Genomic DNA, 115343 nt, shown 5'->3' on the forward strand with positions numbered 1-115343 from the left:
ATATACACAGGCTTTTATCACACAGATCTCCCAGACCGCAGTTTGTAATCGGCACCATTCTTTAGATGAGCAACTTTGCCGCTGGCTCTTAATGACCCTTGACCGATTAAACGGTATCGAATTGACCGTCACCCAAGAGTTGATTGCCCATCTGTTGGGCGTAAGAAGAGAGGGCGTGACTGTAGCTTCAGGGAACTTGCAACGAGCTGGATTGATACATTACAGACGAGGTCACATTACTGTACAAAATCGAAAAGGATTGGAAGAAAGAGTGTGTGAATGTTACCAACTGGTTAAGACAGAATTTGAACGCTTAATTCCATATGAAACATTGGATCCTAAAGTCTCGCAAGCTCAATGCTATCCAGATAATGTCATTAGTCAACTATTGAACTACCACCACACAAACGAGGTGGTAAGCCATAAGAGAGCTGCCCATCATTTATAGATATGATTTTTTATTTAGCTTTATATTAATGTTGTTTGCAAATTGCTGGCACTAATGGGCGCGGGACTAGCGATTATTGATTTGATGCGCCAATCATTCAGGAGAATAGAAATGAATAAAATGTTAATTGTTGCATCACTTACGGCGGTTCTGCTTAACGCATGCGTAGTTACGCCAGCGGGTCGCGGCCCTAGAATGGTTGTAGCACCAGCACTGCCGATGATTGTGGAATTAGACGTTGAGCCATATTACTATCAACGCGGATATTACTATTACTACGACAACGATAACTGGCGCTACTCAAATTCAAGATCTGGTCCTTGGGCGAATCTCCCCAGGAGTCACTACCCTAAAGAAACCAGATTCAAAGGCCGCGATGGTGGACGGGGGCGAGACCACGATCATGAACACCGTGATGGAAGATAACCTGGACCGTACCGCTCATCACTGGAGCTAGGGAAACTCGCCGACGCTTGACGCCGTGGGGATACCATTATAGCAAGCGTAGCCAAACGAAATACGGCGCAAATAGCCTTAACGCCTCATCCCCGTATCCGCTGCGCTTCATACAGACTACGTTAGTTCTATGGACAATACTACGACTTATTTGCTAACCACCAGTTTTGCATAACTAAACGCATCTGAGAAAAATGCATCATCAGCCAGTCCTGCTTCTACAAAGCTGGCATGCGCAACTTCCACCATACCCGGTGCGCCGCAGCAATACACTTCATAATCAGCTAAACCCGTATTATTAACGCCTGCAAAATCATCTAATACGGCTTGATGCACAAATCCTGTGCGCCCCTGCCAGTTGTCCTCTGCAGATGCATCAGACAATACTGGAATAAATTTGATATGCGGGTGCACTTTTGCCCAAGCTTCAGGCAATGCTGGCATGTAAAGGTCCTGCAAGGTACGTGCACCCCAATATAAAGTAACATTACGCTGAATGTTATTATGCAGCATGTGTTCAATAATGCCCTTGATTGGCGCAAAGCCTGTGCCGCCAGCCACCATAATAATCGGCCTATCTGAATCTTCCCTTAAGAAAAAACTGCCGAATGGCGCTTCTATGCGCAAAACAGCCTTATCCGGCATTTCGTTAAATACATAGTTGGTAAACTGCCCGCCTGGAATCAGGCGCAAATGAAGCTCTAAAATATTATCTACATGCGGCGCATTGGCGAGCGAAAAAGCCCGACGTTTGCCATCTTTCAGTAAAAATTCAATATATTGCCCCGCCATAAACTTTAAATGCTCGGTGCTTGGGAGTTTTAAAAACAAGGCCATTACATCATGTGAAAGCTGCTCTTTACGCTCCACTCGCGCTGGCATAATACGTGGCGGTATAACGCCCGCCTTGATTTCACGGCACTCTATAGTGAGATCAGTGAGTGACCTGGAACAGCAGAACAAGGCTTTGCCAGCAGCTTTTTCAGTTTCCGATAGGGCACTTGCGGCGTAATCACCATAATCGACTTCGCCACTCAAAATAGTGCCTTTACAACTGCCACACGCACCATTACGGCATCCGTATGGAATATTAAAACCTGCGTTTATGGCTGACTCCAGCACTGTTTCATAGGCTTTAGAAGTATAGGTATGGCCGCTGGGTTGTATGGTGATTTGGTGGGTCATGCATTATTCTCAGGTAATTTTAATTGTAAAGATGCCTCTAAAAATGCAAGTTTCTAAGTAAAACCAGGCGCAAGCTAAAAATTTGAGCGCTGCATATATTTGATATGTGAGTGAAAATTTTTAGCTTGCAACGCCGTATTACGACGTAACTTGTGTTTTTAAAGGCATCTTTTAGTCTTCGCGACGAAACTCGCCCTCTATCACATCATCATTTGCGGCTTTTTGCGTATATTTAGGCGATTTTAATGCATCATTTTTTACCAGAATTAATAGCAAAACCACAGCTATTAAATCTGTTATCACGCCCGGTATAATCAGTAAAACTCCTGCAAAAATATTCCGCGCACTGCCAAACATCGCTTTCATCGGGTTTCCGCCCTGGCTTAGGCTTTGCATCATTCGGCCTGAAAATAATAACTTTTCATCGCGAATAAGTTGTAAGCCAAGCAAACCAACTGCGACCAAGTATAATAATACCCACCAGCCATATTGTTGAAACAAATTGATTAAAATCCATATTTCAGCAATAGGAAAAGCAAGTAAAGCTAGTGTAAGTATTAACCGCATGTGTATATTATCCTCAGTGTATTGCAATTGGTATTGAACGTATCATGACAATTTGTTATCTATAGTGATGGAGACGGCGCTAGTAAAATACAAGCGATTGTAATTACAATCACGTAAATTATTAAATTGTATCTTTAAAGTTGTAAGAATCCATGAAAATGCCTCAGTGGAAATTGGTGAAAAATAGTGAAAAATACATTTCTTAAAAATCTGGCTTGCAGCCTTTTTGCAGTGGTTACTTTTGGTTTTTTAACTCACGTCCACGCTGGCGAAGCCAAGCAAAGCACTATTGCTAACGCACTATTCGATAGCAGTGATAATGAGTATTTATCACCAGATGCAGCGTTCAAATTAGAATTAAGCGCCATAGACGCTCAAAATATTAAGGCCAACTTTACCGTAGCCCCTGGATATTACTTATATAGAGAGCGCATCAAATTAGTAGTTCAATCTCCTGCCTTAGTTAAAGTGTCTGAACTCACTTTGCCAGCAGGTGAAATTAAAGAGGACCCTAATTTTGGCAAACAAGAAGTGTATCACCATGATTTTAATGCCAACATTAAGCTTAACACTGCCAACAATAATCAGGTAGTCATTGATGCCAGCTACCAAGGCTGTAGCGAAAAAGGTTTGTGCTATGCGCCCATTAAGAAATCTTTTACTGTTGATTTAACCGCCATTAATAATCAAGAAAATGTTAATGCCGCCCCAGTAATAGCCAGCGATAATGATACTGACGCCACCATGCAAGTGTTGAAATCTGGTAATTTATGGTTAGTGATTGCAGGGTTTTTTGTAGCAGGCTTGCTGCTTTCACTCACACCTTGCGTGTTGCCAATGATACCGATTTTATCAAGCATTATTGTAGGTAGCCAAAGTAAGCAAGTCAGGCCTTCCAGATTACATGCATTTGGCTTATCGGTAGCCTATGTATTAGGCATGGCCTTAAGTTACACCCTGGCTGGCATTGCTGCTGGTCTATCTGGCGATTTAATCAGCCAGTCACTACAAAACGCCTGGGTGCTTGGCGCTACAGCCTTTATATTTATATTATTAGCGTTTTCTATGTTCGGATTTTATGAGCTAAAACTCCCGCAAAGTTTTGAAGACAAAATGCTGAACACCAGCAACAAGCTAAAAGGTGGGCAGTTTTTAGGTGTATTTGTGATGGGTGCTTTATCCGCATTGATTGTCAGCCCATGTGTAGCGGCACCACTTGCCGGTGCGCTTATTTATATAGGCCAGACACATAATGTATTATTGGGTGGCGTCGGCTTGTTTGCGCTCGCTATTGGCATGGGTATGCCTTTGTTGCTCATAGGCGCATCTGCAGGCAGCTTGTTGCCCAAAACGGGTAACTGGATGAATGCCGTGCGCAACTTCTTTGGCGTGTTAATGCTGGGCATGGCTATCTGGCTCATTTCTCCAATCATTCCAGCAAGCATTCAACTGGCGCTATGGGCTATTTTACTGATAGTCACTGCGGTTTATCACAATGCACTTGATAACCTGCCTGCGCATGCAAGTAACTATGCAAAATTATGGAAAGGTGTCGCTGTTATCGTTTTGATATTTGGCGTAGCTTTGCTCATTGGCGCACTTTCTGGCTCAAAATCAGCCTTACAACCTTTAAATAACTTTTCAATTGCTTCAGGAAATCAGTCTAAAAATACACCATCACTCGCCTTTACGCGTATTGCAAGCATTGCTGAACTAGAGAAAAAATTAGCCGAAACTAATGGCCAGCCTGTAATGCTGGACTTTTACGCAGACTGGTGTGTAGCATGCAAGGAACTTGAAGACTTGACGTTTAGCGACCCGAAAGTTCAGCAGCAACTGCGAAACACAATGCTGCTACAAGTAGATGTCACTGCCAATACTGATGAAGACAAAGCCCTGTTAAAACGCTTTGGCTTATACGGCCCTCCAGGCATTGCTTTTTTTAATGGTCATGGTCAGGAAATGACGACATTAAAAACCGTAGGTTTTCAAAATGCAGACCGCTTTAGCGCTACGCTATCTAAGCGCGATAGCTGCATCGTCGCACCAAAATCAAGCGAAGATTCGACCGTACAATGTTAAAAAAAATCCTTTTGAACATTGGCTATCTCGCCATCATGTTAAGCCTTGGTTTTGCCATTTACTATTATTTTTTAAGCCCGAATGCTGCACTTAAGAACCTGAAAACTGATTACAGCACACTTTCTACCCAAGAATTTTTTGCCGCAAAACTGCCCAATGAGCATGGTGTGAGCCAAAGTTTAAGTCAATATAAGGGTAAAATTATTGTGCTTAATTTTTGGGCTACCTGGTGTCCTCCTTGCCGCGAGGAAATGCCCGAACTTTCTGAGTTACATACAGAATATAAAAATAAAAATGTCGTGGTATTGGGTATGGCGATTGATGAGTTAAGTCTGGTCAAAGAGTTTTCAGATGCCACTCCCGTAAGCTACCCATTACTTGCAGATGAAAACGAAGGGATGGCGCTTGCCAGCCATCTAGGTAATGATAAAGGTGTGCTGCCATACACTGTTATCATCAATATAGATGGCACTGTGGCTAATGCTTATTTTGGCCGCATCAATAAACCGCTCTTAGCGTCCAGTCTAGATAAATTATTAGCGCATTAATTATGCATCATTTATAAAGATTCACTTAAGGCAACAATCAAACACTTAAATTAGCTAGTCTAAATTAGTTAAACTAAGCTAATTTCGTTCAAATATACTAATGTCGCTGGACAAATCCTGCTAACTTCGGCAAACTTGCGCTTATGAGTTACAGTAATTTACATTCTAAATCGTTCAAAAAATTGGTTGAACATGGCTGCTAAATCCATTTTAGTACTACATGGCCCCAACCTGAATTTATTGGGCTTACGTGAACCAGAGCATTATGGTAATGCCACGCTAGCTTCCATCAATCAAACGCTGTCAGATAATGCAAAACTGGCGGGCGTAGAATTAGAAGCTTTTCAAAGTAACGCCGAAGCTGATCTTGTCACTAAAATTCAAGCTATTGCAACAAAAAAAGTAGATTTTGTCATCATCAACCCCGCAGCTTATACGCATACATCGGTTGCCATGCGCGATGCTTTATCTGCCGTTAAAGTACCATTTATTGAAGTGCATTTATCTAATGTTTATGCACGTGAAGCGTTTAGACATCATTCTTATTTTTCTGATATTGCTGTTGGTGTAATTAGCGGGCTAGGTGCACATGGCTATTCGCTGGCGCTTGATTACGCAATTCGGCATATCAATCATTCTTAGCAATTAATATCGTTATTAACTAAAATTTTCCTAGAATTTCAGAGGGTATTATGGACTTACGCAAACTTAAAAAACTAATCGATCTTGTTGAAGAATCAGGTATCGCTGAACTTGAACTGACAGAAGAAGGTGAAACGGTACGTATTAGCCGCAACTTTACTTCTAGCACACCTGCTCAGCAGCATTATGCTAATTATGCGCCTGCTCAATATGCAGCTGCACCTCAATCACAAGCACCGCAGGCACCAACAGCGATAGCAGAAGCGCCTGTGGTTGAAGAAGGCCATGCCGTTAAATCCCCGATGGTAGGTACGTTTTATCGTTCGTCTTCTCCTGATTCAAAAGCATTTGTTGAAGTAGGCGACACCGTTGCAGTAGGCGACACACTTTGTATTATTGAAGCGATGAAATTATTAAATGAGATTGAATCAGACAAAGCTGGTGTCGTTAAGAAAATCTTAGTCGATAATGGCCTAGCGGTTGAATACGGCGAACCTCTCTTTATTATTGCCTAATAATTTATAAAAACAGGATTTATTAACATGGCTATGTTCGACAAAATCTTAATCGCTAACCGAGGCGAAATCGCTCTGCGCGTACAGCGTGCATGTCGCGAACTTGGTATCAGAACGGTTGCTGTACACTCTGAAGCTGACCGTGAAGCCAAATATGTAAAATTAGCAGATGAGTCTGTGTGTATCGGCCCTGCGCCTTCAGGCCAAAGCTACCTGAATATTCCTGCTGTCATCAGCGCTGCTGAAGTCACAGACGCGCAAGCGATACACCCAGGTTATGGCTTTTTATCAGAAAACGCAGATTTTGCGGAACGCGTAGAACAAAGCGGCTTTGTATTTATTGGCCCACGCGCTGAAACGATTCGCTTGATGGGTGACAAAGTGTCTGCCAAAGATGCAATGAAAAAAGCGGGAGTACCTTGTGTGCCAGGTTCAGAAGGCGCGCTTTCTGACGACCCAGCTGAAATCATTAAAACTGCTAAACAAGTAGGTTATCCGGTCATTATCAAAGCAGCTGGCGGCGGCGGCGGCCGAGGTATGCGCGTGGTGCACACTGAAGCCGCGTTAATCGCATCGGTGAATATGACCAAAGCTGAAGCACAAGCCGCATTTGGTAACCCAGTGGTTTACATGGAAAAATATCTGGAAAAACCACGCCATATTGAAATTCAAGTATTAGCTGATCAACATGGCAATGCAGTGTTTTTAGGCGAGCGTGATTGCTCTATGCAACGACGTCATCAAAAAATCATTGAGGAAGCGCCGGCACCACTGTTAAACACCAGATTACGCGACAAAATTGGTGAACGTTGTGCTGAAGCTTGCCGTAAAATTAAATATCGTGGTGCAGGTACGTTTGAATTTTTATATGAAAATAATGAATTTTATTTCATTGAAATGAATACCCGCTTGCAAGTCGAACATACGGTAACAGAAATGATTACCGGTATCGATTTAGTGCAACAGCAAATTTTTGTGGCGGCTGGTGAGAAACTTAAATTCCGCCAAAAAGACGTTGTGCTTAAAGGACATGCCATTGAATGCCGCCTAAATGCAGAAGACCCCTACAGCTTTGTACCATCCCCGGGGAAAATTACCACGTTCCATATGCCAGGTGGCCCAGGGGTTCGCATTGATACACATGCTTATGCAGGATACACGGTTCCACCGCACTATGATTCCATGATAGGTAAACTTATCACCTATGGAGATACGCGTGACCAGGCAATTGCACGTATGCGTATTGCATTATCTGAAATGATGATAGGTGGCATCAGTACTAATGTGGCACTGCATGCAGATTTAATGGCAGACGCCGCTTTTCATTTAGGTGGTACTAGTATTCACTACCTAGAACAGAAACTTGGCATCTACAATAAATAATTGTTTAAAATTATCATCATAAGTAAGTTAGGTTTTGCATGGCTTGGGTATCGTTAAAAATTGAAGCACAAGACAACACTGCTGATTTAATTAGCGATACGCTCATGACGCAAGGTGCACTGTCTGCAATTATTGAAGATGCCAACGCAGACACGCTTGATGAGCAGCCGATTTTTGGCGAGCCTGGCGACCCGCCACCGGGTATTTGGCAACAAAACTTAGTCAGCGCCCTGTTTGATGAAGGCATAGATGTTGTAAAAGTAATGGCGGATTTGCAACAACAAACCAAATTACACAACCTGCAATACACCACTGAAATTATCCAGGAGCAAGATTGGGTGCGCGCAACACAGTCGCAATTTGAACCCATTAAAATTAACGATCATTTATGGATAGTGCCTACATGGCACAGCGCACCGAATGCAGACGCGATTAATATTGTACTTGACCCAGGCCTAGCCTTTGGTACTGGGAGCCACCCTACCACCCATCTATGCCTGGCTTGGCTCACACAAACAGTCTCTGCGCAAGACACCGTATTAGATTACGGTTGCGGTTCGGGTATTTTAGCGATTGCAGCAAAAAAACTAGGCGCTTCAAGCGTTGTGGGTACTGATATTGACGCACAAGCGATTCAATCCAGCGTTTACAACGCCGAGCAAAACAGCGTAATAGCTGAGTTTTATCATGCAAGTAAATATCAAACACGTGAATTTGATATTGTTGTCGCAAATATTCTATCTAGCGCACTCAGTGTATTGGCGCCAGCACTGGCAAAATCATGCAAATCGGGTGGTAAAATTGCGCTTTCCGGCATATTAAAAGAGCAAGCTTCTGACGTTTCTGCAATTTATGCAGAATGGTTTAATATGCAAGCGCCACAAATAATGGATTCATGGGTGTTGCTCACCGGCACTAAAAAATGACCCACATTACCAACTGCCCTTCTTGCAACACGCAATTTATTGTTACGGATGAACAGCTTAGCCAACATAATGGCAAAGTGCGTTGTGGCCAGTGCTTTAATGTATTTGATGCAACCAAAGAGCTGGTTGATTTAGAAGATTATACCAAGACTGATTTAAATGCTGTAAATGATGATGAAACAGAAATTCAAACTGCAGCTTCTGAATATGAATTAAGCAAGGCCGCTACTGAACCACCAAGCAAATCCCTAGCCAGTGAAGCTGACGACATTGTAAATAAAGCCTTGCTTCAGGATAGCCAATCTACATATTTTAACGTTGACGATAAAAAAAATGAATCGAAAAACACCCTTCTCAGCTGGCTAAAAAGCCTGTTTGCATTGGTTTTATTGCTTGCAGCGATTGCGCAGAGTATTTATTTTTTTCGCACAGAAATTGCGCTTTATTACCCAAATCTCAAACCGTATCTTGCGCTTGCGTGTCAAAAAATTGCTTGCAGTGTTGATTTACCTAAAGAAATTGAATTTATCATCATTGATGATTCGGATATGCAAGAAGATGCAGATTACGCTGGCTTGATTCATTTATCCAGCACCTTAATCAATCAAGCCAACTTCAGCCAAGCTTATCCCAATATTGAGCTGACACTTACGGATATTAATGATAAACCTAAATTAAGACGCACATTCAAACCTAAAGAATATCTGCCCGAACATACTGATATTGCAAATGGCTTAGCCGGCGGCGCTGAAGTTAAAGTGAAGCTCGCAATTACGGCCACAGGTGAATCCGTTGCCGGCTATCGCATAGCGGTCCACTACTAAAAACCTTTGCTAATGGTCTTAAGCGCTTTTCTGTTAGCAGGCGTGATAATCTAATGAAAATCATTAGCCTTCTTTAATTGGTTTACATAGCTTGCTTTTGCAACGGCTCTGTATTATCTAAGTCATAGATTGTGTATGACTTAATTAATCAACTTACAGGAGATTTATCATGTGGACAACACCAGCAGCTACTGAAATGCGTTTTGGTTTCGAAGTTACAATGTACGTTTGCAATCGCTAATATTTAGCTGATAGCAAGTAAAAAGGCGCTTAATGCGCCTTTTTTAGTTTTTACTGCCAATATTACAGCGTCCTTTTGATTTTTACTGCCATCTACGTACTAATGAATCAAATGCATAAAATCCGAATTAATCGCTTTAATCGCCTCAGCAATTTTTTCTACCGCTTCTAACCTCACAAAGCTTTTACGCCATGCAATCGCGATGCGCCTAGTGGGTGCTGGACTTATGAACGGGATTACTTTAATGAGCGGATTGTTATACCGCTCTGCTGTAGCCGAACAAGGCAGTACAGTAATACCCAAATTTGATGCCACCATATTGCGTATAGTTTCTAACGAATTGCCCTGCAATACCTCACCTTTACGAGATAACTCCGGGCAGGCTTGCGTCACTTGGTTACTAAAGCAATGACCGCTATTAAGTAACAACACTTTTTCTTCTGATAACTCTTCTGGCCTGATGGATTTTCGTTGCGCCCAGTGATGCTGGCAAGGTACCACTACATCAAACTCCTCGTCATACAAGGCTCGATATTGTAGGCCTGGCACTTCAAATGGCAGCGCAATAATTGCAACATCTATCACGCCGTTTCGTAGCTGCGCTTCCAAATTAGCCGTCAGGTTCTCTTCCACCTCTAGGGGCATATCAGGCGCTATTTTTCGCAAAATTGGAATAATCTCTGGCAATAGGTATGGGCCGACAGAATGAATCATGCCAAGTTTCAATGTGCCTTTAAGCTGGTTTTTACCAAGCTCTGCTATTTGCTTAATGAGCGAAGTTTCTTCCAACACTTTTGAGGCTTGTTCTACTATTTTTGCGCCAATTTCTGTCATGCTGACATCGGTGCGGCTACGTTCAAAAATGATGACTTTCAACTCTTCTTCCAGCTTTTTGATTGCCAAACTTAGTGCAGGCTGAGAAACAAAACATTTTTCAGCCGCTCGTCTAAAGTTACGCTCTTGCGCTACCGCTACTATAAATTTTAATTCTGTGAGGCTCATATAAATTAACGTTAAATGATTTGCTTAATCATACATTGATAAATTTAATTTATCAACTACATCAAAACATACAATTATACAAATTGATTTATCCGCTCTAAAATGATCCTCTGGCATCGAAAATGATGAATACTCAAGGAGTACAACATGATTAACAAAATGATTGCAACTACCTGCCAAGAGCTGATTGAACTACTGGCTAACTATGCTGCAAATAACTAATGAATCATTAATTAACAAATTTTTATCCACTTTTTAATATTAAAATTTTCTTGATTGAACGATGTGCAATAGACAACAAGTATTGGCCCTTAACTTCATACTGCAAAAGGAAATAATTATGACGATTGAATCAAAATGTAAGTTACTTACTAAAATGATAAAGGAGTTTTACCATGGAAAATAAACCAACTTCTTCGACTGGAAAGTGTCCAGTCATGCACGGCGGCAATACCGTTTCAAGCAATTCAAATACGGATTGGTGGCCCAATGCGCTTAATCTAGATATTCTGCACCAGCACGACAGCAAAACAAACCCATTGGGTGAAGATTTTAATTACGCTGAGGAATTCAAAAAGCTAGATTTAACAGCAGTTAAAAATGATTTAAAAACCTTGATGACGGACAGTCAAGAATGGTGGCCTGCCGATTGGGGAAACTATGGTGGTTTAATGGTGCGTATGGCATGGCATGCAGCAGGTACATACCGTATTGCAGATGGCCGTGGTGGTGCTGGCACTGGTAACCAACGTTTTGCACCGCTTAATAGCTGGCCAGATAACGTGAACCTTGATAAAGCACGCCGCTTACTTTGGCCAATCAAAAAGAAATATGGCAACAAACTCTCTTGGGCAGATTTGATTGTTCTAGCTGGCACGATTGCGTACGAATCTGCGGGATTAAAAACCTTCGGCTTTGCTGGCGGTCGTGCAGATATCTGGCATCCAGAAAAAGATATTTACTGGGGCGCTGAAAAAGAATGGCTTGGCAATTCAAGTCGTTATGATGAGGGTGTGCGTGAAACGCTAGAGAACCCGCTCGCAGCCGTGCAAATGGGTCTTATCTACGTGAACCCTGAAGGGGTAGATGGTCAACCAAACCCATTGAGAACCGCTGAAGACGTTCGTATAACTTTCGCCCGCATGGCGATGAACGATGAGGAAACAGTTGCACTAGCTGCTGGAGGCCACACCCTTGGTAAATGCCACGGCAATGGTGATGCGAGTAAGCTTGGGGCGAATCCTGAGGCCGCAGACGTCAATGAGCAAGGCTTTGGTTGGCACAATCCAAATGGTAAAGGCGTGGGTCGCGATACTGTTTCAAGCGGTATTGAGGGTGCTTGGACTACCCACCCAACCAAATGGGATAACGGCTACTTCTATCTTCTTTTCACTTACAATTGGGAATTGAAAAAAAGCCCTGCAGGTGCATGGCAGTATGAACCCATCAACATTAAAGAAGAAGACAAGCCTGTTGATGTCGAAGACCCTTCTATTCGCTACAATCCCATCATGACAGATGCTGATATGGCAATGGTTAAGGATCCAGTCTATAGAGAAATTTCTGAACGTTTCTACAAAAATCCAGCGTATTTCTCTGAAGTGTTTGCGCGTGCGTGGTTTAAATTAACGCATCGTGACCTAGGTCCTAAGGCTCGTTATCTTGGCGCGGATGTTCCGAAAGAAGATCTTATTTGGCAAGATCCAGTTCCTGAAGCCGATTACACTTTAAGTGATGTGGAGATTGCAGAACTAAAAACCAAAATCTTGAATAGTGGTTTGACCGTATCAGAACTAGTCGCTACTGCTTGGGATAGTGCACGTACTTTCCGTGGTTCTGACTATCGCGGTGGCGCTAATGGTGCACGTATTCGCTTAACCCCGCAGAAGGACTGGGAAGGCAACGAGCCGGCAAGATTGCAAAAAGTGCTTGGCATGCTTGAAAACATTCAAGCGAGTCTGAGTAAGAAAGTGAGTATTGCTGACCTGATTGTGCTTGGCGGTACAGCCGCAGTAGAAAAAGCCGCTTGTGATGCAGGGGTGAATATCACTGTTCCATTTGCACCTGGTCGCGGTGATGCAAGTGATGAAATGACTGATGCAGACTCTTTTGCTGTACTTGAGCCGACTCATGATGGTTATCGCAACTGGCTAAAGAAAGATTATGCCGTATCAGCAGAAGAGTTAATGCTGGATCGTACGCAGTTGATGGGCTTGACTGCGCATGAGATGACGGCTTTAGTCGGTGGCATGCGTGTGCTTGGCACAAATCATGGTGACACTAAGCATGGCGTATTCACGGATCGCGAGGGCGTGTTAAGCAACGACTTCTTTGTCAATTTAACTGATATGCGTTACACATGGAGACCAAAAGGCAATAACCTATATGAGATTTGTGATCGTAAGACAGGTGCAGTGAAGTGGACGGCGACTAGAATCGACTTGGTGATTGGTTCAAATTCTATTCTTCGTTCTTATGCTGAAGTGTATGCACAAGATGATGCTAAAGAGAAGTTTGTTAAAGACTTTGTAAAAGCCTGGACTAAAGTGATGAATGCAGATCGTTTTGATCTGAAATAATCACTGAAAATTGCAAGGACGCTTTGTGGGACACAGGCGTTAGGCATAACTGGCTAAGTTATTATTTGCTAAGTCATTACTGAGTCTGCCCCGAAGTGATAAATTGGGGCAGACTTTTTTATTTATTCTATTCAAGGTAAGCTTTCAACCTAACTAAAATAAACAATTAACACCAATTCTAAAATAACCAAATTAACACTTAAATTATCGAACTGGAAAAATGATGAAAATGTGGCAATGCGCGGTATGTGGTTTTGTATATGAAGAAGAAAAAGGCTGGCCTGAAGATGGCATTATGCCTGGGACAAGCTGGGAAGATGTGCCTGCAGATTGGGCATGTCCTGAATGTGGCGTAACTAAAGCTGAATTTGATATGGTTGAATTTTAATTACAAAATTTGGCTAAACGGGTGCTTTCTTCATCTGTAGAAAATTAAAAACCGCACTCATTATATTTATTAAAAGTGAGTGCAAAGATTTAATTTTTAAACTGCTATATTAAGCGGTCTCTAATCTTAAGATATCCTTAAGCTAAGCCGGCTATCCTGCATACCTATTGTTAATAGAGAGTTTTTCATGCGCAATAAATTAAATGTCGCCCTGATTGTTCTGTTGTTATCTCCTATGCTGGTATTTGGCGAGGAACTTACGCAACCAGACAATAATCATCTTGATGAATTAAAAGTAAACTCAAATTTGCAATTGCGTGATGTCTTAGAAAAGACCATCGCCCGTAATCCTATGCAGTCCACGTTGCAGTCGCGAGAATCCGTACTCAATGCTAAAAAAATAATTGCAAATTCTATGTTGCCTGCTGCGCCAGCAATTAGCTTGGGGCATCAAAATGATGTGCTGGGCAGCGGCCGAGGAGAACGCGAATGGCAAGCAGATTTGGAAGTGCCGGTATGGCTGCCGAATCAGCGTAACAACCGTTTAAAAGTGGCGGATGCAACGCAATCTAGCGTGAGCGCGAATCGTGAAAGTTTGAAACTACATGTAGCGGGCTTATTACGCGACGCCGTTTGGGATATTGCCATTAATAACAATAATGTTGCGCTGACTTCAAATAAATTAGCTGTCGCAAGCAAATTACAGCAAGACGTTGAAAAACGCTACCAAGCGGGAGAATCTGCCAAAACAGATGCCATGCTCGCGCAACAGGAAACATTACGCGCCAAGAAAGAACAACTTCGCGCAGAAGCTGAGTTAATGCATGCACGCCATCGCTATTATCTACTCACTGGGTTGCGCGAAATCCCTGCTAACTTTGAAGAGAAGCAATCGGCTTTAGAAGATTACAGTCAGTCGTCTATTTGGGCTGAAGCACAATCTAAAGTGGGGTTGGCGGAAACCGAGCGTGATTTGGCACAAGTGGAAAGCCATGAAAATTTACAAGTGCTATTCAATATGCGCAGTACAAAAGGCGCTTTCGATAATATGTCAAATGAGAGCGTTGGCGTAAAAGTACGTATTCCGTTTGGGGGTGACTCACGTGCAGCGCCTATTAAAGCTGCTGCGGAGCTGGGGGTTGGTAACGCACTGACCGAGCGGGAAACACTGAGAAATGCTCTGGAAACAATGATGCATGAAGCAGAGCATAATTTAAGTGTGAGCCGAGCAGAGCTTGCTATAGCGAGTAAACAATATGAAATTGCTAAAGAAAGCGTTACTTTAGCGGAAAAGTCTTTTCAATTAGGCGAATCTGATCTGGTAAGTTTAATGCGTGTGCAAGCACTAACTTACGAGGCGGAACGTGCCTTTACTACTCGAGAAATTCAATTGCAGTGGGATATCGCCCGCTATAACCAAGCTGTAGGAGCACTTCCATGATTTATGTTTCATTTAAAGTCGTTTTACCAATCGTCGCCCTTTTTGCTTTCATAGGCAATGCGCGGGCTGCAGATGTGCTGATGACCGATGTAGTAATCACTAAGGCCCAACAACAAAGTTTAGGCGTTAGCGTAACCACAGTAGGTAAAAATACAGTGCTGAGTAGCCGCCGCTTTCCTGCAGAAATCGTGGTGCCTGTCGGGCAAGAGCGTGTAGTGAGCGCACCACAGTCTGGCCTGTTAGACCAGCTCTACGTGGCTGCGGGGCAAAGTGTTAAAAAAGGACAATTGATTGCCCATTTAATTAGCCCGGATTTATTGAACTTGCAGCGAGATTACCTGCAAGCGCAGACACAAAAAAAACTGGCGGCAAAAAGTTTATCTCGAGATGCCTCGCTATTAAAAGATGGCATTATTCCGCAGCGCCGTTATTTAGAAACAGAAAGTACGCATGAGGAAACCAGCGCTTCATTAGCTCAGCGTAGGCAAGCTTTGCGCTTGGCGGGCATGAGTGATGCCGCTATCAGTAAGTTAAGCCCAAGTTCTGGCATGAGCAGTAGCATTAACATCACAGCCCCCATGGATGGTCAAATATTAGAGCAAATGGTGACAAGTGGTCAGCGTATTGAAGTGGCGATGCCGCTGTATAGAATAGCCAAATTAAACCCGCTTTGGCTTGAAATTCATGCTCCACTTGAAGGTTTGCCGTTTGTAAAAGAAGGCATGCCTGTGCAAGTACCTAAATTACAGGCAAGCGGTAAATTGATCGCAGTGATACGTAGTGTGAATAAAGCTGATCAAACCTTGCATTTACGTGCAGAAATCACCAACGGTGCTGAAAAACTATCACCAGGGCAGATTGTAGAGGCTGAAATTAGCCTTGGTGGGCAAGTGCAACACTTTAGCGTACCAAAATCAGCTCTTGCAAGGCAGGGCGCGGAGGCCGTCGTGTTTGTACAAACAAAGGCTGGGTTTAGTCCGCTAAAAGTAAAAGTCATTTCAGAGCAGGGTGATGAGGCAATAGTGGATGCTAAATTTAATGGCAATGAAAAAATTGCTGTCACAGGCATTGCTGCGATTAAAGGGGCTTGGTTAGGCCTTGGTTCGGAATAAGGGTGGCAAATAATGTTAGCTAAACTCATACAATTTGCGCTGACGCAGCGCTTGCTCATGCTGATTCTCACGCTTGGATTGGCAGCGGCTGGCACTCTGGCTTACCAATCATTACCAATTGACGCCTTCCCTGATGTGTCTTCTACTCAAGTAAAAATCATCATCAAAGCACCTGGCATGACACCAGAGGAAGTTGAAGCGCGCATTACTGCACCCATTGAAGTTGAAATGCTAGGCATACCTCATCAGGCTGGCCTGCGTGCTGTGGCTAAATATGCGCTGACAGATATCACCGTGGATTTTGAAGATGGCACCGATATTTACTGGGCGCGTCAGCAGGTAGCCGAACGCTTGAATGCAGTATGGGGGAACTTGCCCGCTGATATTTCAGGCGGCATGGCGCCATTAACCACGCCTTTGGGCGAAATGTTCATGTTCACGGTGGAAAACGATACGCTTAGTTTGCAAGAAAAACGTAGCTTACTTGACTGGGTGATTCGACCACAGTTGCGCACTGTACCAGGCGTTGCCGATGTGAATGCTTTAGGTGGCTTAGTACGCAGTTTTGAAATTGTGCCAGACAATTCACGCATGTATGCACGAGGCGTGGCGATTGATACATTGCAAAACGTGCTGGAAAATAATAATCGTAACGGTGGCGCTGGCCGGCTAAATGATGGTGAAGGTTCATTGTTAGTGCGTGCTGAAGGTGGTTTTAAAACCATAGAAGACGTGCAAAATACCATAGTGCGCAGCGAGCAAGGCATGTCAGTCAAAATTGCTGATATTGCTGATGTGCGCGTAGGCTCACTTACGCGCTACGGCGCTGTGACCAGTAATGGCAAAGGTGAAGTGGTAGAAGGTTTGGTGCTAGGTTTACGTGGTGCCAATGCGCAGAAGTTGGTGGAAGGGGTAAAAGCCAAGCTCGCTGAAATTGCACCCAGCTTGCCAAAAGGTACCAATATTCATGTTTTTTATGACCGAGGTAATTTAGTAGAGCGTGCGGTTCATACCGTCACTAAAGCATTATTGGAGGCCGTAGTATTAGTGCTGATATTGCTCGTATTATTTTTGGGTAACTTTAGGGCTGCGCTGACCATTGCCTTCATACTACCGTTGTCCGCCTTGTTTACCTTTTTACTCATGCGTTATTTTGGCATGTCAGCCAATTTAATGAGTTTGGGAGGCTTAACTATTGCCATTGGTATGCTGGTTGATGCAGCCGTGGTTGTGGTTGAGAACATAGTTTCGCACCTTGCAGATACGAAAAAAGCAGGCTCTCTGCCCAGAATGCATATTATCTACCGTGCCGTGCGCGAAGTCAGCGTTCCCGTTACTGCTGGGGTGTTAATCATTATTACGGTATTTTTACCGCTACTCACCTTGCAGGGTCTTGAAGGCAAACTGTTCACACCAGTTGCACTCACCATCATGTTCGCACTGGCAGGTTCGCTATTTTTATCACTGACTGTCATCCCTGTGCTGGCTTCATTTTTGCTCAAAGAAGTGAGCCATAAAGAACCTTGGTTAGTTAGAAAAGCATTAAGCGTTTACGAACCTATACTCAAATGGTCTTTAGATCATGCCAAAATTATCGTGATTGGTGCGTTTGTTCTGCTGGCAATTACCGGCGTTGCTTACACGCAAATTGGTAAAACCTTTATGCCTACCATGGATGAAGGCGACATTATTATTGGAGTCGAAAAGCTGCCATCAATCAATCTGCAGCAAAGTTTGCTCACTGATATGAATGTGCAGCGCGCTATTTTAAGCCAGGTGCCTGAAGTGAAAGGTGTTTTTTCCAGAGTTGGCTCAGATGAACTTGGCTTAGACCCTATGGGTTTAAATCAGACTGATAACTTTTTGATTTTGAAGCCATCAAGTGAATGGCGCATGAAAACCAAAGAGGAGTTAATCGACGAGCTACGCAAAGTCATGGCGCAAATGCCTGGCTTAGACTACAGCTTCACACAACCAATTGACATGCGTGTGAACGAAATGATTTTAGGCGTACGCGGTGATTTAGCCATTAAAATATTTGGCCCTGATTTAACCGCACTTGATGCCAAAGCGCAGCAAATCATCCATATTTTAGAGTCTATTAAAGGCAGTCAAGACGTTTATACGCCGCAAAATAGCGGTGTTCAATATCTACAAATTAAAATAGACCGTGTCGCGGCTGGCAGACTTGGGTTAAGCATTGCCGAGATTGAAAACATCTTGCTTGCCCAGCTTGAAGGTAAGCAAATGGGTATTGTACAGGAAGGTCAAAAACGTACACCCGTACTACTTCGAGGCAGTGAAGACTTGCGCTCGTCCCCTTCAGACTTTGGTAATTTAATGCTAACGTTAGCTAATGGTACTAACGTTCCACTTTCAGCTGTGGCTAAAATAGTGCGTGAAGAAGGTCCGGTAAAAGTAGATAGAGAGCGTGGTGTGCGCATGGTTGTAGTTACGGCCAATATCCGTGACCGTGATTTAGTAAGTTTTGTGGACGAGGTCAAGCAACGCATCAACACCGAGGTAAAACTGGGTGAAGGCTATTCAATTAAATTAGGCGGTCAGTTTGAAAATCAACAACGCGCAGCGGCACGTTTAGCCATTGTGGTACCTGTGGCTATTGGCTTGATTTTCTTACTGCTATTCGCTACTTTTGGCTCCATTAAACAATCCCTGCTTATTCTTTCCAACATCCCGTTCGCTATGATAGGTGGTGTATTTGGTCTATGGATTTCAGGTGAATACCTCTCCGTGCCTGCCTCAGTCGGCTTTATTGCACTGCTGGGTATCGCTGTACTTAATGGTGTAGTCATGGTCAGCTACTTTAACCTGCTGGAAGCGCAGGGCATGGATAAACTAAGTATCGTGGTTGAAGGCGCAAAACGCCGATTAAGACCTGTATTAATGACTGCAAGCATTGCCGCCTTTGGCCTAATTCCACTTTTATTTGCTACGGGACCCGGCTCTGAAATTCAAAAGCCACTGGCGATTGTTGTGATTGGTGGCCTGGTTTCCTCCACCGCGTTAACGCTTGTGTTGCTACCCATATTTTATAGAAGATTTTTTAAGTAGGAGCGACATAATGACGCAAAATATAGAAGCGCAAGGTCTTTTGATTTTAATTGTGCCGCCAAGCCTAGAAGAAAGCTTGGTAGATGCATTACTGCAACAAGCAGAAATTTCAGGCTTTACCAGCAGCAAAGTGAATGGCCACGGCACGGTTCGTGGTGATGCCGCAACACTCAGCATTGTTGAACAAGTGACTGGTAGACAACAACGCGTTCAGTTCATGATGCATGCCAATATTGTAGATTTAAAAAATTTAGTAAGTAGCCTTAAATCTACGTTTAGAAGCACTGATATTCATTACATTTTAATGCCAATTTTAGAGTGTTAATTAATCTAACAAAACTTCTGTGACACCCTGATTGATTAGACTTCAAGGTAATCAGCATATTAATGAATACTTTTAAACAATGCTAATTGAGACCTTTGCAAAAGTGTTTATTGCGGCAAATTACTGCGTTGCGCGGTACTCGCAACCTCGCTGTACACCGCGTACTATCTCGGTTTCTGTGTTCCGTGCGCCTTGTACTTTATCCACACTAAACACTTTTGCAAAGGTCTCTAATTATGATGTCTTTAAAATTATGTTGCCTTAAATCGCTTTACTGCCATATTTAAGTCGTCATTTTTTAGGTAAAGCTCCATCGTGTGCCGCATGAGAGCTATGGAAGCTGTGACAAGTCATGCAACTACTAGCGATACGCTTGGGTTTAGGACTGTTACCAGAATGACAACGCAAGCAAGATTTTCGATCTGGCATAGCTACATCCTCACTACTTTCTGATGCTTCTACCTGATGACATGATTGGCATTGCTGAGTACGATGCGAGGCATGATTGAAGTGAGCTTTTCTAAACCAGTCTTGATTGATGTGCAACGGTGCGACGCGCCAAGGCAAGGCATCCTCTTTTTTAGTTTCTACTACTTCATGACAGTACGCGCAGCCACCAACTTTCAGTGATTCGGAATAATGTAACATTTCCTTGGGCGCCTGAACCTTAAGTGTATTAATGACATTCTGCTCGGCACCATGCGGTACGCTTAATTTAGCTTCGGATGAGCCAACTTCAAGCTGGTTTTTGTGACAATCGAAGCAGTCGCGCTTAAAAGATACCGCTTTAAAACGCATTTCTTTACCTTCTGAATGATGGCAATTAGCGCATGACAGCTCACGCACATCCAATATACCGTTTGGCCCTTGCACTTTACCGAAATGCTGATCATGCGGGAATTTTAGTCCGGACTTCTCTATCAAGCGTGTTGTTTCGGTTTGTGGAATACGTTCAAAATCTTTTTCTGTGGCACCTGTTATAAATGTCAGTTTAAAGTCTGGATGGTCATGGTCGAAGTCTTGAATATTTGGTAGTGTCGTTTTAGCATCTGCCGCTTTAATGTTACCGTGACACTTCACACACATAGCATTATCTTGACGGGCTAACGGGTACGGCGCTTTATGTTCTCGATGACATTCAGCACAGCGAATGCCATCAGAAAACAGGCTGGTCGATTTAAAAACGTTTTTATGCAAAGCAGGATCAGCAATGTGAGGCTCTGTATTCTGATGACAATTTACGCAAGCCTGGTCAGTAACCTTTTGAGTTAACACTTCATGACAATTGAAACATTGTGAACCAAAATGTCGATGTGAGTTGGAAATATGCCCCGGGCTCCATACTCTATCGAAGCCAGCAGGTAACTCTGCCATGGCATCATGAAGCTTTGGAATCAAATTTTGTGCCAGTGGCAATGCTAAGAACACAAGTGCGATGAACGCGACCATCCAAAGTGATAGCCGCCGTTTAAACGCTGAAGCGCCGCGCAGTGGTTCGTGTGTTCTTGCTTTAAGATCTTGAAAGTCATCTGGTAAGCGATGCACCAATACCAGAGAAACTGTTATATTGACATCAGGCGGTGCTGGTTCTACCTTTAACTGATAAGGCCCTATCATGACCTGCTTGCCGTTTGTTAGCGCAATGTTCTTTAAAATTGCACCTTCCACTTCCAGCTCACCATTTACCGCCATCAAATGTATCTGGCCGTCATCCAAACGCTTAATGACGGCATGATGCATGGCTAGACGCGGGTCTGGCAGATGTATCGTGCACTCCGCCCCGCGACCAATTGTAATCTCTTCTGCCGTTAGCGTACGATAACTCCGTGACAGCACACCACGGGAGTTATATGAAACCTTGATTAAAAGACAATTAATCATGACTTACCAATAAAAAAATACAGCAAGTATGTGTGCCAGCATCGCTACTAACAGTGCGACAGTAAAGGGAACGTGAAAATACAGCCAAAATCCTAGCCTTGCGCGGTACATTAAATCTTGCCGCACCCGCTTTACTAGCGATTCACGTCGGACCATAATGGAATACAGATCGCGATATAATTTTCGCTGTTCCAGAGACAGATCATTGCCTAATACTGTCAGTTGCTGCACTGCCTGTGCTGATGGGCAATCTGCTTGAAAGCCTCTAAGTTGCTCTAATAAACTAATGCCGATATAAGTTTCACGGCACGCGCGAGCCACTGCGTTATTGATGTCATCTGGCATCAATAACGCAATTTGACGCGCCAACTTATCCGTTTCTGCTATACGCAATAGTAGACCGTCCAAGCTATCCTCACCCATGTTTTCGGTCATTAGGCGCGGATAAATCATATAAGCATAATTACCGAAAAAACCACTGGTTACTACAATCAACAAGAGGCCATAAGCGAGTGTATGAATGTTAATGCCGAAGTGAAATCCACTGTGCAGAGTGACGATAACAGTCATCGCGGTACCAAGGTAAATATGCGCCGATAACCAGCCCTGTGTAGCGCCACGGCTGCGGTAGCGACGTTTACGCACGCCATACCATGCCATCCATAACACCATAATGGCTGATAATGTGCCTAGGCCATAGCCTAACCAGCTGCCGCCATAATGACCAACAGCCGGCTCAAATAACAGGTAGGCTGCAAAGGCTATCAAAATGACGATGACGGCCAATTTGAAGTAGCGGTATTTTTTGTAGTCGAAAATATTGCTGTGCTGCATCGTTTTGCTTCCGTTAACTCTCGCCCGAACCCAATAAAGCAGCTTCGCCTGATTTTCCACCAGCGTAACTTAAAAGCTCTTCCGGGTTCACCCGTAATGCCGCGCCCACGGGGCAGGCACGCACGCAAACCGGGCCATCAATAATATCCTTGCACATGTCACACTTAACCGCTACCTTGGCGCCATCGACTACTGGCAGTGCTTTTGGCTGAATGCCAAGTAAAATCTGCCAAAGACTACGTTCTGGCTGGTCGTGTATCACTGCCATCTGAATTACGTCATATGGACAGTTTTGCTGGCAGTTGCCACACCCAATACAACTATCATCAATGTATACTTCACCATGTGGTGCGCGATGAATAGCGTCAGGCGGACAATCTTTCATACAGTGTGGATGTTCGCAATGTCGGCAAGAAGTCGGTACTCGAATATTTGCAAAAATGGGGCCCGCATCACGATCTAATCGTGTTGCTCCACCGTGAGTATTGGCACAGGCCTCTTCACAGTAATTACAGCGCACGCATAGTGATTCATCTATCAGCAATACATCAGTGGCTTCACCTACGCCCTGTTGAATTAGAAATGAAATCAGATTAGATGGTGTGGACGGACTTCCAGAAGCTCCGCTACTATCGAACATTACCTCCTGTTGCTGACGCTGTTCCTGATCTTGCAAGTGCTGAAGATATCTACCATCTAACTCACTGCGGATTTCAGGATTTCGCGCAATGATGTCACTCATCCGCCCTGCATCGATTAATACCGCTTCTGTTGCAATCGCTGCACGTACCGTCGCATAGCGTGGCTCACCAGAAACTAAAGACATTTCCCCTACATAGTTACCTGCTGCCACATAAAACAGTACAACTTCCCTACCGCCTATCATGCGTGAAACTGTGACTGAACCACTTTGAATCAGGTAAAGCCCATCAGCCTGATCGCCCTCATGAAATAACTCCTCGCCTGCAACATAGCTCTTAAGCGTGGCATTATTTGCCAAATCATTTAAATCTTCCTCGCTCAATGATAAGCCGATACATATTTGCACAACCGTCTTAATTGCAACCTCATTAAGCACACGGCGCATAGACGGGACAGAGCCAATAAGCTTTTGCATCACGCGGCGCGGGGTTTCAATCAGAACGCATTGAGTCCTTGCGCGCACAGTTCCAGGGCGGCGACGGCCAGAAACGAGAGCCATTTCGCCAAAAAAATCCCCTGATTTTAGCGTATCGTCTGCCACATCATCATCATCAATCAGCACATCCAGCTCTCCTTCAACCACAAAAAAGAAGGTTGTGCTGTAATCGTTACGCTTAAAGATGTAATCTCCCGGCCAAGATAACAAGATATTACTTTCCAGAACCAATTCACGTAGTTGCAGGGTATTAAGCATTGCCAATAGCGGAACGCTCTTGCGGATTTTTTCTAATACGTCATCAACACCACGATCTGAACAGAAACTGGCAAACTTTTCCCTAAGCAAAGTTGTATCAGCAGGCTCAACGGGGTTACCCAAAATGTATTCAATGACCTCATAACCCTGATTAATGCCCTGCTTAATTAAGGGATAACCTGCCAATGACCCTATAATATAAAGACCAGGCACGTTCGATTCATAATGTGAAGAAAGTAGCGGAAGCGCTTCCAAATCAGTTGTTGGAAAGCTAACACCGAAACCCTCCAATACAGGCCGTGGTGGCAGTGCACCTAACCGTGCAATCACCCGATGACAAGGAATACGTTCGATGCCGTTGGGTGTGTTGGCAAACACCGTAATTGGATACTCTCCTTTGGCATTCGTCTCTATGGATTGCGGCCTTGTTTCTAATAACCAGTCCAGTGCGCCCTTTTTTCTGGCATCAGTCAATTGACTAAGATTACTATCCTTACAATTACTAAAGTCCTCTGCTCGGTTAAGGATGATAACCTGATTGCGTTCAGTCAGTGCCAATGCATTTTCCACGCCGCTATCTCCACCGCCGATGACAACGATAGTTTCATCTTGATAAGCTTGTGGATCGTCTAGTTGGTATTGGATTTGAGGAAGGTCACCGCCAGGAATATCAAGCTTGCGCAAATTGCCTTGCACACCAATTGCCAAAACCACATGCTCTGCCGTTAGTTTTTCACCATCTGCCAGCGCAATTTCAAGCCATTTTTTGCCGCGCTTTAAACTAACCACCTTGGATTCGTAACGTACATTAACATTGCTATCGGCAATGGTTTTTTCCCAGTTTTCAAGTACGGTTTCACGCAACGAAGCTGTAAAAGGTAGCGGGCTACGAATTGGCAAGCCCCTCGGCTCTGACATGACTAACTTGCCACGCTGATAATTTCGAATAGTGCTGGCTGGTGCTTGTTCTGCTTCTAGTAGCAGATAAGAAACATTTTGCTGCGCCGCACGTAAGGCTGCCGACAGCCCACTAGGGCCTGCACCGATAATAATAATATTGAAATGTTCAGACAAATATTAAATATCCAAATTACCAACACCCAAAGCATTACTTTCAATGAATGCTCTTCGGGGTTCCACTTGGTCGCCCATCAGTGTGGTGAAAATTTCATCTGCAGCAATCGCGTCATCTATCTGCACTTTAAGCAAGCGACGCACAGTTGGATCCATCGTGGTTTCCCACAATTGGGATGGGTTCATTTCGCCCAGACCTTTATAGCGTTGAACATTAAGATTATGTTTAGCTTCACCCAGCAACCAATCCAACGCTTCTTTAAAAGTAGTAACAGCCTGCTCTTTTTCTCCGCGTTTGATCAATGCACCCTCGCCTAGCAAGCCCTGTAAAATTACGGACATTTTGCTGATTTGTCGGTAGTCGCCTGAACCTAGAAACTCCGCATCAATGACACAACACTGTAAGTTACCATGTACATATTTATTAATTTCTAAACGATGCGCACCCGCCTCCTGATCAAAGCCTACAATCACTTCACTACCAATTGCGCCTAGTATTGGGCGCAATTTTTCGGCGGCCTCTTCTGTGGTTTCTTTAGAACCCAAACTCAGTTCACCTAAATCCTGCATCGCACGCAACACACTTTCATCATAAAGCGAAGAAATTCTGCGTATTACAGCTTCTGTGAGTACCATTTGTTTTGCAATTTCAGCCAATGGCGCACCAGTAATAGCTTCTTCGCCTGTTTTGGTGATTAATTCCGCACCTTTAAGTGCAGATTGCAGTAAATATTGATCTAACTCTTGCTGATCTTTTAAATAACGTTCATCTTTACCTTGTTTCACTTTATAAAGCGGTGGTTGGGCAATATAAATATGGCCACGCTCTACAAGTTCTGTCATCTGGCGGTAAAAGAATGTAAGCAACAATGTACGGATATGAGCACCATCGACATCCGCATCAGTCATGATGATAATGCGGTGATAACGTAGTTTTTCCGCATTAAAATCTGCTTTACCTATACTTGTACCAAGCGCGGTAATGAGTGTTGCAATTTCCTGCGAGCCTAATAACTTATCAAAACGCGCTTTTTCTACGTTTAAAATCTTGCCTTTTAATGGCAGAATCGCTTGAAACTTACGGTCACGACCTTGTTTAGCTGAACCACCCGCAGAGTCACCCTCAACCAGATAAATTTCGCATTTTGCCGGGTCGCGCTCTTGGCAATCAGCCAATTTACCGGGTAAACCCATAGTGTCCATTACACCTTTACGTCGTGTAATTTCACGCGCTTTTCGTGCTGCTTCGCGCGCACGTGCTGCATCAACTATTTTACCAATAATAATTTTTGCATCTGCCGGGTTTTCTTGTAAGAACTCTGTAAGTTTAGCTGAAACTACTTCAGAAACCACTGGCTGCACCTCACTTGAAACCAATTTATCTTTGGTTTGAGATGAGAATTTTGGATCAGGCACTTTAACTGATAACACGCAGCAAATACCTTCGCGCATATCATCACCTGTTGTTTCTACTTTGGCTTTTTTAGCTACGTCACTTTGCTCTATATACTGATTTAGTGTACGGGTCATAGCAGTGCGTAAACCCGTTAAATGTGTTCCACCATCACGTTGTGGAATATTATTAGTAAAGCATTGCACAGTTTCAGTATATGAATCATTCCATTGCATTGCCACTTCAATGGTCATGCCATCTTTTTCACCCATAGCATAAAAAGTTTTGGGATGAAGCACAGTTTTACTGCGGTTCATATACTCCACAAAACCTTTAATTCCGCCAGAGTAAGCAAAGTTTTCACTTTTACCATTACGCTGATCAATTAACTCGATTTTTACGCCATTATTAAGAAAAGACAACTCGCGAATACGTTTGGCTAATATTTCAAAATGATATTCCACTAAAACAAATGTTTCGACAGATGCTAAAAAATGAACTTCGGTTCCTTTTTTTTCCGTTGTGCCTGTTTTTACCAATGGAGCCACAGCGACACCTCGCTGAAACTCCATTTGATGTACCTGACCATTGCGGTATATTTTGAGTCGTAACCAATCTGATAAAGCATTTACTACCGATACACCCACACCATGCAAACCACCAGATACTTTATAAGAATTCTGGTCGAACTTACCTCCTGCATGCAACTCGGTCATTACAATTTCTGCTGCAGAACGCTTAGGTTCATGCTTATCATCTTCTTTAATATCCGTTGGAATTCCCCGTCCATTGTCAGAAACACTAATTGAGTTATCTAAATGAATAGTAACTTTAATATCATTACAATGTCCTGCTAACGCTTCATCAATCGCGTTATCAAGTACCTCAAATACCATATGATGTAAACCAGAACCATCAGATGTATCGCCGATATACATCCCTGGGCGTTTTCGTACCGCATCTAATCCTTCAAGAATTTTAATACTTGATGAATCGTAATCTTGTGATACTGCTTCATTTTCAGCCATGCTTATTATCTTTGTAAAAGTAAATATTGGGTTTAGTTGTGTTGTTTCACGTGAAACGGGTTAAGCAATAATTATTTAACTATATACGCATTGGCATGACTACATATTTATAATCTGTATTATTAGGCACTGTAATTAAACAACTACTATTTGCATCTGCAAAAGAGAAAGTCGCTTGTTCGCTATTAGTATTATTGAGTACATCAATCAGATAAGTAACATTAAAACCAATATCCAAGTTATCGCCGCTGTAGATTACTTCTAACTCTTCCTCAGCTTCTTCCTGGTCACTATTTGTGCTGATTAATTTCAAATTATTATTACTTAATACCATGCGAATTCCACGATATTTTTCATTTGATAAAATTGACGCGCGCTGCATTGCTAGTAACACGCCTACTCTATCAGTAGTAAATGAATTTTGATGTCCTGTAGGGATTACACGATTGTAATCAGGAAATTTACCATCAATGACTTTAGATATCAGTTTAAAATTATTAAAACTAAAATTAACCTGATTACTCGCTAATTCTATTTGCACATCTTCTTCACTATCATCTAATAATTTAATTAGTTCAATCACAGTTTTACGGGGCAAGATAACATCTTGTTTTTCATAGTTTTGTTTTAATTCTGTAGAAGTAAAACTTAAACGATGTCCATCAGTACCAACAATATTTAAACGATTGGCTGTTACTTCAAATAATAAACCGTTTAAATAATAACGAATATCCTGTTGCGCCATTGCGAATTCAACTTGCTTTAACAAGTCTTTTAATTGACGCTGACCTATCGTAACCAAGGTGCTTTCACCTTGAGTTTTCGTCATTACAGGATAATCTGCAGCTGGTAATGTTTGTAAGTTAAATCGGCTTTTTCCGGCTTTTAAGGTAATGCGGCTATCATTGGTAGCCATATTAATTTCCGAACTATCAGGTAGCGATCTGCAGATATCCAGTAATTTTTTTGCTGAAATAGTAGTAGAGAAATCACCAGTGGCAGCGCTTTCTATTGATAACGATATTTGCATCTCTAAATCTGTTGCTGTGAGATGAATCTTATTTTGCTTCGCTTCTAATAACAAATTAGAAAGTATAGGTAATGTATGTCTTTTTTCTACAATACTTGTCACTGATGTTAATGGCTTTAACAAAGTTTCACGGTTGATTTGTATATTCATCTTTATAACCTAAATAATATATATATAAATAATAACAATAATAATGTTGCATTTTTCTGTGTATAACTGATTATTAGTTAATATAATCAGTATGTTAATCTTACTTTTTTTGTATTGGTAAAAGTATATTCTACTGTGGATTAATTGTTGAGTAAAAATTTCATATTATAAATACACAACCTTATGCTATTTTTATCCACAACAAATTCATAACTTTACACGGCACTTCTATACCTAATAATAATCTTTTAAATTAAAGATTAATCTCTAATAACTTGAACTAAAAAACTAATATCACGGGTAAATGTAGGATCATTCTGTCTAAGTAAATCCACTTCATCGCAAGCATGCATGACTGTTGTATGGTGTCTGCCACCAAAGGCTTCACCAATTTCAGGGAAGCTATGATTAGTCAACTCACGAGATAAAGCCATGGCAATTTGCCTGGGACGCGCAAAATTACGCGTACGTTTTTTGCTGTACATCTCAGCCACTTTAATTTTGTAATAATCTGCAACGGTCTTTTGGATATTCTCCATGGTGACTTGCCTGCCACGAACCGCGATTAAATCACGCAGAGCATCTTTGGCTAAATGTACATCAATGGCATGACCGGTAAATTTTGCCATTGCGATAATGCGATTTAAAGCACCTTCAAGCTCACGTACACTAGAACGAATTTGCTTGGCAATAAAAAAGGCAACATCTTCAGGTAGTTTTAAATTAACTGCTTCTGCTTTTTTTAACAAAATAGCCACGCGCATCTCTAGCTCAGGTGGCTCTACTGCAACGGTTAAACCCCAACTAAAACGTGTACGTAATCGTTCATCAACATCAATAATTTCTTTTGGGTAGGTATCACAAGTAATGACAATCTGTTTTTTTGCCTCAATCAATGAGTTAAAAGCATAAAAGAACTCTTCCTGAGTACGTGTTTTTTTTGCAAAAAATTGAATATCATCAATCAGTAATAAATCCAGCGAATGGTATTGGCGCTTAAACTCATCAAACGCTTTATGTTCATACGCTTTAACTACATCTGAAACATACCGTTCTGCGTGTAAATAACGAATTTTAGCATCAGGGTTGTGAAGCTTTAATTCGTTACCAATCGCCTGTAATAAATGGGTTTTACCCAACCCTACACCACCATAGATAAAAAGCGGGTTATAGGCATTACCAGGATTTTCAGCGACTTGTATAGCGGCAGCACGTGCTAGCTGGTTAGCACGGCCTGTTACATAGTTATCAAAATTAAAGTCACTATTTAATCCGGAGTTATTTTTAACAGCATCATTAATTTTTTTATGCTGCGCTTTTAAAGGAGAGCTTCTTGTAGCAACTTGTGATTCAAGCAAATTAATTTTATGAGTAAAGTCAACTTTAGCATTTGATTTAACCGTGCTTGATTTTGATTCAGCGTCTGAATCATTATTGGAAATAGTAAAATCAATTTGAATATCAGTGAGCTTTAATTCATATGCAAACTGCTCAATTTTTTTTAGAAAGCGCTCTTTTACCCATTGCATCACAAAGCGATTAGGCGCGACTAGGCGCACTGTATTACCGTCTATTTCTGCGGATAGAGGTTTAATCCAGGTATTAAACTGTTGTGTTGAGAGCTCTTGTTCAAGACGACTGAGACAAGTAGGCCAGAAATTTTCCATCTACCGATATTAACCTTAAGTTGTAAAGCTGCAACTGTAAAAAAATTATTAAGTACTTGTTTTAATTGTTTATTAATTACAATAAGCGAGTATAATCTTCGACTTGTTATCCGCTCTATTTTAGCTGGTTTATGCAAACTTATCCACAGGCTTTTACAAAGTTTACAAAACTAAATAAACATAGAATAAACATTGACAAAATAGGCGGTTATCGTGTCTAATAGCGCCCTTTATAGCATTATGCTTGCTGGAGAATTACATGAAACGTACATATCAACCTTCTAAAACACGTCGCGCTCGCACACATGGCTTTTTAGTCCGTATGGCTACTAAAGGCGGCCGTGCTGTAATTGCAGCACGTCGCGCTAAAGGTCGCAAACGCCTAGGTCTGTAATTTTAAGGTCCGCCTGGACTTTATCATTGCAGCGCTAAGTTATCGGTGTTAGTTTAAATCGCAGTAATTTTTAATTACAGCGCTGCAAACAACGGTACAATAAGTAATGGCGCAAACGTATAGGCTTGTTAAACAAGCCAAGATGATTAAAACGGATGATTTTTCATCCGTTTTTAATTTCCGCAAACGAATTTCTACCCAGTATTTAGCGATACACTATCAACCAAATATGCACCAGCGAGCGCGTTTAGGTTTGGTGGTAGGAAAAAAAACAGCTAAATTGGCGGTAAACAGAAATTACATGCGCCGTGTTTTGCGTGAGTTTTTCAGGTTAAATCAACATCAGATATGCCATGTTGATTTAATTATTCGCGTACAAAAAAAATTTGGCAGGGGTGATTTTATTCAAATCAAACAAGAGTTTGATTTTTTAATTTCTAAATTAAATCAACGTGTTAACTCCAATTTATTGGTGGGTACACCAATAAATACACCAACTAATTGATAGCTACATATAAATAGTGATGAATATAATGGCGCGTATATTGATGTTGTTGATAAAAGCATACCAGGTATTGCTGAGCCCATTTTTAGGTCAGCAATGTCGTTTTTATCCTACCTGTTCACAGTATGGTTTAGAGGCTATCAGTAAGCATGGTGCTATAGTTGGAAGCTATTACACGATTCGCCGCTTGTTGCGTTGCCACCCTTGGCACGCAGGCGGGCATGATCCTATACCTTAACGTGTTAACTGAAACTCATCACTTGAAAATTATTTTGTTCTAATTTATAAAAGATTGCCAAAAAAATCATGGATACAAGACGTTTAATTCTGTTTGTTATATTTTCAATGTCAATTTTGATGCTGTGGGATGCATGGCAACGTCAACATGCGCCAGCTGAAGTGGTGCAACAGGTAAGTCAAACGGTTGACAGTGTGCCAAATCAGCCAACAAATGCGTCTGCCGGAACAATCACCAATGCTGCGGTTGACCACGATTATAAATTGCTAGCAGGCCAACGCATTAGTGTAACTACTGACTTATATAAAGCTGACATTGAAACCACAGGTGGTGATTTACGCAGGCTAGAGCTACTTAAGCATCGCGCATCAGATAATGATAAAACCAACTTTATTTTGTTAGATGATGCTGGTAAACCCATGACCTATGTGGCGCAAACAGGCCTGGTAGGCGCTGATTTACCCTCACATAAAGCGCTATTCACCAGCACCGCTACCAGCTACACAATGCAAGAAGGCAAAGATAGCTTAGAGGTGCGTTTAAGTTGGGCCGGCAATGGTGTAACGGTAGATAAGGTGTATACGTTTCATCGTAATAAATACGCCATTGATGTGAATTATGAAATTAAAAATGGCTCGGAAATCGCCATTACACCGGTTGTTTATTACCAGATTGTGCATGATAACGAGTCTAATCAAGGCTCGGCGCTGATGCCGACTTTCACGGGTGGTTCTTACTACACAGAAAGCACTAAATTTAAAAAATTAGCTTTCTCTGACATGGCAAAAGAGCCGCTTAAATTGACATCAAACGATGGCTGGGTTGGCTTATTACAGCATTATTTCGTAAGCGCCTGGATTCCTAAAGAGGGTCAGGCGCGCGAGTTTTATACTGAAAAGCTCAACGATCGTATCTATAGAATAGGTTCAAAAAGTACATTAAGCACCATTGCACCAGGGGCTAGTTTAACCATTCCGGCGCGCTTATTTTCAGGCCCACAAACCAAACATGATTTACAAGAAACCGCGCCAGGTTTAGAGTATACGGTTGATTACGGTTGGTTAACGGTATTTGCTGCGCCTTTGTTTTGGGTGCTTTCAAAAATCCACGGCTTGGTGAATAACTGGGGTGTAGCGATTATTTTACTTACCTTGTTAATTAAAGCGGCGTTTTACCCGTTATCAGCCAAAAGCTATCGCTCAATGGCACAAATGCGTGAGTTAGCGCCACGTTTAGAATCAATGAAACAAAAGTTTGGTGATGACCGCCAAAAAATGCAACAGGCCATGATGGAACTTTATCGTACTGAAAAAATCAATCCGATGAGTGGCTGCCTGCCTATTTTGTTACAAATCCCGGTGTTTATCGCACTTTACTGGATGTTATTGGGCTCAGTAGAGTTACGTCACGCACCATTCTTCGGCTGGATTCAAGATCTTTCAGCGGTTGACCCTTACTACATTTTGCCGTTAATCATGGGTGCTTCCATGATTATTCAAACTAAGCTTAATCCTAAGCCTACAGACCCTATACAGGCAAAAGTAATGACATGGATGCCGGTGATATTCAGTATATTCTTCTTCTTCTTCCCTGCTGGTTTGGTGTTGTATTGGGTTGTGAATAACATTATTTCAATCTGGCAACAGTGGTATATCAATAAATCTATCCACGCTGAAGCCTTACTCAAAAAATCAGGTGGCAAGCACTAAGCTACTAGACACTATAGCCGCCATCGCCACAGCCAGTGGTGCTGGCGGCATAGGTATTGTGCGGGTTTCAGGCCCTGCCGCTACCAGCATCGCAGCAGGTGTTCTAAGCCATTGCAACGCTTCCAAACTTGGCTCACGCCATGCTGCCTATCTGGATTTTAAACAGGCTAACGGTGATCTTATTGATCGCGGTATTGCCATTTTCTACCCTAATCCTCATTCCTACACTGGTGAAGACGTACTTGAACTTCAGGCACACGGCGGCACCGCGCTTATGCAGATTTTGCTGGCGCGTTGTATTGAATTAGGCGCACGCCAGGCAGAGCCGGGCGAGTTTACCCGCCGTGCTTATTTAAATGAAAAAATAGATTTAGCCCAAGCCGAGGCCGTAGCCGATGTGATTAATGCAGCCACTGCAGAAGCCGCTAAAAGTGCGGTACGATCGTTATCGGGTGAATTTTCACAGCGCATTAACGCCTTACTTTTAAAGCTGATTGAATTGCGTATGTATGTTGAAGCATGCCTGGATTTTCCTGAAGAAGAAATCGACTTTATTACGCAAGGCCGCGTGGCAGAAAAATTAGAGGCGATTACGGCCGAATTAAAAGCGGTCTTTGCAAAAGCCAAACAAGGCAGTTTATTGCGTGAAGGCATCAGCGTCGTTTTAGTCGGCCAGCCCAATGTTGGAAAATCCAGTTTGATGAACCAGCTTGCTGGCGAAGAAATTGCTATCGTGACTTCAATCGCAGGCACTACACGCGACACCATTAAAAATGCCATACAAATAAACGGTGTGCCTTTGCATGTAATTGATACAGCAGGTTTGCGTGAAACTGACGATGAAGTAGAAAAATACGGCATTGCGCGAACTTGGCGAGCTGCAGAAAGCGCCAATATCGCATTATTATTGGTAGATGCAGCTCATGGTATTACTGAAACTGAAAAATCGATTCTAGCCCGCTTGCCGCAAGAAATACGCAAAATTTGGGTACATAATAAAATTGATGTTGCCAATGATCCGGCATTGGTTAAAGAAAAAGACGGCGCAAGCCATATTTATCTTTCAGCCAAAACGGGTGCAGGAATTGATTTGCTGAAAAGCCATTTATTAAAACTTGCCGGATATGAAAATAATTCAGAAGGTATTTTTATGGCGCGTGCCAGACATCTGGAAGCGTTAACGCAAGTGCAAGCACATTTATATAATGCTGGCGCACAAATCAATTCGGCTGAGTTGGTGGCTGAAGAGTTACGACTAGCGCAAGAGCGTTTAAGTAGTATTACTGGTGAGTTTACGCCAGATGATTTGCTGGGCGAGATATTTAGTAAATTTTGTATCGGAAAATAATTTTTTGTAAAATGATCGCTCCCCGAGCCTGTCGAAGGGGTTAGTGATTACCCAGCTTAGCACGCCTTCGACAGGCTCAGGGAGCGGTGTTGTTATTCAGTTAAGCAGTTAAGTCTACCACTTCAGCTTCAGGAGCATTTTTCTTCACAGATTCAATGCCGTTGTCGCGCCCTGCTTCACTTTCGTACATTTGGCTTTGGCCAATCACTTGGTGATTACCGGCTTTAAGCACAAAATATGGTTTTTCAGATTTTGAAACCAGCCGTTCATAGCGAGCATCATCTGCCGCATTTTTTTGAATAGAAGCAATGCCGTTTAATGCGCTTGCTTTGCTTTCATACATTTCGCTTTGCATGATAATTTGACCATTACCTGCCAATAGATTGAAATGGAATTGTCCGCTTTTAGCCACTTTTAATTCAAATTTACCTGCCATACAGTTCTCCTCAATTTTTGTTCGGTGAAAGCGCTGTGGTAATTGCACAAATACGCTTGCCATACTATAGGCGCGCAATCACGCGCTCGTCAAGAGCCAATACTTATAATTTGTTAAGCGTTGTAAATTTCCATGAAATTTATTACGTTTCACGTGAAACAATTAGTGAAAGCCGCGCATTGCGCACAACAGTGGCGGTGTATACTTTCATACAATTATAAAAATCAATAAGCACACAACATGGCACTTTCTTGGAACGAAATCAAAACCCGCGCAAATACATTTTCAAAAGAGTGGGAGTCTGAATCGCGAGAAGATGCGGAAGCCAAATCATTTTGGGATGCTTTCTTTAATGTATTTGGCATCACGCGCCGCCGTATTGCCAGCTTTGAAGAACCCGTTAAAAAGTCTGACGGCAAAGGCGGCTACATTGATATGCTCTGGCGCGGACAGTTATTGGTAGAGCATAAATCACGCGGTAAGAGCCTAGACCGAGCATTTGATCAGGCATTAGACTATTTTCCTGGTATTAAAGAACGCGATTTACCCAAATACATACTGGTTTCAGACTTTTCTAAATTCAGGCTTTATAACCTTGAAACTAACGAGCAAGTTGAATTCGGCCTAAAAGACCTGTATCAAAACGTAAAGTTATTCGGCTTTATTGCTGGTTACCAAACGCAAATCATCAAACCGCAAGACCCTATTAACATTAAAGCTGCCGAGCGCATGGGCAAGTTGCACGATGCGCTTAAGTCGGTTGGTTATACCGGGCATGAATTAGAAGTCTATTTGGTGCGCTTGCTATTTTGCCTGTTTGCAGAAGACACCACTATTTTTGAGAAACGCCTGTTTCAGGATTACATTGAAACTAAAACCAGTACTGATGGCAGTGATTTAGCGTTGCATCTCAATAGCCTGTTTTATGCACTTAACCAGCCAGCTGAAAAGCGTTTGACTAATCTGGATGAAAGCATTGCCGCGTTTCCGTATGTGAACGGCAAGCTATTTGCAGAGCCGCTGCCGCCGGCACAGTTTGATAGCAAAATGCGCGAGGCATTGCTGGATTTATGCGCGCTGGACTGGAGCATTATCTCCCCTGCTATCTTCGGCAGCTTGTTTCAAAGCATTATGGATGCCGATGCGCGACGCAACCTCGGCGCGCACTACACCAGTGAAGAAAATATTTTAAAGCTGATTAAACCGTTATTTTTAGATGCGCTGTGGGCTGAGTTTGAAAAGATTAAAAATAACAAAAACCGCCTGTTTGATTTTCACACAAAGCTGCGCGATTTAACCTTTTTAGACCCCGCTTGCGGATGCGGAAACTTTTTGGTGATTACCTACAGAGAACTGCGCCTGCTTGAATTAGCCGTGTTGCGCGCCAGCATTACCAGCGGCCAGCAAGTGCTGGACGTACAAACGCTGATTAACGTAGACGTAGACCAATTTTACGGTATCGAGATTGAAGAATTTCCGGCGCAAATCGCCCAGGTTGCACTATGGCTGACTGACCATCAAATGAACATGAAAATTTCAGAAGAGTTTGGTGCGTACTTTGCGCGCATTCCGCTTAAAGCCACGCCGCATATTATTTGCGGTAATGCACTGCAAACCGATTGGGCGAGCGTGTTACCGCCAGAGCGTTGCAGTTATGTGTTAGGAAACCCGCCGTTTTTAGGTAAAAGTAACCAGTCGGCCGCGCAAAAAGCGGATATGCAATTAGTCTGCGGAGCTATTAAAAATGCAGGCTTGCTGGATTTTGTGGCGGCTTGGTATATTAAGGCGGCATGGTATATGCATAAAACCTCGTTCCCTGAGCCTGTCGAAGGGATGGGCAATTCGAAAAATATAAATCATGTTGCAATCCCTTCGACAGGCTCAGGGAACGGAATGTCAACAATCCGTTGCGCATTTGTTTCCACCAACAGTATTACGCAAGGCGAGCAAGTCGGCGTGCTGTGGGCTTGGATGCTGGCGCAAGGCATCAAGATTCATTTTGCGCACCGCACGTTTAGCTGGAGTAATGAAGCGCGCGGCAAAGCCGCTGTGCATTGCGTGATTATCGGCTTTGGTTTGCAAGATGTAGCAGATAAAACCATTTATGAATACGATGATATTAAGGGCGAGCCGCATGCGGTGAAGGCGGTGAATATTAACCCATATTTGGTAGATGCGCCTGATGTGATTATTGAAAAATCACGCCGCCCGATTTGCGCCGTGCCAGAGATGACTTACGGTAGCAAGCCTGCTGATGGTGGTAATTTAATACTCACAGAAATTGAACGCACTGAGCTGCTAACTCAAGAACCTGCGTCTGAGCAGTACATACGCCCATACATAGGTTCAGAAGAATTGATTAACGGCAACAGGCGCTATTGCTTATGGTTGAAAGATGCAAACCCGCAGCACTTGCGGCAAATGCCGCTGGTTATGGCGCGTATAGAGGCGGTGCGTAAGATGCGGCTGGCGAGCACAAAAGTACCGACGCAAGAGCAAGCGGCAACGCCTACTTTGTTTGGTGAAATACGGCAGCCTAAAATAGATTATTTGGCGGTGCCAGAGGTGTCGTCAGAACGGAGAAAATATATACCAATTGCTTACTTGTCAGTAGATATTGTTGCAAGTAACCTGCTTTATACAATTGAAGGCGCAGGAGTTTATGATTTTGGTATATTAAATTCAAGTATGCACATGGCTTGGACGGGTGCAATATGCGGACGTTTAGGAAGTGGGTATCGCTATTCGGCAGGTCTAGTTTACAACAACTTCCCGTGGCCAGATTGTAGGAGCGGTGTTTCACCGCGAACCAGCAATGATGAAAATTGCACAGATGCTTTCGCGGCTACAAGCCGCTCCTACAAGAACATAGATGCTGCCGCACAAGCGGTTTTGGATGCGCGTGCGGTACATATCAGCGCATCACTCGCTGATTTATACGACCCGCTGACCATGCCTGCCAATCTGCTAAAAGCGCATCAGGCTTTGGATAAAGCTGTGGACGCGGCTTATGGTTACAAACCCGGCCTGAACAAAGCCGAAGGCGGCGCGAATACCGATGCGGCGCGTGTGGCATTTTTGTTTGAGCGTTATCAGGCGCTAACAAGCTTGTTGCCTAGCCTTACAAAACAGAAAAAGATTAAAAAACAATAGCGCTGCTGCTTCGTTACTATTTCGTTCCCTGAGCCTGTCGAAGGGATGGCGTGCCAATGTATAGTTTTGCTATCCCTTCGACAGGCTCAGGGAACGGGACCGCGTTGTTTGGCTGGTGAGTTTAATCGTCATGCAAACTGTATAGGCATAAAAAAAGCAGTGTTTCACGTGAAACACTGCTTTTTAATTTGCAACTTAAATTAGCTGCGTTTTCTACTTACAACTATTTTTTAGGTGTAGGTGTTTTTTCAGTTAATAAGTAAGTGATGTAGTTAGCTTTTTCTGCGGCTGAACAATCGCTGCCTAGCACTTCGGTACAATGTTTTGTAAACTTTTCTTCAACGTGGTCAAGATTAGTAAAGCGTTTAGTGTTTACAACTGGTGATAATGGCTTGATTGATTTGCCAGTAATAATGTGGCGGCCTTTATCTGCAGGGTTGGCCGTGTGGCAAGATGCACAAGCAATAGATTTGCCTTCTGTGCTTGCGTTACCTTTAAATTGTTTAATTTCACGGTTGTAAAATTCTTTACCTGCTTCAGCAGATCCGCCTTCAAATGCTGGGTTTACTGTTTTAGCAATATTAGTGTATTTTTTTGCTAATTTTTCAGCATTGGTGACATCTGCCTGTGCAGAAAGTGCGGCAAAGCCTAATAATGCAGCAAGAACGATATTTAGATGTTTCATTGATGACTCCAGTTAAGTAATAAAAAATAGTGTGACTTAAGGTTGCAATAGCTTATTTTTATGTTGCTACCAGTCGATTTTAGTTAAGCGGTGCTTAATTAAGCAATACTGTGATGTTATCGCAAATACGCAAACATTATATAAAATATTAAGCTAGTTTTGTGCCAATTTTGTTATGTAAATGTGACTATACTGTAAAAAAAGTTGTTTTGACTTGATTTCAGTCAATTATATGGTGTCGCATGGCGACTTTTTCAAGCTTTAACACGACAAAAAAGGCGCTTTGCGGTAAAATTTAACCCTTTGAATACTAAGCCCTATTCCATGTCAGAGGTTCGCTTTAATTATCCAGATATATTTGATGTCATTGTGGTGGGTGGCGGCCATGCGGGCACCGAAGCGGCGCTTGCAAGCGCCAGAATGGGGCAAAAAACCCTGTTACTCACACACAACATCGAAACTTTAGGTCAAATGTCTTGCAACCCCAGTATTGGCGGTATCGGCAAAGGGCATTTGGTTAAAGAGATTGACGCGCTGGGCGGCGCAATGGCGGCCGCGACGGATGAAGGCGGTATTCAGTTTCGTATTTTAAACTCCAGTAAAGGGCCTGCGGTTCGCGCTACGCGTGCGCAGGCAGACCGCGTGTTGTATAAAGCGGCTATTCGCCACAGGTTAGAAAATCAGCCTAACCTTTGGTTGTTTCAGCAGGCGGTGGATGACATTATTTTAGAGGGTGAGCGCGCCGCTGGTGTAGTGACGCAAATCGGTTTACGTTTTGCTTCTAAATCTGTGGTGCTTACTGCAGGTACGTTTTTAGGCGGCTTGGTGCATGTGGGCATGCAAAATTACAGCGCAGGCCGCGCGGGCGACCCGCCTTCTATTTCGCTGGCTGCCCGTTTGCGTGAAATCGGCTTGCCAGCAGGCAGGTTAAAAACAGGCACGCCACCGCGTATTGATGGTCGCACCATTGATTATTCTGTGATGACCATTCAGCCAGGCGACAACCCGGTGCCGGTGTTCTCTTTTTTGGGCAACGCCGCACAGCACCCCGCCCAACTGCCCTGCTGGATTACACACACCAATGAGCGTACGCACGATATTATTCGCAGCGGTTTAGATCGTTCACCCATGTATACAGGCGTGATTGAGGGCGTTGGCCCGCGCTATTGCCCAAGTGTGGAAGATAAAATCCACAGGTTTGCAGATAAGGAAAGCCATCAGATATTTTTAGAGCCTGAAGGCTTAACCACTAATGAAATCTATCCAAACGGAATTTCAACCAGTTTGCCGTTTGATATTCAGCTGGCATTGGTGCGCTCGGTTAAAGGGCTTGAGAAAGCTCATATTCTGCGCCCGGGTTATGCCATCGAGTATGACTACTATGATCCGCGCGGTTTAAAAAGCTCGTTAGAAACCAAAACTGTGCAAGGTTTGTTTTTTGCAGGGCAAATCAACGGCACGACTGGCTATGAAGAAGCCGCCGCGCAAGGTTTGCTGGCAGGCGCTAACGCCGCCTTGTATTCTCAAGGCAAAGAATCCTGGTGCCCGGCGCGTGATGAAGCGTATTTGGGCGTATTGGTGGATGACTTAATTACGCGCGGCGTTACTGAGCCGTATCGCATGTTTACCAGCCGTGCAGAATACCGGCTGCAATTGCGTGAAGATAATGCCGATATGCGCCTCACAGAGATGGGTCGCAAATTAGGCTTGGTAGATAATGTGCGCTGGGAAGCATTTAGCCGTAAGCAGGAAGCAGTAAGCCGCGAACAAGAGCGCCTTAAAAAGACTTTTGTGCAACCCGCTAATTTGCCCGTAGAGAAAATGGTGGAAATGTTCGGCAAGCCGCTTGAGCATGAATATAGCCTGTTTGAATTATTGCGTCGCCCTGAAGTGAGTTACGAGGCTTTATTGTCATTGGGTGAAGACGGCCTTGGCGAAGTTGAACCCGCTGTGCGTGAGCAGGTAGAAATCGCGGCGAAATATCAAGGCTATATCGACCGCCAAACTGATGAAGTCGCGCGTAGTCGCGGCCAGGAGAATGCTAAGCTACCTGGTGATTTAGATTACCGTGAGATTCATGGCTTACCGATTGAAGCGCAACAAAAACTCAATGCGCAAAAACCGGAAACCATCGGTCAAGCCAGCCGTATTTCAGGTATTACGCCTGCGGCAATTTCATTGTTATTGGTTTACTTAAAACGCAAGTCACGCAGCAAACCAATAGATGCTAACTCTGCAGATTTGGCCGCATGACTTTACAAAGTACGTTGCAAGCCAAGCTTGAAGCAGGCTTGCTGGAAATGGGCTTGTTGGTTAGCCCTGAAAAGCAGGCTAAGTTGATTGCTTATGTGTTGTTGATTGATAAGTGGAACAAGGTGCATAATCTCACGGCGATTCGCGATCCGTTAGAGATGGTGACTTTGCATTTGCTGGATAGCTTGAGTGTATTGCCGCATGTACAGGCTCTGGCACCTAAGTTTTTGTTGGATGTAGGTGCAGGTGCCGGATTGCCGAGTATTCCGCTGGCGATTTGTTTGCCGGACTTGCAAGTGACGGCAATAGATTCAGTGACTAAAAAAACCAGTTTTATGCGGCAGGTTAAAGGCGAGCTTGGCTTGAGTAATTTCCATGTGGAAGCCGGTCGTGTAGAAGCGCTAAAAAAGGAACGTTTTAATCCGGGTCTGGAAAATCAGGGCGCGGGTTTTAACGTGATTATTTCGCGTGCGTTTTCTGAGATTGCTTTGTTTATAAACCTTACCAAGCATTTATTGGCGGAAAATGGGCTGTGGTTAGCAATGAAAGGTGTAGTGCCTGACCATGAGTTTGAAAATCAGGAATTTAAAAATACAGGCATACAGCCGAGTAAAATTGAAGTGCTGAAAGTCGCGGGTTTGGATGCAGAACGGCATCTTGTTTTTTTAAGCATGAATAAATGAATCTGGTCAATTTCCCAGTTAATTTTTTAAGATAAATAATGAAAATATTAGCAATCACCAATCAAAAAGGCGGCGTAGGTAAAACCACTACTTGTGTGAATCTGGCTGCTAGTCTGGCGCATTTTCATAAACGCGTTTTATTGATAGATTTAGACCCGCAAGGCAATGCCAGCACAGGTAGCGGCATAGATAAAGCACATCTCAAACATAGCATTTACCATGTGCTGATTGGCGAAAAGTCACTTAAAGAAGTAATACAGCATAGCGAAAAAGGCGGATTTGATATTGCGCCTGCTAATCGCGATTTGGCTGGCGCAGAAGTAGAGCTAGTGAACGAGCTTGCACGTGAAAACCGCCTTAAGGTTGCTATTGCCAAATTGGCAAATGCTGATGGCCAGATACCTTATGATTTTGTTTTGCTGGATTGTCCCCCTGCCCTAAACCTGGTTACCGTAAATGCGCTTACCGCATCCAGCGCGGTGATGATACCCATGCAGTGCGAGTATTATGCGCTGGAGGGTTTGTCTGATTTGGTGAATACGATTAAAAAAGTACGTGCACGTTTAAACCCAACGCTTGAGATTGAGGGGTTGTTGCGTACCTTGTTCGATAATCGCAATATGCTCGCGCAACAGGTGTCGGCACAACTGATTAGCCATTTTGGCGATAAAGTCTATAAAACGATTATTCCGCGCAATGTACGCCTGGCTGAGGCGCCAAGTTATGGTGTTTCCGTGCTCAGTTACGATAAAAGTTCAAAAGGCGCGGTTGCTTATTTAGAGTTAGCGAAAGAAGTAATGCGAAGTGGAAAAAAACATGACTAAATTAAAAGGTTTGAATAGAGGGTTGGGTCGTGGGCTGGATTCACTGCTGGCAGGCGATATGGGCAGCGTGGGCGAAGCCGATTCGCTGTTGATGCTTAAAGTCGCGCAATTGCGCCCTGGTAAATACCAGCCGCGCAGTTATATGGATGATGCGGCCTTACAGACGCTGGCGGCATCAATTAAATCACAAGGCATTATGCAGCCAATACTGGTGCGCCACATTAGTATTGAGCAATCAGACGCCGAGCAGTATGAAATCATCGCCGGTGAACGCCGCTGGCGTGCGAGCCAGATAGCGGGTTTAGAAGAAGTGCCTGTGTTGGTGCGTGAAATTGCTGATGAAGCTGCACTGGCAATGGCGCTGATAGAAAATATCCAGCGTGAAAATCTTAATCCTTTAGAAGAAGCGCAAGGCATTAAGCGTTTGATAGACGAATTTGCCATGACGCATGAAAAAGCGGCAGCAGCGGTCGGTCGTTCACGCGTTGCAGTTTCCAACTTACTGCGATTACTGACTTTATGCGCGCCAGTGCAAGAAATACTAATGGTAGGAAAGTTGGATATGGGGCATGCCCGTGCTTTGGTCGGTTTGAGTGGCGCTCAACAAATTATGCTTGCTGAACAAATCGTGCAAAATAATTTATCAGTGCGGGATGTGGAAAGTGCTGTAAAAAAACTGAATGTGGAAACTGAAAAGCCGCCACAAAAACATACGCAAAATATTAGTAGCAATCCTGATGTTTTAAGGCTGCAAGAGTCATTAAGTGATCAATTGGGTGCAGTAGTCAGCATAAAAGCAGGTGCAAATGGTTCAGGGTCATTGAAAATCAACTATGCAAATTTAGATCAGCTCGACGAGATTGTTGCTAAAATTTCACGCTAGCGTGAAATTTATCAAGCAAGTTCTCACGCTAAGTGTTTCATTTTGCTTAAACAAGCTATAAATCCTTGTCACTTAAGTCTTGACTAAAAAGCGGTAATAATTCAAAATCGCGGTCTTTACTGCATTAAACATATAAAAAAATCGTAAAAGCAGTAACAATTTAAGCAATAAAATTAACTGGGTTTAAGTAATTGTCAACATCCAACACATCAGATGTTTTTAGTAAAATGCTTAAAATTCAGCTAGTTGCTACGTTTGCGGTTGCAATCGTAGCGCTACTTATTTCAGGTTTAAATGCAGGTATCTCAGCGGTGCTTGGTGGATTAAGTGTTGTGCTTGGTGCCTGTGCGGCAGTACTAATAGCAAAACGTGGTGAAAAGAATACAGATGCTTCAGCAATATTAATCAATTTATTAAAAGCTGAAGCAGTAAAAATATTAGTAATTATTGTTTTATTGGTAATTATATTTAATTTATATAAGCAGTTGGTGCCATTTGCGCTGATTGCAGGTTTAGCGGCGGCAGCATTATTTTCTGGCGCCGCGCTGAGTAAGTTAAAAGTTTAATTTAAACGAATTTTATTAAAGTAAATATTGATTATGGCTACAGAACACGCAGGCAACGCACAACAAGTACTCACCCCTTCTGGTTATATTGATCATCATCTGGCATTTAATGCCAAGTCTTTTGGTGAAAGTAGCTTTTGGACATTGCATGTGGATACATTTGCAATGTCGGTAGCGCTGGGTATTATTGTAATGGGCTTAATTTGGCTGGTAGCAAGAAAAGCAACCTCTGGTGTTCCTGGCAAAGGGCAGGCGTTTGTAGAGCTGGTGTTTGGTTTTATTGATGATCAGGTTAAAAATATTTTTCACGGCAACCGCCATGCCTTTATTGCACCAACTGCTTTAACAGTCTTTTTGTGGGTGCTGGTGCTTAACTCTATGGACTTCCTGCCTGTGGACTGGGTTGCGGGCATTGTTTCATTCTTCGGCGGAGAGCACGCTACATGGCGCGCGGTACCTACTTCTGACATAAACACCACATTTGCATTGGCATTAGCTGTGTGGATTTTGATGATATTCTTTTCTATTAAGGTTAAGGGCTTGGGCGGTTGGGTGCATGAATTGTTCTATGCACCATTCGGCGGCGCAAAATTTTTCAAGCCAAAAACTGCAATGGGTATTGTTGGTTTGCTCTTAAGCCCATTATTATTTGTGGCTAACTTTGCATTTAATCTGATTGAATACATTTCTAAGCCCCTATCTCACGCATTACGGCTGTTCGGTAACATGTATGCAGGTGAAGTGATTTTCTTGTTGCTGGGTATGTGGGCGGCCACTGGGGCTGGCTGGATTATCCCAAGCGCAATACTGGGTGCTGGCTGGTCTATCTTCCATATTTTAATCGTGGCATTGCAAGCGTTTATTTTCATGATGCTGACCGTTGTATATTTGGCTATGGCACATGAGTCACATTAGTTTTTTTGTAATTTAGTCGTTTTATTTTTTATCGGTAGTTTTTAGTGGTTTTAGTTGTAAGTTTAATTTTAGAGAGGGTAATAACATGGATGCTTTAGCATTGATTCAAGCCTACACAGGCGTTGGTATTGGTTTAATTATTGGTTTGGGCGCTGCGGGTGCTTGTATCGGTATTGGTATTATGTGTGCTAGCTTTTTAGAAGGTGCTGCACGTCAGCCAGAAATGATTCCACAATTACAAGGTAAAGTATTCTTGCTATTAGGTCTTATCGATGCTTCTTTCATTATTGGTGTTGGTCTAGCGATGATGTTTGCATTTGCTAACCCATTATTAAGCGTAGTTACTGCAGCCGCTCAATAATTAGCGAATTAAGTCATCTAGTCATTTTGCAAAAGCATAATGACTAGTGCTTTTATGATTAAAGACATGGATCAAAAATGAACATTAACTTTACACTTATCGCACAAGCCATCGCATTTGCTGTGTTGATTTGGTTCACAGTGAAATTCGTTTGGCCACCGCTGTTATCAGCGATTGAAACACGCCAAAAGGAAATCGCTGATGGCTTAGCAGCAGCACAAGAAGGTAAAAGTGCTTTGGAAGTTGCAGCTAAGAAATCAGAAGTCACTTTGAACGAAGCCAAGCAAAAAGCGAGCGAAATTATTGGCCAAGCTGAAAAACGCGGTTCACAAATCGTAGAAGAAGCTAAGGGTAATGCTAAAGCTGAAGGCGAGCGTATTATAGCGAGCGCTAAAGCTGAAATCGACCAAGAAGTAAACCGTGCAAAAGAGGGTCTACGTTCGCAGGTGTCGGCGTTAGCCATCGCAGGTGCTGAAAAAATCTTGCGTAAAGAGATTGATGCAAAGGCGCACAGCGAAATGTTATCTAAACTAGCAGCAGAACTTTAAGGACAGGATATGGCTGAAATATCAACCATCGCAAGGCCTTATGCAGTAGCTGCCTATAAATTAGGTAGCGAGCAAAAAGCTTTGGCTAAGTGGTCTGAAATGTTGGGTTTTGCATCGAGTGTCGCTAGCGACGCGCAAATGCAGGCTTACATTCAGGATCCAAAAGTAGTCAGTAGCGAATTGCAAGCCGCTTTTTTAAAAGTGTGTGGCGATAAACTTAACGAACATGGCCAGAACTTGATAAAAGTGTTGGTCGAATATGGTCGTATGTCTATTTTACCGGCCATTTCTAGTGCGTTTGAAGAGCTTAAAGCGCTGGATGAAGGTACGCTTGATGCGCAAATTATTGCGGCTGCGAAGCCTAGTGCTGCTGAGGTCAAAGATTTAGTAAAGCGCTTGGAAGCCAAGTTTGGTAAAAAGATTGAAGCCAATGTTTCTGTAGATTCAGAACTTATTGGCGGTATAAAAATTATTGTTGGCGATACCGTGATAGACGCATCTGTCAAAGGTCAGTTACAAAATTTAGCTTACACGCTTTCAGCTTAGGCCTACAAAGAATAATTTAGGCAAAGAAAACTATTAGGAGTCAACATGCAGTTATCTACATCAGAAATCAGTGAACTGATTAAAAGCAGATTAGAAAATTTTTCTACCTCGGCTGAAGCGCGTACTCAAGGTACAGTAATTTCAGTAACAGACGGTATTGTTCGTATTCACGGTCTTTCAAACGTAATGGCCGGTGAAATGATCGAGTTCCCAGGCAATACATTCGGTTTGGCGCTTAACTTAGAGCGTGATTCAGTGGGTGCGGTGGTTTTAGGTGACTACGAGCACATTACTGAAGGTGACATCTGTAAATGTACAGGTCGTATTTTGGAAGTGCCGGTAGGCCCGGAGTTGATTGGTCGCGTCGTTAACGCGCTAGGTCAGCCTATCGATGGTAAAGGCCCTGTCAACGCTAAGATGACAGATAAAATTGAAAAAGTTGCGCCAGGTGTTATTGCACGTAAATCAGTTTCACAGCCAGTGCAAACTGGTTTGAAATCTGTTGACTCAATGGTGCCGGTTGGCCGTGGTCAACGTGAGCTGATCATTGGCGACCGTCAAACAGGTAAAACTGCAGTTGCGATTGATGCCATCATTAATCAAAAAGGTCAAAACATGACCTGTATCTACGTTGCGATTGGCCAAAAGGCTTCTACGGTGGCTAACGTGGTACGCAAACTTGAAGAAAACGGCGCGATGGCTTACACCATTGTAGTTGCTGCTACTGCTTCTGATTCTGCTGCATTGCAATTCTTAGCACCATATGCCGGTTGTACTATGGGCGAATACTTCCGTGATCGCGGTGAAGATGCATTGATCGTTTATGATGATTTGACCAAACAAGCGATTGCTTATCGTCAAATTTCATTGCTATTACGTCGTCCACCAGGCCGTGAAGCGTATCCAGGTGATGTGTTCTACATTCACTCACGTTTGTTAGAGCGTGCAGCTCGTGTTAACGAAGAGTATGTAGAAAAATTCACTAACGGTGCAGTTAAAGGTAAAACAGGTTCATTAACAGCATTGCCGGTGATTGAAACAGCTGCCGGTGACGTTTCTGCATTCGTTCCAACTAACGTTATTTCTATTACTGATGGTCAGATCTTCCTGGAAACTGACTTGTTCAACGCTGGTATTCGTCCTGCGATTAACGCTGGTATTTCAGTGTCTCGCGTGGGTGGTGCTGCTCAAACTAAAGTCATCAAGAAATTAGGCGGCGGTGTACGTTTAGCGCTTGCTCAATACCGTGAATTGGCGGCGTTTGCGCAGTTTGCTTCTGATCTGGATGAAGCTACACGTAAACAATTGGATCGCGGTCGTATGTTTACTGAGTTGATGAAGCAAGCACAGTATGCACCTTTAAACGTTTCTAATATGGCAATTACATTGTTTGCAGCTAACAAAGGTTACTTTGATGATGTTCCAACCAACAAGGTATTAGCTTTTGAAAATAAATTGCATAGTTTCATCGCTTCAAAATATAAATCTATTGCTGATGCGATTGAATCAAGTAAAGATTTAAGCGGCGACAATGAAAAAGCACTTGATGCAGCAATTCAAGACTTTAAAGCTACAAACGCATACTAATCTTTAACTATTAGGACACTAAAATGGCTGGTAGTAAAGAGATTAGAACCAAGATTAAGAGTGTAGAGAACACACGCAAGATCACTAAAGCAATGGAAATGGTGGCCGCTTCTAAAATGCGTAAAGCGCAGGATAGAATGCGTGCTTCACGCCCATACGCTGATAAAATTCGTAATGTAGCAGCCCATCTTTCTTTAGCGCATTCGGAATACAAACACCCTTTTCTTTTAAAGCGTGAGAATGTAAAAAATATTGGTATTATCGTAGTCAGCTCTGATAAAGGGCTTTGCGGTGGTTTGAATACCAATGTACTGCGACTTTCAATTAACCAGATGAAAAACTGGGAGTCTGAAGGCAAGGCAATTACCGTTAGTGCAATTGGCAACAAGGGTTATACATTTATGAACCGCGTTGGAGCCAATGTAAAGTCACATATTACTGGTTTAGGCGACGTTCCGCATTTGGAAACCTTGATTGGTACGATTAAAGTGATGTTAGATGCTTATACCGCTGGTGAAATCGATCAGTTATATATCTGCTATACACGCTTCATTAACACGATGAAACAAGAGCCAGTGCTGGAGCAATTGCTACCCTTAACAGCTGAGCGTTTAGGTACACATGCTGAGCACGAAAAAGTAGAGGCACTTACAACTAGTGGCGTCATTAAAAGCGCACTACAGATTGGCGCTGCCAAAGGGCACTGGGATTACATCTATGAACCTGAATCAAAGCCTGTCATTGATCAATTGATGGTGCGTTATATTGAGTCGTTGGTTTATAACGCGGTATCAGAGAACATGGCTTCTGAGCAATCGTCACGTATGGTCGCTATGAAGTCCGCATCTGACAATGCAAAAGAAGTAATCGGTGATTTGAAATTGGTTTACAACAAAGCACGTCAAGCAGCCATTACCAAAGAGATTTCAGAGATTGTCGGCGGCGCAGCAGCGGTTGCCTAAGGTAAGAAACAGAACATTAAATTAGAATTCAACAGATTAGTTTGAATAGGAAATTAAAATGAGTACAGCAAACGTTAGTGTAAAAACAGGTAGAGTCGTGCAAATCATTGGTGCGGTGGTTGACGTTGAGTTTCCGCGTGACCAAATGCCTAAAGTATTTGAAGCATTGATTATTGATGATGCATCAAGCAAAGCAGAAGAAGGATTAACGCTTGAAGTGCAACAACAATTAGGTGACGGCATTGTGCGTACCATCGCGATGGGATCATCAGATGGTTTAGCTCGTGGCACGACATTTAAATCTACTGGTGATCAAATTACTGTGCCAGTTGGTGTAGGTACTTTAGGCCGTATTATGGATGTGTTAGGTCGCCCAATTGACGAAGCTGGTCCGATTGATTGTGAAGAGCGTCGTGCAATTCACCAAAAAGCACCAACTTTTGAAGAGTTATCTCCTTCTGTTGATTTGTTAGAAACTGGCATTAAAGTGATTGACTTAGTTTGCCCGTTTGCTAAAGGCGGTAAAGTTGGTTTGTTTGGTGGTGCCGGAGTAGGTAAAACAGTTAACATGCTAGAACTTATTAACAACATTGCAAAACAACACTCAGGTTTATCAGTGTTTGCAGGTGTTGGTGAACGTACTCGTGAAGGTAATGACTTCTACCACGAAATGGCAGAAGCCGGTGTTATCAAACTTGATAACATGAAGGAATCAAAAGTAGCGATGGTGTTTGGTCAAATGAACGAACCACCAGGCAACCGTTTACGCGTAGCGTTATCAGGTTTGACCATGGCTGAAAAATTCCGTGATGAAGGTCGTGATGTATTGTTCTTTGTGGATAATATCTATCGCTATACATTGGCCGGTACTGAAGTATCTGCGTTGTTAGGCCGTATGCCTTCAGCTGTAGGTTACCAACCTACCCTTGCTGATGAAATGGGTCGCTTACAAGAGCGTATTACTTCAACTAAAGCGGGTTCTATTACTTCTATTCAAGCGGTATACGTACCTGCGGATGACTTGACCGACCCATCGCCTGCGACAACTTTCCAGCATTTGGATTCAACAGTTGTACTTTCACGTGACATTGCATCTTTAGGTATCTACCCAGCGGTTGATCCATTGGATTCAACATCACGTCAATTAGACCCATTAGTAGTTGGTGAAGAGCATTACAACGTAGCACGTAGCGTTCAACAAACATTACAACGCTATAAAGAATTGCGCGACATTATTGCGATTTTGGGAATGGACGAATTGTCACCAGAAGACAAGTTAGCTGTTGGCCGTGCACGTAAAATTCAACGTTTCTTGTCACAACCGTTCCACGTAGCTGAAGTGTTTACAGGTGCGCCAGGTAAATACGTGCCTTTAAAAGAAACTATTAAAGGCTTTAAAGCGATTGTTGCTGGTGAGTATGATCATTTGCCAGAGCAAGCTTTCTACATGGTTGGTGGTATTGAAGAGGCTGTTGAAAAGGCTAAAACACTTAACTAAGGGTTGCTTAGTTAATTAGTTAAACGCTTTAAGGAAAAAAAATGGCAAATACTGTTCATATTGATGTGGTTAGTGCAGAAGCAAGTATTTTCTCAGGTGAAGCTGAGTTTGTCGTTGCGCCTGCAAGTGCTGGTGAAGTGGGTATTTATCCAAATCACGCACCAATGATTTCGACCATCAAACCTGGTTCACTTCGTATCAAGCAAGTTAACGAGGCGCAAGAGGTGTTAATCTATATCTCTGGCGGATTGCTAGAAATACAACCAGGTGTAATTACTGTGTTAGCTGATACCGCAGTACGCGGTCATGATTTAGATGAAGCAAAAGCAATTGCGGCAAAAGAGGCTGCTGAAGAAGCGTTGAAAAACAGAACTTCAGATGTAAATTACGCTGCAGCGCAGGCTGAATTGTCGGAGGCGTTAGCGCAGATTCAAGCAATTGAGCGTTTGCGTAAATCAGCACACTAATCTAAATTTAGCTTCATGTAAGATTAGCAAAAAGGCAGCCTCGGCTGCCTTTTTTGTTATACTTTGTATATATAAATAAACAGTTTTAAGAGATTCCAAATTTAAAAATGAACAAACTTAACATTGTCATACTGGCAGCGGGTAAAGGTACCCGCATGTATTCAACCTTGCCAAAAGTGCTGCATGTTGTTGGTGCAAAAACTATTTTGGCGCATGTAATAGATTGTGCGAAAACTCTTAATCCTAACAAAATAATCGTAGTGTACGGCTTTGGCGGTGAAATGGTAAAAGAGGCGTTTGCTAACGAAAACATTACATGGGTTAAACAGGAAGAACAACTGGGAACTGGCCATGCGGTTCAGCAAGCAGTGCCGTTTTTAGAAGATGATGCAGATACGCTCATTTTATTAGGTGATGTACCGCTAGTTGATTCTTCAGCCTGCCGTAAATTATTAGAGCAAGCGAACAATAAGCTTGCAATATTATCTTTTAATAAAGATGATCCAACAGGTTATGGTCGTATAGTGCGCGAGCTCACAGGTAATGTAGCTGCAATTGTTGAACACAAGGATGCCACAGTAGTACAGCGCCAAATTAATGAAGTGAACACTGGCATTATGGCGATGCCAAATAAGTATTTGGTAACATGGTTGTCTGCACTTACCAACCACAATGCCCAGGGAGAATATTATTTAACCGACATTGTTGAATTAGCGGTAAATGATAAAGTCAATGTAGTTGCGGAAATTACAGCAGATGAATGGTCGGTCACTGGTATCAATTCAAAAACAGATTTAGCGCAGATTGAACGTGTTTATCAATTACGTAATGCACAAAAGTTACTTCAGCAAGGCGTAACAATTAAAGACCCAGCCCGCCTAGATGTGCGTGGTTTGCTTAATTGTGGACGCGATGTTGAGATTGATGTGAATTGTGTGTTTGAAGGAAACGTTAGTTTAGGCGATAACGTTAAAATCTCGGCAAACTGTATTATTAAAAATGCCATCATAGAAGCGGGCGTTCAAATTGCACCATTTACCCACATTGATGACACAAAGATTGGCGAAAATAGTCGTATAGGGCCATTTGCCCGATTACGTCCAGGTACCACGCTGGCAGCAGATACGCATATAGGAAATTTCGTTGAACTTAAAAACTCGCAGGTTGATGTTGGTAGCAAAATTAACCATTTGAGTTATGTAGGCGATACAACCGTAGGAAAAAACGTTAATATCGGCGCAGGCACAATTACTTGTAATTATGATGGTGCCAATAAATTCAGAACGATAATTGAAGATAACGCTTTTATTGGCTCGGATTCGCAATTAGTCGCACCTGTGACGATTGGACGAGGGGCAACCATTGCCGCAGGTTCCACAATCACAAGAGATGCACCAGCAGATGCTTTAACTTTCTGTCGCGCCAAAGATCAAAAAACGATTGTGGGCTGGAAACGCCCGCAAAAAATTAAAAAGTAGATTACAGATAATAATTCCAACAAGCACTAAAGACATAGGAAAATAGTTTATGTGTGGCATTGTAGGCGCAGTTGCAAATAGAAATGTTGTTTCAACCTTAATAGAAGGACTCAGCCGCTTGGAATATCGTGGCTATGACTCTGCTGGTGTTGCTGTTTTAAGTGGCAGTGGCATAGAGCGTGTACGCGCTGTTGGCCGCGTTGCAGCCATGACTGAAAAAGCATTGGAATCCAATTTAAGCGGAGAGGTTGGCATCGGCCATACACGCTGGGCTACACATGGCGGTGTCACAGAGAGTAACGCCCATCCCCATGTTTCTAAAGGTGAAATTGCTGTAGTACATAACGGCATTATCGAAAATCATGATGAACAACGTAACCGTTTAAAAGCCCTGGGTTATGAATTCACCTCACAAACTGATACTGAAGTTATTGCGCACTTGATTCACTTTTACCACAAAGATTTAGCACTGTTAGCTGCCACACAAAAGGCCGTGGCTGAACTTACGGGCGCGTTTGCCATTAGTGTAATTTCAGTTAAAGAGCCTGAGCATATGATTACCGCGCGCTTGGGCTGCCCGTTACTGATTGGCTTAGGGGATGGTGAAAACTTCATCGCGTCAGACGTTTCTGCCGTATTGTCTGTGACACGAAAAGTAATTTATTTAGAAGATGGTGATGTTGCTGATATTCGCCGCGATGGTGTAACGATTTTTGGGCGTGATGGCAACACTGTTGAGCGTAAAATCCATATGAGCGATGTATCGCTTGCCAGTATGGAGCTAGGACCTTATGCTCACTTCATGCAAAAGGAAATACACGAACAACCTAAAGCGCTAACAGATACCATTGAAGCGTTGATAGATGATAACAAATTTTCGCCAGCTCTATTTGGTATAAACGCCAGTGAAGTATTTGAGCAAGTCGATAGCATCTTGATTCTGGCTGCAGGAACGAGCTATTACGCTGCACTCACGGCTAAATACTGGCTAGAGAGTATTGCCAAAATACCGACTAACGTCGAAATCGCCAGTGAATATCGCTATCGCCAATCTGTAGCTAATCCTAAGCAGCTTATCGTGACAATCTCGCAATCAGGAGAAACGCTAGATACGATGGAGGCGCTAAAGCACGCTAAATCGCTGGGTCAGAATTTAACTTTGGCAATTTGTAACGTGCAAGAGAGTGCCATTCCAAGAGCTTCACGGCTTGTTTTTTACACCCGTGCAGGCGCGGAAATCGGCGTGGCCTCTACTAAAGCCTTCACCACGCAATTAGTAGCCTTGTTTACCTTGGCCGCTACACTTGCTAAACAACGTGGTTTATTAGATAGCGAAGCTGAGCAGTCGCATCTAAGCGCGTTAAGACAATTAGCAGGAAGCGTGCAGCATGCCCTTAATTTAGAGCCGCAAATTCGTGAATGGGCAAAGGCCTTTGCTAATAAACAGCACGCCTTGTTTTTAGGGCGTGGTATACATTATCCAATCGCGTTAGAAGGCGCGCTCAAGCTTAAAGAGATCTCATATATCCATGCCGAGGCTTATCCCGCAGGCGAACTTAAACATGGCCCATTGGCGTTGGTAGATAGTGATATGCCTGTAGTAGTCATCGCGCCAAACGATGCTTTGTTAGAAAAAGTTAAATCTAATATGCAAGAAGTCAGGGCGCGCGGGGGTGAACTATTTGTATTTGCGGATTCTGATAGTCATTTTAGTGCGTCTGAAGGTGTGCATGTCATCCGCACACCGCGCCACGTGGGCGTACTCTCCCCTATTTTGCATACAATCCCAGTGCAATTGCTGGCGTACCATGTAGCGTTATTGAAAGGGACCGATGTTGATAAGCCCAGGAATTTGGCAAAGAGCGTGACGGTTGAATAAATTAGCTTAACTGTTTACTAATTGTGAACACATAAAATAAAGTTCTTTCCCAGCAAATAAAGTCCTTTCCTGAAAAATAAAGTTCTTTACTGGATTTTGTCTCAATATATTAAAAGTTGTATGCAGATCACATTAGCAATGCCAAGCATCCTGTAAATCATGAAGAGTGAACTCAATTATCCAGCTTTGCACTTCAAGCCAGCACTTCATTTTCAGCCAGTCATCCTGAGTTAATGTGCCAGTATTAAATTTACATATAAATCCTGAAATATTATTTGAGTTCTGATCGCCGCCACCGCCAAAAATACAGTGGTTAATTTCCACAAACTCTATCAAGCTATCAACAGCATCGTTAAATCGAACGGTGTTTTTATTGAAGGTTATGTCAACACTAAAACCATACTCTTTGAATTCACCTACACGTAATTTCTTACGGAGTCTGCGACAGCGAGGCTTTAATCTTTCTGATGGGCTAAGTAATTTCATTTGGTTAGGTGATTTCCAATAATGTCTACATGGTAATAAATTAACATTTAAAAACCAAGTGCCACATGATATTCTTAACTCTCAGCTGATTTTTTTTACGCCATGAAAAACCCCTGTAAGAAGTTGTCTTATGCAATATGTGATTCAGGATATAAGGGTGGCTGTTAATTTAGAGATTGAAGTTCCTCCTGACTATCAGCTGGCTGCGCTTAACGCGGACGAGATTAAACAATTTTTCTCAATTAATAGTAACTGACGGCTTAATAAGGCTATCAACCAACTAACTCAAAGAAATGACTTCTGGATAAAGTCCAGACTGGACTTTTGGATTTTGTATTCGTAATTTAAAACTACTCTCTAATTGTATTCAGAATATATAAGATCCAATCGGGAATTTCTCCCATGATGAAAGTCATCGAAATCTATACTATACGTAAGTCTTAGAAAATACGCTTATATGAGTCTTCAGCTTAAACTAAATTTGATGATTACCTGCTTGCTGCTTGTGCTATTAAGTGTAAGCGCATTTTTTGTCGTGAAAAACGCCAGTGAAGACGTACGGGCTGAGGTCACATCTACGGCAAATTTGGCATTACATTTATTGGATGCTGAAATTCTGCATTATTCTTCTGATTTTGGTTGGATTAACAATGGCGATGGTGCTTCAATTTTTAGGTTGAAAGAATTAGGTAACATCAGGCACTTAAAAATAGAGTTTTATGATATTAACGGTAAATTGCGTGAGACTAATCGCAATAAGAAGCAAGCCCTAGAGGATAATGCGCCGCCAAAATGGTTTGTAAATGCGATGAGTCTGACTGGTGCAGAAATGCAAAAACAAACCAGAAACATTATTTTAAGTGGGCGCTATGTAGGTGAGCTGGTGGTGACGCCTGACCCAAGCTATGAGATAGCTGAGGTTTGGAACGACACCGTAGGCTTGCTCGGTTTGGCTGCACTATTTTTTGTGTTGATCAATGTGCTGGTGTATTTCGCGGTGAAACACACATTTAAACCAGTGGATAGAATTTTAGATGCTTTGACGCAAATGGAGCAAGGGCGGTTTAGCAGTAGGTTGCCCGATTTTAAACAAGTTGAGCTGGATGCAATTGGCAAAAAATTTAATTCGATGGCGGATACTTTGCAAAGTAGCACGCAAAATAATCACCGTTTAACGCAGCAAATAATCCGATTGCAAGAAGATGAACGTAAAAGCCTGGCGCGAGATATTCATGATGAAATTGGCCAGTATTTAACGGCGATTCATGTGGATGCTAGCGCCATTTTAAATGGTAAAAAATTATCCGTAGCAAAAGAAAGCGCACAGGCCATAAGCAGCGTAACGCGTCAAATGATGGACATGGTGCATGAAATTCTACAGCGCTTGCGGCCTCGCGCTTTGGATGAATTGGGGCTTAGCCTGGCTTTAGGCGAACTCATACATCATTGGCGGCAACGTTGCAGAAACGTCAACATTATTCAGAATATCGTGAGCAATATTGGTCCCATTGATGAAGCTGTATCTATTACTGCCTACCGCGTGGTGCAGGAATGTTTAACCAATATTGCCAAACATGCCAATGCTCACCGTGTGACCATTAACGTAAGGCAGGATGCGCAGTATTTATATTTGCATATTGAAGATGATGGCGTGGGTTTCGACCCCACCATTACAGCGCAAGGTTTTGGATTAGCAGGCATGAATGAGCGCATACAAGGTTTGATGGGTGAGATGAAAATTGAATCATCCAAAAAATCTGATACTGGAAATCCTGACCTTGTAAGTCAAGTAGCCATAAGCCAAGGAACCCGAATTATGATTAAACTGCCCAAACAAGCGCGTATGACTGAAAGCGTCGCTTGATGATGACCATTAAGCTGATTTTGGTAGATGACCACGCCGTAGTCAGATCAGGTTTACGCCGATTATTGGAGCTTAATAAGCGGCTAGAAGTGATTGCTGAAGCGGATTCTGGCGAGCAAGCTTATCAGTGCTATGGGGAGCTGAAGCCAGATATTGTGGTGATGGATATTTCTATGCCTGGCATGGGCGGCTTAGAATCCGCTAGGCGCATCATTAAGCGCTATCCGGCGGCTAAAATCATCATTTTTTCGATGCATGAAACCGCATCATTTGCCTCTCAAGCCATCAAGTCTGGGGTAAAGGGCTATGTCACCAAAACGGGTGCAGCGGAAGACTTAACGCGCGCAGTGTTAGAAGTTGCCAATGGAAAAACCTTTTTAAGTGCAGAAATTGCACAAAAAATAGCACTGGAAACACTTTCAGGACAGAGTGATCCTATTCACCTGTTATCAGGGAGGGAGTTTGAAGTATTTAGATTATTGGCCGAAGGTAAAAAGGTGGAAGAAGTGGCTGAAATGCTTAAAATCAGCCAAAAAACAGTGGCAAATTATTACACCATGATTAAACAGAAATTAGGCGTAACGAGCCCTATAGACATGGTGCGTTTTGCCATACGTCATGGTTTAGTTGAAGGGTAAGAAAATTTTAACAAAGGGAAATTATGAAAAAACAACTACTTAACAGCATGCTGGTGGCATTTATGGCATTTGCTTCATGTGAAAGCTTTGCAGGCTTTGATGAAGGCAAAGCCGCTTTTATGGCGCGTGACTTTGCCACTGCGCTTAAAGAATTCAAACCTTTGGCAGATAAAGGCGATAAGCAATCGCAACACATTATGGGCATGATGTATGACGAAGGGCAAGGTGTTAAACAAGACTACGCGCAGGCTGCAGAGTGGTACAAAAAAGCAGGTGCACAAGGGCATCAGGATGCGCAATACAACTTAGGCGTGATGTACGCACAAGCGCAAGGCGTAAAGCTAAACGATGTGGAATCGTTCAAATGGTTTGAAAAAGCAGCCAAGCAAGGCCATATTTTGTCGCAATTTGCACTAGGCAGGCTTTATACCGTAGGGCGTGGCGTTAAGGCGGATGGCAAGCTGGCTTGTGATTGGTATCGTAAAGCTGCCGAACAAAATCACTATAAAGCGCAGCTAGCATTGGGTAAAAATTATTTGGATGGTAACGGCATTAAAAAAGATGTGAAATTGGCGGAAAGCTGGATACGCAAATCTGCCGAGCAAGGTCACCATAAAGCGGAATACGAAATGGGCTTGTTATATCGCGATGGCATCGCCGTGAAAAAAGATGCGAAAGAAGCCTATATGTGGTTTGAGCTTGCAGGCAAGCAAGACCACGTGTTCGCGCAACAAGCAAGAGATGCGCTGGCTAAAACCATGAAGGCAGAAGATATTGCCGCCGCTAAACTAGCCGCCAGCAACTGGCGTGCGAAGTTGCCTGCTGATGCTAAACCCCCTATGGCTAATACACTGGCACACTAACTAATTTATAGTGCAAAAAAAGCCACGCAAAGGGATTTGCGTGGCTTTAAACTTATTACAAGTACTAGTTAACTTTGGAGATTAACTGGTTGTAATTTTAACTACTGGCTAAAGCCTTGGTAAGGGAAGCCCTCACCAAATTGCTAGGAGTTTATCCCAAGATAATGAGTGGTTTAATTCATCTAGCATTTTTAGCTAGTCTATTACTTTAACGCTATAAATAGTCCAATGTTGTTTACCGCCACCTCGTGCCATTGAGCAGCCTAGAGGTGTAGCAGCAGTATTCGGTAGTAAAATCTGTTTGGTATGGTCGGGGGTTTGCACATCCATAAACCATCTATCCACCCATACTTGATAGCCTGTTGTCGGATTTGTGTTTTGAATTGTTATTAGCTTGCCATCGGCAATTGAACAATCTGCGGAATCTTCTTCCACAAATTTTATGCTTGTATTTTCGGGTGTTGTAGATTCTTCAGCATGTGCTATTGGAAAGGCAATTAGACTAGCGATGATAATGCACATTACACTGGCTTGCATATTAGGCTCCTAAAAATTGAAGTAGTTTATAACGGAATAAACTCAAGTGTATTCGCATCCATTTGAAATGGATTTAAGCGGTTGCCAGTAGGCGTATATGAGCTTATTCCGCGGGCATCTGCCTCAGTGCGCTGGGCTATTCGATTCAGTATTTGTTTAATATTTGTGCGGCAATTTTCGTTGACCTCTGCCGCACTTTTTTCTTGTTCGGCACTCAGTAATTTAGCCGCGCTAATATCAGCATTTTGTGCGGCAATCGTCAATTTTTGTGGGTTGGCGGCTTCAAAAGTATATTCGTTTTTGCCGCCATAAGCTTGCAATAGCATGGTGTATAAGCCCGTAATAAGCGGTAGCACGCGGTCGCCTTGATATTCTTGGCTAAAGCTTAGTTTTAGGGCTTCAATAGATTGGGTATTTTTAATGGCATCGAATCGCCAGCCAAATGGGCCTTCAAATACCCATTGCACAAATTCTTCCTTACTGACTTTTGTGCTTTTTTGTAAGGCTTGCGGCCGGCATTCATAGAGAGCTAACATCAAAGTGCGTAGATCTGAACTATGCAAACTAAATGCTTCTTTGGCGTTAAATTCTTTAGTCAAAATTTTTGTTTTATTTGCATTAGCGGCAAATGTTAGATGTGGCGTAAACATACATACGCTAGCAATAACGACAAGAAAAAACAAATTTTTCAGCATAGAAATGTGCACTTACTTTTATACAAATGCTTTTTCTGCAAAATGGCGGTTGATTTCCGCGTTATCAAAATCACGCCACTGAATGATGCTTTCTGTAAATTTTTCAGGCGGCATTACGCCAACCACGCCATCAATCACCACTTGGTCTTTTACGGCAAGTACGCATGGGATTTGCTCAATATTAAAAAATTTAGCAATATCCGCATCGGCGTCACTATTGAGCATACCAAAAACGATGTCTGGATTTTGTTTGGCGGTTTCTTGAAAAGTAGGGCTAAAGCTCAGGCATGGCTCACACCACTCTGCCCAAAAATCAATAATCACGAAATGATTGCTTTCTATGACTTCTTTAAAGTTAGCTTTGGTAAGGGTAATCACGGACATTGTTTTTCCTTAAAATACAGTTTTGATCTATTGGTTAAGCTTTTCTGCGTGTCCACCAACTAAAAACGCCAAAAATAAGCAAGCCTAATGGTAGTAGTATTTGAAAACCAATAAAAACAGGTTTGTAATTGCTCTCAGCGGTAAGGTTTAAATTACCATCCTTCAATATCGTCGGTGGTATCGCAATTATATTATCGTCACCCGCTAGCCAATTCACCATGTTTAGACCTAAATCAAGGTTGCCGCCGTTAATGATAAAAGTATTAGATAAAAAGTTTGCGTTGCCTACCACCACCACACGCTGACCTTTTTTGCCATATTTACGTTCAATCGCTAGGGCGATGTTAATCGGACCAGGCACATCTCTTTTATCATCAAAAGTGATTTTTTTAAGATCGCTTTCAGGCGAAAAAGGCGTGGTTTCTAGCCAGCCATTGGCGGACACATGCACTAAATCTTGCACTTTCCAGCCATTTTCGTAAGTGCCATGCGCTGTGATTTTTCTAGCTTCGGCAAATGAAGTGCGTATTCTAAAATTTTCTGTCACTGGGTGGTCGCCGTATTGCACGCCAAATGCGGTTTTAATATCGCCGCCAAATTCTGCGGCAGATTTGTCCACTACTAAGCCTTGCGCTACTTCTAGGCCGATATACTGGGCTATTTCATCTAAGCCATGCAAGTTTTCGTCATCTAAAAGCCACAATATATTGCCACCGCCATCCAAATAATTTTTAATTTTAGCGACTTCAATCGGCGATACATTGGTTTTAGGGCTAGCAATCACGAGCATTGCCCAATTTTTGTGTAGATTTGTTTCTGTGGTGATATTGGGCGTTGATAAACTAAAACCTTTATCCATGAGCTGTTTGCCAAATGCGCCAAAGTCATGCATATTATTTGTGGTAAAACTACGTTCACCGTGACCATTCAATAGCATCACCGCTTGGCTGTGCGTGCGTGACAGGCGCATCAGCACGTTGGTGAGTTCTTGCTCCGTATAAGGCGGAATAAGATGTTCACTACGTTTTTGATAGGTGATAACCAGCTCACCCCCTTTGGCTTTAATACCCGCGGCTTGGGCAAGTTTTGGGTCTTTAGCTGCATTGATAAAGCTTAGCTGAATGTCTGATTTAGTGCGTTGGTAGCGGGCAATAAAACTTTTAATGTTCTGACGAAGCACTTCATCTTCAGGGGCAAAGGCCGTGATAGAAACCGCACCTTTCATTTGCTTTAAAACCGTTAAACTAGCTTCAGAAACCGTGTTGCGTTTGTCTTGCGTTACATCACGAAAAACATGATATTGCGTTGATAGATACCCAAGTAGCGCGACGATGACTAGTGAAAATAATACAAAGGTATGATCCTGAATCAACAGTTGTAGCTGATGTTTTTTGCTTTTATTCATGTGTTTTTATGTGGAATTTGTTGATTTAAGCACGTAAGCGTTCCGCATTTAAGCGGCGCAAGGTAAATATTAAGAATATGCCAGTAAATAATAGAAAAAAGATAATGTCTTTTGAATCTATGATGCCTTGCGATAACGGCTCAAAATGTCGCATCAGCGATAGGTTTTGAAGCATTTGACTGAGCGGATTACTAGAGTCAGCCGCTAAAAACTGGTCTAAACCGAGCAAGGCAAATAAAGCAATAAAAGTCAGCAAGCCAGCAATCACGGGCTGCGCGGTGATACTGGAAAAATAAAGCCCAAGAGCCGAAAAGCTAGCCACGAGTAAAAAAAGCCCGAGTACGTTAGAAAAAATATAGCCGAAGTCTAATTCTGTCCAATGGTTGAGCGTCAATAGCATGGCGGTAATCACCGTGATAATGATCATCAAAAATGCCATTAAGCCTAAAAACTTACCCAGCACAATTTCCGTCAATGAAATGGGTGCACTCAATAAAAAGGTTAAGGTTTGTGTACGGCGTTCTTCTGCAATTAAACGCATAGAAAGTAGCGGTACGACAAATAGCATGACAAATGATGCCAAACCAAACAAGCTTTGACCAACAAACAAGGTCACACCGATACGACCGTTTGATTGAATGCTACCATCCATCATTGAAAAATACTGCGTCACAGCATTGATGAAGTAAGTCGCAAATGCGAATATCAGCACCGATAAAATCACCCAAGCCATCGGCGAGGCAAACATGCTTTTGAGCTCTTTTCTGGCAAGATTCAGTATCATACTAATTAGCTTTTACTTCTATTTCAGACACAAAAGCCTTGCCTTCATTATCTGTGGCGGTCACCGCTAATTTACCTACAGCTTCAGGGACAAAATTGAATTTAAAATAGGGGTCTTCAGAAGTGCCCACACCAACATCAACATTAAGCAACGGTTGACTGTTAAAGGTGAAAGCGATTTTTTTAATATAAAACGCAGGATAGTAACCTTGCGTAGCAGCATCGCGTTGCAAGCCAGTGCGCATGATGTGCTTGATGTTAAAGGCGGTTGTAGCAGGGCTGCCCAGTTTTACTGGCTCGTCCACTTTGAATTTAATTTTACCTACCGCCGCGCGAATTGCAGCTTCATCACTATTATCAGTACTGCCGCAGCCGCCAGAAGCGCGAATTTCGCGAGAAGCTAGATACAACTGACCCTCTTCAGTCTCAGCCACCAGGTGTACATAAGCATCTGTTTCAAAGCGAATTCGCGTAGATAACTCAAAGTCGCCTGATTTAGCAAGACCAAGTGCTTGAGTAAGATGAAAAGTAGCCGTTAAGGGAATTGGATTGCCATCCACAAAAGTATAGAGTTTTTTAACAACCACGCCATTTGCCGCTGTGCTGTTAATCTTGTAAGTAATCGGCACTTGCGCACCGCTTTCTGCACGGGCTGGCGCATCAATTTTAATAAAATCAACTTCTTGCATTTCACGTTTTGCAAAATAGGCTTCTTTCAGCACAGGCCATAATTTTGGGTCGGCTTCTGCAAAAGCACTGCTTGAAAAAACAAGCGATAAGCTTGCAGTAAAGAGCAATCGAATGCGCCAAGCTAAAGATTTTTTGTGCATTTTATTTTCCTTATTTAGACCGCAGCTAATGCAGCATCTTGGTAGGTGAGCTGCACAAACACATCTTCCAAACTGGTTTGGTCTGGGGCAATTTGATACAAGCCCCAGCCATTGCTCACCGCAGCTTGCACGATGGCTTCGGCGGGTGTTTCAGTCGTTGCGGCATCTTCAGCAAAGCGAATACGCATCATGCCATTTGGCAAGCTTTCAGCTTCTACCACACCTGCAATTTTCAGCATCGCATCTACGCTTGGCGCATGACGAAAGCCGATAAGCAACTTATGGCCAATACGTTGTTTTTTCAATACGTCAATGCCGCCGTTAAACACTAGTTTGCCTTTATCAATAATCTGCACGTGGTCGCAGACCATTTCAACCTCAGGCAAAATGTGGGTGGAGATAATCACGCTATGCTCACTGCCCACTTCACGAATCAAGGCGCGAATATCGCGAATTTGAATCGGGTCTAGCCCAACCGTGGGTTCATCTAAAATCACTACCATCGGGCTGTGAATAATCGCTTGGGCAATGCCCACACGCTGTTGATAGCCGTTAGATAAGTTTTCAATCAAGCGTTTACTCATGTGACCTAAACCGCAGCGTTCTTTAGCATTTTCCACCGCTTTTCTGATATTGCCACTGGCCACGCGATGCAGACGTGCGGCGATGGTTAAATATTCATCTACCGTCAGCTCTTTATATAAAGGGCGCATTTCAGGCAAGTAGCCAATCAAGGCTTTGGCTTCTTTAGGATTATCCATCATATCGATACCGCAGATTTTCACGCTACCGTTACTTGGCGCAAGGTTGCCCGTGAGCATTTTCATGGTGGTGGATTTACCTGCACCATTGGGGCCTAAAAAGCCCAGTACTTGGCCTTTGCTTAAGGTAAAGCTGACGTTGCTAACGGCTTCGCGTCCACCGTATAGACGTGTGAGTTCGGTTGCTTCTACTGTGAAACTGGTCATATAAAACTGAAACTTAGTTTACAAACGTTAAGTTGGTGCATCTATCGTTAATAAAGGTCAGCTCAGTTTTTTTGAAGGTATCTTTTGAGTTATATAACACTAGATTCGGGTAATACCACATTTCAATGACATCTTGCTTTTCACCGCCTTGCTTCTCACTACCAGGCACAGCTTTACCTACATAACTATCTGCGCCTGTTGGTTTAGTAGGGGTTTGTTTTTTCATGGGCTTGCCTAATGTATCTAAAACAAATTGCTTATTTTTACCCTTAAACGTTTGGATAAACTCCATTTCTTTATAGATTTTTTTGCCTTTGGCGGGGCCCTCTGCTAAAGCAACCGTTACAGAAAAAAACAATACGGTTACGAGGGTGAATAGTGTGCCTAGTTTTTTCAAAATAAATCCTTATGTGTGCTTACGTGTGCTTATGAGTGAAAGTGATAAAAGAGGGTAATGAGGGTTTGTTACTTAGTTACAGAAGCTTTACTTCGCGTAACACCTAGTTGAATGGCTAAATGCACTAGATTGGCGGTTGTTTGCACATCTAACTTTCGCCTGATAGTCGTTTGAATATTGGCTACCGTTTTGTAGCTGATATTCAAGCTCTCAGCAATCACATCTAAAGAGTTGCCAACGGCTAATTGCCTGAATACTTCAAACTCACGTGGGGCAAGCTTTTCTAGCGGCTTATTATTTTCATTCATTAAATCAATAGCCAGATGCTCTGCGATTTTGCGACCAATAAATCGTTCGCCTTGAAAAACTTTCTCAACTGCATCAATCAGTACATTGATGTCATCAGACTTCACCACATAACCTTTGGCACCCGCTTGCATGGCGCGTAAAGCGTAAATGTTGTCGTCGTGCATACTGTAAACAATAATCTTGATATTTTTCTGGCGCAGAATGATTCTTTGTAGCGCTTCCAAGCCGCCCATGCCTGGCATATCCAAATCCATGATAATCAAGCCTGGTTTATGTTCTTGATTTTGTAATATGGCGGCTTCGCCGCTGTCCGCTTCTGCTATCACGCGGTAGCCCCACTGGTTCAGCAGGCTTTTTAAGCCTTGTCTAACCACTGCGTGGTCATCTACCAGTAATATGGTTTTTTCCATGATATTTGCCTAAAAGTTTAATTGAATGCCAGGTTAGGTTTAACGATAGTGCTATACGTCTTTACGCGTCATATTGATAGGAATTTTCGCACATACGATCAAGCCATGCGGGCGGTTACTGCGGACTAAAAACTCACCATTGACCGCACTAATGCGTTCGCGCATTCCTATTATGCCCATACCACTCGATACCGCTTGAACATCTAGGGCTATGCCATCGTCTTTAATTTCAAGGCATAAGTGTTGCGCATTGCCATTGAACGCAACGTTGACTAAGTCCAATGAAATATCAATATGCTTGGCTTGCGCATGCTTAGCAATGTTGGTGAGTGCTTCTTGTACAAAACGATATAGCGTCACACTAATCTGCGCTGAAATAGCGCGGTCTTGCGCATCAGTTTGACCTGAAAAAAGCTGCGTGCATTCATCAATATGTAACTCAATATGCACATTCGGTTGCAGTTCACGCCACTCTTGCACCATTAAATGAATACCATCCACACAGTTTTTACTGTTAGTCGGTGCTGGGCGCAAGCGACGCATGAGTGACTTTGCCATGTTCTGAATATGCCCCGCGTTTGACAGTATGCGCCGTGCAGGGTTGTCATCATCACCTTTCACGGTTAATGCGGAAGCATCCAGCCGAATGGCTAACAAGTATTGCCCAATATCATCATGTAAGTCACGCGCCAGCTCTAAACGTTCAAACTCTTGTACTTTAAGGATGTGTTGCGTGAGCGATTTGTTTTCAGCCAGCAATTGTAAGTTTCTTTCTTCTGCAACAACTCTTAAAGCAATTTCCATTTTTTGTTCAACCATGCGATGCCATGCAAACCAAGCTAAGGCAATGGCAATAAACAGTAGCAAGAAAGGTATTTCATCTAACTGAAATGCCTCATATTGCGCTAAGCGTTCGGCAAGCGTTTCCGCTAAATTGATTTTTAAAGCCACTACAAACGCCAATAACACTGATGCAGAAGCCTTAAGCGCATCTTTCTTTGTAGTGTTTAGCTGTTGCCAAAAATCGTATATCTTCATAGAGCGATGATTATTGTGCAAAACGCCATGCTTGAGTAGGTGAAAGTTTCCCGATAACAAGAAAATAGCTGAGATTTAGTAGGAATATAACTGAGATGTAACCAGCGGGAGTAACTTCACTGCACGTCGGGAAACTTTCATCTTAATAAGATTGTTGCAAAAGTACATAGTTCGTAACGCCAAATTTTTGAGTAGAAATGGCTATAGTGAAGTTTAACCAATCAACGGGAGACGAATATGAAACGCAATGTATCTAATGTAAAAGTTAGTGCTGCAATCGGCGGTTTGTTCATGCTTGCGGCAGCAGGAGCTGCTTTTGCAGATGCAGACTTAGATAAACGTGTGAAAGATCCAAATCAGTGGGCTACACAAACTGGTGGCTACGACAGCCAGCATAATAGCCAATTATCACAAATTAACAAAGGCAATGTAAAAAATCTAAAAGCAGCCTGGTCATTCTCTACAGGTGTATTGCACGGTCATGAAGGCGCACCATTGGTGATTGGCGACATGATGTACATTCACTCTGCATTTCCTAACAATACTTATGCGGTGAACTTGAATGACCCTAACAAAATTGTTTGGTCGCATAAACCTAAACAAGATGCTTCAACCAAAGCGGTGATGTGTTGCGATATTGTTGACCGCGGTGTGGCTTATGGTGCTGGTCAAATTATCAAAAAACAAGCCGATGGTCATTTGCTTGCGTTAGATGCTAAGTCAGGAAAAGTAAACTGGAAAGTGGAAATGTGCGATCCAAAGGTTGGCTCGACACTCACACAAGCCCCTTATGTGGTTAAAGATACGGTGCTTATTGGTTGTTCTGGTGCTGAGCTAGGTGTTCGTGGTGCAGTCAATGCCGTTGATTTAAAAACAGGTGCGTTGAAATGGCGTGCTTATGCCACAGGTCCTGACGAAGATATTCGTTTGAAAAAAGACTTTAACTCTGCAAACCCACATTATGGTCAATTTGGTTTAGGTACTAAAACTTGGGAAGGCGACGCTTGGAAAATCGGCGGCGGCACTAACTGGGGTTGGTATGCTTATGATCCAAAATTAAACTTGTTCTACTACGGTTCTGGCAACCCAGCACCATGGAACGAAACCATGCGCCCAGGCGACAACAAATGGACTATGACTATTTGGGGTCGTGATGTTGATACAGGCGAAGCTAAATGGGGTTACCAAAAAACACCACATGACGAGTGGGATTTTGCTGGTGTAAACCAAATGATGCTGACTGACCAACCAGTCAACGGCAAAATGACACCATTGCTGACTCACCTTGACCGTAACGGCATTATGTACACACTTAATCGTGACACAGGTGCATTAATATTAGCGGATAAAGTGGACCCAGCAGTCAACGTGTTCAAAAAAGTGGATTTAAAAACGGGCTTGCCAGTACGTGATCCAGAATTTAACACACGTATGGACCACAAAGGTACTAACATTTGTCCATCAGCGATGGGCTTCCATAACCAAGGGGTTGACTCTTATGACCCTGAATCTCGTACATTGTATGCTGGCTTAAACCACATCTGTATGGATTGGGAGCCGTTCATGTTGCCATACAAAGCAGGTCAATTCTTCGTAGGTGCAACACTTGCGATGTATCCTGGCCCAAGTGGACCAACCAAAACTGAAATGGGTACAATTCGGGCATTTGACGTTGTAACAGGTAAAGTTAAATGGTCTAAATGGGAGAAATTTGCTGCTTGGGGTGGTACTTTATACACCAAAGGTGGTTTAGTTTGGTATGCAACATTGGATGGTCAACTAAAAGCATTAGATAACGCCAACGGTAAAGAGTTGTGGAAATTCAAAATGCCTTCAGGCGGTATCGGGTCTCCAATGACATACGCTTTCAAAGGCAAACAATACGTTGGTAGCATGTTTGGCGTAGGTGGCTGGCCTGGTGTTGGTCTAGTGTTCGACTTGACTGACCCAAGTGCTGGTTTGGGTGCGGTAGGTGCATTTAAAGAACTTCAACACTACACCAATATGGGTGGCGGTTTGATGGTATTTAGCCTGTAATTTACAGTTAGAAACTAGCAGTAAATAACTAAAAGTAGAACGCGTCAACTAGGTTGCTGGGGGAGAAATTCCCCAGCCATTTAGTGAATTTTCTGTATATTCAAATGGGTGATGATGAGGTGTAATCCTCTATTTTCTTATTTGCCATTTATCTATTTGAATGTGCAGCAAAAAGCACAATAAGGGAAGTAACCGTTTATAGGAGTGTTTTATAGCATGAAGAAAAGTACCTTTTTACAGTCAGTTTTAAAATCGCTAGTGATAGGCGCAGTTAGTTTAAGCGCGTTGCAAGCACGTGCGGCAGATTTAAATATTTGTGCAGGTGAAAACGAAATGCCATATTCAAACCTTAAAAAAGAAGGGTTTGAGAACAATATTGCAGAAATAATTGGCAAAGCACTGAATAGAAAAGTGAATTTTGTATTTTGGAAAGATGCGCGCTTGGTAGAACGAGATTATCTCAATAAAGGTAAATGTGATGTGATGATGGGCGTGGATAAATTTGTGCATACCGACCCGCGTATGAGAATGAGCGAAATGCTTAAAACCGATGCATATTACAAATCTGCTTACGTATTTATTACCCGTAAAGACCGTGAAATTGATATTTCGTCTTGGAATGATGACTTAATCAAAGAGCGTAACTTTCGCATCGGGGTGACGTATGACAGCCCTGGTAAAGTGATGTTGTTGCAAAAAGACAGATTCGATGACATGTTTGATTATTTTGCTGAAAAACAAAAATATCAATCCACCCGCAATCGCGCCATTCGCGTTGATCCACAAGAGTATGTAAATGATGTAGCAACAAAGCACATACACACAGCCATGCTATGGGCGGCAGATGCAGGTCGCTACGTTAAAGAATCAAAAGTACCATTAAAAATGCAAGTCATCAAAGATGATGCAGTTAAGTCCAATGGCGAAAAAGTGCCCATGCATTATGAAATTGCCATGGGTGTGCGTAAAGCGGATGCCGCCTTATTGCAAGATTTAAACCGTGCCATCAAGGAAAAACATGCGGAAATTGAAGCCGTGTTAAAACGTGAAGGTATTCCGTTGTTGCCAATCTCAGGTGGTTAATATTTCCAAGTATATTTTAAGGGGCGTAAGTTGTATAAATTGATTAAACCAAGCCACACCACAGCGTTATTCGCGGCCATTCTTGCTACGTTTTTAACGGCTTGTCAGGCGCAGGATGCTGCAACTCCGGCAAAAACTACAGTCGCAACTGAAATTGTGGTTGATGATGGCCCAGATATAGAATTTCGCGGCACCATTTCAGGCGATTTGCTGGATTTCAAGGATAAGCTAGGCGATGACACGCCCGCAGTAAAGCAATTCAAAAAAACGGGTAAAAACCCCTATAACGGCAATGAAGCAGTGATTAAAAATGGTTACACCATTTACTCAACTGCCTGTTCTGGTTGTCATGGACATTTGGCTGAAGGTAAATTGGGGCCGGCACTGGCAGATAGCTATTGGACATACCCGGGCAACAAAAAAGACAAAGGTTTGTTTGAAACGATTTACGCTGGCGGTCAAGGCATGATGGGACCACAAAAGGGCTTGATTTCTCAAGATGAGATTTTGCAACTAATGAGCTGGGTACGTAGTTTGCAAAATAAAGATGCAAAACCAGCAGCACATTAGTTTTTAAGAATTCTGCTTGGCGGCTAACTGGTGGTTGCCAAGCAGACAATGCAACATCACCAGCAACCATATCACAAGGAGTTTTTAATGAAACGTATTTTGACATTAGTGGCAATCGCAGGCGCAATGGTTGCATCTGGCGCAGCATTTGCTTATGACGGACAAAAGTGTAAAGAAGCAGGTAACTGCTGGGAAGCTAAACCTGGCTATCCAGAAAAAATTGCGGGTTCTAAATATGACCCAAAGCATGAGTCTAAAGAAGTGGGTAAACAACAAGCTTCAATCATCGCGATGGATGCACGCAATGCAAAACGTATTGCCCATGCTAAAGCAACAGGTAAATTTGATTTCGATGTAGCAGGCGAGTAGTTAGATTTAAATTAAAAGCCGATGTTACAAAACGTCGGCTTTTTTTAGCTTTATTTCAAGCTTTATTTCATCAGAGACTTTTGCACGTTTCTTTGAGCAACGATTGCTGATGAAATCAAGTTCAATTTGCTTTAAACTTTTTTGGAATATTGCATGGCAGACAACATAAACCTCAATGAATGGCGCGAGCGTGCTATTACCTTTGAAAGCGCACTCAATAGCGTGGTGCTTGGTTTAAATCAGCAAGTGCGTTCTCTCACTATCGCTATTTTTTCACGCGGTCATGTGTTATTAGAAGGCGATGTAGGTGTTGGTAAAACCACGCTATTACGCGCCGCCGCGCGGCTATTAGGCGGAGAGTATCAGCGTATTGAAGGTGCGATTGATTTAATGCCTAGTGACTTTTTATACCATGCCTATCTTGATCAAAATGGGCAGCCTGCGGTAGCCCCTGGCCCATTATTGCAACATGAAGAGGCGTTAGCGGTATTCTTTTTTAACGAAATTAACCGCGCCCGTCCGCAAGCACACAGCTTGCTATTGCGCTTGATGGCTGAGCGTAGTGTGAACGCGTTTAATCGTGAATATCATTTCCCACATCTCACAGTATTTGCCGATAGAAACCGCTTGGAACGTGAAGAAACCTTTGAGTTACCTGCTGCCGCGCGTGATCGCTTTTTTATGGAAATCTCGATTGATGCCCCGAATGACCGCGATTTACAACGTGATTTGATGTTTAACCAACGTTTTCACAATGTGGATGCACTGATTGACACCTTGCAAGCTGGTCTTGTGCCATATTCAGAACTCAATGCAGTGGCGGAAGCGGTGCAAGCCAGTGTGCGTGCTGAATTGCCTTTGCAAGATTATGCAGTGAATTTATGGCGCGCCTTGCGCAACCCTGCTGAAGCTGGCGTGACTTTTGATGACGTGGACACATCAAAATTAGTGGCAGGTGGTGCTAGCCCACGTGGCATGGCCATGTTGATGCGTGCCGCACGTTGCCGTGCGTGGCTTGAGAATCGTGATTACTTAACGCCTGATGATATTCGCGCAGTATTTCACGACACCGTATCGCACCGTGTATTCTTTACGCCAGCTTATGAGTTGCGCCGCGAAACTTTAGCACCACGATTATTGAATAGCGTGCTTGATAAGGTTTCTGCACCTTAAGCGTTTTTAACATTTCCAGTAAAAATAATCGTGAATAGTTTAATTCCACAAGAATTTTATTACCATCTAGGCTGGCGCACACGTAGTGCGCAGCCTGGGACGCATCCTACACGCACGGTAGGTGGTAATGCAGATTTTCAAAACTTCGTGCCGTTTATGGAAAATCCGAACCCTAGGCGCATTGATTTACGTGCTACTTTGCGTACGCTACCACGCCAATTGATGTCTCGCGCCTACCATGAGCGTGGTGCAATTGCCGTTTATGCGGTATTAGATTTATCTGCCTCTATGCGTTTTACTGGCAATAGTGACAAACTTAACTTAGTGGCAGATATTGTTGCTTCTGCCGCTTGGTCTGCGGTACGTAGTGGTGATGCATTTGGTTTGGTGGCGTGTGATGACACAGTGAGATTGGATTTATTTGCGCCGCCTAGCCACAGGCTTGGCTTAGCCGATGAGATTCGCAACAAACTGTTGGCAGACCTGCCAGCTAACACGCAATCTGATGCCTCTGCACTACCCCTTGCCGCACAACAATTGCGACAAAAACGCTCATTAGTATTTTTGATTTCTGATTTTCACTTGCCTGATGCACTTTTAACTAAAACATTCACATCGCTCGCTCCGCATGATGTAGTCCCGCTGGTGCTTTGGGATAGCGCGGAATATCACCATATTCCAACATGGGGTTGGGTACGAGTACGCGATATGGAAAGCGGCGGCTATCGCTCGATATTCTTACGCCCTAGCTTAATGAGGCAAATAAAAGCATCTTATACGGCGCGACGTCAAACCATCATCGCTCAATGTTTGCAGGCAGGCACGCGTGCGCCATTTTTTATAGAAGATACGTTTAACGCCGAGCAATTAACACGTCATTTATTGGAGGCGAGCTGATGAAATTACCTCATATTTTAAGCGTGTTGCTTATATTGTTAAGTGCAACCAGCTTGCAAGTCAGCGCGGCTGATACCAAGCCTGTCGTGCCTGTGCAGAATGTCAGTGTTCAATCTACCATGCAAGAAATCGGCTATCAAGTGGGGGATGTTGCGCGTCAAACCATCATCATTCGCACGCCTGAAGGTTATGTGCTAGATGAGACTTCGCTACCTAATATCGGCAAAAGTGCTGCAAGCATTGAGTTACGCGATGCACAGTGGTCAGCACAAAACACCGGCAATGAAACGGTGCATACCATCATTTTGGATTGGCAGATTTTTCGCGTGATGCAAGAAACGCGTGCTTACAAATTAAAGTCGCTGGATTTGCAATTTCGTCTTGCAGATAAAGTACTCATCGCACATGTTAAACCAGCGCAAATGTCCGTGGCATCCATATTGCCCACCGCCATGAAAAAATTAACAGCAGAAACGAATGCAGATGTGCTACCAAAAGCCCGCAATACGCAAGCACTCATCAAGACTTTAATCATGGCTTTATTGGGTTTGCTAATATCCAGTTTATATTTTGCTTGGCGATTTGATTGGCTACCAGCAAAGTTGACTGCGTTATTTTCCGCACCTAAGCCCTTTAGACGCGCTTATCGTGATATTCAATCCTTGAAAAAAAACGCTGATGCTTCTACACAACTGAGCCATGCCATGCGTGCTTTACGACGTGCCTGTGATGCCACGGCTGGCACCACATTAAGCGCAGAAAGAGTGGCCTTGTTGTTTAATGGCAATGATCAGCTCACCGCTAAACGCACCGAAATTGAAAGCTTTTATGCAGGCTCTGAACGTGCTTTTTTTGCTGGTGGAGTGAGCGATTTGACTATGGAGCAACTTAAGCAATTAAGCCGTCAATTGATGTTGCTTGAGGCAAAGTAGCGGCTTGCATATGGATTTTATTCAGCATATTTTGCAAGGCATGGGTTTGGAAAGCTTAGGTTTAGAAAGCTTAGGTTTGGAAAACTGGGGGTCAGCTACACCAGCTTATTTACTGCTGCTACCGCTTGCCTTATTGCCGTTATTGGCGCGTGGGCATTCTGCTTTCGCTTACCCATCTATCGCACGCTTGCCTATAGACCCGCTTTCAACATGGCTAGAATGTTTATGGCGCATGTTAGGCGCGCTAGCCATTGGTTTTATTGCACTAGGTTTGGCAGGATTTTACTGTGGTAGCCACTCAATAGAGCGTGTAGGGCGCGGCGCACACATTATGTTAGTGCTAGACCGTAGTGCCAGTATGAATGACAATTTTGCTGATAAGGCAAACCAAGAATCATCAAAAATGGAGGTTGCTAGGCGCGTGTTGCAAACTTTTGTGAGCAAAAGCCGTGAAGATTTACTCGGCATGGTGACTTTTAACACATCCCCTATCTTAGCCGCGCCATTGGGCGGCGATAAAGAAGCCGTTTTATCTGCGCTTAAAGCCACTGAAGCAGGTGGCATGGGCTTTACAGCGGTGGCGCGTGGTTTGGGCATGGCACTGGATTCCTATGAGGGTAAACCTGTGACAGGCGCACGCGTGGTGGTGCTGGCATCTGACGGCGGTGCCCATTTAGAAAGCAAAACACAAGATATGTTACGCAATATGTTTCATCGGCAAGGGGCATCGCTTTACTGGATATTTTTGCGTACGGCCAATAGCCCTGGTCTATCTAAACCAGAGGAAGAAGGAAACGATGACGCGTACCCAGAATATCACTTGCATCGTTTTTTTGGCAGCATGGGCGTGCCTTATAAAGCTTATGAGGCAGAAAACCCACAGGCGGTTGAGCAGGCGGTGACCGACATTGCCCGCTTGAAAAACCAACCTGTGCGCTACCAAGAGGCCGCGCCACGGCGTGATTTATCCGCCATATTTTATTGGCTGGCATTTTTATGTGCCTGTGGCTTGCTGGCTTTTCACTTCACGGAGGTCAAGCAATGGCGCACCGCTTAAAAATTTGGGCATTAAAATGGTTACCGTGGATGTTTCTGCTATGGCTTTTATCCTTGATTGTACTTGCATGGAGCGGCTATGCGCTCTACCAAGCCGGCATTTACAATAAACATCTTAGCCATAAAACACTACAAAATAATGCCGCACCTGATGCTGTTTTTGCAGATGCTAGTTATTGGGTGGCTCACAAAGACATTGAAAAAGCCTTAAAGCTTTATGCCTTAGCTGCATCAAGCAAAGACAGTAGCGTTCGCAAGGCCGCGCATTACAATATGGCCAATGTTTATTTGCGCCAAGCCAATCAATTACTAGAAGAGACGGGCTTGGATGGGTGGGATAAAGTCACCCCCTTGTTAGCCATCGCTAAAGAAAGTTACCGTGAGGCATTGCGTCTTGACCCACACTGGATGGATGCCAAATATAACTACGAACTCGTTTTGCGCTTAGCTCCTATTATTGAAAGCAGTAAAAGTCGTCGATCAGAAGAAGAGGAAGAAGTCACCCAAGAGACGCCCCCTGAAGGCTGGCCTGCTATTCCAGGTTTTCCACGTGGAATGCCATGAGTTTTTTAATGCGTTTTGTGGATAAATTAAGTAAGTTTGATTGGCGCGGTCGCCTGTTATTCCTCGCCATTATTTTGCTTGCCACTTGTTTATTCAAGCCGCAGGCAAACTTGCCAAAACGGGTGTTTGATTGGTTTATTGTGCTGGATATTACGCAAAGTATGAATGTGCGCGATATGGCCGAGCAGGATAAAGCGATGAGCCGCTTAGCCTATTCAAAACGTGCGATTCGTGCTTCATTAAAATCTTTACCTTGCGGATCACGTGTAGCAATCGGCTTATTTACAGAGCGTCATACGACCACTGTGACGCATCCAATGGAAGTTTGCGCACATTTTGGCGCATTGGATGAAACCGTTGCTCATATCGATTGGCGTATGGCGTGGGCGGCCGATTCTTTCATTATTAACGGTTTATTTAGTGCCATTATGCAAACGCCAAAACTCAATTCCAAGCTTGATAAAGACATGCGCTTAGCCTTTATTACTGATGGGCATCAAGCCCCGCCCATTAACCCTGATTACGCACCTAAATTTGAAGGGAAAGTGGGTGAAGTCAAAGGAAGCATTTTTGGCGTAGGTGACACAACGCCAGCACGCATTCCCAAGGTTGATGCAGACGATAACATTTCAGCTTATTGGGAGCTAGAAGAAGTGATGCGCTACGCCACTTTTGGCGTTAACAAAAAAACGCAATCCGCATTAGATATGGAAAACGAGCAACACGGTCGTAATTCCCCGCACGGAAAAACCCCTGCAGAGTCAACAAACGCGCACCTTTCTGCGTTAGATGAAAATAACTTAAAAGCGTTAGCCAAAGTGACAGGGCTGGGTTATTGGCGACTTGGTGATGTCAGCACAATGGCTGATGTACTGACCAGCCACAAATTGGCGACATGGCGCAAAAGTAACACCGATTTACGCGCATGGTTTGCAATTCCTGCCATGTTGTTAGTGCTGTTATTTTTTGTACCTGATCATTTATTACAGAAGTTTTACAAGCAGTTGATTCAGCCATTTTTTAAAAGGAAAGCCAAATGAAATTGATTTACGCACTTTTATTATCAGCCATTGCCATGCCAGCCATTGCACACGGCCCAACACCGCAAAAAACAGACCAAACTGCCACACTAAAAGCCGCGCCAGATGCAGTTTGGAAGCAACTCAGCGAGCCATGTGCCATTAAAAATTGGCATCCAGACGTTGCAGATTGCCAATCCACAGACCCCAAAAAACGCACTCTAACCTTAAAAAATGGCAGCAAAATTGCTGAAGAAGTCGATGAAATCTTGCCCATAGAAATGACTATCTCTTACCGTATCGGTGGCGAAATTGACATAAAAGCACTCCCTGTAAGCTCGCTCACAGGGCGCATCAAAGTAAAAGCTAACGGCGCAGGTTCAGAGGTTGCATGGCTTGCACGTTATTATCGCGCCGATACCACCAACGAGCCACCCAAAGGTTTAGATGATGAGTCAGCACTAAAAGCGGTGAACGCTTATGTAAAAGCGGGATTGAGCGGATTGGATAAACCAGAAGTAAAAAAGTAGCATCTTCCACTGCAAGTTTACACAAAAATACTTTGTGGTGGGAGATGTTAAAGCAGAAGTTTAACCGTTAAGGAAGTGCTGATTAATAGGTGGCGTAAGACTGCTCAGAATTATGTGTATGAAATGTCAATGCATCAAAATACACCATCGAGCATCTCACTAAACTAGCACTTGGACCATTGAAAATCATCAAACTGGACTACGCTATGTAGCCAATATCCCAGTACAAATCAGGAATTTATCCCTAAATTAAAATCTGTCTTTAGCGTGTAATAGAGCCACTTAATAAATCTAGCCGCGTATTTATTTTTTTAATACGGTTAAACATTGGGCTAAAAAATTTCAGGGGCTACTATGTCGGAAATCATGCTTGAAGATTGGCGCAATCGCGCTTTAACCTATGAAAAAGAGTTGAATGGCACGGTCATCGGTTTAGCACCTGCGATACGGTCTTTAGTGATTGCGATTTTTGCGCGTGGTCATGTGTTGTTGGAAGGCAATGTGGGCGTGGGTAAAACCACGCTGTTACGTGCCGCCGCGCGTGGCTTGGGTGGTGGTTATCAACGGATTGAAGGCACAATTGACTTAATGCCGCAAGATTTGATTTATCACACTTATATTGATCAAGACGGCAAGCCGCGTGTGGATTCTGGGCCAATTTTAGCGCAAGGTGAGAATTTATCGGTATTCTTTTTTAATGAAATCAACCGCGCCCGCCCGCAAGTGCATTCTTTGTTATTGCGAGTGATGGCAGAGCGTAGCATTACTGCGTTTAACCGTGAGTATTATTTTCCGCATTTGCTGGTGTTTGCAGATCGTAACGCGGTGGAAAAAGAAGAAACATTCGAGTTGCCAGGTGCGGCGCGCGACCGCTTTTTGATGGAGTTGGAAATCAACCCAGCCAATGATAGCGCGGTGCATAAAGCTTTGACGTTTGACTCGCGCTTTCACGATACTGATAAATTGATAGCGCAAGTCACGGCGGGCAATGTAGGCTTTGATGCGCTCACGCCGTTTGCGCCTGTAATACAAAATTCTGTGACCGCAGGCGAGGCCGTGCAGGATTTTGTTGAGCATTTACGCCGTGCCACGCACCGCCCGCAAGATTATGGCATTCAATTGCCCGATGTGGACATGGATGAGTTGATGATTGCTGGTATGGGCCCACGCGGCACGAGTATGTTGGTACGTGCAGCAAAAGTGTCGGCTTGGTTGGATGGCCGCTTAGAACTTGCACCGCAAGATGTGGCGGCCGTGTTTCACCAAGTAGTTGCGCATCGCGTATTCTTTACGCCGATTTATGAGTTGCAACGCGGCTGGTTGGCACGCGCATATACACAAGCAATTTTGCATAGCGTGCCTACGCCGTAATATGGTTAGCGTGCTTTCCCTCACCCGCGCTGTCGCGCACCCTCTGATAGAACAGCTAAGTGACCGACTAAGCCGAGATAAAACTTCGACTAAGTCTCCACTAATCCCAATGGGCGAGGGTTTAAGCTCCCTCTACCCTTGGGAGAGGGTTGGGGTGAGGGTGGTTTTAAGTCAAATACATTATATAAAGCACCATCTATCGTAAACCTTATGGCACAGCAACCTTTAATCCACTATCACGTCCGTTGGCGACCTTCAGGGCATCAGCCTGGGGCAAGCCGTGGCATCGTCGCTGGGCTTGGAGATCAGCTACGTTCTGTGGTGTTATTGCGCGATCATCCAGACCCAAGGCGGCTAGATTTACGTGCCAGTTTGCGCGACCCGTTTGAAAACATTTGGGTGCGCGATTTCAACTTAAATTCGGCATTAAAAGTCATCGTGTTGGTCGATACTTCCGCTTCTATGGGTTATGTCGGCAAGGTGAACCGACTGCACGTGGCGCAAGAAATCGCCTCGCAACTGGCATTATCTGCCTATCGTTCAGGCGATGCTTTCGGCTTGTTTGCAGCAGGTGAAACCATTAATAAACAATGTATGTTGCCGCCCAAAGCCAATCGTGGCGCGTGGTTGTGGGTGAATCACCATTTTGCAAAACTTAAAGCCCAAGGCAAACATGCGGATGGTTTATTATCAGCGGTGCCTTACCTGCCTCAACGGCGTTGTTTGGTGTTTGTCGTGTCAGATTTTCGCTGGCCAGCAGGTAAATTAAACCTGTTATTAAAAAAACTCAGCCACCACGATGTCGTGCCAGTGATGTTGCAAGACCCCGCAGAAATAGACGAATTACCCAAAAGCGGCATTGCCATTTTGCGTGATGTTGAAACAGGCGCAGGGCAATTCGTGTGGATGCGGGCTAGCTTACAAAAACAGATGCAAGACCTACGCGCGCAACATGTCAGCAATGTTGAAGAGGCTTGCCGCATATATGGCGGCAAGCCGTTTGTGGTAAAGGGTGAGTTTAGTACGGCACTTTTGACCAAGTATTTTATGGAGCGTAGCGCGTAATGAAAATAAGAGTTGTATTGCTACTGTGTTTGTCGCTTTTCTTGCAAACCGTATTCGCTGGAGTTACTGTTGCAACGCCAGCCGTAACAGGCCCAAAAGTCAAAATCACCATGCGCGATAACGGTTACACGCTAGGCGACACCATCGCCATGCATGCCGAGTTTAACTTAGCCAAAGGCTTGGTGTTTGACCCAAACAGCGTGCCGCTAAAAGGCCCTGTGAACAATTGGTTAGATTTACGCAATGTATCGATGGCTGAAGCCAAAAATGCCGATGGCGGACGTAAAATCAGCATCGATTTTACTTGGCAGATATTTGGCACAGTAGAACATGCGCAAACGCTCAAAATACCAGCGATACAACTGCAAACAATTCCATCAAGTGATAGCGCAAAAGCAGATGATAATGCAAAAGATAGCACAGCCAAATTGGCCGCGAATAAACCTTTAACCATTACGATTCCTGCGCAAGGCTTTAACTTATCGCCCGTGCTACCACCCACGATTACAGAAAATACACACCGCCCACATGCGCCGCCTTTACGTTTCAATGAACGTACGCCGCTTACATTCGCCATCATATGCTTGATTTTAGGCTTGCTGTGCGGTGCGCTTTGGCTTTGGTTGCAAGATAAAATTTCATGGTTGCCGCGCAATCCTGGCCCCATGACACAATTGGCACGCCAGTTAAAACAACAAAAGTTAAGCCAGCAAAACATAGGGCAAGTATTCACAGTAGAAAACTTACGCACTATTCATGCAGGTTTAGCCAGCAGTGCTGGGCAGAGTTTATACCCGAATACTTTGGTCAATCTGTTTGAAAAAAGCCCATATTTAGCGGCAGAAAAACCTGCGATTACGCAGTTTTTTAATGCGTCATGGCAAACATTTTATGAGAAAAACACCCATTCGAGTACCAGCAATATTTCTGTCACAGACACTTTACGCTGGATTAACCGTTCTGCGTTGGCTGAGCGTTTATCTCGCAGGCCAGTATCACGCAGATTAGTATCACCCAGGCAAGTATCACACAGCCAAGCCAATCAAAATGTGCGTCAAAAGCCTGTCGCTTTAAATCGTGCCACAAAAGCTTAGCGCATGAACGCACTGCATTTTTTTAAGCCTGAATTGCTTTGGTTGCTACCATTGGCACTTTTGCCATTGATAAGCTACGGGGTAAAGCAGTTTAATTTTCCAGGATTAGAAGACTGGCCTAAAGACTTCTTATCTGATTGGCTACGTTGGGGCGTGCGGGTTTTGGCAGCTTTAACGCTGGCTGCGTTAATCATTGCCGCTGCCGCACCTTTTACCGAGGGCGGAACAGTCACTAAAGTGGGCGAAGGCGCAGAGATTGTGGTGGTGCTAGACCGTAGCGGTAGCATGTCTGAAAACTTGCAAAGCTATGACCAAAGCGTGAACGCTAAGCCTATTAGCAAAATTGAGGCCGCACGCAAGGTGTTACTTAAATTTATGGAGCAACGTCCAGCGGATACCTTTGGCGTGGTGGCCTTTAATGCGGCTCCAGTGAGCGTAGCACCATTATCTGCGGACCGCGAGCTTGCTAAAGCCGCCATGCAAAGTGCTGAAGCCAATAGTTCTGGTTTTACCGCGCTTAACCGCGCCTTAGCGATGGGCTTAGATTATTTTAATAATCGTCCGTTTACTGCCTCGCGCTTGATTTTGTTGGTGTCAGATGGTGATGCGGTGATTGAACCTGCCGATAGAATTATTCTGAAAAATGCGTTTAAGCAAACCCGCGCCAAATTGATTTGGGTGTATGTGCATGCAGGTGCTGAAGTGACGCAATTAAGTACCGTGATTGCAGGGGATAATGAAATTATTACCAATGAAGGGTTGGCAAAAGTAGAGATGGACCAAAACCTAGCCATGAATAAGCTTTTTGAAGAGCTGGAAATTCCCTACCAAGCATTTGAAGTGAATAGCGAAGCGGGCTTGCAGCAAGCCGTGGCGGAAATTGGGCGCGCCACCAATAAGCCCACGCGCTATGAATATCGGTTGCCACGCCAAGATTATGCGGTGTATTTTTATATGCTGACGATGGGCTTGTTAGGGGTGTTATTTTGGTTAAAACAGATAGAGATTAAAGCATGGAAACCATAATCTGTAGGTCGGGTTTTAACCCGACATGTCGGACTGAAGTCCGACCTACAATAGGTAGAGATAAACATGAAAATACAACATAAAATACGTCAACAATTGCTCGATAATCTGCCGCGTGCATTATTGGTGCTGATGACATTGCTATTGCTAGCGACTGGCTACCAATTTAACTTGTGGTGGAAAGCGCACCAACTCAATCTTGCTTACAACAATAAATCCATATTAAAACAATCACTAAATAATAATGAATACTTACATGCTTATAGTGTTGGCTATTTATTAGCCAGCCAAAACAAGCCCGTTGAAGCACAAAAAGCATTTAACATTGCAGAAGTTTCACTTAACCCTGAGCTACGCGCGCGTGCCAAATACGCCATCGGCAATGTGCATTTTGAATCCGCCATTGCTTCTTCAAATATTGAAAAAGGCGGCTCGCATCGTCGCGCTATTGAGCGCGTGCTACTCGCGCGTGAGGCTTACAAAGGCGCATTGCGCATTAAGCCCGACATGTACGATGCACGCTATAACCTAGAATTAATCGACAGACTTAGCCCAGAAAAGCGCACCGAAGGCTACCAAAGAGAGCCTGACGGCACCATTGGCATGCAACCGTATCAGCAAAATGGTTCGGCCTTGATGAAGGATAATACGCGCAGAGGCTTACCGTGATGGATGTGACAGAAAAATACCCAAACAATCCGTTCGTGGTGAGCTTGTCGAACCACACTCAACCCTTCGACAGGCTCAGGGCGAACGGGCTACATTTTAGCAGTCTATTTTTCAGCGATAACTATGCACCATAATCTAAAACATTGGTGGGGACACTTCCGCGTTCACTTGCGTCATGCCATTCAAAATGGCGCAATTTGGTATTTGCTCGCGGGTCTGGTTTTATTGCCAGTTTGGTTTGAGCCGCAAATGCAGCTGCCAAGCGTGGTGCAAGATACGCTGTTCGTAATTGACATTAGCGAAAGCATGAACGTGCGCGATGTGAATTATCCCAAGCCACAAACCGACAGGCTCACACTGGCAAAACTCGCCGTGCGGGAGGGCATGGCGAGCTTGCCTTGTGGCTCAAAAGTCTCCGTAGCTTTGTTTGCAGGCGATGAATCGGTGGTGTTGTTTGAACCACTTGAGGTGTGCCGACACTTTCCAGCCATTGAGCAAGTGGTTTCTGGCTTAGATAGACGGATGCGCTGGATAGGTGACTCGTGGGTGACCAACGCGCTGACGGCTTCCATTGTGGAGGCTCAGAAAAGAAAACTTAACTTGGTGTATATTTCAGACGGTGACGAAATGCCAAGCCGCGCTGCGCCAATTGTGACTGACCTTGCCAAACTAAGAGGCAAAATTAAAGGGGTATTGCTCGGCGTGGGCGGCGATGCCCTGCAACCCATCCCAAAGCTGAATCAAAAAGATGAAATTATTGGCTATTGGACGCGTGAAGACGCAGTGCTAGAAGGCAATCACCCCAATCTACTATCCGCCGTGCGTGCTTTAGCTCCTGGTGAACGCGCACCAGAGGGTACGTTAGATGAAGTCACCGAGCATATCTCCTCATTTAATAAGGTGTTCATGCAAGCACTATCACAAGCGTCAGGCTTTGAGTTGGTGCGTATTAACACGCCTGCCGATGCGGTAAAAGCCCTTAAAAATAGTAACTATCAAAAACAAGCAATGGCCGAGCGTGATGCAAGATGGATATTTGGCTTGGTTGCGGCGGTTTTTATTCTGATCGGTTGGTTTTGGCAAAACATCAAAACATTTTTTACTAATAAACGTTGGTTTAAGTTCAAGCGGACTTAAGTCAAGCATCTAGCAAAGGCATATTAGAGGGTTTTACCAAGCCATCAATACTTGATTATCACAAGCAATGACTTCTTTTTTTGTGCCATGCCCTGCATTTTTCATGGTGCGTATATCGACTAAACCAATAGATTGCAGTACGTCAATGTCACGCTTAACCGCAGAACGGTCTCTATTGAGGCGTTTGGAAATGTCAGTAATAGAGCCAGAGCAAGCGCGAATCGATCTAAATAAATCAATTTTAGCGGCAGATACTACTCTAGCTAAATCTTCAGCATTTTCAAAGCTGACAATTCTACTTTCCTTTTGCAACAGCCCTTTATCAGCCAGTGATGCACTGACTTTACCCCTGATAAAAAAGTCCTCAGTATTTTCGATTTTAATGTGCATTATTGACTCCTTAAAGCTAACCATTCTCTTTCAAATAAGATTTCTATGTCTTCAAAGCTAGTAAACGCCACGGCTTCAACCTTGCCATAATGATGACGATGATGATAACTGTGCGCATTATCAAAGCCGATGACACGTCCATTATCCCCATTAAATAATTGAGCGTTAATATAAGCTAAATTGTATCTTGTGATATTGCCTTTATCGTCCACCCAAACCTCGCGTCGCAATACGCCATTACCCTTTTTGGTCGATATGACATGCTGCTCATCAATTAGTTTTTTATCAGACATGATTTATAATATCACGGCTGTAAATATTGATGCTATCTTTATAGAAATAATCAGGATTTTTTCCCATACTAAAAAGTGAATTGTTGGCATATCTGCTATTTAAGTATTACCGCATAGTTCGTCTTTGTTTGTTATTTCGCCTTGAATTAAGGCATTTATCCAAAGGGTCGACTATGCATCTGCGTAAGAAAATTTATATTGCACTATTATCTGCGTTGGCGGTTAGCCATGCGCAGGCTGAAAGCAAAGCCGAAGCCATTGAGTTGAAGGCCGTCACGGTCATCGGCATTTTGCCTGAAAAATTAGAATCTGTGCCTGGCTCTTTTACAGTGGTGGATGAAAAAGAAATGGAAGCCAAACGTCCATTTTCAGTTAAAGAGGCATTAAGCAATGTAGCTGGCATTAATATCGTTACCTCAGAAGACCCGATGAGTCTAGCGCTGAACATTGGCGTGCGTGGTAATGACCCGCGTCGTAGTGCACGTACCTTGTTGCTAGAAGATGGTATGCCGCTGTTTTTAGCCCCTTACGGCGACCCCGCCGCGCATTACTCTACGCCGCTAGACCGCGTACAACGTATTGAAGTGGTGAAAGGCTCTGGTCAGGTATTGTATGGCCCGCAAACCGTGGGCGGCATGATTAACTTTGTAACTAAGCCTGTGCCAAAAGATGGCTTTGCAGGTAGCGTTTCTGCAACAATCGGCAATAACGATTTTACAGGGCTGCATGCAAATCTAGGTTACGGCAATGAGCGCGGCGGCATGATGATAGATGTCTTGCAGAAAAAGGGTGATGGCGTACGTAAAAACCATGAGTTTGATGTGCAAGATTTTGCGATAAAAGGTCAGCTTAATTTAACTGATCAGCATACGCTGATTGCAAAAGCCAGCTACTATGAAGAAGATTCAAACGTGTCTGAAACAGGTTTGGGCGTTACAGAATATGCGCGTGATAAATTTCAAGCCCCCTCTGGTAAAAATGATACGTTTGAACACGAGCGTAAGTCATTTCAATTACAGCATATTTTTCAAATTGCCGATAAAGTCAAACTTTCAACACAGGCTTATTATGTAGATGCGTGGCGTAGTTCATTTCGCCAAACGGATGAGCCAGGTGGGTTTTCAGGCGCAAATAACTCCACGGGTTTAACGGTGTTGGAGCGGTGCCCGCAACCAGCAGGCACTGCCTTTACTGAAGTGCAGGCCGCTAATTGTGGTGGTCGTCATCGCCCTAGAAGTTATGATTATTGGGGCATTGAGCCACGTTTAGATTTTAGTCACAATTTATTTGGCATTGCCAGTGATGCGGTGATTGGCTTTCGTTACCATGAAGAGGACATTAAACGCGAACAATATCGTGGTAATACTGCGTTATTCCAAAACCTTTCTTATGCCCAAGATAATTCATTACCTAGAGAGAAAATCTTGATTGATGTGGAGGCAAAGTCTTACTACGGACAAAACACTTTTTATATGGGTGATTGGGCCGTAACACCCGGCATTCGTGTTGAAGATATTAAAACCAAGACGGATATTCAACGCGCTAACGGCAATGCACACACTAATCCGCAATCTAAACTCACCAACAAGCAAACCAAAGTGTTGCCAGGCTTTGGTGTGGCGTGGAATGGTATAGACAACACTACCATATTTGCAGGTGTGCATAAAGGCTTTGCGCCACCACGCCCTAGCCGTGATATTTTTGCAGCAGGTGCAAATACCGCTGTAGCAGGCGAAACCAAGCCTGAAGAAAGCACCAATTGGGAAATTGGCGTGCGCTCTAAATATGTGAAAGGCGTGAGTCTTGAATCAACGCTATTTCATACCAAATTAGATGACATTGTCATCAATCGCGGCGGCGGCACTTATGAAAATGCGGGTGAAACCGCGATGGCAGGTTTAGAATTAGCTGGCCGTGTTGATTTTGGCACGATTTATGACACCTCACATAATGTGTATGTCACGGCTTCATACACCAATATGTTTACAGCGGAATTTAAGAAAACCAGCCCGGTGGCAAGCCATGGTGTGGTAAGTGGCGAGCGTTTACCTTATGCGCCACGTCATATAGCTTCAATCAACTTGGGCTACCAGCACCCTGTGGGGGTTGATGCACGTATTGGCGTTGATTACATTAGTCGTCAAGAACCGCACCCATCGCAACGCGTATTAGCCCCTGTAGATGCAGCACTGTCTGGCTTGGCAGGCGACATACCGTCTTATAGCCTCTTGAATGCATCAGTCAGCTATAAACCAGCAGATTCAAAAGCCTCTTACTTCATCAGTGCGCACAACTTGGCTGATAAGCAATATCTGGTGACTAGAATAGACGGCATGTTTGCAGGGCGTGAGCGCCAAGTGTTTGGCGGTATTCGTTACGACTTCTAGTCGTTATTTTGAGTGCGTGGAGGTCTGCCCATGGCAGGTTTCTCTCACAGCGAGCCCATCTGTTTCCCCTAGGTAAGGATTGATAGGCTCGCTTTTTTACTTTCGGACACCTCTACTAACAGAGAACAATCTATTTACACGAAACTAAATCATGATACAATTCTTACTTAATTAAAATTTGTAAGGAAAAATCATGTTAGCACAAGCAACAATGACCAGCAAAGGACAAGCGACTATCCCTAAAGAAATCAGAGATAGCCTGGGGTTACAACCGCAAGATAAATTGCACTTTACTTTATTGAGCGATGGCACGGTGATAATGCGTGCTAAAAAAAGAAACATCTCATCATTAGCAGGCGTTTTTTATGATGCAGATCGTGCGCCGATAAGCGTTGAGGCAATGCAACACTTATGATTGGGCTTGATACCAATATTTTAATACGCTATGTACTGCGCGATGATGAAAAGCAATTTCAATCAGCCAGCCAATTGATTGAAGGCAAAGATACAATCATCATCAGTTTGCTGACCTTGCAAGAAAGTGAATGGGTGTTACGTGCTTGCGCAAAGCTTGATAAATTGCAGATTATTACTTTATTCAAAGCTTTGCTTGAAACCTATAACGTCACCATTCAATCAGAAGATGTATTTGAGCAAGCCTTACTTAGTTTTGAAAATGGTTCTGCAGATTTTTCTGACTGTCTGATGGTTGCACAATATCGCCATATTGGATGTGAAAAAATGGTGACTTTTGATAAAAATGCGGCAAAAGTGGACGGTGTGATATTGCTTGCCTGACTAGCAGCCTGTCGGATTTAAAAGAAATCGGCTACAAATCCGTCTGAACGGTCTATTTTTCACCGCTTTTTTGGTCAATAGGGTATCTCGATTAATTCAAGTTTCTAAGTTAGGTAAGGCGCGAATAAAAAATTAAGACGCGGTATATATTTGATATATAAGGAATAATTTTTTGTGAGTAACGCGGCATAACGACGAAAATTGAATTAATAGAGGTGCCCAATAGTTATTCTACTGACCTGCAGAAACGGTAAATGGGGTAAGCAGGCAAAATCTATCCTCGCCCAGCCGAATTCTCGCTTCGATTCTTCAAATCCGACAGGCTGCTAGTCTTCAGCTTTCCAAAATATTCAACTTAATTGCCGCCAGTACTAATTGCGAGCGATTTTCTACATGCAACTTTTGTAAAAGATGCGTTTGGTGGTTGGCGACGGTTTTGTAATGCAGGTTGAGGATATTGGCTACGTCTTCTAGCGACAGCCCTTTTGCGAGCAATCTGAATACTTCAAATTCTCTAGGCGTTAAGCTATCTAAAGCAGTGTCTGGTTTTAAATGTTGCGTGGCTATTGTATGGGCAAGGTCGTGGCTGATATACTTTTTGTTGGCGGCAATCGCAAACACAGCTTCCACTAACACGTCAGGCGCGCTGGATTTAGTGACGTAGCCACTTGCGCCTGCTTGCATGACGCGTGTGCAGTAAACCACTTCATCATGCATGCTGAACGCGAGTATTTTAGCGTGCTTGTCTTTAGCTAATAATTTTTTGATGGTTTCTATACCGCCCATGCCAGGCATGGATAAATCCATGATGACAATATCAGGTTTTATTCCATCATAATTTTTATAAGCCTCTTCGCCAGTCGAGGCTTCTGCAATTACCTTAATGTTGGCTTTTTCAAGCAGGTGCTTGTAGCCTTCACGTACCACGGCGTGGTCATCGACCAGATAAACTTTAACGGCTGTTTTCATAAGTTAGCCCCATTAGATGACCCCATTACTTTCAAACCTTTATCCGAATGTTAATTTTTGTACCAGTATGAGCGTGGGTGGCAATGGCTTGGCTGCTTATTTCCATGTTGCCAGCAAGCGCTTCAACGCGCTCTGCCATGCCAAGCAAGCCATAGCCAGAATTTTGCTTGGACATATCAAAGCCCACGCCATCGTCAGTAATCGCTATGGTTAAATACCATTCACTTAAACTATTTGCTTTGCTTTCAATGTGACCTTTAATGTCAATGAGCACCGTTTGCGCGCAGGCATGTTTGGCAATATTGGTCAATGCTTCTTGTACGATTCTAAATACGGTAATGTTGACGGTTTCAATATAGCTATCAATATCCCCATGAATATGTAGCTGGTAATTGGTTGGGCGGCTAGTTTTATCCAGCCTGGCTACACTTTGCATCGTCTCTGTGCTTATCGACCGCCATGTATCAAGCAAATGCTCTAATGCCGCAGATAGCCCAAGGTCATCTAAGGCCACAGGGCGCAATGTGCGTATTAAATTGTGGGTGGTGTGGTAGGCGTGGTCTGCGCTTGATGTAATGCTTTTAGCAGTAAGTTGCACATCCACTGAGCTACTTGCATCAACCAATAAGCCAGCAGCTTGCGCTTTAATTGCACTGAGGTATTGCCCTAAATCATCATGTAAATCGCGTGCGATGCGTTTACGCTCGCCTTCTTGCACTTCTAGTACTCGCTGTAATAATGCGTGATTTTTCTTAATCAAAATCCTGGATTCATTGATGCGTCGTTTAGCAAACCATAGCAAAGCACCCAAGCTTGCCAGCAGTGCAGGCAGCAATTCATCAATATCTAACCCCTGCTCATATTGTCTCGCCCAAATATAATAATTTTCTGAAAAATTGAAGTGGCTTGATATGGCATACACACTTAAGAAAGCAATGGGAACCCATACTGAATCGAGCGCTATGCTACGACTATGCATTTTTTGAGTGATTGCCTGCTTAGATTGGCTGGTGTGCTTAGTTTGATTTGGCATTGGGGCACCTCTATTTATTCAATTTTCGTCGTCATACGTTGTTACTCACAAAAAATTACTCCTTATATATCAAATATATACCGCGTCCTAATTTTTTATTCGCGCCTAGTCTGACTTAGAAACTTGAATAAATAGAGGTGCCCATTGCTTTATCGTCACCAATACAAACATCGCAAGCTTGTAATGTTTGGCATTTTTTCACAACAGGGATAGTCACGCCAAAATATAGGAATAATTCCCGAAACCCACTGCATCAAGCAAATTGTGAGATTTTGAGTGCGTCATCAAGAAAAAGTCCATAGTCGACTAAGGTCGAACCCTTAATCATCATGTGCGTTGTTCGCTAGCCAGTTAATTTTACCTTCCTATATTGGACGGGAAAATATCCCAACCTATTGAAGGACTAATTCTCAATCGCTGAAAATGAAGCAGGCATATAGTTCGAACCATGTTGTGATTGTAATGATTTGTTACAAGTTGCAAATATTTAGGGGTTGAATTTTTAATCACGGAGGAAGTATGAAACAGAACTGGACATTAAAAGCCATGTTTACTGCCTTGAGTGCCGTTGCCTTAATCGGCATGGTGGGTCAAGCGTCAGCAAATGAAGAAATTATTAAACGCAGTAAAGACCACAATATGTGGGCAGCCCCAGGCCAAAACCTGGCGATGCATCGTCACAGTCAACTGAAAGATATCAATACCAGCACCGTCAAGAACCTGCAAATGATCTGGTCTCAGTCATCCGGCACATTGCGCGGTCATGAAGGTCAGCCAGTGGTGGTTGAGCACAACGGCAAGCCCATGATGTATCTTGTCAGTGCCTGGCCTAACATTGTGCAGGCCCTGGACTTATCCAATCCTGATCAACCAAAACAAATCTGGAACTACACTAAAAAATCTGACCGTGATGAATCTGCTGTGCCACGCGCATGTTGCGATACCATCAATCGCGGTTTGAACTATGCTGATGGCAAGGTGGTGTTCCATACATTAGATGGTTTCTTGATTGCCTTAGATGCTACAACGGGTAAAGAAGTTTGGGTGACTAAACATGCTTTCCCAGAAAAAGGTGAAACGCACACCGGTCCGGCCATGGTAGCTGAAGGTTTGGTGGTTGCTGGTTTCGGTGGCGATGAATTTGCCGCACGTGGCCGTACCGTTGCTTATGACTTAAAAACGGGTAAAGAAGTTTGGAAATGTCATAGTACGGGTTCAGATGAAGATTTGTGCTTAACACCAGATACCAATAAAGCGAATCCGCATTATGGTTTGTATGGTCAAAAAACCGGGTTCACATACCCAGGCGATGAGTGGAAAATTGGTGGCGGTGCGCCTTGGGCATGGTTCACTTATGATCCTAAATTACGCATTATGTACGCAGGTACAGGTAACCCTGGACACTGGTCTCCTTCTTACCGTTGCAGCAACACCGGTGCTGATTTAACGCATAAAAAATGTAACGAAGTTGATCCAAAAACCAATGTTGGTAAGCACGATAACAAATGGTCTATGACCATTATGGCGCGTAATATCGACACGGGTAAAATGGTGTGGGCTTATCAAAAAACACCATTTGACCAATGGGATTATGATGGCGTAAACGAAAACATTTTGGTTGATAACCTGAAAGTTGACGGCAAATCATACGATGCGTTAGTAAACTTTGACCGTAACGGCTTTGCTTACGTGCTGGATCGTAAAGACGGTACATTGTTACGTGCTCACAAGTTTGTGACCGTAAACTGGGCTGAAAAGATTGACATGAAGACTGGTCGTCCAGTCAAGGTCGAGCAGCACTCTCCGTTTGCACGTGATGTCAATACACAAGCTTGTCCATCTGCAATGGGTGGTAAAGACCAGCAACCAGGGGCGGTTGATCCTAAAGAGCCGAACATTTTCTATATGCCAACCAACAACTGGTGTATGGAAGATGAGCCACAAGAACGTACGCACACCCAACAAGGTACTGTGTATGTGTTTGCTAACGTGTACATGTATCCAGAAAAACCAGGCGTGACCGGTAAACTCAAGAAATTTGACGTAGTGACTGGTAAAACCATCTGGGAAATTTCTGACCCGTATCCAAACTGGAGTGGTGTTTTAGTAACAGACGGCGGCTTGGCGTTCTACGGTTCATTGGGTGGTGATTTCCGCGCGGTTGACCGTAAATCAGGCAAAGTGGTATGGAGCCGTAAATTGTCCTCCGGCATCATCGGTAACCCAATCACTTACAAAGTAAAAGGCAAACAATACGTGTCTGTATGGGCAGGTATCGGCGGCTGGATCGGTTTACCTGTAACAGCAGGTTTAGATATGGATGACAAGTACGGCGCGATCGGTGCGACAGCCATGGCTAAAGCAACAGGTCTCGACAAGATTCCTCAAGGCGGTGCACTGTACACCTTCCGTTTAGACTAATTTGTTAGTCTGCAAGAAGTGTAAGTAAAAGTTAGCAGGTGACGTTTATGCGTCACCTGCTTTTTCTATGTGTAAGGTTTTTATGTACCACAGGCACTCCGATTTTCTAAGTGCTAAAGCACTTGAAAAGTCGTATGTAGGAGCGATATTTATATCGCGAAACATTGGTGAAATAACCTGCAATCTTCGCGATATAAATATCGCTCCTACATGAAATCTTTAAATTTAACTGAACTTTTAAAAAGTAAAATGTTCTTAAAATGACGTTAAAATGCAATAACTTCTGTTAATTATTCAATAAATTCAAATAATAAACTTTTATCTTATGGGGTATTCGATGTCCAAGCAATCCGTTTTCAAACAATCTTTACTGGCTTTAGGTCTTGCGGCATTGGCATTGCCTGTAATGGCGGACGAGGTGCCAACACCAAGTTCAATCAAAACAATGGGTTCTCTACGCATTTGTGCTGACCCTGGTAACATGCCAATTACATCAGATAAAGGTGAGGGTTTTTCAAACAAAATTGCCACCATTATTGCTGAGGGCATGGGTACGCATACCAGTTATTTTTATCGCCCGTATTTAGAGCGTGGCTTAACACGGCAAACGTTTGATAATAACGAATGCGATATTCTGATGGATATGACCGCCGATGATAATCGCATGATGACTACCATTCCAATTTACCGTAGCACTTTTGTGTTGGCGTACAGGAATGATAAAGGCATCAACATTAAGTCGTTAGATGACCCTAAACTGCTCAATGATTACAAAGTGGGCGTATTCCAGCATTCGGCCATTCGCACTGTGTTGCAGGAGCATGGCATTAATCGCAATAACACCATCGTGCGCACCATTGCGCATGATGCCGATCTGAGACCTGAGCGCCAACCGCACATGGATGTGCAGCTGATGATAGATGGCAAACTAGATGTGGCCGCGCTTTGGGGGCCAATGGCGGGCTGGTACAAAACCATGAAAAAAGCCCCCATTGAAATTGTGCCTTTAAACATGATGGAAGATAGAACCCCCATGGAATTTTCATTGGCGATTGGTATGCGTAAAAATGCACATGACCTGAAAGCTGCCATTGAAGCGGTGATGCTGAAAGAAAAAGATAAAATCAAAAAAGTGTTGGATGAATACGGTGTGCCGCTGGTGAAGTGTGATGACTGCGTGGTATCTGGCAATTTACCGACGCACGGCGCATACAAGCCCATTGTCAGGAAAGCCATTATTCCCGTGCAATCAGATATTGCCGCCTTGCCTGCCATGGTGGACGAAGCCTTGAAACAAGGCTCTAGCCTAGATGAAGAGCTTATCAATGCCAGCATCGCGCGCGATGCTACGCGCATTGAATACCTGCTTAAACGCGGCGCAAAAATTGACACCCAGGATATCGAGGGTAAAACCTCGCTTATGATTGCCGTACAAAGCAATGATTTAGTGGTGATGAATGGCTTGCTTGAATATAAAGCAGACCCCAACAAGCAAGACCACGATGGCTGGACAGCCGCCATGTATGCGGTTAAATCAAACGAGCCGAAACTCTTTCGCCTGATGGGCAAATTTAAAGCCGATTACAACCTTGTCAATAAAGATGGCATGACCGCCCTTGCGATGGCTGTGGCTGATAACAAAGCCAATGCAGCGGTGGCGATGTTAGATAACAATGCTAACCCAGACTTTGCCATGGGTGCAGGTAAATATAATGCCTTAATGCTGGCTGTCACCAAAGGCAACCAAACCTTGGCGCAAACTTTATTGCAATATAAAGCCAACCCCAACGCGAAAAATGCAGGTGGTGTAACACCACTGATGATTGCCGCGCATAAAGATCAAGACATGATTGTGAGCTTGCTGTTAAAAGCAGGCGCAAAAGCAAGCATGAAAGATGATGAAGGCAAAACTGCATTGCAGATAGCCAAAGAAAATGATGCGCAAAAAGCCATTGTGATGCTAGAAAAGCCTATGGAATAGCACGGTATCAATTGGCGGGATTAAATCCTAGGTTAATTTAGGATTTAATCCGTCATGCCAAATCATCCGCACGGCGTTAAATGTTTAGTTGGCTGTAAAGTGTTTTTAGTAGATTTTTGTATTATTTGTTGTTATTTTTTGAAAGGCTTTGAACATGAAATTTCGTTATGCAGGCATAGTTGCCATGTTAAGTATGTTGTCACTCAACGCTTGCGCCGCAGGCACAGATAAATCTGCTGAAAAAGCCACTGGAACTGTTAAATCAGCCGTGGTTGCTGAAGTGAAGAAAGTAGATGCTGCCCCTGAAAAAGTAATGCCTGAAAAAATCGTGGTTGCTGCCGCTGAAACACCAGCAACGCCAGAAGCTGCCGCTGCGTCTGCCCCAGCTGTAGGTGCTGATGGTTTTCCACTGCCTGCACAAAAGAAAAAATCTACAGCCCCGGAAATTAAACCCTTAGCTTCAGATAAATCACCGTATGATGTAGCAACATCTGCCGAGAAAGGGTCGTTAAAAAACCCGTACTCATATACAACAATGAATCCGGATTTAGTTGAAGCAGGCAAGAAAAAATACATGGGTGTAAGCTGTAACGGTTGCCACGGCGGCAATGGCGGCGGCGGTATGTGTCCGCCGTTATCAAACGAAACTTGGGTATTTGGCGCAGATGATGACACACTATTCCGCCTAATCGCATTAGGTAGTGATGAGTTAATGAAGCAAGGCTACACCCGTAAAGGTCGTGAAAATGTAGTAGGCCCTATGCCAGCCCACGGCAAACTCGTAAAAACTGAAGATGATATGTGGAGAATCATTTACTTCATCCGTGGTAACTTTCGTGGCGATGCTAAAAACATTAAGTGGTAATGGCGTAAATGCTGAATAGGCTACAAATCAAAAGACTGTCTGTATTGTTGGGCAATCTTTTTTTAAGCGCGCATTTGCAAGTGTTTGCCGCGCCATTCGCTTATGTGACTAATCAAGGCGACCACACTGTATCTGTGGTTGATTTGGCTAGCCACAAAGTGAGTGCCACCGTCCCTGTAGGTAAAGCCCCTGTTGGCGTGGCTATTGATCCATTATCTAATCGCGCCTATATCACTAATGTAGAAAGCCGCTCAGTCTCGGTGCTAGATATGGCGCAAAACAAAGTGATACATGAAATTCAGCTGGGAAAAATTGCCCCTGTGGGCGTGGTGCTGAATAAAAGTGGCGGGCAATTATTTGTAGCAGATTGGTTTCATGACCAAATTTTAGTGATAGAAACTGACACTTATAAAACCCTCACCACTATTAGCATGGGTAAAGCCCCGGCAGGAATGGTGCTAAGCCGCGAAGGCGCTAGTTTGTATGTAGCAAACCGCGATAGTAATGAAGTAGGCGTGATTGATGCAAGAACGCATCAAGTTATTAACAAAATAGCAGTCGGCAAACACCCGTTTGGCATGACTTTATCGGGCGATGGCAAACTGCTTTATGTGGTCAACGTAGAAAGCAATTCTGTTTCGGTGATTGATGTGCGGCGTGATGTTGTCACAACGACGATTCCTGTAGGCGAGCATCCGTATTGTGTGACATCCAATGCGGATGGCTCAAGGCTTTATGTGAGCAATACGCATGAGGATACGGTTTCGGTCATTGATGGAAAAACCCAAAAAGTGATTCAAACGATTAACGTGGGTGGTACGCCAGAAGGCATCGCTTTTGATAACAAACATCAGCGAGTATATGTGGCAAGCTGGATGGACAACGCATTGACGGTCATTGATGCCAAAACCAATAAAGTGGTGGATACCATCAAAACAGGGGCTCAAAGCCGTGCTTTCGGGCAGTTTATAGGCGCTGCGCAATAACTATTTTTTAATTTCAGGAGTATTTTATGAAAACGATTCATCTTGCTTTATCAGTAATGCTTAGCCTTGCTGCAACAAATGTATATGCAGATGCAGTGACTGCACAAAAGCTGGCAGATAAATATGCTGCCGCTGCAAAAAAAGCAGATTCGTCTTATGCCGGTTTGTCAGTAGATGATGGCAAAGCATTTTTTAATCGTGAAGTCATTCAGTTTAAAGGTGACGTCAATAATCCTGGTAAGGCGATTGCATGCGCTTCATGCCATACGAGCAATCCGGCGGATACAGGTAAACACATTGTCACTGGCAAACCAATCAAGCCGCTGTCACCTGCGGTGAATGCTAAACGTTTCAAATCAATGGATGCAGTGGAGAAGAACTTTACCAAGCATTGTAATGAAGTTGTTGGTAGTGACTGTACAGCGCAAGAAAAAGGCAATTATATTGCTTATCTGCTGACAGAAAAAACACCGACAAAAGAATAAATATCCACGAAATGTGAAGCTGGCAACTCGGCTTCACTGATGATTGAATCAATAAATTAGGAAATAATAATGAAGCTTTTATGGGTAATTTTGACAGCAGTGATTGCAATTCCATTTTCAGCAAATGCGGCTAATGCGCCAAGTCAACAAAAAGTCATTCGTGAAGTGGTGATTAAAGCAGAGCCAGCTAAAGTATGGGCAGTGGTGAAAGATTTTGGCGGCATCCACAAATGGCATCCCGCCGTAGAAAGCACATCAACCGAAACTAAAGCTGACCAAGACGGCGTGCAATTGCCACACCGATTACTCACTTTAAAAGGCGGCGGTACGATTTTAGAAAAACAAACTATCAATTCAGATGAAGAAATGAAGCTGGAATATAAAATTGTAGAAGGCGTTTTACCTGTGAGTGGCTACCGCGCAGTCATGACGGTAAAAGCAGGCCCTGCCGCAGGCGAATCAACCGTCACTTGGACAGGCCGTTTTTATAACAAAGCCAATGATGTACACCCCAAATCAGGTGAAGACAATGAAACCGCCGTAAAAGCCGTTGAAGGTGTGTATGACGCTGGTTTGCCAAATTTGAAAAAAGTCATTGAAGCGCAATAATTTAGTTTAAGTAATTTAGTTTAAGTATAAGGAAAAGTAGGTATGAAAAAGTTTTTAGCAATGTTAGCCATGGCTTGTTTGTTACCACTAGCTGCACAAGCGCACGGCCCAAGTGGGCAAAAAGTGGTGAAAGAGTTTGAAGTTAAAGCTGAGCCAGCTAAAGTTTGGGCTTTGCTCAAAGATTTTGGCGCAATTGGCAAGTGGCATCCTGATGTGACTGATGTGAAATTGGAAGATAGAAAAGATGCTGAATCTGATAAAACATTGCCGCATCGCCTAGTGACGCTAAAGAATGGCACCACCTTTTTAGAAAAACTGCGTGATGCCAACGATGCTGACATGAAGCTGGATTACAAAATGGTGGATGGTGCCGACAGCACCATTGCCGTGAGCAATTATCGTACTGTAGCGCAAGTGAAAGCAGGCAAGGCGGCAGGGCAATCTATAGTCACTTTAACCGCACGCTTTTATAACAAAGCCAACACGATGGAAGCCCCAGAAGGCGCAGATAACCCAGCGGCAAACAAAGTCATTAACGCGCTTTATGATGCGGCGGCGGTAGGCTTGAAAAAGGCACTTGAAAAGTAAGCTGAATGTGAATAATTAAGTTGCGTATGAAATGCTGTTTAGTGTGACGATAATTACTTTAAGCGACACGATAAAAGAAGATAATGCATTTTAAGTATATCTTTAACTTAATATAAGGAGCATTAAAATGCCATTCATACGCAAACAATTGTTTAAAATAACCCTCGCTTTAGGGCTTGCGGCTGGCTTAGCTGCAAGCCCGCATTTATTTGCACTAGGCAATACGCAAGTAGCGGCGGCTGAAGCAACAAAGGAAAAAGCAAACACACCTAAAGTGACGGGCGAGTTTGATAATATGTGTGTCATGGGCTTGGCTGAAGGCAAGCGCATTAAAACGGATTGTTCTGTAAACATGGTGTTTGAAGGCAAAACTTACTGCTTTCGTGCAGAAGATGCAAAAGTGGCTTTCAATAAAGACCAAAAACGCAACCTAGAACGCGCAAAAGACCACTTTGCCGCTGGTGAAGTCACGCAAACGGGCGATGATATGGGCAAATATAGCGTGGATGATGTAAAAGCATGGACGGATAAACTGATTCAAGACGAAGCCAAGAAAAACAGCGGTATTTATTATGTGCATGATTCATCAACCGGTGAAAAATTACCGTTGAAATATAAAAATATTGACTTTATGCGCACTTTGCATGGCTACGGCTTCTTTCCTGAAGCCATTTTTACCGCAAAAGATGACGATAATAAAAAATACCTAATTGATTTTTGGGTGAAGCCAAAAAACGGCAAACTCGATTTATTTGATGTGCGCATTTATAAATCCCCTAAGAAAGACGGCGCTAATTGGACGCTGGTAAAACGCCAACCCAAACCGTGGTGGTGGATTCCTGCCTCTGAACACCCGGGTGAATCAGAACAAAAACGCAGTTGGGAAGTGATGTCGGCCATTGAAGAGCATATTGTTTCATCTAAACAGGCAACAGGCTTGTACAAATTGACGGACGATAAAACGGGCAAAGAAGTGGAACTGGAGTTTATCGGCGTGCATCAACCTGTGCGTAAGTTAAAAGAAGGGGGACAATTTTTTGCCTGCACGGATTTTCGCAGACAAGGCAGCAAAGATGAGATTTATGACATCGACTTTTGGCTGGATGAAAAAACCGGCAAAGTGAAAGTGAAAAGCGTGCGCGTGCATAAAGTGCCTGAAATGCGCGATGGCGATATTATTCAAGTGCCGCGCTATAACCACGATCCGAAAAAGACCGATTTAGTGCCATAGAGATTTTGCAACAAAACTGACGGACACTTTTACAAATCACGGTTAAGGAAACCTTATGAATATACCTATGAAAGCAGCTTCTTCACTTTTATTATTTTGCTTGGTAGATACTGCATTTGCGGTTGAAAGAGATACATCAACAGGTACTTGGAAAGCCGTGGTGCCAAAAAACATGCATGGCGAATTTGATAGTCACGACCCGATTGGTGTAATAGCAGGGCAAAAAATCAAAGCAGACTGTTCCCTTAACTGGGTTGATCCTGACGATCAAAAAATTTACTGCTTTAGCAGTGGCACCTCTCTGCTTTTCTTTCTGGAAATGCCTAAAACTAAAATTAAAAAGGCCAGAGAAGCGTATGAGAACATCCCGCGCGACAAGACACCAGAGTTGCATGGCGGCGATATTATCCAAGTACCACGCTATAACCACGACCCAAGCAAGACCGAGCTAGTACCTTAGCTATAATTTTTCGGGATTTAATCCCATGCTTTTTTGGGATTTATTAAGTATCTAGGACGCCAACATCTCATTATGATGGTCTTCATCACTCTCCAAAGTGTTTACGCCAGACGCCTGATCCGTGTCTGGCATTTTTTACCCACTTACATTAAATCTGCCAAGGTCAATTGATTATGAATGCTAGCAAAATATCTTCTTTTTCATTAAAACAAACCGCCATATTGGTTGCAACTTTATTGGTGAGTAGCGCAGCTTTGGCCGCGCCGTTTGCTTATGTGCCTAATGAAAAAGACGGCACAGTCTCGGTAATTGATACCAGCACCGATACTGTAGTAAACACGTTGCCAAAAAAAGGTAAATTCGGTAAAAAGATTCAAGCAGTCGCCATAAATGCTGATGGCACAAAACTCTATGTGGTAGTGCGCGACAAAAACGCAGTAGCGGTGGTTGATATTGCCAAGAGCAAGCAAGAACGTTTAATTAAAGTGGGTGACGAACCTGAAGGCATTGACATTTCGCCAGATGGCACCACCTTAGCCGCCTGCTTAGAAGAAGAACACGCAGTTTCATTCGTGAATCTAAAAACCAATAAGCTGGTACATACCACCAAAACACAAGGTAGAAACCCCGAGCATTGCGTGTATTCACCTAAAGGTGAATGGTTGCTGGCAAGCAATGAAGCAAGCGGCAATGTAGATGTGATTGATGTGGCAACACACAAATCTGTGCATTTGATTCAATCCACCAAACACCCGCGTGGCATAGGCTTTTCACCTGATGGCAAGCTCGCATACATTGCCAATGAAGCGGCCAATTTGGTTGAAGTGGTCTCTGTAGGCGATTGGGCAATATTACATAAAATCCCCGTTGGCTTGCGTTCAAATGGCGTGAAAGTGTCGCATGACGGCAGCCGTGTGTATGTGAGCAATGGCGGCGACCACAATATCAGCGTGATTGATACGGCTAACAACACTGTGATTGCGACCATTCCCGCTGGCGAACGTCCGTGGAATATGGCACTCACGCCTGATGGTAAAAAACTCTATGTTGCTAATGGGCGTAGCAATAGTGTTTCGGTGATTGATACTGTTAAGAATGAAAAAATAACAGATATTCCTGTTGGCAAATTCCCTTGGGGCGTTGTGATTCGCTGATAGTACCCCGTCCGTGCACACATAAAAAATGTGCATGGATCCCAAGCTGATGCAATTTTGCATTTTATCGAACATCGCTACAAATAAGCAGATTGAGCTGAGGTGTTTTCTTGTTTGTTCAAACATTCAAATCTTACAGAAGAAATCGCGAGCGTCATTTAGAGTTATGAATGTAGTTTGCTAATGAGTATTGATAGATCTGAGACTTTCAATCAGATGAATATTTAACACTCATTTATCTACGCGATTAAAGCGAACTGAAAACAACTTATGGCAAAACGTAGATATGGCTTTGATGAAGCCAAAATAACACGATTTTTGAAAGAAGGTCGTGGTGAGGGACATGGCAGTGACTACCAGCCTTGGCTCACCATTCAAGATGTGTCATCCCACGGTCGCTCAACACGTATTCACTGCCGCAAAACTCAGCGTGAACACCATCTGTTATCTGATAATGAAACAGCCGTGTTTTTATTGTTAGATTGGTCTGATGCTGTAACTGACATTCGTGAACAATTTCCGCTTGATCGAGAGTTGACCAGACGTATTGCTACAGAGATGGGCGTTACTCACCCAGTTGATCCACATAGTCGCACCGAAATTGTCATGACGACAGACTTTCTTGTTGATGTGCGAGGTGGAATAAGCACTGTTTTGATGGCGCGTTCGGTAAAACCAATTACAGAGCTAGACAATGAGCGCACGCTAGAAAAGCAGGAAATCGAGCGCCGATATTGGGAGATCAAAGGTGTTGAATGGGGTCTAATCACTGATTTTGACTTACCAGAGCAGCGAATCAAAAATCTTCGCTGGTTACATGAAATGCAGTCGTTGGAATATCTGGAGGAGCCATATTCTGGATACTGGAAGGATCGCTGCAACCGATTTCTCATATGCTTGCAACAAGCAACCAGTATGACAATAAAACAGTTTAATCAACACTTAGAAAGCGCACAGGGCTTTGCCAAAGGTGAACCGTTAATGATTATTAGACATTTGGCAGCAAATAAAAAAATCAGTATCAATCTAGATGCAAAGTTTGATATGAGTAATTTAATAAGTGTATTAGGTAGTTCAGAAATCTCTAATCTCATGAGTAAAACAGCATGATGCTAATGCTTAATGATCTTCTAGAATACCTGGCGCCTACAACACGTACGATTCGATTGCTATGGGTACACCCTACACAGTCTGTTGCATTCGTGATAGATGTGAATACCACTGACGCTATGCCGGAGCTTGTTCAGTTAAATGAACTCCTGGGCGATCTACAAACTGGAAATGCAAGACTGCTGACAATTGATCCTTACCTATCAATTATGGAAGAAGCTTCTATACCTGAATCACACAAACAACGGCGTGATTACGCGTGGAAAATTATTACTGATTTAGTGGATGATCAACCAAGTATTTATTATCCAACATATCGAGCTAAGCGTATCGCGGATTGTGTAGAAGCTGGCTTGGCAACAAAACCTACAATTTATCTTTATTTACGTCGCTACTGGCAGCGTGGGCAGACGCCTAATTCGTTATTGCCAGATTTTGGGAATTCAGGAGCTAAAGGCAAAATCCGAGAGGCCAATGCCGTTATCAAGCGCGGTCGACCACGAAAATTTGGTGACTTTTCTGGGTTGAATATTACGGAAGAAATACGCCAAGTATTTCGAGTGGCAGTAGCACGATTTTATATCTCAGATAAAAAATTCACACTACGTGGTGCATATGACCAGATGATTAAGGATTTCTTTTGCGAGCGGACTATTGATGTTGAGACGGGACGGGTAATACATCTCCCCAATTCAGAAATTGCGGTGCAGGGGTTTCCGTCATACGGGCAATTTTACTATTGGTTAGAGCAGGATCATGATCGTCTGGAAATTAAGCGTGAGCGGTTACGACCGCGTATATACGATAAAGACTTGCGTGGACTGCTCGGCACTTCAACTGCAGAGGCATGGGGACCATGTGCACGATTTCAGCTTGATGCGACGATTGCTGATGTATATCTGGTTTCACGGATTGATCAAAATAAAATCATAGGCCGCCCAGTGTTGTACATTGTAATTGATGTATTCAGTCGCATGATTGTTGGTATCTATGTTGGTCTTGAAGGGCCATCCTGGGTTGGCGCTATGATGGCTTTAGCAAATACCGCCGCTGATAAGCAGTTATTTTGCAAAGAGCAAGGAATAGAGATTTCTGCTGATGTATGGCCTTGCCGTCACCTTCCTGCCATTTTGCTTGGTGATCGGGGTGAAATTGAAGGGTCTATGATCGAGGCCCTATTAAACAATTTTAACGTGACTGTTGAAAATGCTGCTGCATATCGTGCCGATTGGAAGGGTATTGTGGAGCAACGTTTTCGTCTCTTGCCAGCAAAATTTAAGCCACATGTGCCAGGCTATATTGATACGGATTACCGCGCACGTGGAGGTAAGGATTATCGATTAGATGCAGTTCTGGATCTCGATCAGTTCACACGCATTATTATTGAATGTGTTTTGTACTATAACAACCACCACGAAATTGATCGTTACGATAAGGATGCTGATCTTACTGCAGACAATGTGTCTGCTGTGCCTATTGATCTTTGGGAATGGGGTATTGCCAATCGAAGTGGTAGTTTGCGGCAATATCCAGAGACACTGGTACGCTTTAGTTTGTTGCCAGTGCAAGAGGCGACGGTGACATTAAATGGTATTAGGTTTAAAGGAATTTATTACACTTGTCAGAAAGCCATTGAAGAGCGATGGTTTGACCGTGCTCGCCAACGAGGTACTTGGAAGGTTAAGATTTCCTACGATCCACGCAATATGGATGAGATATATCTGCATGATGCGCTGGTAAGTATGCAATTTCAGATTTGCCAAATGACTGAACGTAGTCGTGCTCATGAACAGATGTCTCTTTGGGAAATCGAGCAGCAGCAGGCATCTGAGAAAAATGTTTCCGCAAACCGCCAGCCTCGGCAGCAACTGGCTTCAGCAGACCTTGCTGCTAGTATTGAAGGTATTGTCTCAGATGCGGTTAAACGAAAAAGCACTTCCAGCGTTGAGAGTGCTGCTAGTCGCACCAAAAATATCCGCAAGCATCGCGCAGATGAAAAGCAGTCTAATCGTCAATCTGAAACTTTTCGTTTTAATTCAGACAAGCCAGCATCAGGCAAAAGCGCAGACATTTTGACATTCCCCAGTGCTACTAGTGACGATTATAGTGAGCCAGATATTCTTGAAATTCTGGGTAGTTTAGGAGATGACGATGCAAAGCCCAAAAAATGAATCTTCGTCAGACACCTTACCTGAGTATCAAGACAATATTTTCATCTCACATTTACCGCCATTACTCTCTCAACGTGAGTTACTTAACGCTTTAGCATCACGCCCTGAATTTCATGAGCGGGAACGTAAGTTTCCAGCCCAATTGCGTAAGCATTGCATTATGCGTTTGGGTCGTTACTTTGAGCCGTTAGAACGTCAACTTCAGTTGGCTGAGCGTTTTGGGATGTTATTGCGACAGGGTTATGTAGGTCGTAATCCACAGACAAATGATTATATACGCCATTTACAAAGCGGTGCCGAAAGAATAGAAGCAAAATCTCTACATGCTCCAACGCGTCATCCAGTGGTAAATACTGCAACTAGCTTTGCTCTTATCGGCTGTTCTGGGATAGGAAAATCCAAGTCAATGGAGAAAGTATTGCACCAATATCCGCAGTGTATCCAGCACTCCGAACCTTTTAGTCTGATGCAAATTGTCTGGTTAAAACTTGATTGCCCTCATCAAGGCTCACCTAAACAACTTTGTATCAATTTTTTCTCGGCGGTAGACCGATTGGTAGGTACTAATTATTTTAACTGGTATGGCAGTCGTCGAGCCAGTGTAGATGAAATGATGGTGCATATGGCACATGTGGCAAATCTACATGCGCTAGGTGTGCTGGTTATTGATGAGATTCAGCATCTGAACAAAACTAAGATTGGTCCAGATGCTTTGTTGAATTTTTTGGTGACATTGGTTAATACAATCGGCGTGCCTGTGATTCTGATAGGTACATTGAGTGCAGTTCCATTATTGCAGGATAACTTTCGTCAAGCACGTCGTGCAAGTGGATTAGGCTCATTGATTTGGGATCGTATGCCTAAAGGTAAGCTGTGGGATTATTTTATAGATCAGCTTTGGCAACATCAATGGACTCGTGATGTGACTCCAATAAGCCCCGAGATTCGAGAAGTGCTGTATGACGAAAGCCAAGGTATTTTAGACATCGTGGTGAAATTGTTTATGTTGGCACAATTACGGGTAGTAGGTATCGGGAGTGTGCGTGGCACAGCGGAGTTTCTAACGCCGCAGCTTTTGCGTAAGGTTGCCCGAGAGGACTTTAGAATTGTGCGTCCAATGTTGGATGCGTTACGAGCAAATGATACTAAGGCATTGCGGAAGTATGACGATCTGCAGCCGTTACAGCTACATATAGAACAGATGATAGCATCTGCTGTAGAGATGCGCGATTCTGATATTGTTCAACGGACACAAACAAAGGGTGAAACCCTAGTATCCACGTCTAGTGTTGATGAGTTAGCTCAAATTCGTACAGCTTTGCAAATGCTAGGTATTGCTGAAGACATGACGCAAATACTTATTGAAGAAGCGTGTGCACAGAATCTGTCAGCAGACCCTTTGCTGTTGATGGCAATCATTTCGGAAAGGTTGTCTGCTCGCGCGACTAAACCTATCAAGCAAAAACCCTCCAAGCAGAAAAAATCTGAACTTCGTCCTGATAATGATTTGCGGAGAATTGTTGCACTGGGCAAGCAGGGTGGGCAATCTGGGTACCAAGCGCTTCTTAATGCCGGTTTTGTAAAACCGCCTCTATTGGATATTGCGGCTTGAGAATTCAGGATGTTGTCATACTTTCCCACCATTTATCCCGAAGAGTTGTTGTACAGCGTGTTGGCGCGTTATCATCGTCACGTTGGCTCACCTGGGCCGGTGCATACGCTGCAAGTACTATTCGATAATCGGAAAGTAATTGCGACTTATGATTTGCCAGGGCATCTTCAATTATTGGCTCAACGTATTCCGCATGATCGCGAATTGAACTGTGACAGGATTATCAATACGCTGACGCTATATCCGTACTTCACTGCATTTGAGCCCCCATATTTGCAATCCAAAGTCAGACAGGCGATGAAGCAAGGCAAAATTGAAAATTTGCATGTGAAACTAGGTCTTGCTGCATTTCGTGTTGGGAGAATTACACAATTACGATTTTGCCATGAATGTACGCATGAAATGCAGGTTCGATATGGCGAGTTATACTGGCGCCGAGATCACCAATTACCTAGTGTAATGGTCTGTCCAGAACATGGCTGCCTATTGCTAGAAAGTGAAGTGTCTTTTACTCAGCATAGCCGACATGAGTTTATCGCTGCAACTTCAAGAAATTGCCCATACCAGGCGAGAACAATTGTTTCAGAACCAAACTTGGATAGTTCCGTGATGTTAAATTTACATCGATTGGCACGTCTAAGCGCCGACTTGCTAAACCATCCACCTGCTTCACGAACCTATGCAGGTTGGACATATTTTTATCGTAGCCGCATGCTCGAAGTAGGCTTGGCTCGGGCATCGAATACAATGAATCAGCAACTATTCCATGAAAAATTTAGGAACTTTTATGGAGGGACGTTGGATGCATTGCCGAATGTACTAGAAAATGGTGAAATAGGAGGTGAATGGCTGGCGACTATGGTTCGCAAGCATCGTAAGGCAAGTCATCCGTTATTCCATTTATTGGTACAAGATTTTATTGCACAGACTGCGGTAAATGTCGATCCATTTGGAAAAGGTCCTTGGCCTTGTTTGAATCCGCTTGCGCAACATCAATCATCACTATCAATCAAGGATATTAGTTTACACCGTAATCATGGCAAATCTGTAGGGGTGTTTTCTTGTTCTTGTGGTTATGTTTACACTCGTAATTTTGATGTAACAACTGGCAAAATGGGGCCAACCCGATTTTTTCATTATGGCCCTCTACTAGAGCCAGCTTTGCGTAGATATGTTGATGCGGGGATGAGCTTACGAAGTGTTGGACGTGCATTACAGATTGATCCTAAAACGGTACTACGTCTCGCACGGGAATTAGATGTTGTCGTCCCGTGGAAACTTATGCAGTCTGCGCAGAAGCGGATTAATTCAGAAATTGTGCCGCGTAATAAGCTAGCAGATAAGCCATTACCATCATCACAAATAATGTCTGTTTGTAAAAAAACTAAAAATGGATATACGCGCCATAACTGGGTAAATATTGATCAGCGTTTGGTTATGAAGCTTCGTAGATTGGTTAATATTATTCTTGTAGAGAATCCTCCCGTGCGTGTCTCAATCGCCGAACTGGAACGCCGTGTTGGTAAACGTAACTGGTTTGCCAAGCGTCAGCATCGCTTGCCGATGACGATGGCATTTCTAAAAGATACTGTAGAAAGTACAGATGAATTCCAGGTACGCCGCATTTATTGGGCTATCTTCGAATTGGAGCGTGATGGTAGCGTTAAAGCTTGGCAAGTGATGCGTAAGGCAGGATTAAGTTCAGGTAATCTAGAGCGAATTAGTGCGATACTTGAATTACCACCTAATACTTTAGGTATTGCTGCATGAGTAAGCTACAGATTCAGCAATTTTCTGAATTTGCTGGGGAGCATATTGAGTTATATTGGTTTGTTGGATTTGAGCAAAATGTAAAAGAGTCTTGGTTTGTACGTGCAGTCGTACGCGGCATGGAATCAGGTAAGTTCCACATGATGCAATTGCCAATAGGTATGTTGCCAATGCTTTCTCTAGGGCATGTTTTTTCTGAAGGTGAATTGCTTTCGTTGCCAGCTAGGGGGATGATTGAAACCTTGACGATAGCTGACGTTTCTCAATTTGAGGAAGTCTCTTCAGCAGATATTCCGCAGAAACTCTATTCGTTCGAAGGTCGCGAGGCAGGCATTCAGCGACTGTTTCGTTATAAGACCTCTCAAGGTGAAGTGTTAATTCCTGCCATAGAATTGATTCGTTATCTGTTTTTGCATAACCGAGTGCTTGCCAATGCGTTGATGCGACCAGGAGCTATTAACCTTCTGTTTCATCCTGAAGTGCCTGGTCATCGTCCGAATCTAGTTTTGCGTTTTACCGCAGAGTTACCTAAACACTGCTTATCTCATAAGTTTGCGCAAGAGTTTGCTTGGATCGCACTTGATCCACAGGCGAGGCGTGCCTGGGATAGTGTCTATTTACTAAGCCATAGGCAGCAGTATGTGAGTTTTGCTCCTCCAGCCTTGAAAAACTCTGTATGGACGTTTAGAGGTGTGCAGCATGGGAACACTTGGCTAGTTCTTGAACTACTGCACCTAACTGGAAAGCAGCAGCCTTGCGACAAATTGTCTTATGGACACCCAACGTTAAAGCAAGTTATTCGGACTTTAGCAGAGAAGCCAACAATCGTAGGCGCTCCCGGGGGAGATGAAGATACAAGCGCTCCCCAAGAACAAATTGTCTATGACTATCAACTAGATGACGGGCAGTTAGGCAGTAAGTCCGACATTGGGCAAAAAGCGATTAATTTCTATTCTAAACAGTCGGATTTTGATCGTGATATTAACATTGAAAAGCTGTTGATTGATGTAGAAGTGCCCGCGGGTAAGGGGTCAAAAGCAGCAGATGTAGGTCCTGCCAAAATTGAGAAGCGACAAATTATCAAGGTTAGCGCAGGAGAGCAAGTTAGCAATGCCAGCCTTCCATCACTGGAGTTTAAGTTGTTAACGCCAGCGAAGTGGGAGTCGATGGGTGACCAGCAAGCGTTGGCTAATACTGTGCGACACATGTCAGAAATGTTACCAGAAGCACATTTTGCTATGTCCTTGTGTCAAATCAAGGGTGGCAGAGTGTTTTCTTTAGTAAATCGCACCCAGCGAACTGCATTAGTCGTTACCATTACTTTGCCAGCCTTACCGCCAATAGTGTTACTTGATGTGGATCGTACTGGTGAGGTAGCCTTATCCTTGATAGTGTTGCGTTACAAAAGCTGCCTGTCATTCAAGGCGCTAGAGGAGTCGGTAAAGCTAATGCTAGATGGACTGGTTGACGCTAGCGGGCACTGGGATAATGAAGTTGAGCATTTACTGGACAAAATTTGTTCTTGTGAGCGTTTGCCGAGAGTGCTTACTCCAAGGGATAAAGCAGATAGCCAAGGGCAAGTAACTGTATGGTCAATGAAACTTCTGGATAGGTTGGGGTTAAGAAAAGAGGTTTAATCATTTAGTTCGCGGCCTTGAGGCTCAAGCAGATCAATCTGTAATATTAGGAAAGGACTTTATTTTATGCGTTTCGGAATAGTTTGTAATTGATGAGCTTGTCTAGGAAAGAACTATATATTTTTGGCGTTTAAGTGTGACTATGGAAAATCAATGACTTAGCTGCATTTTAGGAAAGAACTTTATTTTATGAGAACAAATTGTTTGCAAATAATAAAGTTGTACCCTAAATAATAAAGTTGTATCGTAGATTATTACGATGTTATGTGTTCGAATATTAGCTAGTAAGATAGGTTGCTTGCTTTTTAGACGAATAATGACCTTCTCTATCGAGCGGGCTGTTTACATTTAAATGGTGATGAATATTTAACCAAAACTACTATATAGCGATTGTGTTTAACTCTCATGTAAGTCTTTAACAATTTCTACGACTAAACTTCATTCATAATGGAGATCAAGTCATGACGCAAAAATATAGAAAATTATCTAAAGCAATATTCAATTTAATTGCACCTGTAATATTATCTATCACGCCAGTAACGATTTTTGCAGCGGAATGTTTTGCAAAAAGTGATTCAACGACTGTACCGTTACTTGAACTTTATACATCCGAAGGATGTAGCAGCTGTCCACCAGCCGACAAATGGCTAAGTGGCTTGAAACCAGATGCCCATAAAGTGATTCCGCTGGCTTTTCATGTGGATTATTGGAACTATATCGGCTGGCAAGATAAATTCTCCAAAGCTGAATATTCAGACCGCCAACGCAAAACTGCCGCATTTGCAGGCGCTGGTTATGTGTATACGCCGCAATTTGTATTAAGCGGACGTGATTTTAAAGGAGCAGATGTGTCGCGATTAAATCAGGCAATTTCGGCGAATCAGAAATTAGCTTCTCGCGCTAATTTAAGCCTAAATGCTATTACACAGGCCAATGGGGAAATTACACTAAAAGCGACGGCACAGGCCGTCAATCCTGATGACGTCAAAAATGCCGATATTTTTGTAGCAATTTATGAGAATAAATTGGTTAGCAAAGTAAATGCTGGCGAGAATAACGGCCGTGAACTGAGGCATGATTATGTTGTGCGTGATTTTTTTGGCGCTTTTCAGCTAAACACCAAAAACGAATTTGTAAAAAATATTACCTTAAAGGCTGAGTGGAAATTGCGTAATGCAGGCGCGGTAATTTTTGTACAAGATTCTCGAAATGGCGAAATTTTACAAAGTTTGCAATTACCGTTTTGTAGTTAATTTTATAGGTAACGCACTTTTGTCGGTTCTTCATAAAAATGCGTTACTTTTTAAATTGAATTAAGGCCACATTAGAAATTAACCCCATTTCTAACCAGCTAGCAAGGTATTGAGCTGCTGTTATTGTGGCTTCGTCCAAATTAAGAATATCTTCTAGGTAGGCACAAATTTCACCAAAAGTGGCACCCATCATGCCCAAATTAAGCGCAACAGCTTCAATCTCACTCATAGAGCGAAATTGCGAATTTAAGTTTTTGCGCCAAATCAACCATGATTGATAGGTGCTCTCTTGGATTAATGCAGGTGGCATTTCTTCCGCTTCTAGTGCTTTCCACATAGGGATAATATTCCAACGTGTGCGAATAACTTGTATAGACGGTTGAAATTTAAAGCTTAGATTACTCCAACTTTCTGGGGGATATTTACCAAGATTCTGCAACGTTAATTCATCTACATCTTCGGCATCAAACGCTAGCGACAAAGCCCATTCAAAATCTGCCATTTCGGCTGCCACAAGGTGTTGTGGTAGTGTGTAGAGTAGGTGCTCCCGCATGCTTCCACCATACCAGCGCAAATTGCGATAAGTCGATGGATATTTATCTAAATATTCTCGAGCAGTTTTATCAAACAGGTCATCTCCTAAAAGCATTTTAAGTTTAGGATACACTGTAGCTAATGCCTCTATGATGCGCAGGCGGTATGCATCATAGTAGATACTAAGGCGTTTCTTGGCGCCTACCTTGTCATCGTCAACAATTTGATGAGTGAAAGCAATATTCTTATTGTTTATTAAAAAAGCCTGAAAATCAGACTGGATCTGCACTAAGTCACTCATGCTTTATTCCATTGAGAATTTTTTGAGGATAACGCGCTGCAATATCTCGTGCTCTTTGTAGCTCCTGTACCAGATCAGCTATCTCTGGGATGTTGTCATCGCGCTCTATCATAGTAGAAACCTTACCAAAACGTGATGTTGCATATTCGTATAAATCCCATACTGGGTCGATTACTGGTGCATCGTGTGTATCGATAATATAATCGCCATGATTATGATGACCAGCAAGATGTATTTGTTGCACGCGATTAGCCGGTACGCCACTAATAAAGGCTTTAGCATCAAATTCGTGGTTGTAGCTGCTCACGTAAATATTGTTTACATCAAGCAACAGCAAGCAATCAGCTTTTTCGCAAATCAGCGAAATAAATTCCCATTCACTCATGGTAGAGTCTACATAACTCGCATAGCTAGAAACATTTTCTAGCAAAATTCTGCGTCCAAGATAATCTTGCACAATGTTTACTCGTTCAGCGACATGTTTGGCTGTTTCTTCAGTGTAAGGCAATGGCAATAAATCGTGCATGTTTTGCCCATGCACGCCCGTCCAGCATAGGTGGTCAGAAATCCATTCAGGTTGTATGCGATCTGCTAGCTGACGTAGGTCACGTAGGTAATTTTGATCAAAAGGCGTGGTAGAGCCGATAGAAAGCGAGACGCCATGCATGACGACAGGGTAATCTGCACGAATACGGTCTAAAAAATGCAAGGGCTTGCCGCCAGGTACCATGTAGTTTTCAGAAAGCACTTCAAACCAATCCACGTTGGGTTTAGTATCAAGAACGCTATGGTAATGCTGAGTGCGCAAACCTAAGCCAAATCCTAGATAAGGACGATTTGTATTTGGGGGATTTTGCATATATTAGAGGTGTAATTGACTAAATGAGGATCACGTCTTAGACCTGATCCTCATTTACCTAAAAATTACTTTTCTACAGTACCACCTTTTGCATCACAATCTTTCGCAGTCGTCGCCAAGAAACCATGACCTTTACATACATTTTGGCCTTTACAAGCATTCTCAGCGGTTTTACAGTCGCTCGTTCCTTTGCATGAATTTACACCTACACAATGCACTTTAGCTTCTGTCGCCATTTCAGCGCTGATTGCAAAACCAGATTGAATCAATGCCGCAGCCCCAAATGCAATCATTGCACCTGTACGCATTTTATTTTGAATATTACCTATCATAATAGTGATCCTTTAAGTTGAAGCTATCTTTAATGTGAAAAGGGTATGACGTACATACCGTTTGTTTGATTATTAAATAATGGTGCCATGTTTGGCAGTACAATCAGCAGCGCTCATCCCCAAGAAGCCGTGACCTTTACAGACATTTTGACCTTTACATGCATTCTCAGCAGTTTTACAGTCACTCGTCCCTTTGCACGAATTTACGCCAGCACAATGCACCATTTCACCACTTGAAGCGCTTTTTGACATAGTGCCAGCACAACCAGACAACACAAGTGCTGCAGCACCAATTGCAATCATTGCACCATTACGAACCATTGATGTTTGAATAGACATGATATTTCCTTCCGAATTTATTATAAAAATCTACCCGCTATAGTCAAAGATCACATATAGCTAAGGCAGAGCATCTAAATACTTAAGTGAACACAAAATACGTTCATCATGTGCTACACACAAGTTAGTCGGAATCATTTTCACACCCTTACAAATTTTTTTTTATTTCTTTAGAACTATTGATTCACCATAAAAATAAATCTACAAAATTTGTAAGGAATCATTTTCTTTTGCGACAAATGTTCTCATTTAACACTCAGAGGTCATTATGAAAACATTATTTAAATCATTACTGTTAGCAACTAGCATTCTTGTTTCTGGTACCGCATTTGCTGATCCTACCGCGTTCACTCAAGCTGGGTTCGATAGTTTGCAGAAAGCAGGTAAATCAATTCTGGTTGAAGTGCATGCGCCGTGGTGTCCAACTTGTCGCGCCCAAGCACCCATCGTTAATAACTTACTCAAGAAAAAAGAGTTTCAGTCAATTACTGTTTTACGTGTAGATTTTGACGGACAGAAAGATGTTTTAAAAACCTTTAATGTCAGTAAACAAAGCACCTTGATTGCATTTAAAGGATCTAAAGAAGTGGCGCGTAGTACTGGTGACACATCACCTAAAAGCATAGAAAAATTATTAAAAAAGGCCATTTAAGCAATTCAACGGAGTATTTAATATGATTGCAAGTTTTGGTGTCTATGGGTTAAGTCTTCTGGCGGGCGTGCTCTCTATTTTATCTCCTTGCGTATTGCCGCTTGTGCCTATTTTAGTGGGTACTGCGCTTAATACGCATCGTTATGGTCCTTATGCATTAGCACTTGGATTAGCCATTTCATTTACCGCTGTTGGGGTGTTTATAGCAACGATAGGTGCATCGATTGGAATAGATCAAGAGGTATTCAGAGTCATCGCCGCTGTGCTGTTAATCACGTTTGGCATCGTATTACTTTCTAGTACCTTGCAAGAAAAGTTCGCCAGTGCAACTGCCGGTATAGGCGGCTCAGGTAATACTCTATTAAGTAAAGTGTCGACTGACTCGTTATCCGGTCAGTTTGTATTGGGCTTATTACTGGGAATCGTGTGGAGCCCATGTGTTGGGCCAGTGCTAGGCGCAACCATTACACTGGCAAGTCAAGGTGCAAATTTGGCACATGTTACTTTAGTGATGGCGTTGTTTGGATTAGGCGCAGGGCTACCACTGATTTTATTAGGCTTGCTTTCACGTCAAGCCATGATGCGAGTTAGAAGTAAACTTTTTACCGTAGGTAAAATAGGCAAACGTATCCTTGGTGCAATTCTATTACTTGTTGGTCTACTTATCATTACTGGATTAGATAAACAATTTGAAACCTTAATTGTGGCAGCATCGCCGGATTGGCTTATTTCACTCACTACGCGCTATTAAACTAAGCAGATAGGTAGCTTGATTTGCACAAGAGTATAGAAGAACCGGCAACTCTTTGAATCGAAAATAATTAGGTTAATTCATGACTACATTCCCTTGGTTTAAATCTATACGCATACAAATCGGTTTTGCTGTCCTTATTTTTTTGGTATTGGCAGGCACTTTAGGTTATACATTACATGCGCTTAAATTGCGTCAGCATGATTATTTGATTCTCAACTTGACGGGTCAGCTGCACGTCATAAGTCAAACCATGGCAGAACAAGCACGTGACTATGCGGAGCAAGCTCCGGACGATGATGATAAATACAACCGTGACCTAGGAACCTACTGGCAAGACCTGCAAAAACAAACTGCGCTCTACGAGCGCATTGTACATTCGCTTGAGTCATGACAGATTGACGCAGGCATGACTGGCCATCCTGAGCACAATGCTATTTATTGTACGTGGGATGACAGGTCTCGCTTACAAATGAGTAAGACCGCAGCAGAATGGAAAATCTTCAAGAAGGGGCTTGGTGAAAAACTTGGAAAAAATCTAAAAGAGCCTCGCCTAACATGGGCTGCTGAGTATATCGATGAACATGGCGACAAGCTGGTACGGTCATCAGGCAATTTAGCAATTGCATTTCAGTCCAACTCCTTTGAGTATTAAGGAAAGCGAAAATTTAATGCCCATCAGGGAGGTTGGGCTGCGCTGTTGAATGAACAATTGGCGCTTACCTTATCAACAAAGCGTATTACTCAGGATAGTTTGGAAGAGGTTCTAGTTAGTAATGGATTCAGTGCTTCAGTATATTTACCGTTACTAAGTCAAGGCGGGAACCGTGCCATCATGACTTTTGCGAGTAAAAACCAGAATTATCAACAGGAGCATGTCGAGTTTCTTAAGAACATTGTAGCTACAATCTCGCACATTCTGGAAAGAACCGTAGTCATGGAGAATCTGGTTGCTTCTGCGGTGCAAGGGTTGGCTAAACTTGCCGAGAGTAGAGATACTGAAACTGGTGACCATCTTGTGCGCATGGCACTCTATTCCGCACTGGTTGCTGAGGAGTTGAGGCATGATCCTCAGTACACAGCCAAAATCACACCAGCGTATGTACGTGATGTTTACCATTTTGCTCCCATGCACGACATCGGCAAAGTTGGCATTCCAGACGACATCCTCTTGAAACCAGGTCGGTTGGACGTTGACGAACGCAAGCAAATGGAACTTCATCCAAGTATCGGCGGAGAAGTACTACGCCGTTGTGAAGCGCAAATGGCGGCGTTGGGGTGACACTCTGCGCGAAGCAGTAGTAAGCTTAAACCATAAGTATTTAGAGGTATTCAGATAATAAAACAGGGTAAACAAGGATTAAGTCAGGTTTTTTAAAATGCTTTATATAAATTAAAAATACTAATCAGGCTAATTAAACTTCCAACTAAAATCAGCAATGTTTTGGTCTTGAGGTGTTTGGTTATGTAGGCGGCAAATGGCGCGGCAAATAAACCACCGACTACCAAGCCTGCTACGATAATCCAAACGCTATGGTCAAGTATAGAAAACAATGCAGCGGCCACTGTCACCGTTAGAAAAAATTCGGCAAAATTGACTGAGCCTATAGTGGTTCTTGGGTCGTGACCTGAGCCTACCAGAGACGTTGTTACAATCGGCCCCCAGCCACCACCTCCAGTGGTGTCCATAAAGCTGCCAAACAGTGCTAAAGGTGCGACTTTGGCGGTGCTGATTTCATGGCGAGCCCGAATATGGCGAAAAGCTTTACTCAGTACATATAAACCCATCAGTAACAAGTAAGCGCTGATGTAAGGTTTAAGCACTTTACCATCAATATTTCCTAAAATGTAGGTGCCTATCAGTGCGCCAATGATGCCAGGTATCAACAGGCTAAAGAATAGTTTTTTATTCACATTACCCATTTTAAGATGAGCAACGCCAGATACCCCAGTGGTAAATACTTCAGCTAAGTGCGTTGCCCCACTTGCCATGGCTGGTGAGGCGCCTACTGCTAACAAAAAACTACTTGAAGTGACGCCATAGGCCATGCCAAGTGCACCATCAATCACTTGGGCAATTAGCCCAACCGCAACTGCACTCCAAAACATTGGATCATGTAATGCGTTAGTAATAATTTCACTGCCACTAAGGCCGTTGTTACCAAAAAATATTTTATAGGTGAAATAGAAAATAAGCGCTGTTAATACGGCAACAACTATATAGCTGGCTATTCGAAGTAGCGGATGATCTGATGCGTGAGTTACGTCATACTCAGCGGGCGGGAGACCTAATTCAACATGTGGCTGACTAATAATCTTATCATCTAAATCTAAACGGCGAATTTTCAAATTAAGTACTCCACGAAGCATGCATGTAGCTGGATGCTAACAATAAAAGGCTTATTCTATGGGATATTATTTAAATGATTAAATACTGAATAAGCATTATGTTATAACATAATGCTATATAAAGACGGGGCGTGTGGTAAGCGTTTAACGTCAGTAGCTGCTAGGTTCTTTTAGAATAACCGGCATAATTTCAAAACTTCCGCCATCGTGCCCCACCATAATTTGCCCATCCTGAATAGTGCAACTGATATTCAAACCGCGCTGTGAAATACTCGTTAATTCTTTTGTGTCAGGTAAATTGATCACCGTTAGATTATTTATTTTTAGTAGCGCTTTGCTATTTTGCGTCCACCACATATCGGCAATTCTTCCGCCGTAGAGCACCACTATCACTTGTTTGGCACGGCCCGCTGCCTTACGGACATCGCGTTCTGTGGGTAAGCCTACATCCATCCAAAGTTCGATGGCACCAGTCAGGTCCTTTTGCCATAAGTCTGGTTCTTCATCGTCACTCAGGCCTTTGCCAAATATCAGCGCATCGTTGGCATACATTGCAAAGCCAATTAGCCGCACCATTACGCGCTCATCTGTTTCTGAGGGGTGTTTCGCTAATGTTAAATTATGAGCTTGGTAATAATTTCGATCCATATCTGAAACTTGCAGATCGATTTTATATATTGTTGATTTAATGGCCATGTCTATTTTGCTTTTTATTAA

Annotated in this window: 113 protein-coding genes (1 of these 113 only partly in view); 81 read left to right on the forward strand and 32 right to left on the reverse strand. The window is 43.2% G+C overall.

Features of this window, described 5'->3' with window-relative positions:
• Positions 1-448 carry the 3' portion of a Crp/Fnr family transcriptional regulator gene (locus Q8J82_RS12395; protein ID WP_304909109.1) on the forward strand. 380 nt of this gene lie to the left of the window's left edge, so 448 of the gene's 828 nt are visible here — the last part of the coding sequence; its start codon lies beyond the left edge, outside the window; the stop codon is at positions 446-448.
• A gap of 111 nt (positions 449-559) precedes the next feature.
• Positions 560-874 carry a hypothetical protein gene (locus Q8J82_RS12400; protein WP_304909108.1) on the forward strand — a complete coding sequence of 105 codons (315 nt, stop codon included), beginning with the start codon at positions 560-562 and terminating at the stop codon, positions 872-874.
• 177 nt (positions 875-1051) lie between these two features.
• On the opposite strand, the gene Q8J82_RS12405 is transcribed toward Q8J82_RS12400, so the two are convergent.
• Complete coding sequence (locus Q8J82_RS12405; RefSeq protein ID WP_305252561.1) at positions 1052-2089, reverse strand: CDP-6-deoxy-delta-3,4-glucoseen reductase; 1038 nt, start codon at positions 2087-2089, stop codon at positions 1052-1054.
• A gap of 171 nt (positions 2090-2260) precedes the next feature.
• On the reverse strand, positions 2261-2656 hold the full coding sequence (locus Q8J82_RS12410; protein WP_304907943.1) for an FxsA family protein: 396 nt from the start codon (positions 2654-2656) through the stop codon (positions 2261-2263).
• Positions 2657-2842: 186 nt separating this feature from the next.
• Here Q8J82_RS12410 and dsbD point away from each other — a divergent pair, with 186 nt between their 5' ends.
• The 8 genes from dsbD to pqqA all read left to right on the forward strand — a co-directional run bounded on the left by dsbD (position 2843) and on the right by pqqA (position 9817).
• Entirely contained in the window at positions 2843-4738 is a 1896-nt protein-coding gene (dsbD, locus tag Q8J82_RS12415) for a protein-disulfide reductase DsbD (RefSeq protein ID WP_305328425.1), read from the forward strand.
• On the forward strand, positions 4732-5286 hold the full coding sequence (locus Q8J82_RS12420) for a TlpA disulfide reductase family protein (RefSeq protein WP_305328426.1): 555 nt from the start codon (positions 4732-4734) through the stop codon (positions 5284-5286). The genes dsbD and Q8J82_RS12420 overlap by 7 nt, the downstream gene beginning before the upstream one ends.
• Positions 5287-5478: 192 nt before the next feature.
• A complete protein-coding gene (gene aroQ / locus Q8J82_RS12425) occupies positions 5479-5928 on the forward strand; it encodes a type II 3-dehydroquinate dehydratase (RefSeq protein WP_305328427.1) in 450 nt (149 codons plus the stop codon).
• A gap of 50 nt (positions 5929-5978) precedes the next feature.
• Positions 5979-6443 carry an acetyl-CoA carboxylase biotin carboxyl carrier protein gene (gene accB / locus Q8J82_RS12430; RefSeq protein ID WP_305328428.1) on the forward strand — a complete coding sequence of 155 codons (465 nt, stop codon included), beginning with the start codon at positions 5979-5981 and terminating at the stop codon, positions 6441-6443.
• Between the two features lie 33 nt (positions 6444-6476).
• A complete protein-coding gene (gene accC, locus Q8J82_RS12435) occupies positions 6477-7826 on the forward strand; it encodes an acetyl-CoA carboxylase biotin carboxylase subunit (protein ID WP_304891359.1) in 1350 nt (449 codons plus the stop codon).
• A gap of 38 nt (positions 7827-7864) precedes the next feature.
• Positions 7865-8752 carry a 50S ribosomal protein L11 methyltransferase gene (gene prmA, locus Q8J82_RS12440; protein ID WP_305328429.1) on the forward strand — a complete coding sequence of 296 codons (888 nt, stop codon included), beginning with the start codon at positions 7865-7867 and terminating at the stop codon, positions 8750-8752.
• Positions 8749-9576 carry a zinc-ribbon and DUF3426 domain-containing protein gene (locus Q8J82_RS12445; protein WP_305328430.1) on the forward strand — a complete coding sequence of 276 codons (828 nt, stop codon included), beginning with the start codon at positions 8749-8751 and terminating at the stop codon, positions 9574-9576. Before prmA ends, Q8J82_RS12445 begins: the two co-directional genes overlap by 4 nt.
• A gap of 169 nt (positions 9577-9745) precedes the next feature.
• The gene (gene pqqA / locus Q8J82_RS12450; RefSeq protein ID WP_123236554.1) at positions 9746-9817 is read left to right on the forward strand and encodes a pyrroloquinoline quinone precursor peptide PqqA; all 72 of its coding nucleotides are present in this window, start codon (positions 9746-9748) and stop codon (positions 9815-9817) included.
• A 99-nt stretch (positions 9818-9916) separates the two neighbouring features.
• Here the strand turns inward: pqqA and Q8J82_RS12455 are convergent, their stop codons facing one another.
• Positions 9917-10819 carry a LysR substrate-binding domain-containing protein gene (locus tag Q8J82_RS12455; RefSeq protein WP_304891355.1) on the reverse strand — a complete coding sequence of 301 codons (903 nt, stop codon included), beginning with the start codon at positions 10817-10819 and terminating at the stop codon, positions 9917-9919.
• Positions 10820-11214: 395 nt separating this feature from the next.
• Between Q8J82_RS12455 and katG the strand changes: the two genes are divergently transcribed.
• The 6 genes from katG (at position 11215) to Q8J82_RS12485 (ending at position 19736) form a co-directional block, all read left to right on the forward strand.
• A complete protein-coding gene (gene katG, locus Q8J82_RS12460; protein WP_304891354.1) occupies positions 11215-13398 on the forward strand; it encodes a catalase/peroxidase HPI in 2184 nt (727 codons plus the stop codon).
• 223 nt (positions 13399-13621) lie between these two features.
• Positions 13622-13786 (forward strand): rubredoxin, encoded by a 165-nt coding sequence (locus tag Q8J82_RS12465; protein ID WP_304891353.1) that lies wholly within the window; start codon positions 13622-13624, stop codon positions 13784-13786.
• Positions 13787-13973: 187 nt separating this feature from the next.
• On the forward strand, positions 13974-15227 hold the full coding sequence (locus Q8J82_RS12470) for a TolC family protein (RefSeq protein ID WP_304907948.1): 1254 nt from the start codon (positions 13974-13976) through the stop codon (positions 15225-15227).
• Complete coding sequence (locus Q8J82_RS12475) at positions 15224-16339, forward strand: efflux RND transporter periplasmic adaptor subunit (protein ID WP_305326269.1); 1116 nt, start codon at positions 15224-15226, stop codon at positions 16337-16339. Before Q8J82_RS12470 ends, Q8J82_RS12475 begins: the two co-directional genes overlap by 4 nt.
• A gap of 12 nt (positions 16340-16351) precedes the next feature.
• Positions 16352-19411, forward strand: coding sequence for an efflux RND transporter permease subunit (locus Q8J82_RS12480; RefSeq protein WP_305328431.1), 3060 nt, complete (start codon positions 16352-16354; stop codon positions 19409-19411).
• 10 nt (positions 19412-19421) lie between these two features.
• Positions 19422-19736 (forward strand): DUF3240 family protein, encoded by a 315-nt coding sequence (locus Q8J82_RS12485; RefSeq protein ID WP_304890683.1) that lies wholly within the window; start codon positions 19422-19424, stop codon positions 19734-19736.
• A gap of 291 nt (positions 19737-20027) precedes the next feature.
• On the opposite strand, the gene Q8J82_RS12490 is transcribed toward Q8J82_RS12485, so the two are convergent.
• The 6 genes from Q8J82_RS12490 to dnaA form a co-directional block, all read right to left on the reverse strand.
• Entirely contained in the window at positions 20028-21617 is a 1590-nt protein-coding gene (locus tag Q8J82_RS12490; RefSeq protein WP_304890624.1) for a cytochrome c3 family protein, read from the reverse strand.
• Positions 21618-21620: 3 nt separating this feature from the next.
• Positions 21621-22451: a hypothetical protein gene (locus Q8J82_RS12495; RefSeq protein ID WP_304890625.1), complete on the reverse strand. Its 831-nt coding sequence runs from the start codon at positions 22449-22451 to the stop codon at positions 21621-21623.
• Positions 22452-22464: 13 nt separating this feature from the next.
• Positions 22465-24921: a cyclic nucleotide-binding domain-containing protein gene (locus Q8J82_RS12500; RefSeq protein WP_304890626.1), complete on the reverse strand. Its 2457-nt coding sequence runs from the start codon at positions 24919-24921 to the stop codon at positions 22465-22467.
• A 3-nt stretch (positions 24922-24924) separates the two neighbouring features.
• Positions 24925-27342 (reverse strand): DNA topoisomerase (ATP-hydrolyzing) subunit B, encoded by a 2418-nt coding sequence (gyrB, locus tag Q8J82_RS12505; RefSeq protein WP_304890627.1) that lies wholly within the window; start codon positions 27340-27342, stop codon positions 24925-24927.
• Between the two features lie 79 nt (positions 27343-27421).
• Positions 27422-28522, reverse strand: coding sequence for a DNA polymerase III subunit beta (dnaN, locus tag Q8J82_RS12510; protein WP_304890628.1), 1101 nt, complete (start codon positions 28520-28522; stop codon positions 27422-27424).
• Between the two features lie 260 nt (positions 28523-28782).
• Entirely contained in the window at positions 28783-30189 is a 1407-nt protein-coding gene (gene dnaA, locus Q8J82_RS12515) for a chromosomal replication initiator protein DnaA (protein WP_304907954.1), read from the reverse strand.
• 259 nt (positions 30190-30448) lie between these two features.
• On the opposite strand from dnaA, the gene rpmH reads away from it, so the two are divergent.
• From rpmH to mnmE, 5 genes are all read left to right on the forward strand, one after another.
• Positions 30449-30583: a 50S ribosomal protein L34 gene (gene rpmH, locus Q8J82_RS12520; protein ID WP_013149458.1), complete on the forward strand. Its 135-nt coding sequence runs from the start codon at positions 30449-30451 to the stop codon at positions 30581-30583.
• 106 nt (positions 30584-30689) lie between these two features.
• Positions 30690-31088, forward strand: a complete 399-nt coding sequence (rnpA, locus tag Q8J82_RS12525; protein ID WP_305252322.1) for a ribonuclease P protein component — start codon at positions 30690-30692, stop codon at positions 31086-31088.
• Positions 31089-31116: 28 nt separating this feature from the next.
• A complete protein-coding gene (gene yidD, locus Q8J82_RS12530) occupies positions 31117-31326 on the forward strand; it encodes a membrane protein insertion efficiency factor YidD (RefSeq protein ID WP_304890090.1) in 210 nt (69 codons plus the stop codon).
• 68 nt (positions 31327-31394) lie between these two features.
• The gene (gene yidC, locus Q8J82_RS12535) at positions 31395-33035 is read left to right on the forward strand and encodes a membrane protein insertase YidC (RefSeq protein ID WP_305328432.1); all 1641 of its coding nucleotides are present in this window, start codon (positions 31395-31397) and stop codon (positions 33033-33035) included.
• Complete coding sequence (gene mnmE / locus Q8J82_RS12540) at positions 33022-34383, forward strand: tRNA uridine-5-carboxymethylaminomethyl(34) synthesis GTPase MnmE (protein WP_304890092.1); 1362 nt, start codon at positions 33022-33024, stop codon at positions 34381-34383. The genes yidC and mnmE overlap by 14 nt, the downstream gene beginning before the upstream one ends.
• Before the next feature lie 100 nt (positions 34384-34483).
• Here the strand turns inward: mnmE and Q8J82_RS12545 are convergent, their stop codons facing one another.
• Positions 34484-34819, reverse strand: coding sequence for a YegP family protein (locus Q8J82_RS12545; RefSeq protein ID WP_304890093.1), 336 nt, complete (start codon positions 34817-34819; stop codon positions 34484-34486).
• Between the two features lie 240 nt (positions 34820-35059).
• On the opposite strand from Q8J82_RS12545, the gene Q8J82_RS12550 reads away from it, so the two are divergent.
• Complete coding sequence (locus Q8J82_RS12550; RefSeq protein WP_305328433.1) at positions 35060-37972, forward strand: DNA methyltransferase; 2913 nt, start codon at positions 35060-35062, stop codon at positions 37970-37972.
• 223 nt (positions 37973-38195) lie between these two features.
• Here the strand turns inward: Q8J82_RS12550 and Q8J82_RS12555 are convergent, their stop codons facing one another.
• Positions 38196-38657: a DUF1924 domain-containing protein gene (locus Q8J82_RS12555; protein ID WP_304890095.1), complete on the reverse strand. Its 462-nt coding sequence runs from the start codon at positions 38655-38657 to the stop codon at positions 38196-38198.
• A 324-nt stretch (positions 38658-38981) separates the two neighbouring features.
• Between Q8J82_RS12555 and mnmG the strand changes: the two genes are divergently transcribed.
• The 15 genes from mnmG (at position 38982) to glmS (ending at position 54107) form a co-directional block, all read left to right on the forward strand.
• Positions 38982-40910, forward strand: a complete 1929-nt coding sequence (gene mnmG, locus Q8J82_RS12560; RefSeq protein ID WP_304890096.1) for a tRNA uridine-5-carboxymethylaminomethyl(34) synthesis enzyme MnmG — start codon at positions 38982-38984, stop codon at positions 40908-40910.
• Positions 40907-41593, forward strand: a complete 687-nt coding sequence (gene rsmG, locus Q8J82_RS12565) for a 16S rRNA (guanine(527)-N(7))-methyltransferase RsmG (RefSeq protein WP_304890097.1) — start codon at positions 40907-40909, stop codon at positions 41591-41593. Before mnmG ends, rsmG begins: the two co-directional genes overlap by 4 nt.
• A gap of 38 nt (positions 41594-41631) precedes the next feature.
• Complete coding sequence (locus Q8J82_RS12570) at positions 41632-42417, forward strand: ParA family protein (RefSeq protein WP_304890098.1); 786 nt, start codon at positions 41632-41634, stop codon at positions 42415-42417.
• The gene (locus Q8J82_RS12575; RefSeq protein ID WP_304890099.1) at positions 42410-43300 is read left to right on the forward strand and encodes a ParB/RepB/Spo0J family partition protein; all 891 of its coding nucleotides are present in this window, start codon (positions 42410-42412) and stop codon (positions 43298-43300) included. Before Q8J82_RS12570 ends, Q8J82_RS12575 begins: the two co-directional genes overlap by 8 nt.
• 191 nt (positions 43301-43491) lie before the next feature.
• Complete coding sequence (locus tag Q8J82_RS12580) at positions 43492-43866, forward strand: ATP synthase subunit I (RefSeq protein WP_304890100.1); 375 nt, start codon at positions 43492-43494, stop codon at positions 43864-43866.
• A gap of 33 nt (positions 43867-43899) precedes the next feature.
• Positions 43900-44781, forward strand: coding sequence for a F0F1 ATP synthase subunit A (atpB, locus tag Q8J82_RS12585; protein WP_304890101.1), 882 nt, complete (start codon positions 43900-43902; stop codon positions 44779-44781).
• Between the two features lie 85 nt (positions 44782-44866).
• Positions 44867-45142: a F0F1 ATP synthase subunit C gene (gene atpE / locus Q8J82_RS12590; protein ID WP_304890102.1), complete on the forward strand. Its 276-nt coding sequence runs from the start codon at positions 44867-44869 to the stop codon at positions 45140-45142.
• Positions 45143-45219: 77 nt separating this feature from the next.
• Positions 45220-45690 (forward strand): F0F1 ATP synthase subunit B, encoded by a 471-nt coding sequence (locus tag Q8J82_RS12595; RefSeq protein ID WP_304890103.1) that lies wholly within the window; start codon positions 45220-45222, stop codon positions 45688-45690.
• Between the two features lie 9 nt (positions 45691-45699).
• Positions 45700-46236, forward strand: coding sequence for a F0F1 ATP synthase subunit delta (locus Q8J82_RS12600; RefSeq protein WP_304890104.1), 537 nt, complete (start codon positions 45700-45702; stop codon positions 46234-46236).
• A 45-nt stretch (positions 46237-46281) separates the two neighbouring features.
• Positions 46282-47823 (forward strand): F0F1 ATP synthase subunit alpha, encoded by a 1542-nt coding sequence (atpA, locus tag Q8J82_RS12605; RefSeq protein WP_304907962.1) that lies wholly within the window; start codon positions 46282-46284, stop codon positions 47821-47823.
• Between the two features lie 23 nt (positions 47824-47846).
• Positions 47847-48785: a F0F1 ATP synthase subunit gamma gene (atpG, locus tag Q8J82_RS12610; RefSeq protein WP_304890768.1), complete on the forward strand. Its 939-nt coding sequence runs from the start codon at positions 47847-47849 to the stop codon at positions 48783-48785.
• Between the two features lie 58 nt (positions 48786-48843).
• Positions 48844-50283, forward strand: coding sequence for a F0F1 ATP synthase subunit beta (atpD, locus tag Q8J82_RS12615; protein ID WP_304890767.1), 1440 nt, complete (start codon positions 48844-48846; stop codon positions 50281-50283).
• A 41-nt stretch (positions 50284-50324) separates the two neighbouring features.
• Positions 50325-50750, forward strand: coding sequence for a F0F1 ATP synthase subunit epsilon (locus Q8J82_RS12620; RefSeq protein WP_304890766.1), 426 nt, complete (start codon positions 50325-50327; stop codon positions 50748-50750).
• A gap of 107 nt (positions 50751-50857) precedes the next feature.
• Positions 50858-52228 carry a bifunctional UDP-N-acetylglucosamine diphosphorylase/glucosamine-1-phosphate N-acetyltransferase GlmU gene (gene glmU / locus Q8J82_RS12625; protein WP_305328434.1) on the forward strand — a complete coding sequence of 457 codons (1371 nt, stop codon included), beginning with the start codon at positions 50858-50860 and terminating at the stop codon, positions 52226-52228.
• A gap of 49 nt (positions 52229-52277) precedes the next feature.
• On the forward strand, positions 52278-54107 hold the full coding sequence (glmS, locus tag Q8J82_RS12630; RefSeq protein ID WP_305328435.1) for a glutamine--fructose-6-phosphate transaminase (isomerizing): 1830 nt from the start codon (positions 52278-52280) through the stop codon (positions 54105-54107).
• 132 nt (positions 54108-54239) lie between these two features.
• Here glmS and Q8J82_RS12635 read toward each other — a convergent pair whose 3' ends face one another.
• Positions 54240-54593, reverse strand: coding sequence for a 50S ribosome-binding protein YggL (locus tag Q8J82_RS12635; RefSeq protein ID WP_304890763.1), 354 nt, complete (start codon positions 54591-54593; stop codon positions 54240-54242).
• Between the two features lie 457 nt (positions 54594-55050).
• On the opposite strand from Q8J82_RS12635, the gene Q8J82_RS12640 reads away from it, so the two are divergent.
• From Q8J82_RS12640 to Q8J82_RS12650, 3 genes are read left to right on the forward strand one after another with little or no spacing between them, the layout of a single operon-like run.
• Positions 55051-56457, forward strand: a complete 1407-nt coding sequence (locus Q8J82_RS12640) for a histidine kinase (RefSeq protein WP_304907965.1) — start codon at positions 55051-55053, stop codon at positions 56455-56457.
• On the forward strand, positions 56457-57095 hold the full coding sequence (locus tag Q8J82_RS12645; RefSeq protein WP_304907966.1) for a response regulator transcription factor: 639 nt from the start codon (positions 56457-56459) through the stop codon (positions 57093-57095). Before Q8J82_RS12640 ends, Q8J82_RS12645 begins: the two co-directional genes overlap by 1 nt.
• Positions 57096-57118: 23 nt before the next feature.
• Positions 57119-57958 (forward strand): tetratricopeptide repeat protein, encoded by an 840-nt coding sequence (locus tag Q8J82_RS12650; RefSeq protein ID WP_304890760.1) that lies wholly within the window; start codon positions 57119-57121, stop codon positions 57956-57958.
• 195 nt (positions 57959-58153) lie between these two features.
• Here the strand turns inward: Q8J82_RS12650 and Q8J82_RS12655 are convergent, their stop codons facing one another.
• From Q8J82_RS12655 to Q8J82_RS12700, 10 genes are all read right to left on the reverse strand, one after another.
• Complete coding sequence (locus Q8J82_RS12655) at positions 58154-58495, reverse strand: hypothetical protein (RefSeq protein WP_304890759.1); 342 nt, start codon at positions 58493-58495, stop codon at positions 58154-58156.
• Positions 58496-58521: 26 nt separating this feature from the next.
• Positions 58522-59190, reverse strand: a complete 669-nt coding sequence (locus tag Q8J82_RS12660) for a hypothetical protein (protein ID WP_304890758.1) — start codon at positions 59188-59190, stop codon at positions 58522-58524.
• 18 nt (positions 59191-59208) lie between these two features.
• A complete protein-coding gene (locus tag Q8J82_RS12665) occupies positions 59209-59574 on the reverse strand; it encodes a co-chaperone YbbN (RefSeq protein WP_304890757.1) in 366 nt (121 codons plus the stop codon).
• 34 nt (positions 59575-59608) lie between these two features.
• Positions 59609-60979, reverse strand: a complete 1371-nt coding sequence (locus tag Q8J82_RS12670; protein WP_304890756.1) for a GldG family protein — start codon at positions 60977-60979, stop codon at positions 59609-59611.
• Positions 60980-61004: 25 nt separating this feature from the next.
• The gene (locus Q8J82_RS12675; protein ID WP_304890755.1) at positions 61005-61763 is read right to left on the reverse strand and encodes an ABC transporter permease; all 759 of its coding nucleotides are present in this window, start codon (positions 61761-61763) and stop codon (positions 61005-61007) included.
• A 1-nt stretch (position 61764) separates the two neighbouring features.
• Positions 61765-62592, reverse strand: coding sequence for a quinoprotein dehydrogenase-associated SoxYZ-like carrier (locus Q8J82_RS12680; protein ID WP_304890754.1), 828 nt, complete (start codon positions 62590-62592; stop codon positions 61765-61767).
• A 14-nt stretch (positions 62593-62606) separates the two neighbouring features.
• Positions 62607-63560 (reverse strand): ABC transporter ATP-binding protein, encoded by a 954-nt coding sequence (locus Q8J82_RS12685; protein ID WP_304890753.1) that lies wholly within the window; start codon positions 63558-63560, stop codon positions 62607-62609.
• 13 nt (positions 63561-63573) lie between these two features.
• On the reverse strand, positions 63574-63957 hold the full coding sequence (locus tag Q8J82_RS12690; RefSeq protein ID WP_304890752.1) for a hypothetical protein: 384 nt from the start codon (positions 63955-63957) through the stop codon (positions 63574-63576).
• 68 nt (positions 63958-64025) lie between these two features.
• Positions 64026-64676, reverse strand: a complete 651-nt coding sequence (locus tag Q8J82_RS12695; protein ID WP_304890751.1) for a response regulator transcription factor — start codon at positions 64674-64676, stop codon at positions 64026-64028.
• A 51-nt stretch (positions 64677-64727) separates the two neighbouring features.
• Entirely contained in the window at positions 64728-65735 is a 1008-nt protein-coding gene (locus Q8J82_RS12700) for a sensor histidine kinase (protein ID WP_304890750.1), read from the reverse strand.
• Positions 65736-65951: 216 nt separating this feature from the next.
• On the opposite strand from Q8J82_RS12700, the gene Q8J82_RS12705 reads away from it, so the two are divergent.
• From Q8J82_RS12705 to Q8J82_RS12785, 17 genes are all read left to right on the forward strand, one after another.
• Positions 65952-67751 (forward strand): methanol/ethanol family PQQ-dependent dehydrogenase, encoded by a 1800-nt coding sequence (locus tag Q8J82_RS12705; RefSeq protein WP_305328436.1) that lies wholly within the window; start codon positions 65952-65954, stop codon positions 67749-67751.
• A 216-nt stretch (positions 67752-67967) separates the two neighbouring features.
• On the forward strand, positions 67968-68834 hold the full coding sequence (moxJ, locus tag Q8J82_RS12710; protein ID WP_305326280.1) for a methanol oxidation system protein MoxJ: 867 nt from the start codon (positions 67968-67970) through the stop codon (positions 68832-68834).
• 30 nt (positions 68835-68864) lie between these two features.
• Positions 68865-69404: a cytochrome c(L), periplasmic gene (moxG, locus tag Q8J82_RS12715; RefSeq protein WP_305326281.1), complete on the forward strand. Its 540-nt coding sequence runs from the start codon at positions 68865-68867 to the stop codon at positions 69402-69404.
• A gap of 87 nt (positions 69405-69491) precedes the next feature.
• Positions 69492-69773 carry a methanol dehydrogenase gene (locus Q8J82_RS12720; protein WP_305328437.1) on the forward strand — a complete coding sequence of 94 codons (282 nt, stop codon included), beginning with the start codon at positions 69492-69494 and terminating at the stop codon, positions 69771-69773.
• Between the two features lie 153 nt (positions 69774-69926).
• Complete coding sequence (locus Q8J82_RS12725) at positions 69927-70946, forward strand: MoxR family ATPase (protein ID WP_305326283.1); 1020 nt, start codon at positions 69927-69929, stop codon at positions 70944-70946.
• 30 nt (positions 70947-70976) lie between these two features.
• Positions 70977-71843, forward strand: coding sequence for a DUF58 domain-containing protein (locus tag Q8J82_RS12730; RefSeq protein WP_304890744.1), 867 nt, complete (start codon positions 70977-70979; stop codon positions 71841-71843).
• Positions 71843-72775: a hypothetical protein gene (locus Q8J82_RS12735; RefSeq protein WP_304890743.1), complete on the forward strand. Its 933-nt coding sequence runs from the start codon at positions 71843-71845 to the stop codon at positions 72773-72775. The genes Q8J82_RS12730 and Q8J82_RS12735 overlap by 1 nt, the downstream gene beginning before the upstream one ends.
• A complete protein-coding gene (locus Q8J82_RS12740; protein WP_305252298.1) occupies positions 72762-73832 on the forward strand; it encodes a vWA domain-containing protein in 1071 nt (356 codons plus the stop codon). Before Q8J82_RS12735 ends, Q8J82_RS12740 begins: the two co-directional genes overlap by 14 nt.
• Positions 73817-74395 carry a hypothetical protein gene (locus tag Q8J82_RS12745; protein WP_304907970.1) on the forward strand — a complete coding sequence of 193 codons (579 nt, stop codon included), beginning with the start codon at positions 73817-73819 and terminating at the stop codon, positions 74393-74395. The genes Q8J82_RS12740 and Q8J82_RS12745 overlap by 16 nt, the downstream gene beginning before the upstream one ends.
• Entirely contained in the window at positions 74392-75435 is a 1044-nt protein-coding gene (locus Q8J82_RS12750; RefSeq protein ID WP_304891465.1) for a vWA domain-containing protein, read from the forward strand. The genes Q8J82_RS12745 and Q8J82_RS12750 overlap by 4 nt, the downstream gene beginning before the upstream one ends.
• Complete coding sequence (locus tag Q8J82_RS12755) at positions 75432-75944, forward strand: SRPBCC family protein (protein ID WP_304891466.1); 513 nt, start codon at positions 75432-75434, stop codon at positions 75942-75944. Before Q8J82_RS12750 ends, Q8J82_RS12755 begins: the two co-directional genes overlap by 4 nt.
• Positions 75945-76298: 354 nt before the next feature.
• A complete protein-coding gene (locus Q8J82_RS12760) occupies positions 76299-77315 on the forward strand; it encodes a MoxR family ATPase (protein ID WP_304891467.1) in 1017 nt (338 codons plus the stop codon).
• Positions 77316-77525: 210 nt separating this feature from the next.
• The gene (locus Q8J82_RS12765) at positions 77526-78380 is read left to right on the forward strand and encodes a DUF58 domain-containing protein (RefSeq protein ID WP_304891468.1); all 855 of its coding nucleotides are present in this window, start codon (positions 77526-77528) and stop codon (positions 78378-78380) included.
• Positions 78380-79474: a hypothetical protein gene (locus Q8J82_RS12770; protein WP_305328438.1), complete on the forward strand. Its 1095-nt coding sequence runs from the start codon at positions 78380-78382 to the stop codon at positions 79472-79474. The genes Q8J82_RS12765 and Q8J82_RS12770 overlap by 1 nt, the downstream gene beginning before the upstream one ends.
• 3 nt (positions 79475-79477) lie before the next feature.
• The gene (locus Q8J82_RS12775) at positions 79478-80500 is read left to right on the forward strand and encodes a VWA domain-containing protein (RefSeq protein WP_304891470.1); all 1023 of its coding nucleotides are present in this window, start codon (positions 79478-79480) and stop codon (positions 80498-80500) included.
• A 66-nt stretch (positions 80501-80566) separates the two neighbouring features.
• Complete coding sequence (locus tag Q8J82_RS12780; RefSeq protein ID WP_304891471.1) at positions 80567-81169, forward strand: hypothetical protein; 603 nt, start codon at positions 80567-80569, stop codon at positions 81167-81169.
• A 123-nt stretch (positions 81170-81292) separates the two neighbouring features.
• Complete coding sequence (locus tag Q8J82_RS12785) at positions 81293-82306, forward strand: VWA domain-containing protein (RefSeq protein ID WP_304891472.1); 1014 nt, start codon at positions 81293-81295, stop codon at positions 82304-82306.
• Between the two features lie 33 nt (positions 82307-82339).
• Here the strand turns inward: Q8J82_RS12785 and Q8J82_RS12790 are convergent, their stop codons facing one another.
• Together Q8J82_RS12790 and Q8J82_RS12795 are read right to left on the reverse strand one after the other, a co-directional pair.
• On the reverse strand, positions 82340-82696 hold the full coding sequence (locus Q8J82_RS12790; protein ID WP_304891473.1) for an HTH domain-containing protein: 357 nt from the start codon (positions 82694-82696) through the stop codon (positions 82340-82342).
• On the reverse strand, positions 82696-82989 hold the full coding sequence (locus tag Q8J82_RS12795) for a DUF6516 family protein (protein ID WP_304891474.1): 294 nt from the start codon (positions 82987-82989) through the stop codon (positions 82696-82698). Before Q8J82_RS12795 ends, Q8J82_RS12790 begins: the two co-directional genes overlap by 1 nt.
• A 173-nt stretch (positions 82990-83162) precedes the next feature.
• Between Q8J82_RS12795 and Q8J82_RS12800 the strand changes: the two genes are divergently transcribed.
• From Q8J82_RS12800 to Q8J82_RS12810, 3 genes are all read left to right on the forward strand, one after another.
• Complete coding sequence (locus Q8J82_RS12800; RefSeq protein WP_305328439.1) at positions 83163-85376, forward strand: TonB-dependent receptor domain-containing protein; 2214 nt, start codon at positions 83163-83165, stop codon at positions 85374-85376.
• Positions 85377-85569: 193 nt separating this feature from the next.
• Positions 85570-85791, forward strand: a complete 222-nt coding sequence (locus tag Q8J82_RS12805; RefSeq protein WP_304891476.1) for a type II toxin-antitoxin system PrlF family antitoxin — start codon at positions 85570-85572, stop codon at positions 85789-85791.
• Complete coding sequence (locus Q8J82_RS12810) at positions 85788-86174, forward strand: PIN domain-containing protein (RefSeq protein WP_304891477.1); 387 nt, start codon at positions 85788-85790, stop codon at positions 86172-86174. The genes Q8J82_RS12805 and Q8J82_RS12810 overlap by 4 nt, the downstream gene beginning before the upstream one ends.
• A 333-nt stretch (positions 86175-86507) precedes the next feature.
• Here the strand turns inward: Q8J82_RS12810 and Q8J82_RS12815 are convergent, their stop codons facing one another.
• Entirely contained in the window at positions 86508-87143 is a 636-nt protein-coding gene (locus Q8J82_RS12815; RefSeq protein WP_304891478.1) for a response regulator transcription factor, read from the reverse strand.
• 31 nt (positions 87144-87174) lie between these two features.
• Positions 87175-88176: a histidine kinase gene (locus Q8J82_RS12820; protein WP_304907973.1), complete on the reverse strand. Its 1002-nt coding sequence runs from the start codon at positions 88174-88176 to the stop codon at positions 87175-87177.
• Between the two features lie 519 nt (positions 88177-88695).
• Between Q8J82_RS12820 and Q8J82_RS12825 the strand changes: the two genes are divergently transcribed.
• The 16 genes from Q8J82_RS12825 (at position 88696) to Q8J82_RS12900 (ending at position 108509) form a co-directional block, all read left to right on the forward strand.
• Complete coding sequence (locus tag Q8J82_RS12825; RefSeq protein ID WP_305326289.1) at positions 88696-90597, forward strand: PQQ-dependent dehydrogenase, methanol/ethanol family; 1902 nt, start codon at positions 88696-88698, stop codon at positions 90595-90597.
• 337 nt (positions 90598-90934) lie between these two features.
• Positions 90935-92578 carry a quinoprotein dehydrogenase-associated putative ABC transporter substrate-binding protein gene (locus Q8J82_RS12830; RefSeq protein ID WP_305326290.1) on the forward strand — a complete coding sequence of 548 codons (1644 nt, stop codon included), beginning with the start codon at positions 90935-90937 and terminating at the stop codon, positions 92576-92578.
• 154 nt (positions 92579-92732) lie between these two features.
• Positions 92733-93443 carry a c-type cytochrome gene (locus tag Q8J82_RS12835; protein ID WP_304907976.1) on the forward strand — a complete coding sequence of 237 codons (711 nt, stop codon included), beginning with the start codon at positions 92733-92735 and terminating at the stop codon, positions 93441-93443.
• Between the two features lie 8 nt (positions 93444-93451).
• Positions 93452-94429, forward strand: a complete 978-nt coding sequence (locus Q8J82_RS12840) for a YncE family protein (protein WP_305328440.1) — start codon at positions 93452-93454, stop codon at positions 94427-94429.
• 26 nt (positions 94430-94455) lie between these two features.
• Positions 94456-94914 carry a DUF1924 domain-containing protein gene (locus Q8J82_RS12845; protein WP_304892037.1) on the forward strand — a complete coding sequence of 153 codons (459 nt, stop codon included), beginning with the start codon at positions 94456-94458 and terminating at the stop codon, positions 94912-94914.
• 69 nt (positions 94915-94983) lie between these two features.
• Positions 94984-95523 (forward strand): SRPBCC family protein, encoded by a 540-nt coding sequence (locus tag Q8J82_RS12850; protein ID WP_304892038.1) that lies wholly within the window; start codon positions 94984-94986, stop codon positions 95521-95523.
• A gap of 42 nt (positions 95524-95565) precedes the next feature.
• Complete coding sequence (locus tag Q8J82_RS12855; RefSeq protein WP_304892039.1) at positions 95566-96111, forward strand: SRPBCC family protein; 546 nt, start codon at positions 95566-95568, stop codon at positions 96109-96111.
• A 127-nt stretch (positions 96112-96238) separates the two neighbouring features.
• Positions 96239-97342, forward strand: coding sequence for a hypothetical protein (locus Q8J82_RS12860; RefSeq protein WP_304907978.1), 1104 nt, complete (start codon positions 96239-96241; stop codon positions 97340-97342).
• A gap of 55 nt (positions 97343-97397) precedes the next feature.
• Positions 97398-97802, forward strand: a complete 405-nt coding sequence (locus tag Q8J82_RS12865) for a hypothetical protein (protein ID WP_304892041.1) — start codon at positions 97398-97400, stop codon at positions 97800-97802.
• A gap of 173 nt (positions 97803-97975) precedes the next feature.
• Positions 97976-98956: a beta-propeller fold lactonase family protein gene (locus Q8J82_RS12870; protein WP_305328441.1), complete on the forward strand. Its 981-nt coding sequence runs from the start codon at positions 97976-97978 to the stop codon at positions 98954-98956.
• 270 nt (positions 98957-99226) lie between these two features.
• A complete protein-coding gene (locus tag Q8J82_RS12875; protein WP_305326298.1) occupies positions 99227-100066 on the forward strand; it encodes a TnsA endonuclease N-terminal domain-containing protein in 840 nt (279 codons plus the stop codon).
• The gene (locus Q8J82_RS12880) at positions 100063-102237 is read left to right on the forward strand and encodes a Mu transposase C-terminal domain-containing protein (RefSeq protein WP_305326299.1); all 2175 of its coding nucleotides are present in this window, start codon (positions 100063-100065) and stop codon (positions 102235-102237) included. Before Q8J82_RS12875 ends, Q8J82_RS12880 begins: the two co-directional genes overlap by 4 nt.
• Positions 102218-103849, forward strand: coding sequence for an ATP-binding protein (locus tag Q8J82_RS12885; RefSeq protein WP_305326300.1), 1632 nt, complete (start codon positions 102218-102220; stop codon positions 103847-103849). The genes Q8J82_RS12880 and Q8J82_RS12885 overlap by 20 nt, the downstream gene beginning before the upstream one ends.
• A gap of 9 nt (positions 103850-103858) precedes the next feature.
• A complete protein-coding gene (locus Q8J82_RS12890; protein ID WP_305326301.1) occupies positions 103859-105619 on the forward strand; it encodes a TnsD family Tn7-like transposition protein in 1761 nt (586 codons plus the stop codon).
• Positions 105616-107256: a hypothetical protein gene (locus Q8J82_RS12895; protein ID WP_305328442.1), complete on the forward strand. Its 1641-nt coding sequence runs from the start codon at positions 105616-105618 to the stop codon at positions 107254-107256. The genes Q8J82_RS12890 and Q8J82_RS12895 overlap by 4 nt, the downstream gene beginning before the upstream one ends.
• 461 nt (positions 107257-107717) lie before the next feature.
• Positions 107718-108509 carry a thioredoxin family protein gene (locus Q8J82_RS12900; RefSeq protein ID WP_305326939.1) on the forward strand — a complete coding sequence of 264 codons (792 nt, stop codon included), beginning with the start codon at positions 107718-107720 and terminating at the stop codon, positions 108507-108509.
• A 43-nt stretch (positions 108510-108552) separates the two neighbouring features.
• On the opposite strand, the gene Q8J82_RS12905 is transcribed toward Q8J82_RS12900, so the two are convergent.
• The 4 genes from Q8J82_RS12905 to Q8J82_RS12920 all read right to left on the reverse strand — a co-directional run bounded on the left by Q8J82_RS12905 (position 108553) and on the right by Q8J82_RS12920 (position 110874).
• Positions 108553-109344: a DNA-binding domain-containing protein gene (locus Q8J82_RS12905; RefSeq protein WP_305328443.1), complete on the reverse strand. Its 792-nt coding sequence runs from the start codon at positions 109342-109344 to the stop codon at positions 108553-108555.
• The gene (locus Q8J82_RS12910) at positions 109337-110203 is read right to left on the reverse strand and encodes a DUF692 domain-containing protein (protein WP_305328444.1); all 867 of its coding nucleotides are present in this window, start codon (positions 110201-110203) and stop codon (positions 109337-109339) included. The genes Q8J82_RS12905 and Q8J82_RS12910 overlap by 8 nt, the downstream gene beginning before the upstream one ends.
• Positions 110204-110268: 65 nt before the next feature.
• Positions 110269-110535, reverse strand: coding sequence for a hypothetical protein (locus Q8J82_RS12915; RefSeq protein ID WP_305326942.1), 267 nt, complete (start codon positions 110533-110535; stop codon positions 110269-110271).
• A gap of 72 nt (positions 110536-110607) precedes the next feature.
• On the reverse strand, positions 110608-110874 hold the full coding sequence (locus tag Q8J82_RS12920; RefSeq protein WP_305326943.1) for a hypothetical protein: 267 nt from the start codon (positions 110872-110874) through the stop codon (positions 110608-110610).
• A 268-nt stretch (positions 110875-111142) separates the two neighbouring features.
• Here Q8J82_RS12920 and Q8J82_RS12925 point away from each other — a divergent pair, with 268 nt between their 5' ends.
• From Q8J82_RS12925 to Q8J82_RS12945, 5 genes are all read left to right on the forward strand, one after another.
• Positions 111143-111526 carry a thioredoxin family protein gene (locus Q8J82_RS12925; RefSeq protein ID WP_305328445.1) on the forward strand — a complete coding sequence of 128 codons (384 nt, stop codon included), beginning with the start codon at positions 111143-111145 and terminating at the stop codon, positions 111524-111526.
• A 22-nt stretch (positions 111527-111548) separates the two neighbouring features.
• Entirely contained in the window at positions 111549-112277 is a 729-nt protein-coding gene (locus tag Q8J82_RS12930) for a cytochrome c biogenesis CcdA family protein (RefSeq protein ID WP_305326945.1), read from the forward strand.
• Between the two features lie 82 nt (positions 112278-112359).
• Complete coding sequence (locus Q8J82_RS12935) at positions 112360-112671, forward strand: hypothetical protein (RefSeq protein WP_305328446.1); 312 nt, start codon at positions 112360-112362, stop codon at positions 112669-112671.
• 78 nt (positions 112672-112749) lie between these two features.
• Positions 112750-112932 (forward strand): hypothetical protein, encoded by a 183-nt coding sequence (locus Q8J82_RS12940; protein WP_305326947.1) that lies wholly within the window; start codon positions 112750-112752, stop codon positions 112930-112932.
• 180 nt (positions 112933-113112) lie between these two features.
• Entirely contained in the window at positions 113113-113559 is a 447-nt protein-coding gene (locus tag Q8J82_RS12945; RefSeq protein WP_305328447.1) for an HD-GYP domain-containing protein, read from the forward strand.
• A 92-nt stretch (positions 113560-113651) separates the two neighbouring features.
• On the opposite strand, the gene Q8J82_RS12950 is transcribed toward Q8J82_RS12945, so the two are convergent.
• The gene (locus tag Q8J82_RS12950) at positions 113652-114626 is read right to left on the reverse strand and encodes a sulfite exporter TauE/SafE family protein (RefSeq protein ID WP_305328448.1); all 975 of its coding nucleotides are present in this window, start codon (positions 114624-114626) and stop codon (positions 113652-113654) included.
• 150 nt (positions 114627-114776) lie between these two features.
• Entirely contained in the window at positions 114777-115322 is a 546-nt protein-coding gene (locus Q8J82_RS12955) for a YaeQ family protein (protein WP_305328449.1), read from the reverse strand.
• Between the last annotated feature and the right edge of the window lie 21 nt (positions 115323-115343).

The organism is Methylotenera sp. (assembly GCF_030684185.1).
Lineage (GTDB): Bacteria > Pseudomonadota > Gammaproteobacteria > Burkholderiales > Methylophilaceae > Methylotenera.

Coding starts and splice junctions, on each gene's coding strand:
- Q8J82_RS12400 (WP_304909108.1), top strand. CDS start 560: ATGAATAAAATGTTAATTGTTGCATCACTTACGGCGGTTCTGCTTAAC.
- Q8J82_RS12405 (WP_305252561.1), bottom strand. CDS start 2,089: ATGACCCACCAAATCACCATACAACCCAGCGGCCATACCTATACTTCT.
- Q8J82_RS12410 (WP_304907943.1), bottom strand. CDS start 2,656: ATGCGGTTAATACTTACACTAGCTTTACTTGCTTTTCCTATTGCTGAA.
- Q8J82_RS12420 (WP_305328426.1), top strand. CDS start 4,732: ATGTTAAAAAAAATCCTTTTGAACATTGGCTATCTCGCCATCATGTTA.
- aroQ (WP_305328427.1), top strand. CDS start 5,479: ATGGCTGCTAAATCCATTTTAGTACTACATGGCCCCAACCTGAATTTA.
- accB (WP_305328428.1), top strand. CDS start 5,979: ATGGACTTACGCAAACTTAAAAAACTAATCGATCTTGTTGAAGAATCA.
- accC (WP_304891359.1), top strand. CDS start 6,477: ATGTTCGACAAAATCTTAATCGCTAACCGAGGCGAAATCGCTCTGCGC.
- prmA (WP_305328429.1), top strand. CDS start 7,865: ATGGCTTGGGTATCGTTAAAAATTGAAGCACAAGACAACACTGCTGAT.
- Q8J82_RS12445 (WP_305328430.1), top strand. CDS start 8,749: ATGACCCACATTACCAACTGCCCTTCTTGCAACACGCAATTTATTGTT.
- Q8J82_RS12455 (WP_304891355.1), bottom strand. CDS start 10,819: ATGAGCCTCACAGAATTAAAATTTATAGTAGCGGTAGCGCAAGAGCGT.
- katG (WP_304891354.1), top strand. CDS start 11,215: ATGGAAAATAAACCAACTTCTTCGACTGGAAAGTGTCCAGTCATGCAC.
- Q8J82_RS12465 (WP_304891353.1), top strand. CDS start 13,622: ATGAAAATGTGGCAATGCGCGGTATGTGGTTTTGTATATGAAGAAGAA.
- Q8J82_RS12470 (WP_304907948.1), top strand. CDS start 13,974: ATGCGCAATAAATTAAATGTCGCCCTGATTGTTCTGTTGTTATCTCCT.
- Q8J82_RS12475 (WP_305326269.1), top strand. CDS start 15,224: ATGATTTATGTTTCATTTAAAGTCGTTTTACCAATCGTCGCCCTTTTT.
- Q8J82_RS12480 (WP_305328431.1), top strand. CDS start 16,352: ATGTTAGCTAAACTCATACAATTTGCGCTGACGCAGCGCTTGCTCATG.
- Q8J82_RS12485 (WP_304890683.1), top strand. CDS start 19,422: ATGACGCAAAATATAGAAGCGCAAGGTCTTTTGATTTTAATTGTGCCG.
- Q8J82_RS12490 (WP_304890624.1), bottom strand. CDS start 21,617: ATGATTAATTGTCTTTTAATCAAGGTTTCATATAACTCCCGTGGTGTG.
- Q8J82_RS12495 (WP_304890625.1), bottom strand. CDS start 22,451: ATGCAGCACAGCAATATTTTCGACTACAAAAAATACCGCTACTTCAAA.
- gyrB (WP_304890627.1), bottom strand. CDS start 27,342: ATGGCTGAAAATGAAGCAGTATCACAAGATTACGATTCATCAAGTATT.
- dnaN (WP_304890628.1), bottom strand. CDS start 28,522: ATGAATATACAAATCAACCGTGAAACTTTGTTAAAGCCATTAACATCA.
- dnaA (WP_304907954.1), bottom strand. CDS start 30,189: ATGGAAAATTTCTGGCCTACTTGTCTCAGTCGTCTTGAACAAGAGCTC.
- rpmH (WP_013149458.1), top strand. CDS start 30,449: ATGAAACGTACATATCAACCTTCTAAAACACGTCGCGCTCGCACACAT.
- rnpA (WP_305252322.1), top strand. CDS start 30,690: ATGGCGCAAACGTATAGGCTTGTTAAACAAGCCAAGATGATTAAAACG.
- yidD (WP_304890090.1), top strand. CDS start 31,117: ATGGCGCGTATATTGATGTTGTTGATAAAAGCATACCAGGTATTGCTG.
- yidC (WP_305328432.1), top strand. CDS start 31,395: ATGGATACAAGACGTTTAATTCTGTTTGTTATATTTTCAATGTCAATT.
- Q8J82_RS12545 (WP_304890093.1), bottom strand. CDS start 34,819: ATGGCAGGTAAATTTGAATTAAAAGTGGCTAAAAGCGGACAATTCCAT.
- Q8J82_RS12550 (WP_305328433.1), top strand. CDS start 35,060: ATGGCACTTTCTTGGAACGAAATCAAAACCCGCGCAAATACATTTTCA.
- Q8J82_RS12555 (WP_304890095.1), bottom strand. CDS start 38,657: ATGAAACATCTAAATATCGTTCTTGCTGCATTATTAGGCTTTGCCGCA.
- mnmG (WP_304890096.1), top strand. CDS start 38,982: ATGTCAGAGGTTCGCTTTAATTATCCAGATATATTTGATGTCATTGTG.
- rsmG (WP_304890097.1), top strand. CDS start 40,907: ATGACTTTACAAAGTACGTTGCAAGCCAAGCTTGAAGCAGGCTTGCTG.
- Q8J82_RS12570 (WP_304890098.1), top strand. CDS start 41,632: ATGAAAATATTAGCAATCACCAATCAAAAAGGCGGCGTAGGTAAAACC.
- Q8J82_RS12575 (WP_304890099.1), top strand. CDS start 42,410: ATGACTAAATTAAAAGGTTTGAATAGAGGGTTGGGTCGTGGGCTGGAT.
- atpB (WP_304890101.1), top strand. CDS start 43,900: ATGGCTACAGAACACGCAGGCAACGCACAACAAGTACTCACCCCTTCT.
- atpE (WP_304890102.1), top strand. CDS start 44,867: ATGGATGCTTTAGCATTGATTCAAGCCTACACAGGCGTTGGTATTGGT.
- Q8J82_RS12595 (WP_304890103.1), top strand. CDS start 45,220: ATGAACATTAACTTTACACTTATCGCACAAGCCATCGCATTTGCTGTG.
- Q8J82_RS12600 (WP_304890104.1), top strand. CDS start 45,700: ATGGCTGAAATATCAACCATCGCAAGGCCTTATGCAGTAGCTGCCTAT.
- atpA (WP_304907962.1), top strand. CDS start 46,282: ATGCAGTTATCTACATCAGAAATCAGTGAACTGATTAAAAGCAGATTA.
- atpG (WP_304890768.1), top strand. CDS start 47,847: ATGGCTGGTAGTAAAGAGATTAGAACCAAGATTAAGAGTGTAGAGAAC.
- atpD (WP_304890767.1), top strand. CDS start 48,844: ATGAGTACAGCAAACGTTAGTGTAAAAACAGGTAGAGTCGTGCAAATC.
- Q8J82_RS12620 (WP_304890766.1), top strand. CDS start 50,325: ATGGCAAATACTGTTCATATTGATGTGGTTAGTGCAGAAGCAAGTATT.
- glmU (WP_305328434.1), top strand. CDS start 50,858: ATGAACAAACTTAACATTGTCATACTGGCAGCGGGTAAAGGTACCCGC.
- glmS (WP_305328435.1), top strand. CDS start 52,278: ATGTGTGGCATTGTAGGCGCAGTTGCAAATAGAAATGTTGTTTCAACC.
- Q8J82_RS12635 (WP_304890763.1), bottom strand. CDS start 54,593: ATGAAATTACTTAGCCCATCAGAAAGATTAAAGCCTCGCTGTCGCAGA.
- Q8J82_RS12640 (WP_304907965.1), top strand. CDS start 55,051: ATGAGTCTTCAGCTTAAACTAAATTTGATGATTACCTGCTTGCTGCTT.
- Q8J82_RS12645 (WP_304907966.1), top strand. CDS start 56,457: ATGATGACCATTAAGCTGATTTTGGTAGATGACCACGCCGTAGTCAGA.
- Q8J82_RS12650 (WP_304890760.1), top strand. CDS start 57,119: ATGAAAAAACAACTACTTAACAGCATGCTGGTGGCATTTATGGCATTT.
- Q8J82_RS12655 (WP_304890759.1), bottom strand. CDS start 58,495: ATGCAAGCCAGTGTAATGTGCATTATCATCGCTAGTCTAATTGCCTTT.
- Q8J82_RS12660 (WP_304890758.1), bottom strand. CDS start 59,190: ATGCTGAAAAATTTGTTTTTTCTTGTCGTTATTGCTAGCGTATGTATG.
- Q8J82_RS12665 (WP_304890757.1), bottom strand. CDS start 59,574: ATGTCCGTGATTACCCTTACCAAAGCTAACTTTAAAGAAGTCATAGAA.
- Q8J82_RS12670 (WP_304890756.1), bottom strand. CDS start 60,979: ATGAATAAAAGCAAAAAACATCAGCTACAACTGTTGATTCAGGATCAT.
- Q8J82_RS12675 (WP_304890755.1), bottom strand. CDS start 61,763: ATGATACTGAATCTTGCCAGAAAAGAGCTCAAAAGCATGTTTGCCTCG.
- Q8J82_RS12680 (WP_304890754.1), bottom strand. CDS start 62,592: ATGCACAAAAAATCTTTAGCTTGGCGCATTCGATTGCTCTTTACTGCA.
- Q8J82_RS12685 (WP_304890753.1), bottom strand. CDS start 63,560: ATGACCAGTTTCACAGTAGAAGCAACCGAACTCACACGTCTATACGGT.
- Q8J82_RS12695 (WP_304890751.1), bottom strand. CDS start 64,676: ATGGAAAAAACCATATTACTGGTAGATGACCACGCAGTGGTTAGACAA.
- Q8J82_RS12705 (WP_305328436.1), top strand. CDS start 65,952: ATGAAACGCAATGTATCTAATGTAAAAGTTAGTGCTGCAATCGGCGGT.
- moxJ (WP_305326280.1), top strand. CDS start 67,968: ATGAAGAAAAGTACCTTTTTACAGTCAGTTTTAAAATCGCTAGTGATA.
- Q8J82_RS12720 (WP_305328437.1), top strand. CDS start 69,492: ATGAAACGTATTTTGACATTAGTGGCAATCGCAGGCGCAATGGTTGCA.
- Q8J82_RS12725 (WP_305326283.1), top strand. CDS start 69,927: ATGGCAGACAACATAAACCTCAATGAATGGCGCGAGCGTGCTATTACC.
- Q8J82_RS12735 (WP_304890743.1), top strand. CDS start 71,843: ATGAAATTACCTCATATTTTAAGCGTGTTGCTTATATTGTTAAGTGCA.
- Q8J82_RS12745 (WP_304907970.1), top strand. CDS start 73,817: ATGGCGCACCGCTTAAAAATTTGGGCATTAAAATGGTTACCGTGGATG.
- Q8J82_RS12750 (WP_304891465.1), top strand. CDS start 74,392: ATGAGTTTTTTAATGCGTTTTGTGGATAAATTAAGTAAGTTTGATTGG.
- Q8J82_RS12755 (WP_304891466.1), top strand. CDS start 75,432: ATGAAATTGATTTACGCACTTTTATTATCAGCCATTGCCATGCCAGCC.
- Q8J82_RS12760 (WP_304891467.1), top strand. CDS start 76,299: ATGTCGGAAATCATGCTTGAAGATTGGCGCAATCGCGCTTTAACCTAT.
- Q8J82_RS12765 (WP_304891468.1), top strand. CDS start 77,526: ATGGCACAGCAACCTTTAATCCACTATCACGTCCGTTGGCGACCTTCA.
- Q8J82_RS12770 (WP_305328438.1), top strand. CDS start 78,380: ATGAAAATAAGAGTTGTATTGCTACTGTGTTTGTCGCTTTTCTTGCAA.
- Q8J82_RS12775 (WP_304891470.1), top strand. CDS start 79,478: ATGAACGCACTGCATTTTTTTAAGCCTGAATTGCTTTGGTTGCTACCA.
- Q8J82_RS12780 (WP_304891471.1), top strand. CDS start 80,567: ATGAAAATACAACATAAAATACGTCAACAATTGCTCGATAATCTGCCG.
- Q8J82_RS12785 (WP_304891472.1), top strand. CDS start 81,293: ATGCACCATAATCTAAAACATTGGTGGGGACACTTCCGCGTTCACTTG.
- Q8J82_RS12790 (WP_304891473.1), bottom strand. CDS start 82,696: ATGCACATTAAAATCGAAAATACTGAGGACTTTTTTATCAGGGGTAAA.
- Q8J82_RS12795 (WP_304891474.1), bottom strand. CDS start 82,989: ATGTCTGATAAAAAACTAATTGATGAGCAGCATGTCATATCGACCAAA.
- Q8J82_RS12800 (WP_305328439.1), top strand. CDS start 83,163: ATGCATCTGCGTAAGAAAATTTATATTGCACTATTATCTGCGTTGGCG.
- Q8J82_RS12805 (WP_304891476.1), top strand. CDS start 85,570: ATGTTAGCACAAGCAACAATGACCAGCAAAGGACAAGCGACTATCCCT.
- Q8J82_RS12810 (WP_304891477.1), top strand. CDS start 85,788: ATGATTGGGCTTGATACCAATATTTTAATACGCTATGTACTGCGCGAT.
- Q8J82_RS12815 (WP_304891478.1), bottom strand. CDS start 87,143: ATGAAAACAGCCGTTAAAGTTTATCTGGTCGATGACCACGCCGTGGTA.
- Q8J82_RS12820 (WP_304907973.1), bottom strand. CDS start 88,176: ATGCCAAATCAAACTAAGCACACCAGCCAATCTAAGCAGGCAATCACT.
- Q8J82_RS12825 (WP_305326289.1), top strand. CDS start 88,696: ATGAAACAGAACTGGACATTAAAAGCCATGTTTACTGCCTTGAGTGCC.
- Q8J82_RS12830 (WP_305326290.1), top strand. CDS start 90,935: ATGTCCAAGCAATCCGTTTTCAAACAATCTTTACTGGCTTTAGGTCTT.
- Q8J82_RS12835 (WP_304907976.1), top strand. CDS start 92,733: ATGAAATTTCGTTATGCAGGCATAGTTGCCATGTTAAGTATGTTGTCA.
- Q8J82_RS12840 (WP_305328440.1), top strand. CDS start 93,452: ATGCTGAATAGGCTACAAATCAAAAGACTGTCTGTATTGTTGGGCAAT.
- Q8J82_RS12845 (WP_304892037.1), top strand. CDS start 94,456: ATGAAAACGATTCATCTTGCTTTATCAGTAATGCTTAGCCTTGCTGCA.
- Q8J82_RS12850 (WP_304892038.1), top strand. CDS start 94,984: ATGAAGCTTTTATGGGTAATTTTGACAGCAGTGATTGCAATTCCATTT.
- Q8J82_RS12855 (WP_304892039.1), top strand. CDS start 95,566: ATGAAAAAGTTTTTAGCAATGTTAGCCATGGCTTGTTTGTTACCACTA.
- Q8J82_RS12860 (WP_304907978.1), top strand. CDS start 96,239: ATGCCATTCATACGCAAACAATTGTTTAAAATAACCCTCGCTTTAGGG.
- Q8J82_RS12865 (WP_304892041.1), top strand. CDS start 97,398: ATGAATATACCTATGAAAGCAGCTTCTTCACTTTTATTATTTTGCTTG.
- Q8J82_RS12870 (WP_305328441.1), top strand. CDS start 97,976: ATGAATGCTAGCAAAATATCTTCTTTTTCATTAAAACAAACCGCCATA.
- Q8J82_RS12875 (WP_305326298.1), top strand. CDS start 99,227: ATGGCAAAACGTAGATATGGCTTTGATGAAGCCAAAATAACACGATTT.
- Q8J82_RS12880 (WP_305326299.1), top strand. CDS start 100,063: ATGATGCTAATGCTTAATGATCTTCTAGAATACCTGGCGCCTACAACA.
- Q8J82_RS12885 (WP_305326300.1), top strand. CDS start 102,218: ATGCAAAGCCCAAAAAATGAATCTTCGTCAGACACCTTACCTGAGTAT.
- Q8J82_RS12890 (WP_305326301.1), top strand. CDS start 103,859: ATGTTGTCATACTTTCCCACCATTTATCCCGAAGAGTTGTTGTACAGC.
- Q8J82_RS12895 (WP_305328442.1), top strand. CDS start 105,616: ATGAGTAAGCTACAGATTCAGCAATTTTCTGAATTTGCTGGGGAGCAT.
- Q8J82_RS12900 (WP_305326939.1), top strand. CDS start 107,718: ATGACGCAAAAATATAGAAAATTATCTAAAGCAATATTCAATTTAATT.
- Q8J82_RS12905 (WP_305328443.1), bottom strand. CDS start 109,344: ATGAGTGACTTAGTGCAGATCCAGTCTGATTTTCAGGCTTTTTTAATA.
- Q8J82_RS12910 (WP_305328444.1), bottom strand. CDS start 110,203: ATGCAAAATCCCCCAAATACAAATCGTCCTTATCTAGGATTTGGCTTA.
- Q8J82_RS12915 (WP_305326942.1), bottom strand. CDS start 110,535: ATGATAGGTAATATTCAAAATAAAATGCGTACAGGTGCAATGATTGCA.
- Q8J82_RS12920 (WP_305326943.1), bottom strand. CDS start 110,874: ATGTCTATTCAAACATCAATGGTTCGTAATGGTGCAATGATTGCAATT.
- Q8J82_RS12925 (WP_305328445.1), top strand. CDS start 111,143: ATGAAAACATTATTTAAATCATTACTGTTAGCAACTAGCATTCTTGTT.
- Q8J82_RS12930 (WP_305326945.1), top strand. CDS start 111,549: ATGATTGCAAGTTTTGGTGTCTATGGGTTAAGTCTTCTGGCGGGCGTG.
- Q8J82_RS12935 (WP_305328446.1), top strand. CDS start 112,360: ATGACTACATTCCCTTGGTTTAAATCTATACGCATACAAATCGGTTTT.
- Q8J82_RS12940 (WP_305326947.1), top strand. CDS start 112,750: ATGAGTAAGACCGCAGCAGAATGGAAAATCTTCAAGAAGGGGCTTGGT.
- Q8J82_RS12945 (WP_305328447.1), top strand. CDS start 113,113: ATGACTTTTGCGAGTAAAAACCAGAATTATCAACAGGAGCATGTCGAG.
- Q8J82_RS12955 (WP_305328449.1), bottom strand. CDS start 115,322: ATGGCCATTAAATCAACAATATATAAAATCGATCTGCAAGTTTCAGAT.